This window comes from Aureimonas ureilytica (assembly GCF_001475935.1).
In the GTDB taxonomy this organism is placed as follows: domain Bacteria; phylum Pseudomonadota; class Alphaproteobacteria; order Rhizobiales; family Rhizobiaceae; genus Aureimonas; species Aureimonas ureilytica_A.
Genome location: NZ_LDQA01000022.1, coordinates 112,534 through 226,250, shown reverse-complemented (window position 1 = coordinate 226,250; position 113,717 = coordinate 112,534). Strand labels below are relative to the sequence as shown.

Here is a 113,717-nt window from a genome sequence, read left to right as displayed (position 1 = left end):
CTGGCGGGCTTGGGTCGTCGCTTTCGCGCTTCTGATCGCCGGTGCTCTCTTTTCGATCTCGAAGGGTTTGGACTGGGAAGAGGCCATCGTCCTCTCGCTGCTTGCCGGGCTGCTGATCGGCTTCCGCCACGCCTTCTATCGGCGCTCGATGCGCGGGCTCTTCGCCATCACCTGGAGCTGGCTGGCAGCTGTTTCGGCCACCGTCATCGCCTCGGTCTGGCTCGGCTTCTTCGCCTATCGCCATGTCGAATACGCCAACACGATGTGGTGGGACTTCGCCTTGTCGGCCAATGCGCCGCGCTTCCTGCGCGCGACGGTCGTCGCCTTCGCGGTGATCGCCTTTGTCGGGCTCGATGTCGCCATCCATCGCCGGACCGACCGGGTCCAGCGCCGCAGCCGCATTCCCGACGAGGTGTTTCCCATCGTCGAGGCCTCGCCCGAGACCAATGCGGCGCTGGCGCTTCTGGGTGACAAGCGGTTCCTGTTCTCGCCGGACAAGCGTGGCTTCGTCATGTATGCGCGCTCGGGCGGAAGCCTCGTCGCCTTGGGCGAACCGGTCGGTCCGCCCGATGTCGTGCATGATCTCGCTTGGGCCTTCCGCGACTTTGCGGATTCCCACGCCGAGCGCACGGTCTTCTACGAAGTGCCGCCGCAAAGCCTGCCCATGTATCTCGACATGGGGCTGGTGGCGCTCAAGCTCGGCGAGGTCGCACGCGTGGATCTCGGCACCTTCACCATCGAAGGCCCCAAGAAACAGGATCTTCGCACCGCCATCCGGCGCGCCGAGCGCGAGGGCCTCGTCTTCTCGGTCATGCCGCGCGACGAGGTCGTGGCCCATATGGACGAGCTCCGAGCGGTGTCGGACGCTTGGCTCGCGATGAAGTCGGGAACCGAGAAGGGCTTCTCCCTCGGCTATTTCGACCGCGCCTATCTCGCCCATTTCGACATGGCGGTTCTGAAGAAGGACGGAGCGATCGTCGCCTTCGCCAATATCTGGCGTGGGGCGAACAAGGAGGAAATCTCGATCGACCTCATGCGCTTCCTGCCCAATGTCTCCAAGGTCATCATGGACGCGCTGTTCGGGCGGCTAATGCTTCATGCCAGGGACGAAGGCTACAAGTGGTTCAATCTCGGAGCCGCGCCCTTGTCCGGCCTGGTGGACCGGCGCGGCGCCTCGCGCTGGAACCGCTTCGGCTCCTTCCTGTACCGGCGGGGCGGATCGTTCTATCGATTTGACGGGCTGAAATCCTTCAAGCAGAAATTCGGTCCTGTCTGGACCCCGCATTACCTCGTCTGCCCCGGCGGCTTCGATACGGCCAAGGTGCTGGTGGACGTGACAACCCTGATCTCCGGCCGACCCAAGCAGGACCCATGAAGCGAGCCCCCCTTCTTCTTGCCGCTTTCCTCGCGCCCGTCCTCATCGGCGGCGTGGCAGCGTCGATCCTCATTCCCCGTGTGAAGAGCACCAACGCGGCGGCCCTTCCCGCCGCGATCGTCTCCTACGGGAATATGGACAATGTCGATGTCTTCCAGCCCGAAGGCGAGCCTGTGGGCCTTTCCATTCTCCTGTCGGATGAAGGCGGGCTGACGCGCGAGGACCGGGACCTCACCGCGCGGCTGGTGAACAAGGGCGAGATCGTGCTGCCTGTCGACATCACGCGCTGGCGCGCGGGGCTCGAAGCGCAGATCGATAAAGGCGACGACTGCATTTATCTCGGCTCGGACATCGAGGGCATCGCGAAGGAAGCCCTGCGCGCGCTCGATCTCCAGACCTACTTCCACCCCGTCGTGATTGGACGCGGCGTCGGCGGCACGCTCGCCTATGCGGCCGTCGCCGACACGCCCCCGGCGACCATGGCTGGCGGCGTCGCGCTGGATGCCGCCCCCTCCGCGCGCTCCAAACTGCCGATTTGCAAGGGCGCGATCCCCACTTCGGTCGGCAAGGGCGGCTACGCCTATGATCGTGACGCCGATCTCATCCAACCCTTCGTGTTCATTTCGCCGGACGGCCACTCCTCCGACTTGTCACCCAGTGCCCCTTACCGGGCGGCGAACATCGTCGCCAAGGACCCGGCTTTGGCCATGGACGCCGTGGCGCAGGCTGCGGTGAACATTTCCCAGGCCGACAATTCCGCCCTCCCCATCATCATCTCCAAGCCGGCAGGCGAGCCCACAGCCATCGCGCTTTTCGTTTCGGGCGATGGCGGCTGGCGTGACCTCGACAAGACGATCGGCGATTGGCTGACCGAGCACGGTGTCGAAGTGATCGGCGTCGATGCGCTGCGCTATTTCTGGTCGGAGAAGACACCGGAGCAGATGGCGACCGATATCGAGACCATTCTCGGCAAGGCCAATCCGAAGGCCGGCGTGCCGGTCGCGCTTCTGGGCTATTCCTTCGGGGCGGACACCCTCCCCTTCGCCTATCCGAAATTGCCGCAAATCTGGGCCGACCGGATCGACCTTCTCGGCCTGCTCGCCCCGTCGCAGCACACCGGCTTCCAGATTTCGGTCGGCGGCTGGCTCGGCATGGCGACGGGCGATCAGGACGTGGTGAAGGCTCTGGAAGCGGTTCCGATCTCCAAGATCCTCTGCATCTACGGCACCGAGGACGAAGCCGATACGGCCTGCCTCGCGCCCGCGCTGGCGAGTGCCGCCAAGGTGGCGATCGAGGGTGGCCACCATTTCGACGGGGATTACGAGATGCTGGCGGAGCGCCTGCTCCAGGCGATCCAGCATGGGCCGCAGGCGGCGATCCCCACGCCGCAGCCCGAACCCGAAACGGACGCGGCGCCCAAGCCCTGATCTCTCAAGACCCCGCCCACAGCGGGGTCTTTTCACATGGCAGGCCGGTAATTCAAGTCGGAGAGCGCATCCCGCGCAGCGACAGCACGCCGACCAGCAGCCAAGAGAGGATTAGGATCGAACCTCCCGTTGGGGCCGCGTTGAAAAACAGGCGATCACCCGTCGCGAGGCGCATGGCGAGATCGCCCGAAAACAGGATGACCCCGAGGACCATACCGAAGATCGGCCAAGCGGCCCCGCGCAGCCTATCGCCACCGAGGCCGAGCGCCAGCAGCGCCGGCGCATGAACGAACGCGATAGCCGCCGCGATGGCGGCAAGACTGGCATCCCCACCGCCATGCGCGGCATAGGCCGCGCCCCCTGTTCCCGCTGCGCCGAACAGGCCGGCGAAGACGACAGCGATACGATGGCTCAGACGGGTCATGCTGCGACTTTCAGGAGAGGACATGCGCCGTCAGCCATAGCACGCGCCCGGCTCTCGAAATCTCAGAGCCACTGCGCAAAAAACATCGGGCACCCTATGACCGATGGGTTCCGCCTCCGGGCTCGTCGGTCCAGGTCGCGCCTTCTTGATCGCGCGCATGGGCGGTGGGCGGGCTGGCCAAATCCTCTTCCATCTCGTCCAACACCGACCCGGACCACATGCGATAGCCCGCCGAATAGGCGGCCTTCCCCAGAAGATGCGCCGAGATCGGCGCCGTCAGAAAGAAGAAGACGATAGCCGCGATGGCGCGCAGAACCTCGGCCGTCTGCACGGACACGATGGCGAGCGCGACCAGAGCCAGCACGGAGCCGACCGTTCCCGCCTTCGAGGCGGCATGGATACGGGTGTAGAAGTCGGGCAGGCGCAGAATGCCGATGGACGCGACCAACGCGAACATCGCGCCCATAACCACGAAAATCCCGGCAAGAATGTTTCCGATGGACGCCATCATGGCACGCTGTCCCCCTCGCCCAGAATTTTGCTGTCGGCTTCGGGCTCCGTGACCGAGGCGACGGGCGAGCGTTCGGTGTCGCCGCGCGCCATGATGAAGCGTGCAAAGGATATGGTCGCGAGGAAGCCGACGAGGCCGAGCGCGATGGCGATATCGACATAGAGCGTAAAGCCTGTGTCGATGCCGATGACCGCGATGAAGCCGATGGACGAGCTGGTGAGAACGTCGAGCCCCAGCACACGGTCCGGCAGGGTCGGCCCCTTCCAGATGCGAATCACCGTGCAGAGAAACGAGATGCACAGGAAAACCAGCGAGAGGGTGAGCGCAATGTCCAGGAACCGTTCGGAGAATTGGGCGAAACTCATCGGAACGCCTCCAGAATCCGGCGCTCGAATCCTTCCTCGATCTCGCGGCGGCGCGCATCGGGATCGGAGCAATCCAGCGCATGGACGAAGAGCGTCGTTTCATCCTCCGACAGATCGAAGATCAACGTGCCGGGTGTCAGGCCCACGAGATTGGCCAGCAGCGCGATCTCGAAGTCGGTCTCCACTTTGTGCCGATAGAGAAAGACGCCAGGCCGCACGTCGAGCTTGGGCGACAGGACGACATTGGCCACGCGCCACGCCGACACCGCGAGATCGTAGATCAGGAACAGAACCAGCGCGAGGACCTTACGGCCGCGCCGGAAATAGCCCTGTGCCCCGATCTGCTCGCGGATCAAGAAGAGCGACCCCGCCCCCAGCAGGAAGCCGAACAGGAGATTGCCAAGGCTGAAGCCGCCAGTGATGACCAGCCAGACCAGCGCCAGGAGAAGATTGGCGACGAAGGGGTTCATCATGGTGCCCCCCCCAGAACGGCGGCGAGATAGGCGCTCGGCTTCAAGATTTCATGCGCGGCCTGGAAGGTCAGCTCGGCCAGCGGCTCCGGCCAGACGCCCACGAAGACCACGAACAGGCAGAGCGCCACGAGAGGGATCAGCGCCATGGGTCGGCCCGGCTGCGGGGCGCGGAACATATCTTCGGCCGGATGGCTCTCGCCCACATCCGCGCCCGCCGGCAAAGGACGCCAGAAGGCCAGAAGGAACACACGGATACAAGCGATGGTTAGAAGAAGGCCCGAAACGAGAACGGCCGCCGCCAGCCAAGGCAGCTCCGCCGCGATCGACGCGCGCACCAGTAGCATTTTTGGCCAGAAGCCGGAGAAGGGCGGAAGACCGGAGACGCCCAGAAGCAGCATCAGGAACAGCGCCGAAAACAGCGGATGTCGCTTCCACAACCCGCCCATTTCGTAAAGCGAGGACGAGCCATTGCGGAAGGCGGCGACGCCCGCCGCGAGATAAAGCGCCGTCATCACCACGACCGAATGCAGCGCATAGAAGATCGCGCCCGACAGACCCGTCGCGAGCGGCCCATCGATGGAAATGCCATTGTTGAAGCCCGCTCCCTCAGCGGCTTCGCGCAGCACCCCCGCCGCGCCGGTGGTGATGGCGGTGGTGCGCGCTTCGAGAACGGGCGGGATGGCGAGGCCGGCGAGGATCGTCCCGATGCCGACGATCACGGCGTAGTTCAGCATCCGACGGAGATCGGTCTGCGACAGCGCGCCCAGTGCGCCGACCAGCATGGTCAGCGCCGCCATCCAGGCCATGACAAGGCCGAGCCCGCCGCGCTCCGGCGGAAAGAGCATGAGCACGACGCGGATCAGCGCGTAGATGCCGACCTTGGTCAGAAGCCCGGCGAAGAGCGCCGACACGACGAAGCGCGGCGTATGGTAGGAGGCGGGCAGCCAGAAGTTCAGCGGAAAGGCCGCGGCCTTCATCGAGAAGGCCACGAGGAAGAGCGAGGCAATGGTGAGGAGAACGCCGTTGCCCTCCAGCGCGGCGGATTTCACCGCGATGTCGGCCATATTGAGCGTGCCGAAGACACCGTAGAGATAGCCGATGGTCAGGAGAAAGAGTGTCGCGCCGATCAGGTTGAGGAAGCAATATTTGGTCGCGCCGTCGAGCTGCTCGCGCTCGGAGCCAAGGATCAGCAATCCGAACGAGCCGATCAGCATCACCTCGAACCAGACATAGAGATTGAAGATGTCGCCGGTGAGAAACGCGCCCGACACCCCGGCCATGACCATGAAAAGGAACGGATAGAAGCCGTAGCGCCGCCCTTCGGAGTCGATCGAGGCTCCGGCATAGATGCCGCAGGCGAGCCCAGCGAACCCCGACACCGACAGGAACAGGGCGCTCAGGAGATCGGCCGTGAAGGAAATGCCGAAGGGTGGCTTCCACCCGCCCATGGCCATGGACATGGGTCCGCCCTCCGCGATGCGCACGAGCAGCGCAAGATCGCAGACGAGCAGCAGAACCAAGCCGGCGATGGCGACGACGGGATGGCGGTCCATCCGCCGACGCATCATCAAAAGCCCCGCTCCGAACACGAAGCAGATGAGAACTGGGAGGATCAGGAGATATTGATCGGGCCGGAAAGCGTCCACGACCATCGCCTCGGCGATATAGTTCGGGGTCTCGTTCATGAGCGCGCCTCAATAGCCAAGGGGCGGGAGCCCCTCGTTTTCGGGTTCGGCGACGCGCATTTCGTTGGTGTCGTCGGTCTCGAGGTCCTGATAGGCGCGATAGGTCAAAACAAGCAAAAACACGAAGAAGGAAAAGGAAATGACGATCGCCGTCAGGATCAGCGCCTGCGGCAGCGGGTTGGCGATGGCCTGGGGCGGCACGTCCAGATGGTTCGGGATCAGCGGCGGCGCGATCGGCCCGATACGCCCGACCACGAAGACGGACAGGTTGACCGAGGTTCCGAGCAGCACCACGCCGAGCAACATGCGGATGATGTAGGTCGACAGCAGCATGTAGATCGAGATCGAGAAGAGGACGCCGACAAGGGCGGACAGAGCGACTTCCAAACGTGCCTCCTCAGCCCGAATAGCGTTCTTCGAGGGACAGCGCGATCGAGCTGATCGCGCCGACGATCACCAGAAACACCCCGACATCGAAGAGAAGCGTGGTGGATAGAGCGACCTCGCTTCCCGCGATATCGACGAAGGCCCAAAGCCCGGTCATGAACTGCCCACGCCCAAAGGCCGGCAGGAAGCCCGCCAGTACGGCCGTGATCAGCCCGAAAGCGGCATAGGCGATGGGATGGAAATGCAGCGCGCGGCGCACCGCGTCCACGCCGCAGGCCATGCCGTAGACCGCGATGGCGGACGAGGCGATGAGCCCGCCGATGAAGCCTCCGCCCGGCTCGTTATGCCCGCGCAGGAGTACGAAGAGCGAGAAGAGCAGCATGAGCGCGGTCAGATAAGGCGCGGTGACGCGGAAGATCAGGGTTCTCATGACTGCAACTCCCCTGCCTTGCGGCGGCGGCGGCGCGAATAGCGCGGGTCACTCTTCACCACGCGAATGCGCACCAGCGCCAGGATGGCGGCGCCTGTGGTCAGCACCACGGCGATTTCGCCCATCGTGTCGACACCGCGGAAATCCACGAGAATGACGTTCACGATGTTGCGGCCATGGGCGATCACGTAGCTGTAGCGCGTGAAGAACTCGCTGACCGACGCGTCGAAGGGGCGCTGCGTGATGTGCAGCAGGAAAAGCGCGAAGCCGACACCGCCCGCGATCGACAGGACCAGTTCGGGAACGACGTCGCGCCAGGGTCGACGATCCGCCGGCATGAGACGCAGCCGCGTCATCACAAGCGCGAGGATGGCGACCGACAGGATCTCCACCATAAACTGCGTGAAGGACAGATCGGGCGCGCCAAGCAGCATGAAGAGAAGCGCGACGGCCAAGCCCTGAATGCCGAGTGAGACGATGGCGGTGAGGCGATTGTTGGCGAGCACGACGACCACGGCGCCGAGCACCACCAGCGCGATCACGCCCCATTCGTAGAAGTAAAGGTCGGGCATCGCCGGCCAGGCAGGCAGCGACGAGGTGGCAAGCATCGTCGCCCAAAGGGTCGCGACGATCACCGCGAAGGTCACCTTCATATAGACATCGAGCCGGCCGGGCTGGAGCTTGGTGGTGACATGGAACGCGCCGATGACGAGGGCGCGCATGAGCTGGTCGAAGCCCTTGTCCGGCCCCCAGCCGATGCGGCTGAGAAGATCGGCGACGAGCGAGCGCATCCGCGTGGCGCGCCAGAACAGGGCGATGCCGACGACCACCGTGATGATGGACAGGATCAGCGCCGGCCCCCAGTGAAAGCCGAGCGCGATGTCGACCGCGACCGCGCCGTCGAGGGCGGGCGGCGACATCGGGTTGGAAATGAACTGGTGTGTGGTCTGCGAGAAAATTGCCGCCAGCAAGCCGACGATACCGAGCACGACCGGCCCGAACCAGATGAGGGGCGTGGATTCATGCGCTTTGCGCAGCCCGCTCGGCATGGTTCCGGCGAAGGGCTTGATCGCGACGATGAGCGCGACGGCAAACATCAGAGCGTTTCCGGCAACGGCTGCGGCAGTCGTCAATACACCCGTGAGATCGGCCGTCGCGGTGGCTGCATAGACTTCTTCCTTGGCGAGGAAGCCGAAAAGCGGCGGCAGGCCGCCCATGGCCGCAGCGCCCAGAATGGCAGCGGCGAAGGTCATCGGCATCTTGCGCGCCAGACCGCCGAGCGCGCGGATATCGCGCGTGCCGGCACTATGGTCGATCGACCCCGCGACCATGAAGAGGCAGGCTTTGGCCAGCGAATGGGCGAAGAGATAAAGGACGGCCGCTTCGATCGCGAGTTCCGAGCCGATGCCGATGAGCATGACGAGAAGGCCGAGCGAGGCCACCGTTGTATAGGCGAGCATGAGCTTGATGTCGCTCTGCCGGATGGCCAGCAGCGCGGCTACGACCAGCGTCACCCCGCCGAAGATCGGCAGGATGGTTTCCCAGGCAGGGGTGCCACCCATAACGGGAAACAGACGCATCAGGAGATAGATGCCGGCCTTCACCATGGTCGCGGAATGGAGATAGGACGAGACCGGCGTCGGCGCTTCCATGGCGTTGGGCAGCCAGACATGGAAGGGCATCTGCGCCGACTTGGTGAAGGCACCCAGCAAAATCAGGACGAGCGCCGGGCCGTAGATCGACAGCGCCTTCACGGCGTCCGGCTGCTCCAGAAGTGCGGTCAGGCTGGTCAGCCCGGTCGATTCACGGATCAGCAGCAGGCCGGCCAGGAGCGCCAACCCGCCGCCGCCGGTGATCACCAGCGCCTGCATGGCGCCACGCCGCGCCGCTTCCTTTTCGAAATTGAACCCGATCAGGAGGAAGGATGTGATCGAGGTCAGCTCCCAGAAGACGAAGAGCGTGATGAGGTCGTCCGACAGGACGAGGCCCAGCATCGCGCCCATGAACATCAGGATATAGGCGAAGAACCGGCCGCGCTTTGAGCCCTTGGGCATGTAGCCGCCGGAATAAAGCACCACGAGCGCCCCGATCGCCAGGATCAGGAAGGCGAAGCCGAAGGACAATCCGTCCAGCCGGAAGGCGAAGCGCACCCCGAAGCTCGGAATCCAATCGAAGCCGAACAGGATCGGCACGCGCTCCTGAACTTGCGCGCTCTGCTGGAACAGGATGGCGAGCGCGGCGACTGGAAAGCAGGCGAGGATGAGCGAGCCCAACCGTCCGAAGGCGATTAGGGAAAGAGGGGCTATGGCTGCGCCGAGGAACGGCAAGGCGAGGACGAGATATAGAAGTCCACTCGACAGGCTGGTCATACCGGCTCAGCGTTTCCTCGATTCAGCACCCGCGATCGCGTTACGAAACAGACGCAAGCCCGCGTCGAGCCAACGAAGAACAGGCGCCGGGACCGCCCCGAAGCATCAATGCCCCCGACGATCGCACCCAACGCTTCGTCTGTTCTTCGTTCGCTCCACTCCCGTGAACCGGCTGCACCTCCCAAAGGGAGCGCAGCGGGCAGCACCGGACTTGACGACGATTCACAACAGCCTCCAGGCTGTTTCCAACGACCGCAACAATAGGTCGCGTCCCGACTCGATCAAGCCGAAATCGGCGCGGGACATGGGCGGAACCGGTTTTAAAGGACGATCTGACCCGGTTGTGATCGGGTCGGCGCGACCCTACCTTTCGCCGCAGGAATTGGATGGAGTGATGCCGATGGCCAGCGCGAGCGAAACCCCGCTGAAGGTTCAGAAGAGCGATGCCGAATGGCAGGAAATCCTGACGCCCGAGCAATATAAGGTGGCGCGCGGGCACGGCACCGAGCGCCCCTTCACCGGCCCGAACTGGGACCAGAAGGAAGCCGGCCTTTATCGCTGCGTGTGCTGCCAGAAGCCCCTCTTCCGCTCCGAAACGAAGTTCGATTCCGGCACGGGCTGGCCGAGCTTCTACGAGCCGGTGGAGCGCGAGTCGGTGAGCGAGCATGTGGATCGCTCCTTCATGATGACGCGCGTCGAAGTCCGCTGCGCCGATTGCGACGCCCATCTCGGGCATGTCTTCGAGGACGGGCCACGCCCGACGGGCTTGCGCTACTGCATGAATGGCTACGCCCTCGAATTCGACCGCGACTGACCGGGCCGACCTTCCGACCCCTTGCCTTTGCCGCCCGCCGGGCGAAAGCTCCGGCGGGCCGATTCTTGCCCGCATCTGACGGTGATCCATGTCCTCAGCCTTCCGCGCCGACCTTCCCGCCCCGCCCCGCGCCCCGCAGCGCCCGGTCGAACTTTCGGCGCATGGGCGCACGCGCACCGACGAATACGGCTGGATGCGCGTCGACAACTGGCAGGAGATGTTCAAGGACACCTCGCTGCTCGACCCGGTGATCCGCGCCCATCTGGAAGCGGAAAACCGCTATGCGGACGCCGCGCTCGAAGATGTCGAGCCGCTGAAGGGTAAGCTGATCGCCGAGATGCGCGGGCGCATCAAGGAGGACGACAGCTCCGTTCCCGCGCCCGATGGCCCCTATTCCTATGGCGTCGCCTATGAGGCCGGCGCGGAATATCCGCGCTTCTTCCGCGTGCCGCGGGAAGGCGGCCGCGAAGACGTCTATCTCGACGCGAACAAGCTGGCTGAGGGGATCGACTATTTCTCGATCGGCGGCGTCGAGCATTCGCCCAATCACAAGCGTCTTGCCTGGAGCTTCGACGACAAGGGCTCCGAGTTCTACGAGATCGTCCTGCGCGATCTCGAAACCGGCGCGGACCTGCCCGACCGCATCGCGGACACGAGCGGCGACGCCACCTGGGACGCGCGCTCGCATGGCTTCTTCTATACGAAGCTCGACGCGAACCACCGCCCGAGCCGCGTCTTCTACCATACGCTCGGCGCCGACCCGGCCTCCGATCCTTTGGTCTATGAGGAAACCGACACGGGCTTCTTCATGGGCGTCGGACAGACCCAGTCGGGCGATTACGTCGTCATCGACATTCACGACCACGAGACCTCGGAAGCCTGGCTGATCCCGGCTGCCAACCCGGCCGCCGAACCGCGCCTCGTCGCCAAGCGCGAGAAGGGCCTGGAATACGACGTGGACGAGGGCGACGGCACGCTCTTCATCCTGACCAATGCCGATGGCGCGCGCGACTTCAAGATCGTGACCGCGCCGGCCGATCAGCCGGGCCGCGAGGCCTGGACCGATCTCGTGCCGCACGAGGACGGCCGCCTGATCCTGTCGCATCTCGTGCTCAAGCGCCATCTGATCTGGCTGGAGCGGCGCGACGGCCTGCCGCGCATCGTGGTGCGACGTCTGTCGGATGGCGCGGAACATAGCATCGCCTTCGAGGAAGAGGCTTATTCGCTCGGCCTCGGCGGCACCTACGAATATGACACGACCACGATCCGCTTCTCCTATTCCTCGCCGACCACCCCGAACCAGACCTTCGACTACGACGTGGAGACACGCGAGCGCCGCCTTCTGAAGACGCAGGAAGTGCCGTCCGGCCACGACCCCTCGCTCTATGTCGCGCGCCGCATCTTCGCGCCCGCGCCGGACGGCGAAACCGTTCCGATCTCGCTCGTCTATCGCCGCGATACGGCGCTCGACGGCTCGGCTCCGCTGATGCTCTATGGATATGGCTCCTATGGCCATTCCATCCCGGCCTCGTTCAGCACCAATGCCTTGAGCCTGGTCGATCGCGGCTTCGTCTATGCCATCGCGCATATTCGCGGCGGCAAGGACAAGGGCTTCCGCTGGTACGAAGCCGGCCGGCGGGAGCACAAGCGCAACACGTTCACCGACTTCATCGCGGCGGCGGACCATCTCGTGAGTGAGCGCTTCAGCAGCTATGAGCGCATCGTCGCGCATGGCGGCTCGGCCGGCGGCCTATTGATGGGCGCGGTCGCCAACATGGCGCCGGAAAAGTTCGGCGGCATCATCGCCGTCGTACCCTTCGTGGACGTGCTCAACACGATCCTCGACGACACGCTGCCTCTCACCCCGCCCGAGTGGCCGGAATGGGGCAATCCGATCCTGTCGGAAGCCGATTACGAGGTGATCGCGAGCTACAGCCCTTACGACAATGTGGAGGCCAAGGCCTATCCGCCGATCCTGGCACTCGCCGGGCTGACGGACCCGCGCGTGACCTACTGGGAACCGGCCAAATGGGTGGCGCGCCTGCGCGCGAAGAAGACGGACAGCAATCCCGTGATCCTTCGCACCAATATGGGCGCGGGCCATGGCGGCGCGTCAGGGCGCTTCGCGAAGCTGGACGAGATCGCGATGATCTACAGTTTCGCGCTGAAGCTCATGGGCAAGGCAACTCTTTAAACGTTCTGAGAAAAGGCGGCTTCGGTCGCCTTTTCCCTTACGATCTACTTCGCTGAAGCGACCGGCGGAATGGCCTTTAGATAGGCGGCAATGGCGGCGAGATCGTCTTTGGGCAGACGCGCCAGATTGTGCTGCACCTCCACCATGGAGCCGCCGACACTATCGAAGTCCGGGGTGAAGCCCGTCTCGAAATAATTGACGAGATCGTCCTCGGTCCAATCCGAGGTTTCGCCCGCTGGCGTGATGTTGGGGATCTGCCCCTCCCCTTCCGGCGCCGGCCCGCCGGCCAGCCAGCGATCGTGATCGAGCCCGCCCGCGCCGCCGAGGCTGCGCGGCGTGTGGCATTCGCCACAATGGCCCGGCCCTTCCACGAGATATTGCCCGCGTCGGACGAGATCGGGCGCGCCATTCGGCCAGGAGATGACGGGGCTGGGCCTCAGGAAGAGCGCCTTCCACGGCCCCAGCGCCATGCGCAGATTGTAGGGGAACGGCAGGTCGCTCGCCGGCGCGTCATCCGTCGATGGCGGCAGCGTCTTCAGATAGGCGAAGAGATCGGCGACGTCTCCCGGCGTCATCCTCGCATAGGATGTGTAGGGAAAGGCCGGATAGAGATTGTGCCCCTCGGGATCGACGCCGCGTTGCAGGGCATTGGCGAAATCGGCCAGTGTCCAGCGGCCGATGCCATGATCGGGGTCCGGCGAGATATTGGGGCCGTGGAACGTCCCGAAGGGCGTGACGAGGGGCGGCCCGCCGCCCAGAACCGGCTGGTCTGCCGCTTCGCGCGCATGACAGGACACGCAGCCGCCGGCCCAGAAAAGCCGCTCGCCGCGCGCGGCGTCGCCGCTTCCCTCCGGCGCGATCTCCGTCGCGCTCAGGCGAACCGGGCGCGTGGCGCTATAGGCGCCCGCCGCCAGCACGGCGACGACGGCCGCCGCCAGAAGAGCGAGAACCGGCCGCCGCCGCAAAAGCGTTCAGCCTCAGCGCTGCCGGAACTGCTGGTGGCAGCCCTGGCAATTGGCGGCGACCTTCGTGAAGGCGGTCTTGAAACTGTCGAGGTCGGCGGGCTTGGCGTCGAGCGCGGCCTGCGTGTCGGCGATGAACTTGTCGTTCGCCGCCTTGAACTCGGCCGGCTTTTCCCAGATCGCGGGCGCGGCTTCGGTCTTCCCGCCCGTCTTGGAATCCTCGGGGAAGAGCGTCGCGAACTTCTTCGCGTCCTCGTTCAAGGTCGTGAAGAGGCTGGCGGCCGTCGCGGCGTCGAAGGGCTGACTGCCCTTGATGATTTCGGAGGCGGTACGCGCCGCCTTGGCATTGTTCTTCATGAGCTGCTGGCGCTCTTTGATGACGGTCTCGTTCTGCGCCAGCGCCGGCAGCGCGGCGGAGGCGGCAACGCAAAGTCCCACGATCAAGGCGGACAGGCGCATGAGAATCACTCCGGGCTTTCGGCTGAGTGGAATTGTTCCAAACGAGATGAAAACCCGTTTTCCATGATCCGTCCATCCTTAAGGATCGGCGGAAGAGGATTCAGAGCATTTCCAGCGAAAGCCGGGTCGGCTTTCGCGCCCGGACAATGCGAGAAACAAGGGACTGGAGCACCTCCGGCGAACCTATGTTCGGTGGATGTGCTCTAGTGTCGCAGAGCCCGCACAACGAAAAGCCCTGCCTTCCCGAAGGAAGGCAGGGCTCGCATCTCACGGATGGCCCAGCGTTCAGGCGCCGGCGGCCTCGTAGCGCTCCAGCACGTAGTCCCAGTTCACGAGGCTGTCGACGAAGGCCTCAAGATATTTCGGACGCGCGTTGCGATAGTCGATGTAATAGGAGTGTTCCCACACATCGACGCCGAGGATCGGCTCGGCACCGTGCACCAGCGGATTCTCGCCGTTCGGCGTCTTCATGATCTGAAGCTTGCCGTCCTTGACCGCGACCCAAGCCCAGCCCGAACCGAACTGGCCCTTGCCCGCGTCGATGAAGTCGTTGCGGAACTTGTCATAGCCGCCGAGGTCGGAATCGAAGGCCGTCTGCAGCTTGCCCGGCAGGGACTTGCCGCCGCCATTGGGCTTCATCCACTTCCAGAAATGGATGTGGTTGTAGTGCTGGCCGGCATTGTTGAAGAGAGGCTGGTTCTTGCCGAAGGACTGCTTGACGATCTCTTCGAGCGACGCATCGGCGAGGCCAGCATCGGCTGCCAGCTTGTTGCCCATGTCGACATAGGCCTGATGGTGCTTGTCGTGATGGTATTCCAGCGTCTCCTTCGACATGAAGGGCTGAAGCGCATCATAGGCGTAAGGCAGTTCGGGAAGCGTAAAGGCCATATCCGTCTCCTTCGGTTTGGGCCCGCCGTGAGCGCAAGCGAATCGCCGGCCGGCGGGCTTTCGAGCCGGGTCCTTAGCTAGGGCCTCCCGGCTCGGATGTCAGCCGCCTTCTAAACCAAAAGGTCGCATTCAAGCCGACTTTTCACGCGCGCGCGCAAAGCGCCAGTAGAGTTCGCGGGCTCGGCCGTAGACGGGACCGACCGGCATGGCGCGCTCTTCCAGCCCCGTCACCGGCACGACCTTGGAGTGGTTGCCAGTGGAGAAGATTTCGCTGGCCGACAGGAAGTCCTCCACCGTCAGGCTGGCCTCGACCACCTCCATCCCGTCCTCGCGCAGCAGCTGGATGACGCGCTGGCGCGTGATGCCATTCAGAAAGGAACCATTGGGAACCGGCGTGAAGACCGCGCCGTCGCGCACCATGAAGAGGTTGGACGTGCCGGTCTCGGCCACATTGCCGATCATGTCGCGCACAAGCGCATTGTCGAAGCCGCGCCGCTTGGCCTCCATGATCGCGCGCGCATTGTTGGGATAAAGACACCCGGCCTTGGCCAGCGTCGGCATGGTTTCGGGGGTCGGCCGGCGGAAGGGCGAGACGCCCAGCGAAAAGCCGGCCGATGGGATCATCGGAGATTCATAAAGACACAAGCAGAAGCGTGTCGTCTCCGGGTCGGCCGGCACGCCCATATAGCCACCATCCTCGGCCCAATACATCGGCCGGATATAGACGGCCGTTTCGCCGTCGAAATGCCGAAGCCCTTCATGCGTCAGCCGCACGATCTCGTCCGGCGCCATGGTCGGCCGAAGCCCCAGCGCCTCGGCCGATCGGTTGACGCGCGCGGCGTGGCGATCGAGGTCCGGCGTCAGGCCTTCGAACCAGCGTGCCCCGTCGAAGACCGATGAGCCCAGCCAGAGAACATGCGAGCGCGGCCCGACCAGCCCGGGATTTCCTTCGAGCCATTCGCCGTCGAAGAAGGTGAAGGTGCGTGAGAAGCCTGCTGCCATGGGTTCCTGCCTTGCGCTCGGAGGCAGGGGACGCTACCGCGCCGCCCTGCCCTTATGATACCGCCCCGGTCTACAGGGCGGGGCTCGACCTGTCACATGGAAGCCCCTACGGATGAATTGTTAACCCCGCTTCCCTGAAATGCCTCTCCATCGCCGCAATGCGCCCGTGAGGTCTCGCTTCCGGGCGTTGAGAACGGAACGAACCGTCCGGTTCGACGTTTTCAGCCCAAGAACAAGAACCCGAGCGAGGGTTCCAAGGCTTCGCAGAAGGCCTATTCCCGCGCTCGCCGCATTGGCTGGATAATGACAAACGATCCTTTTTCCCGACGCCTGCCGCGCCGTGCCGTCCTGTCTGGCCTCGGGCTCGGCGCCCTCGCCACGCTGACCGGGTGCGTCAGTTCCCCGCGTGCGCAGAATGCCGATCTCTCCGTTTTCGGCGGCCTGCCGGGCAATGTGCCGCCTGAATACGCCACCGCCTATGGCCCGATCGATGATGGCGGTTTCCTGATCCCTGCCATCGACCTGCGCCGCATGGACGTGCGCTATCTCCGTCGGCAGGTCGCCTATAACGGCCCCGAGGCCCCTGGCACGATCATCATCGACACGCCCACGCGCTATGCCTATCTCATTCAGCCCGGCGGCACCGCCATGCGCTACGGCGTGGGCATCGGCCGCGACGGGTTCGCTTGGGAAGGCCGCGCCCGCGTGCAGTTCAAGCGCGAATGGCCGCGCTGGACGCCCCCCAACGAGATGATCGACCGCCAGCCCGAGCTGGAAATCTATCGCGGCGTTGGCATGGACCCGGGCCTCAAGAACCCCCTGGGGGCCCGCGCGCTTTATCTTTTCAAGGACGGCAAGGACACGCTCTACCGCCTGCACGGCACGCCGGAATGGTGGACCATCGGAAAGGCCGTGTCGTCGGGCTGCGTCCGGTTCATGAACCATGACATCATCGACCTGTATAATCGCGCTGAGCCGGGCGCGACGGTCATCGTCAACCAGCCGGGCGGCCTGACGGTCTAAGGTTCGGGGCCGACGCTCCGCGAAGAGCGACCATGCCAGCAATCGGCTGCACCGGCCGATTGCACTCCGGCGCGCCCCCTGCCACTGTGGCGCGCCGACCGGCCCTTCCCCGTGATTCTCAGGCCCTGCCATGTCCGAACTGATCGACCGCGTCTCCGCAGCCGCTTCCCTGACGCCCGAGACGGCGCGCGAGGCGGTCGGCAATATTCTGGCCTTCCTGCGCTCGGAAAGTTCCGATCCCGCCGTGGAGACGATGATCTCGGGCACGCCGGGCGCGGCGGACGCTCTTCAAGCGGCTGGCGATGCCGAGTTCGGTGGCGGCATCATGGCGCTCGGCGGCAAGCTGATGGGCCTCGGTCTCGACATGGGCCAGATCCGCACCGTGGGCGAGGAGTTGATCGCCTTCTCGAAGTCTCATGTGGACGAGGCGACCGTCTCCACCGCCATCGCGTCCGTTCCCGCGCTTGCGCCATTCGTTTGATACATTCGCGCCTTAAAGGCTTCTGACGCGCGCCGTCCGGCGCCGCGACGGGGGGGGAGTTGGATCGCTCGGGCCGGTGGCTTATCGGGCCGGCCTGCCTTATATCGCCGTCGCGTGCCGCATCGCCCACGTGAGCATCCGCTTCGCCGGGGCGACGATGCGCGTTCGCCGAGGGCGCGCCATCCAGCGTGCGATGCCAAGGAATAGCCTATGATCGATGCCTACACGGTTTTCGGCTCTCACGTTCGCCGCCATGCCGGCGTGCGTCCCGACGAGGTTCCGCCTGAAGCCGTTTGGATCGATCTGCGCAACCCCACACATGACGAAGAACGAGCCATCGAGGCGCTTTGCGGGATCGAGGTGCCGACGCGCGAAGAGATGCGTGAGATCGAGGTGTCGAGCCGGCTCTATTCGGAAGATGGCGGCGACTTCATGACCGCTTCGATCGTCTATGGGCTGGACGAGGGCAAGCCGGATTTCGGCCCCGTCACTTTCATTCTGGTCGGCCAGCGCCTCGTGACGCTGCGCTATACCGACCCGCGCTCGTTCCAAATCTTCTCGACCAAGCTCTGCCGGGAGGGCAATGGCGAGGCAACGAAGCCGGGCTATCTCCCGAGCTTCGACCATTACGGCCCGCCGCCGGCTCCCCCTAAGCCCTCTCGCACCAAAGGGCCGACGGCCGATTCCATCGCGGTCGGCCTTCTGGAAACGATCATCGACCGCATGGCCGATCTCCTGGAGCAGATCGCCAGCGATCTCGACCGGATCGGCACCGACATTTTTCGCTCGTCCGACACGAACACGCCGACGGCGACCGCCGATTTCAAGCAGCTTCTGAAGCGCCTCGGCGCGGCCGGCGACATTTCCTCGCGCACACGGGAAAGTCTGGCGACCGTGGACCGGCTCCTGCCCTTCCTTTCCTTTGTGATGGATCGGCGCAAGCCGCAGAAGGAGTTGAAGCTGCGGGTCAAGGCGATGGCGCGGGACGTCGCCTCGCTGAACGATTTCGTGTCCTTCCTGTCGAACAAGACGACCTTCCTGCTCGACACCACTGTCGGCATGATCTCGATCGAGCAGAACGCCATCATCAAAATCTTCTCGGTGGCGGCTGTCGGCTTCATGCCGCCGACGCTCGTCGCCTCGATCTACGGCATGAATTTCGAGCATATGCCGGAACTGAAATGGGCGCTTGGCTATCCCATGGCCTTGACGATCATGGTGCTCTCGGCGCTGCTGCCGCTTCTGTATTTCCGACACAAGAAATGGCTGTGAGGCGGCTCGAAAGCCGCCTCTTCCTCGCGTGCTGCGGTTGAACGGTCAAGCCTTGCCCAGCGCGTCCCGCATGAGCGCGGCCGTGCCGGCATAGATGGCGTAAGCGCCATCCTCGCGCCTGATGATCTCGACCTCCAGGCCGAGTTCACGGCAGATCGCGGCCCCGCCCGCGATGTCCCACATGGTGGTCACCGGCTGGATGTGGCCGTCGAAGCGACCGAGCGCGGCAAAGAGCATGGAAACCGAGGTGCAGTGAAAGGATTCCACGATCCATTCGCGCTCGCGCAATCGGCGCTGGAGCGCGATCGCGGCCTCCAAATCCTCGCCCGGACTGTCGCCCAAGGACACGAGACCGAGGCCGGGAACGGCCACCTCCCGCTCGAAGGGAACGCCGTTGCGCACCACGCCGACATCTCGCGCGCCGGCCATAAGTTCGCCGAGGCAGGGCGCGGCGATGGCACCCGCCACCGGCACGCCCTCCTCCACATAGCCGAGCGAGATGCCCCAGAGCGGCGAGCCGGCCAGAAAGTTCGAGGTGCCGTCGATCGGATCGACGATCCAGTAGCGATCGGCCGTCTCGCCACCCTCTTCCTCGCCCACGACGGCCTCGCCCGGATAGCGCTCGGCCAGAAGCGCCCGAACGCGCACCTCGATGCCCCGATCGGCCTGCGAGACGAAATCGCGCGGCCCGGCTTTGGTCTCCGTCAGGAGTTGCTTGCGATCCGCGAAATGACCGAGCGCCTCGGCGGCGGCGATCTTGACGATCTCGGCGGCCGTGTCGCGGCGCTGAAGCAAAGCCAGATTCATAGGCGAGCGCTCCGTAGTCTCCGCGCCGCGAGGTAAGCGACGAGGCGCTCGGACTCGTCGGTCTGGATCGCGCCGACGCCGAGGTCGAGAAGCCGCCCCCAGATCGCGTCGGCGTCCTGCCGGGCCGCCGTGTCGTTGAAATCGGTCATATGGGAGACGTCCAAGGTATTGAGCCAAAGCCGCACGCCGAGGGCGCGCGCCGCCTCCATGCCCGCTTCCAGATCCTCCACGCAAGCGGGCATAGCCTCGATCATGAAGGGTTTGAGGCGGGCGAAATGCGCGAGGTCTTCGGCAAAGCGACCTTTTTGCGACTTCACCACCGGCATGAAGGGCAAGGGTCCGAAGGCCGAATGGTCGGCGGGCAGGCGCGCCAGATCGGCCGGCGTCAGTTCCGCCTTTACCACGACATCCCCAGCGGAGCCGCCCCGCAGGATTTCGCGCGTCACGGCAGGAAGCTCGGCAGCCGACTTGGTGTCGACATTGACGAGAAGACCGTGGCCTCGCGCTTCTTCCAGCGCTTCCAGAAGCGTGGGCACGCGCTCGTCGGTCAGCGGCGCATCGTCGCCTCCGCCGCTTTCGCGCAGGCGAAGGGCACGAATCGTCGCACTGTCCTGCTCGGCAACCGCGCCCCGGCTTTGGGTGGTGCGATCGAGCGTATCGTCATGAATGACGAGAATCGCACCATCTGCGGTTTGACGCGCGTCGATCTCCACCATGCCGACGCCCAGAGCCCCCGCCTCGCGAATGGCGAGAAGCGAATTTTCCGGGGCGCGGACCCAGGAGCCGCGATGGGCGATCACGAGACAATCGGCCGGAGCGAAGTCCAGAACGGGAGAACGAAAAGAAGCGGCGTCGAGGACGGCCGCGGCAGAAACTTGGGTCATGACAAACTCGGGAAAGGGTCCTTGAGCGCAAGAGGCGGCGGCGTCCCTGAGGGCGGACGGGGCTGGCTCGGCTTCGCGCTACCATGGGCATCATGTCACAACGGTGACAAATCGATGATGAATTCCCGACAAAACCCAAACAAGCGGAAGTTGTGCATCCGCGGTATCGTCATACAAACTTCATTTTACTCTCGCCCCAACGCTCATTATTGGACCGCCGCGACGAACGGCAAGATTTCGTCCCCCTTTTATTTCGATCGATAGGGCTCACAATGCTCACGAAAATCTTCGGCGCCGCCAGCGCGCTGGCGCTCTTGGCTGGTTTGACGGGCGCAGCTCAGGCCGAGCCCGTGAAGTTCGAATTCTGGCACGGTCTGTCGGGCGACCTCGGCGACCGCGTGCAGGAAGCCTGCACCAAGTTCAACGCCTCGCAGAAGGACTACGAGATTTCCTGCGTCAGCCAGGGCGGCTACGAGACCAATCTGCAGAACACGATTGCGGCCTACCGCGCCAAGAAGCAGCCCGCGATCACCCAGGTCTATGACGCCGGCACGCTCGACCTCATGCTGTCCAAGGCCTTCGTCCCGGCCAAGCAGCTGATGGCCGACAACGGCTACAAGATCGACTGGGATAACTACTTCCCCGGTATCGGGCAGTATTACGCCACGGCGAAGGGCGACCTCGAGTCCTTCCCGTTCAACTCCTCGACCGCCGTCCTCTATTATAACGGCGACGCCTTCAAGAAGGCCGGCATCACGGAAGCGCCGAAGACCTGGGAGCAGGTATCGGCCGACGCCAAGAAGCTGAAGGACGCGGGCTATGAATGCCCGATGGCCATCAATTTCGACCCCTGGTTCTCGCTGGACCAGTTCTCCTCCATCCACAATCAGCCCGTCGCCACCAAGGCCAACGGCTATCAGGGTCTCGACGCCGAAGTCGTCTTCAACAAGACGCAGGTGGTCGACGAGATCAAGTTCTGGAAGAAGCAGGTCGACGACAAGCTCTTCGTCGTGAAGACCAAGCAGCTCGGCATGGACGCTTTCCCGTCCTTCACCTCGCAGACCTGCCAGATGGCGATGAGCTCGATCGCCGACCATGGCACGGCGGGCAAGACGCTGCCGCAGGGTGTCGAGTGGCATGTCACCATGCTGCCGGCCTTCGAGGGCACGCAGCGCCAGAAGACGCTGGTCGGCGGCGCCTCCCTCTGGGTCATGAAGGACCGCCCCGCAGCCGAATACAAGGGCGCGGCTGCCTTCCTGAACTTCCTCGCCCAGCCCGACATGGTCGAGTGGTGGTCCACAGTCACCGGCTACATCCCGGTGACCAAGACCGGCTTCGAGGCGATGAAGGCCAGCGGCTTCTATGACAAGCCGCAGTTCAAGGGCCGCGAAATCGCGATCGAAAGCCTGACGCTGACCCCGCCCTCCGAAAACACGCGCGGCATCCGCCTTGGCAACTACACGCAGATCCGCAAGGAATTCTCGACCGCGCTCGAGGCGATCTTCATGCAGAACGCCGACATCCAGAAGAGCCTGGACGAGGCCGCCGACCGCTCGAACACGCTGCTGCGTCGCTTCGAGAAGACCTATGCCGGCCAGACGCTGAACTAAGCCGATCCGCACTTTCCCGCGCCGCCGAAGCCCTCCCCGGCCTCGGCGGCGTTCCTCATCGTGGATATCCGTCATGAAGCGTGTCGTCTTCAAAAGCCGCTGGGTTCCGGTTCTTGCCGCCCTTCCCCAGTTGTTTCTGATCTTCCTGTTCTTCTACTGGCCCGCCGTTTCGGTGCTGAACTGGGCCTTCACGCTGGAGCCGGCCTTCGGCGGCGCGGGCGAGCGCCTTTTCGTCGGCTGGGAGAATTTCCAGGCCGTCTTTTCCGACAGCCAATATTGGAACTCGGTGCGCGTCAGCGTGACCTTCGCGGTTCTGTCGACGGTCATCACGATGGGTCTGGCGCTGGTTCTGGCGCTCGCCGTCGATCGCCAGCTGAAGGGCTCCAAGATCTTCCGCTTCTTCTACATCTGGCCCTACGCGCTGGCCGGACCGGCCGTCGGAACGGCCTTCCTGTTCATCCTGTCGCCCGAGCGCGGGCTGATGGCCATGGTCAATGCCGCCCATCCCGACTTCTGGAATCCGGCCAAATACAATAGCCACGCGATGATCCTGATCGTCACCTGCTTCGTGTGGAAGTGGATCGGCTATTGCTTCATTTTCATGCTGGCGGGCCTTCAGTCGATCCCGCGCAGCCTGACGGAAGCGGCCGCCATGGACGGCTCCGGCCCCTTGCGCCGCGCGCTGGACATCCAAATCCCGCTTCTTTCGCCGACGCTCTTCCTGCTCCTCATCCTGATCGCGACGGAAAGCTTCGTCGGCAAGGATACCTACGGGATCGTGGATCGCACGACCTATGGCGGGCCGAACAACGCCACCAATCTCATGGTCTTCAACATCGTCTCCAAGGCCTTCGAAGGGCTCGATTACTCCGGCGCGGCGGCGCAGAGCCTCATCGTCATCAGCCTGATCATGGTCTTCACCTTCATCCAGTTCCGCTTCATCGAGCGGCGCGTGCATTACCGCTGAGGGCTCGGGACATGATCGAAAAGACGCCCGTCTCCAATCTCATCACCTACGCCATTCTCGTCATGGCGCTGGTCACCGTACTCCTGCCCTTCTGGATCGTCCTCTGCGCTTCGACACAGACGCTCCAGGAGGTGAACGCCGTCCCCTTCAGCTTCCTGCCCGGCCCGGACGCGCTGAAGAACTATGCCGCCGCCTGGGCGCGCGCCGATCTCGGCAATGCCCTGTTCAACAGCTTCGTCATGGCTGGTGCGGTCACGGCCGGCAAGATCGCGGTTTCGGCGCTCAGCGCCTTCGCCATCGTCTATTTCCGATCGCGCTGGGGCCTCGTCTTCTTCTGGCTGGTGTTCCTGACGCTGATGCTGCCGCTCGAAGTGCGCGTCGTGCCGACCTACAATATCGCCGCCGACGCGTTCCAGCCCTTCCGCCTCCTGATCCAGACGCTGACCGGCATCGAGGTCAGCATCGACTGGAACCTCCTCAACACCTATTCCGGCCTGTCCCTGCCTCTGGTCGCGACGGCCACCGGCACGTTCCTGTTTCGCCAGTTCTTCATGACCGTCCCCGACGAGCTGGCGGAAGCCGCGCGCATGGACGGCTCCGGCCCCTGGCGCTTCTTCGTGGACGTGCTCCTGCCGCTGTCGCGCACCAACATGCTGGCGCTCGCCACGATCCTCTTCGCCGATACGTGGAACCAGTATCTCTGGCCGCGCCTCATGGTGACGGACCCCGCCTACACCACCGCGATGACGGCGCTGCGGGCGCTCCGCCCGGCCGAGAACGGCCTGCCGGAGTGGAACGTCACCAATGCGGGCGCCCTCATCATCGTGCTGCCGCCGCTCATCGTCGTCGCCGTCTTGCAGCGCTGGTTCGTGCGCGGCCTCATCGCAACCGAGAAATAAGGAAGAGTCCGATGGCACGGATCGATATCCGCAATCTTCAGAAGTCCTACAACGCGACGACCCGGACCCTGCACGGCATCGACCTCACCTTTGAAACCGGCGAGTTCGTCGTGATCCTCGGGCCGTCGGGCTGCGGCAAGTCCACGCTTCTGCGCATGATCGCGGGGCTGGAGGACATCAGCGGCGGCGAGATCGCCATCGACGGGCGCGTGGTGAACAAGCTGGAGCCGCGCGAGCGCGGCTGCGCCATGGTGTTCCAGAACTATGCGCTCTATCCGCATATGAGCGTCGCCGACAATATCGGCTATGCTTTGAAGGTCGCGGGCGTTCCCAAGGAGGAGCGCCATCGGCGCATCCGCGAGACGGCGGCGATCGTGGGCCTTGCCGACTATCTCGACCGCAAGCCGGCGGCGCTCTCGGGCGGCCAGCGCCAGCGCGTCGCCATGGGCCGCGCCATCATCCGCGAGCCGCGCGTCTTCCTGTTCGACGAGCCCTTGTCCAATCTCGATGCCAAGCTGCGCGTCACCATGCGCGCCGAAATCCGCAAGCTGCACAAGCGCCTGTCCGCGACCTCGGTCTTCGTCACGCATGATCAGGTCGAGGCGATGACCTTGGCGGACCGGCTCGTCGTCATGAATGGCGGCCATGTCGAGCAGGTCGGAACGCCCGCCGAAATCTACGAGCGGCCGGCCTCGCGTTTCGTCGCGAGCTTCATCGGCTCGCCGCCCATGACGCTGCTGCCGGGCGAGCTTGAGGCCGACGACGCCTTTCGCTTGACCAACGGCTACCGCCTGCCCCTGCCCGTGGGCTCGCGCGTCGGCTTGGGGGCCAAGCGCGTCGAAATCGGCATTCGGCCCGAACATGCGATCCTGACGCGGCGCGGCGCGCCGGGCAGCGCAGACGCGGTGGTCGATTTCATCGAGGAGCTCGGCGCTTCGCGTGTCGTCTATGCCGAGCTCGGCGGCGTGCTCTTCGCCGTGACGGCGACCGAGGCACTGTCGATGGCTCCCGGTGACGCGATCGGCCTCCTGCTTCCCGCCGACCGGCTCCATGCGTTTGACGCCGCCACGGGCGCGCGTATCGAGTTGCAGCGCGAGCGAGCCCTTCAGCCGGCCTGACCAGCCTTATCCCGCCCGCGCGCGCCCTCGATCAGCGGCCGCGCGCGGGCGATCTCTTCGGCCAGATGATCCATCAGGGCGCGCACGCGCGGCACTTGGCGCAAGTCAGCATGGGTCAGGAGCCAGAGATCGGTCGCAAAGCGTTCGTCCGGCGCGTCCAGCCTGCGCAGCGCGGGGCGCGCATCCGCGACGAAACAGGGGAGATAGCCGACCCCCAACCCGGCCTCCAAAGCCTCGGCCATACCGAGCACGGAGTTGACGCGGTATCCGACGCCCTCCGGCCCGGCTTCGTTCAGGACATGACGCACCACTTTCATCGGGCTCATGGCCTCGCCCAGCGTCACCCATCGACGTGGGCCGCGTGTATCTTCGGCGGGGCCATAGAGCGCCCAAGCGATGCGCGCCGCCTTGCGGCCCACAAGATTGGGCGGCGGATTGTCGGTGGCGCGGATCGCGACATCGGCATCGCGCTTCGACAGATTGAGCGCCGGATTGCCGAGCACGATGTCGAGCCGCACCGAGGGGCAGGCCGCGAGAAAGCTTGCGAAGATCGGTGTCAGAAGATGAACCAGAAGCGAGTCGTTGGTGGTGACGCGCACCTCGCCCGAGGGCAGCGGCTCGCGGCCGGCGAGGCGCAGCGCGACGGCATCCACCTCCTCGCCCATACGCGCGGCAAGAGCGGCGATCTCCGCCCCGGCCTGGGTCGGCTCCAGCCGCGCCTTGTTGCGCTCGAACAGCGCGCAGCCGAGCGCGGCTTCGATCCCCTTCAGCCGGCGGAACACGGTGGAATGCGCCGTGCCCAGTCGCTCGGCCGCGGCCGGCAGCGTGCCGGCTTCGGCCACGGCCCGGATCAGGCGGAAATCGTCCCAGCTCAGGCTTTCGAAACCGCTCATATATCCCTTCCGCAATCCAATCATTGCATCGGCGCACTCCATAGACCCCTTATGGCTTTGCGTCATTGCGATTATGTTGGCTTCAGAAATTGAACGAGGGCAACGATCATGAGCCAGCACGGCATTCATCACGTCACGGCCATCGCCGGTCCGGCCAGCCGCAATGTCGGCTTCTACACGAAGACGCTCGGGCTGCGCCTCGTGAAGAAGACGGTGAACTTCGACGATCCCGGCACGTGGCATCTCTATTACGGCGACGAGGCGGGATCACCCGGCACGATCCTGACCTTCTTTCCGTGGGAGCATGTCGCGCCTGGACGGCTCGGCGTCGGCGAGACGCAGGAGACCGTCTTCCGCGTGCCGGAAGGCTCGATCGGCTATTGGACGCATCGCTTCATTGAGAAGGGCGTCGGCTTCGAGCCGATCGAGAAGCGCTTCGGTGAGACGGTCCTGTCCTTCCGCGATCCGGACGGAATGCGCCTCGCGCTCGTCGCCGTTCCCGGTGCCGAGAAGGAGCCGGCCTGGAGCGCGGGCGACATCGCGTCCGACCACGCCATTCGTGGCTTCCATTCCGTGAGCCTGCTTCTGGAGGAAGCCGCGCCCACGGGCGCGGTGCTGACGGATGTCTTGGGCTTCCGGCAGGGCGCGAGCGAGGGTTCGATCACGCGCTTCGAAGTACCGGGGGCGAGTGTCGGCGGTATCGTGGACATTCGCGCCGTGGGCGGCTTTCTCAAGCCGCGCGCTGGCGGCGGGTCGGTGCATCACGTCGCCTTCCGGGCGGCCGACGACGCCGAGGAGATGGCCATGGCGCAAAAGCTCCATGACAACCACGGCATCCAGACGACCGAGCAGCGGGACCGCAACTACTTCCGCTCGATCTACTTCCGCGAGCCGGGCCACGTCCTGTTCGAGATCGCGACCGACCAGCCCGGCTTTGCCGTGGACGAGCCGGTGAACGATCTGGGCGGCACGCTCAAGCTGCCGGACTTCCTGGAAGCGCAGCGCGGCCGGATCGAGCAGGTTCTGCCCTCGCTGGCAGAGCCGGCCTGACCGCACGAAGGCGGGACGCGTTGCGCCCCGCCTCTCCCAACCCCACCGGAGACAGAGCCATGGACCTTCCGCGCAACGATCTCTCGATGATCCACCGCTTCATTCCTGCGACCGTGGAGGGCGCGACGCCGCTTCTCCTGCTGCATGGCACGGGCGGCGACGAAAGCGATCTCCTAGGGCTTGGCGGTCTCCTGTCGCCGGGGGCGGCGCTTCTGTCGCCGCGCGGGCAGGTTCTGGAAAACGGGATGCCGCGCTTCTTCCGCCGGCTTGCGGAGGGCGTGTTCGACGAGGCGGACCTGCGCCAGCGCGCGCTGGAACTCGGCGCCTTCGTGGAAGAAGCGCAGGAGCACCATGGCATGGCGCGCCCCGTCGCGGTCGGCTTCTCCAATGGCGCGAATGTGGCGTCCGCGCTGATGATGCTCGACCCCACCAAGCTTGCCGGCGCGATCCTGATCCGCGCCATGGTGCCCTTTGCCGAGCCGCCTGCCTTCGATCTCGGTGGTGCCCAGGTGCTTCTTCTGTCGGGGGGCATGGACCCGATCGTGCCCACCGACAACGCTGCGCGTCTGGCGCGCCAGCTTCAGGAGGGCGGAGCGAGGCTCACCCATGAGGTGCTGCCGACTGGCCACGGCCTCGGCCAGATGGACCTCGTCATCGCGCGCGAATGGCTCGCCGCCTCGTTCGCTTGACGATCAGCGGCTGGCCTTGAAGGCGATCACGGATCGCCGACGGGCCGGCCCTTGGCACGATAGGTCTCGACATCGACCTCCACCCGGCGCAGTGCGACGTCCTCCGGGTGCGGGCTCTGGCGAAAGCCGAGTTCCTCCGCCATGGCCAGCATGGCGCGGTTTTCGCCCAGGACCTCGCCATAGACGCGGGAGAGACCGCGCCGGCGCGCATAGTCGAGGATGGTTTCCATCAGAAGCCAGCCGAGACCGCGCCCTTTCTGGTCGGAGCGGACCATGATGCCGAACTCGGCCTTCTTCTCGTCGGGGTCCGACACGAGACGCGCGACGCCCAGGATATCGCCCTCCGCCTCTCCCGCGCGGGTGGCAACGAAGGCCATCTCGCGGCGATAGTCGATCTGGGTCAGGCGCGCGGCGAAGGCATGGCCGATCCGCTTCATCGGCGCGAAGAAGCGCAGCCGCACATCTTCGGCGTCGGAACGCGCGATCATCTCCACGATCCCCGGCTCGTCCTCCGGCCGGATCGGGCGCAGGAAGAAGCTCGACCCCGAGCGGGAATGCGCCACATGCTCCAGCTCGTTGGGATAGGGCCGGATGGCGAAGCGCGAGCGCGGCGCGCCGGTCAAGGTGCGCAAGACGACCCGCGCGTCGAGCGCGATGACCCCGGCCTCGTCCACCAGAAGCGGGTTGATGTCGAGCTCGGCGATCTCGTCGAAATCGGCGATGAGCTGGGACAGCTTGACGAGCGTCGCCGCCACGGCATCGCTGTCGGCGGCGGGCCAGTCGCGATAGCCCTTCATCAGGCGCGAGACCTTCGTGCGTCCGATCATGTCATGGGCGAGCGGTAGGTTCAGCGGCGGCAGGCCGATGGCGCGATCGGCGATGACCTCGGCCGCCGTGCCACCCTGCCCGACGAGAAGCACCGGGCCGAACAGCGCATTCGTGCCGACGCCGAGGATCAGTTCGTGCGCACGCGGGCGCTGGATCATCGCCTGCACGGTGAAGCCTTCGATCCGCGCGCCCGGATGACGCTCGGCCACGAGCTTCAGCATATGTTCGCCGGCTTCGCGCACCATCTCGGGCGTGTCGAGTTCGAGCCGAACGCCGCCGACATCGGACTTGTGGGCGATGTCCTGAGACAGGATCTTCAGCGCGACCGGAAAGCCGATAGCGCCCGCCAGCGCCGCCGCCTCGCCCGGGCTGTGGGCGATCTCCGTTTGCACGACGGGTATGCCATAGGCGGAGAGCAGCGTCTTGGCCTCGGGCTCCGTCAGGACGCAGCGCCCCTCCCCGGCCGCCCGGGACAGCACCGCCCGCGCCTTCGCACCATCGGCCGCGCCCGGCTGGATGGCCGGCGGCGTCTGCATCAGAAGGTCCTGATTGCGGCGATAATTGACGAGCTGCATGAAGGCGCGCACGGACTCGTCCGGCGTCTGATAGGTCGGGATGCCCCGCGCCGCGAAGAGGCGGCGGGACTCGCGCGCCGCGCGCTCGCCGAGCCAGCAGGTCAGAACCGGCGCGCCTCGCCGCGCCTTGGCGCTCGCCACCGTCGCTTCCGCCGCGCCCCGCCCGTCCGCCAGCGCCTGCGGCGTGTTCATGACGAGAACCGCATCCTGGCCGGGATCGTCGAGCAGCGTTTCGAGCGCTTGGCCATAGAGGCTGCCGGACGCGTCGCGCGGGATATTGACGAAGCGCGGGTCGTTCTCGTCCGGCTGCGTGAAACGCGCGAGCTTCGCCATCGTCTCGGAAGAGAGATCGGCCAGTTGGCCGCCGAGATCGCTCAAGGCATCGGCCGCCAGCAGACCCGCGCCGCCGCCATTGGTGAGAATCGCCAGCCGGTTCCCCTTGGGACGGATGGCGGAGGCAAGCGTTCCGACCGCTTCGAACAGTTCGCGCAGCGAATCGACGCGCAACATGCCGGCGCGCCGCAAGGCGGCATCATAGACCGCGTCCTCATCGGCCAGCGCCCGTGAATGGGAATGCGACGCAGAGGGGCCTGCGACCGCCGCCGAGCGGCCCGCCTTGATGACCACCACCGGCTTGGCACGGGCGGCGATGCGCGCCGCCGTCATGAATTTCGGCGCGTCGGTGATGTCCTCGATATGGAGAAGGATGGCGCGCGTCTTCGTATCCAGCGCGAGATAATCGAGGAGATCGCCGATATCGACGTCGCACATGTCGCCGGTGGAGACGACATGCGAAAAGCCGATCTCGCGCACATCGGCCCAATCCAGCACCGCCGTCGCGATGGAGTCGGACTGGCTGACAAAGGCGATGTCGCCGGCGCGCGGCGTCAGATGCGCGAAGCTGGCATTGACGCCGATGCCCGGCGACATCACGCCGATACAGTTCGGCCCGACGATGCGCAGCCGATGCGGCTTGGCAGCATTGAGCAGCCCTTGCCGGAGGACAGGATCGGCAAAGCCGGTGGAGATGACCACAGCCGCGCGGCAACCGCGCCGACCGAGTTCGTCGATGATATTAGCCACGCTCGGGGCCGGGGTCGCGATCACCGCGAGATCGGGCGTGATCGGCAGGTCGGCGACAGAGCGGAAGTTGACCGAGGATCGGATCGCCTGCTCGTGCGGATTGACCGGCATGACCGGGCCGACAAAGCCCGATCCGAAGAGATTGCGCGCCAGAACCGCCCCGACCGAGCCCTCACGATTGCTCGCGCCGATCAGCGCGATGGCCTTGGGTTCGAACACGGCATCGAGATTGCTGATGGTCATGACGGCCTCTGGAGCCCGGCGGGGTGCCGGCGGGACGGAACGCCCGTCAGCGTGTGGCGAGGGCGAAGATGAGGCCGCCGATCAGCACGAAGGCGGCGAGAAAGCCCATGAGGCGAATCATGCCCGTCGCTTCATTGCCGCCGACGATGATGCGCCAGACGCGCAGCAGCGGATCGTTCTGCGCCTTGAGACTGTCCATGATGCTGAAACTCCTGATGGCGGGCGTTGAGCCCTTGAAGACATGCTGGCCCGAGCGGCCGGTTCCTGCAACCGATGCGGCCCGAACCAGCGCCGCGAAAGCATGGACATGCCCGAAACGCCAGCGCTGCGAAAGCGCGATCACGCAGCGCCAGACCGGCGGCTCAGGGCTCCAACCGCCCTTGGAGGCGATAGACGATCCCGTCCGGCTGGAAGTCGGTCTCGGCGCGGCCGTTGAAATAGCCGGGAACCACGCGTTCGGTCAGCCGGGTGCCGAAACCCTTGCGGCTTAGCGGTTTGACTTCGGGCCCGTTTTCCTCGCGCCATTCGAAATGGAACTCGCCCTCGGGCGAGACATGCCACCCAACTTTGACACAGCCTTCGTCCACCGAGAGCGCGCCGTATTTCACGGCGTTGGTCGCCAGTTCGTGCAGCGCCAGCGCCACGCCCATGGCCTGCTGGGCCGACAGGTCGAGCGTGTCGCCCGAGACGATGAAACGGCCACTGCGATCGACATGGGGTTCGATCGCCGCATCGACGGCGGCGCGAAGGTCCGCGATCGTCCAGTCCGTCGCCGTCAGCATGTCCTGCGCCCGGCCGAGGGCCTGGATGCGGGCGGAGGCGACCTGCGTCGCCTCCTCGATCGAGGTGGAGTGCCGAAGGCTCTGCGTCACCACGGCCTGAACCATGGCCAGCGTGTTCTTCATCCGGTGCGAGAGTTCGCGTTGCAAGACGCGGCGCTGGCGCTCGCCCTCTTCCTGCCGGGCGAGACTGTCCGACAGGTTGCGGTTCAGCTCTTCCAGCTCCTGGCGCTCGCGCATGAGGCGCGTCGTCTCGGTCACGATATTCAGCGCGCCGGCGATCCGCCCATGGTCGTTGAAGAGCGGACTATAGGAAAAGGACCAGTAGGTTTCTTCGGGATAGCCGTTCCGCGTCACGGTCAGCGGCAGGTCTTCCGCCCATGTTCCCTGACCGGCCAGCGCCTGCTTGAGATAGGGCATGACGTCCTCGGAAACGTCGGCCCAAAGCACGCTGAACGGCTTGCCGATCGCACCATCCGCCCGCGCGCCGAGCATCGGCAGATAGGCCTCGTTGTGAAACTGAAGAAGATCCGGCCCCCACCAGAGGCACATGGGCTGTTTCGACGCCAGAACGGTGCGCAGCACGGCGCGAAGCGTGAAAGGCCAGCCCTCGATCGGGCCGAGCGATGATCCGGCCCAATCGACGGAGCGAATGGCGTCCCACATCACGCCCTGTTCCTGCAAAGGGTCCATCCCTTTCAGATCCGCCGTGATCGGCTCGCTCCACGTCATATCCGCTTCTGTCCCCCCCTAGCCCGAAGCCTGCACCGGCGCGCGGGATGCCACGCCTTTGTCATAGCAGCGCGCATGAAGCACAACCGCACACGTTTCTACGAAGCCCACGAACTTCAAGTTCACCGGCTAAAGATACAAACTCAGGTTGCGATTCACAATCTGTCAGACCACACCGATCCTCAGGAGATCGTGCAAATGCAGGATACCGACCGGCAGGTCGGCTTCCACCACCATCAACGCGGTAATGTTGGAGGAATTGAGAATATCGAGCGCCTTCACGGCCAAGGTATCCGGCCGGATCGTCTTGGGCGAGCGCGTCATCACCTCGTCCACCGTGCGCAGGAGAAGGTCGGGCGCCAGATGACGGCGCAAGTCGCCGTCCGTGATGATGCCGAGCAAACGCCCTTCAACATCCACCACCGCGACGCAGCCGAAACCTTTGTGCGAGATCGCCAGGATCGCTTCCGACATGAGCGCGCCCGAAGCGATCAGCGGCATGGCCTCGCCGCGATGCATGATGTCTCCGACATGGGTCAGGATCGCGCCGAGCTTGCCACCGGGATGGAAGACGCGGAAATCGCTCGGCGAAAAGCCACGCGCTTCCAGAAGCGCGATCGCCAGCGCATCGCCCAGCGCCAGTTGCGTCAGCGCCGAGGTGGTGGGCGCAAGCCCATGTGGACAGGCTTCCTCGGCGGGCGGCAGCAGGAGAACCACATCGGCCTCACGCCCCAGCGAAGATTCGGGGGCGGCGGTCATGGCGATCAGCGGAATGGAGAAGCGCCTCGTATAGGCAATGACGCTTTTCATCTCCGGGCTTTCGCCTCCCTTGGACAGGGCGAGTACGACATCGCCCGAGGCGATCATGCCGAGATCGCCGTGATTGGCCTCGGCCGCGTGCACGAAGGAGGCGGGGGTGCCGGTGGAGGCGAAGGTCGCGGCGATCTTCGCGCCGATATGGCCGCTCTTGCCGATCCCGGTCACGATCACGCGCCCGGATACGGCGGCGATGCGCGCCAGCGCGTCCTCGAAGGCGGGGCCGAGCGGCCCTTGCAGCGCGGCCGCCAGGGCATGAAGCCCCTCCGCCTCGGTTCCCACCGTGCGAAGGGCGGAGGCGATGCCGGGAGACGCGGACAGGTCGAGCATGAAGAGAGCCATTTCGGATTGCTTGTCCCCTCTCCTACCCTTCGGAACGAGGGAACGCCACCTCGGCGGGGTAAGCGCCCTGTTGGGCTCGGCGCAAGGCCGGCGCGCCATAAGAGGCCGACAACCAATTCTTAACCATGCCGATTTACCGTTCGGTCATCTTTCGCGCCGCCGGATCGTCCGGCCTTTTCGGGCAGGGAACCGCTCTTTCGATGGCAGTCAGGCTTCGATACCGCGCCGCGGCCTGCGGTCTTCTGGCCGCCTGCAGTCTCTCCGCGTACCCAACCCGAGCCATGGCGCAGGAGCCTTCCGGGCCGGAAGAGCAGACCGATCTCGCCGACACGCCAGCGCCCACCGCTCCCCTGAGTGCTGGCGCACGGCTATCATCCGGCCAGCGCCTGACGGCCCCCCCCCTGTCGGGCAGCGAACGGCTCGCACCGCCTCTCTCTTCGAGCGACATTGGCCAGTCGGGTCGGATCGACGATGGGCTCCGCCTGGATGTGGACGCGCTCCGCCGCAGCGCGCCGACACCTTCCCTCCCCGACGACACCACCAATCCGGGCCTGTCGCGCCGCGAAAACTTTCGCGACACGCCGGCCCTTCGTACGGGTGATGCCGGGTCCGATACCGCGCAGCCCCACGCGCCCCGCCGGGCGGCCGAACCCGACGCACCGTCCAGCAATCTGTTTCAATCCATCGGCCCGGTGCGCAGCCCGACGCTGGATGAGATCGGCAATCGCCGCCTGAGCGACGCCTATGCCAGCCTTCGGCGGCTGGCGCCGGGCATCAGGTCGAACGACCCGTTCGCGCCGGTCGGCACGCGGATCGGCTCGTTCATGGGCTATCTCACGCTCGACCAAAGTCTCGGTGCCTCCGATAATCTCACCGCGTCGCGCGACGGGGTGAGCGGCTTCTTCAGCCAGAGCACGCTGACCGGGCGGCTTGTCTCCGACTGGTCACGCCACGAGGCGGAGTTGAACGTGGCGGCTACCTATCGACGCAACATGTCGGGGCCGGTCAAGGACGAGCCGCAGGTCGACGCCGATGGCCGGGTGCGCATCGACATCTCGCGCGACATGACCGCCGTTCTGCGGGGGGCCGTGTCCTTCAGCCGCGAAGACGATTTGACCGTCGGCGCGGTACAGGACGCTGCGGCGCGCGCCGATCGACTCCGCTATTCCATGAGCGCAGAGCTTCAGAACCGCTTTGGGCGCTTCGATACGGTGACGACGCTTCAAGCGGTGCGGGACGATCTGTCCGACCGGGCACAGCGCACCAATTCGCTGGACGACAGTTTCACGACCTATACGGCCGGCCTGAAGGCGACGCTGGACGAGCGCGCGCCGCTCCATCCCTTTGTCGCGGCCAGCATCGGGCGGCGTGCCTTCGACAAGACGAGCTTTGGCGGGGTCAGCCGCGACAGCGCGATCCCGGCGCTCCGCGGCGGCGTCGGCTTCAGCCGGGGTGAGAAAGTCTCCGGCGAGATCGCACTGGGCTATGCGTGGAACATTCCAGACGACAACAGCCTGCCCACGATCGGCAGCCCGACGCTGGACGCCCTGCTCGCCTGGTCGCCGCGCCGGGGCACCGACGTCACGCTGCGCGGTACGACCTCGTTCGAGCCGGAGACGACGAGCCTCGACACCGCGACGCTCTATCAGCTCAGCCTCGGCCTGACGCACCGCGCCACCGCGCGGCTGGAATTCAACACCACGCTGATCGCGGGCCTGCGCGAGCGACGCACGGTCGCCAACGAATATGTCTATAGCGGCGAGGCCGGCTTCACCTATTGGCTGAACCAGCATCTCGCCCTGACGGGCCTCTATCGCTACGACCGCTTCGAAGCCGCCCTGCCCTTCAACAATTACAGCGCCAACACGGTGCGCGTCGGTGTCCGCCTTCAGAATTGAGCGAGCGACGAAACGCGCGTCCAGATACGAAAAAGGGCGCCTCGGCGCCCTTCTCGATTCAGAAGATGGAAAATCCGGCGCTCACTCGGCGGCGCGGCGATCCGTCGCGCGGCGCTCCTGAGGCTCCACCGTCGCCATCAGCTCGTGGAGATTGTCGAAGACCTTGCCGCGAATGTCGTGACGCCACAGCGCGAAGGCGACATTGGCCTGAATGAAGCCTTCCTTCGAGCCGCAGTCGAACGTGCGGCCGGTGAAGGGATGAGCGAAGAAGTCCTGGCTCTTGGCCAGCTTCAACATGCCGTCGGTCAGCTGGATCTCGTTGCCCGCGCCCTTTTCCTGGGTCGAGAGAATGTCGAAGATCTCGGGCTGAAGGATGTAGCGGCCGGAGATGAAGAAGTTCGAGGGCGCTTCCTCGTTCTTCGGCTTCTCGACCATGCCGTCGACCTTGAAGCCGGTGCCGACATCGGCACCCTTCCCGACGATGCCGTATTTATGGGCTTCGGACGGGTCGCACTGTTCGACGGAGATGACGTTGCCGCCGGTCTGCTCGTAAAGCTCGACCATCTTCTTCAGGCAGCCTTCTTCGGACTGCATGATCATGTCGGGCAGAAGCAGCGCGAAAGGCTCGGGACCGACGAGATCGCGCGCGCACCAGACCGCATGGCCGAGGCCGAGCGGCGCCTGCTGGCGCGTGAAGCTCGCGGTGCCGGCTTTGGGCTGAAGGCTGTCGAGCAGCTGCAGCTCGGTCTTCTTGTTGCGCTCGGTCAGCGTATTCTGCAGTTCGACCTGAATGTCGAAATAGTCTTCGATGACGCCCTTGTTGCGTCCGGTCACGAAGATCAGATGCTCGATCCCCGCCTGACGGGCCTCATCGACGACATACTGGATAACCGGGCGGTCGACGACCGTCAGCATCTCCTTCGGGATGGCCTTCGTAGCGGGAAGAAACCGCGTTCCCAAGCCGGCGACCGGGAATACGGCCTTTCTGACCTTGCGCATGCACTAATCCTTCCAACCGCTGGATTCGGGTTAACCCATAAATCACGAAAGCATGACCTGTCGACAAGCAACATGCGACGCCGCGTTTTAGCCCCAGAAACATGGGAAATTCTGGTGGCGCTACGATCTCTTCAGCATTTCGTGTTCCGTCGTGGTAAACGTAACGTTTACATCCTGAACCTAAGCTGAAGGCCATAGCACACGACCAGTCCGACGAAGGATCATGCCTATGCCTGGACCGATCACCGCCCGCATCGCGCGCCTCGGCGCGGCCACGCTCGTTCTGGCGGGCCTTCTGGCCACGCCTGCCGCCGCCGATCAGGGCTTCCGCAACTGGATCGTCGGTTTCGAGAAGACCGCCGTCGCCAACGGGATCAGCCGCCGCGTCTATGAGCGCGTGTTCGACGGCGTGACCGAACCCGATCCCGACGTGATCCGCAAGGCGCGCTTCCAGCCCGAGTTCCAGGACAAGATCTGGGACTATCTCGACAACCGCGTGAACGACGAGTCCGTGGCCGAAGGCCGGCGGATGCTCGTTCAGTACAAGTCGTGGCTGGACCGGATCGAGCAGCGCTTCGGCGTCGATCGCCATATCCTTCTGGCGATCTGGTCGATGGAATCCAACTATGGCCGCATCCTGCAGAGGCAGGACGTGATGAAGAGCGTGCCGCAGGCGCTCGCCACCCTCGCCTACATGGACCCCAAGCGCGCCAAGTTCGCCCGCACCCAGCTTCTGGCCGCGCTCAAGATCGTGCAGGACGGGCATGTCAGCCCCAAGGGACTGACCGGCTCCTGGGCGGGCGCGATGGGCCACACGCAGTTCATACCGACCAGCTATCAGGCCTATGCCGTGGACATGGACGGCAACGGACATCCCGACATCTGGGGTTCGGTGCCGGACGCGCTGGCAACGGCGGCCAACCTCTTGCGCAAGAACGGCTGGCAGAGCGGCAAGAGCTGGGGCTATGAAGTCGTTGCACCCAGTGGCTCCACCAAGCTGGAGCGCGCCGGCAAGAGCCTGGCTCAATGGCAGCAGCTCGGCTTCAAGCGCGTCAGCGGCCGCCCCTTCCCCACGCCGTCCGACCGGGCCAATCTTCTGATGCCGGCGGGGGCCAACGGCCCGGCCTTCCTGATGACCAAGAATTTCTTCGTCATCAAGCGCTACAACAATGCCGACAAATACGCGCTCGCCGTCGGCCATCTCGCCGATCGCATTGCCGGCTATGGAGCCTTCGCGCATCCTTGGCCGCGCGGCTACGTTCCCTTGTCGATGGAAGAGCGTTACGAAGTGCAGCAGCGCCTCACGCAGCATGGCCTTTATGACGGCAAGATCGACGGCAAGATTGGCGACAGTTCCAAATCCGCCATCACCGCCTATCAGCGCCGAGCGGGCATGAACGAGGATGGAAACGCCTCCAAGGCGCTTCTGGAGCTTTTGCGGAGACCATGATCCGATGACGGACGAGCGCAACACGAAGCATCGGGGACGAGCGCGCCTCGCATCCCTCATGGCGCTTATCCTAGCTGGCTCGACCGTTCTCCCCGAAATCGCGGCGGCGCAGGAGCGGCGCAGGGGCATTCTCGAAATGCTGTTCGGCGGCCCGCCCCGCTCGCAGCCGTCCTACCGCGTCTATGAGGCGCCGCCGCAACAGCGCACCATCCGCAAGGCACCGCGCAAGAAGGCGCGCACCGAGGTCGCGCCCAAGCGCAACAATTCGCCCCGCTCGGCCGCGGCAACCGCGGCGGCCGGGGGTGCGGCGGCGGTGGCCGCAAGCGCCAGCGCGCCCGTCGCCAAAAGTGAGGCAGCCCGCAACGTCCTCGTGATCGGGGATTTCATGGCGGGGTCGCTCGCCAAGGGGCTGGACGCGGCCTTCGCCACCAACCGCGACATTCGCGTCACGAACCGCGCCGATGGCTCCTCCGGCCTCGTGCGCGAAGACCACCATGATTGGCCCGCCAGCGTCGGCGCCCTGATCGACGAGACCAAAGCCGACCTCGTCGTGGTCATGCTGGGGGCGAACGACCGGCAGGGTTTTCGTGCCATGGAGGGCACGATCGCGCTGCGCAGTCCGGAATGGGCCGACACCTACGAGCAGCGCGCCAAGGCTCTGGCCGAGGCGATCCGCGCAAAGAAGAAGCCTTGGCTTTGGGTGGGAATGCCGGCCTTCCAGTCCGACCGCGCGACGGAAGATATGGTCTATCTGAACGACCTGTTCCGCAATGTCGCGCAAGCCCATGGCGGCGATTATGTCGACATCTGGAACGGCTTCACCGACGCCAATGGCAGCTTCGTGACCTCCGGCCCCGACATGGCCGGGCAGACCGTGCGACTGCGCAATTCCGACGGCATCACGCTGACGGGCGCAGGCCAGGAAAAGCTCGCCTATTTCGTGGAGAAGCCCGTCACCAAAGTGCTCGGCTTGAATGTCGAGGACTTCGTGGCGAGCCTGGGGCCGCAGCAATTGTCCGCCAAGGACCTGCCGGCCGTGGTGGACGCGGCGCTGGCCACGACGACCGCGCCCATCTCCTTTGCCGATCCGCGCTTCGATGGCGGCGACCAGTTGCTCGGCAGCGCTCAGCCGGGCACCGGCGGCCAGGGCTCGCCGCGCGAGAAGCTCGTGCGCGAGGGCGTCGTTTCGGCCGCCGTCGAAGGCCGGGCCGATCAGTTCAACTGGACGGGGCGCGGCACCGCCGTTTCGCCGGTGACGCGCGACAATGCCATCGTGTTTCGCGGCACGACAAGCCTTGAAGAGCTCCGCCTGCATGGCCCGGAGGCGGGGCCGCCTGCCAAGCCCGAGGCCCCAGTGGCAGTCCCAAAGGCCGGTACTCCGGACACGTCCTCCATCAATTAGCGGCTGCGGACGAGACCTCTTAGCGGGGCTTGCCGAGAGATCGCCATGCGATCGCGAGGGGCCAAGCATTATCCATTTGACCGGTGAAGTCGGGCCCTCACGGCGTCCTCACGGTGCAAGCGAGCCGTTTGGCTCGCTCAGACGCGAGCAGGGAAAACCCAGCAAGCGCCCTCACCTGTCGTCTTCCGGTCTCTCCAACAAAAAAGGCTCGCCTCCGTCCGGAAGCGAGCCTTCTGTTGGATTGGGATGTGCCTTCAGCGCGGCAGCGTGGTCGAGCCCATAAGGTCGAGATCGACGGCGCGCGCGGCCTGCCGGCCTTCGCGGATCGCCCAGACCACGAGCGACTGACCGCGGCGCACGTCGCCGGCGGCATAGAGCTTGTCGACCGAGGTCTTGTAGCCATGGTCGTCCGCCAGCACGGCCACATTGCCGCGCGAATCCGTCTTGGTCTTCAGCGCGTCGCCCGCATCGGCCATGAACCCGTCCATGAACGGGCCGGCAAAGCCGATGGCGATAAAGGCGAGATCGGCCTTGATGACGAACTCGGTGCCGGGGATCGGCTTACGCTTCTCGTCCACCTGCGCGCACTTCACGCCGGTCAGCTGGCCGTCCTCGCCGACGAATTCGAGCGTTGCGACCTGGAACTCGCGCACCGCGCCTTCGGCCTGGGACGAGGAGACGCGCATCTTCGTCGCCCAGTAGGGCCAGACTTCGAGCTTGTTCTCCGTCTTGGGCGGCTGCGGGCGAATGTCGAGCTGCGTGACTTTTACTGCACCCTGACGGAAGGCCGTGCCGACGCAGTCCGACGCTGTGTCACCGCCGCCGACCACCACGACATGCTTGGCGCCGGCCCAGATTTCGCCCGCGTTCCAGCCGGCGCTCTCGACCTTTTCGCCACCGACGCGGCGGTTCTGCTGCACGAGATAGGGCATCGCATCATAGATGCCTTCCAGCCCGTTGGTCGGAATACCAGCCTCGCGCGGACGCTCCGCGCCGCCGCAATAAAGAACCGCGTCGAACTCGGCTTGGAGATCGGCCAGCGTCTTGTCCTTGCCGACATCGACGCCGCAATGGAAGGTCACGCCCTCGCCCTGCATCTGCTCGACGCGCCGGTCGATCCAGTGCTTTTCCATCTTGAAGTCGGGAATGCCGTAGCGAAGCAGACCGCCCGCGCGCGACTCGCGCTCGAACACATGAACCTCATGGCCCGCGCGCCCAAGCTGCTGGGCCGCCGCCATGCCCGCCGGACCCGAGCCGATGACGGCGACGCGCTTGCCCGTCTGCGTCTCGGCGGGCTGCGGCTGGATGAGGCCGAGCTTATAGGCCTGATCGGCGATCGCCTGTTCCACCGTCTTGATGGCGACCGGAACGTCTTCCAGATTCAGCGTACAGGCTTCCTCGCAGGGCGCGGGGCAGATGCGGCCGGTGAATTCGGGGAAGTTGTTGGTGGAGTGCAGGTTGCGGATCGCCGCTTCCCAATCGCCGGAATAGACGAGATCGTTCCAGTCCGGGATCTGGTTGTGCACGGGGCAGCCCGTCGGCCCGTGGCAGAAGGGAATGCCGCAATCCATGCAGCGCGCCGCCTGCTTGCCCACTTCCTCTTCCGACATGGGCAGCGTGAATTCGCGGAAATGGCGAATGCGGTCGGACGCCGGCTGATATTTCGCCGTCTGGCGGTCGATCTCGAGAAAGCCCGTCACCTTGCCCATTTGCCCCTCCGTCTTAAGTTCTGCCGCACGATCCTGGCGGCAGCAGACCGCAGCGCCCTGTCGGCTCGCCCGGTTGCCGGGCCGGCTTCGACATGCGCCGCCTTATACCAAAATTCGCGAAAATAGAACGCGTCCAAACTTCGCGAGCGATTGCCGGCCGCCCGCTGCCCCGAGCCGCCTCCCGCCGATCGGCGACGAGAGGGTGGATCAGGGACGGAGATACCGGCGTCTTATCCAGAAGGCGGCCCCGAGTGTTGCGCCGAAGATGACGGCCGGCGCCGGAAGAACCCGTTCGCCAACCACATCCCTGCCGGAATGGCGAAGGCGATCAATGCCGCCATTCGCCAACCGTATCGTCGCCTCGCCTGGGGCCATACGCCGCCTTACTCGGCGGCGACGCCCATGCGAGCCCGCTCCATTTCGAGAAGGGCGCGGCGGTACTCGACCGGCATGACCTTCACGAATTTCGGGCGGTAGGTCTCCCAGTGATCCAGCATCTCCTTGGCCCGGGTCGAGCCGGTATAGTGGAGATGGTTGGAGATCAGCTTGTAGAGACGCTCGTCGTCATGGCCCGTCATGTTCGAGGACACGTCGACCCGGCCCTTGTGCTGGAGATCGCCGCCATGGTGATGCAGCTTCTCCAGAAGGTCGTCTTCCTCCGGCACCGGCTCCAGCTCGACCATGGCCATGTTGCAGCGGTTCGCGAAGTTGCCTTCGGGATCGTAGACATAGGCGATGCCGCCCGACATGCCGGCCGCGAAGTTGCGGCCCGTATGCCCGAGGATCACCACCACGCCGCCGGTCATGTATTCGCAGCCATGGTCGCCCACGCCCTCGACCACCGCGATGGCACCCGAGTTGCGCACGGCGAAACGCTCGCCCGCCACGCCCCGGAAGTAGCACTCGCCGGCGATCGCGCCGTAGAGCACCGTGTTGCCGACGATGATCGACTCTTCGGGCACGATGCGCGTGTTCTCGCGCGGGCGCACGATGATCTTGCCGCCCGAGAGACCCTTGCCGACATAGTCGTTGCCATCGCCCACGAGATCGAAGGTGATGCCGCGCGACAGGAACGCCGCGAAGCTCTGTCCCGCCGTGCCCTTGAGCTTGACCGAGATCGTGTCGTCCGCGAGTCCCTTGTGGCCGAAGCGCTTGGCGACTTCGCCCGCCAGCATCGCGCCGGCCGAGCGATCGACATTGGAAATGTCGGTCTCGATGCGAACCTGCTGGCGTGTTTCGAGCGCGACCTTGGCCTGCTCGATCAGCTTACGGTCGAGCACATCGGCAATCGGATGCTCCTGACGGCGCGTCCAGAGCGTTTCCTCGACCGGCGCGTCCGGCTTGTGGAACAGGCGCGAGAAATCGAGCCCCCTCGCCTTCCAGTGATCCACCATCTCGCGCTTGTCGAGACGCTCGGAGCGGCCGATCAACTCGGCCAGCGAGCGCACACCCATGGCCGCGAGAATCTCGCGAACCTCTTCCGCCACGAAGAAGAAGAAGTTGATGACGTGCTCGGGCGTGCCCTTGAAGCGCTTGCGAAGAACCGGGTCCTGCGTTGCTACGCCCACAGGGCAGGTGTTGAGGTGGCACTTGCGCATCATGATGCAGCCCGCCGCGATCAGCGGGCCCGTCGAGAAGCCGAACTCGTCCGCGCCCAGCAGAGCGCCGATCACGACGTCGCGGCCCGTGCGCAACCCGCCATCGACCTGCAGCGCGATGCGCGAGCGAAGCCCGTTGAGCACCAGCGTCTGCTGCGTTTCGGCCAGGCCCATCTCCCAGGGGGAGCCGGCATGCTTGATCGAGGTCAGCGGCGAAGCGCCGGTGCCACCGTCGAAGCCGGACACGATGATATGGTCGGCGCGCGCCTTGGCGACGCCGGCGGCCACCGTGCCGACGCCCACTTCCGACACGAGCTTCACAGAGATCGCGGCTTCCGGGTTCACGTTCTTCAGGTCGAAGATCAGCTGCGCCAGATCCTCGATCGAGTAGATGTCGTGATGGGGCGGCGGCGAGATCAGGCCGACGCCCGGCGTCGAGTGGCGCGTCTTGGCGATCGTCGCGTCCACCTTGTGACCGGGCAACTGACCGCCTTCGCCGGGCTTGGCGCCCTGCGCGACCTTGATCTGCAGCATGTCGGCATTGACGAGATAGTCGGTCGTCACGCCGAAGCGGCCGGAGGCGATCTGCTTGATCGCCGAGCGCTCGGGGTTCACGTCGCCATTGGGCAGACGCGCGTAACGATCGGGCTCCTCGCCGCCCTCGCCCGTGTTCGACTTGCCGCCGATCCGGTTCATGGCGACGGCGAGCGTGGCATGAGCCTCGCGCGAGATGGAGCCGAAGCTCATCGCGCCCGTCGAGAAGCGACGCACGATGTCGGCCGCCGATTCCACCTCTTCGAGCGGCACGGGCTGAAGACCCAAGTCTTCGGCCATGCGGATCTTGAACAGGCCGCGAATGGTCGAGCTGGCCACGGCCGCGCCGTTCACCATCGCGGCATATTCCTTATAGGTCGCATACGAGTCGAGACGCACGGCGTGCTGCAGCGCGGCCACGACATCGGGCGACCAGACATGGGCCTCGCCGCGCATGCGGTAGGCATATTCGCCGCCGACTTCGAGCGAGCGGGCGAGCACCGGATCGGCCGAGAAGGCGCGCGTGTGGCGCTCCACCGTCTCGCGGGCGATCTCTTCCAGGCCGACGCCCTCGATCGTGGTCGAGGTGCCGAAGAAGAACTGCTTCACGAAATCGGACTTGAGGCCGATCGCGTCGAAGATCTGCGCGCCGCAATAGGACTGGTAGGTCGAGATGCCCATCTTGGACATGACCTTGAGCAGACCCTTGCCCACCGACTTGATGAAACGGCCGACCACTTCCTTGGCATCGACTTCCGGGGGGAAATCGCCGCGCTCATGCATGGCGAGCAGCGTGTCGAAGGCGAGATAGGGATTGATCGCTTCGGCGCCGAAGCCGGCAAGGCAGGCGAAGTGATGCACTTCGCGCGGCTCGCCCGATTCCACGACGAGACCGGCCGCCGTGCGCAGACCCTTGCGGATCAGGTGATGGTGCACGGCCGCCGTCGCCAGAAGCGCCGGGATCGGAATGCGATCGGGGCCCATCTGCCGGTCGGACAGGATGATGATGTTGTAACCGCCGACGACCGCCGCCTCGGCCCGCTCGCACAAGCGCTCCAGAGCACCGGACATGCCGGCCGCGCCCTGCTCGCTTGGATAGGTGATGTCGAGCGTCTTCGTGTCGAAGCGATCTTCCGTGTGACCGATGGTGCGGATCTTTTCGAGATCGCCATTGGTCAGGATCGGCTGACGCACTTCGAGCCGCTTGCGGCGCGAGGTCCCTTCGAGGTCGAAGATGTTGGGCCGGGGTCCGATGAAGGACACCAGACTCATCACCAGCTCTTCGCGGATCGGATCGATCGGCGGGTTGGTGACCTGCGCGAAGTTCTGCTTGAAATAGGTGTAGAGCAGCTTCGACTTCTCGGACATGGCCGAGATCGGCGTGTCCGTGCCCATGGAGCCGACGGCCTCCTGGCCGGTCGTGGCCATGGGCGCCATCAGGATACGCGTGTCTTCCTGGCTGTAGCCGAAGGCCTGCTGACGGTCGAGCAGCGACACGTCGGCGCGCGAGGCGCGGGGCGCCACGGGCTTCAGGTCTTCGAGGATCAGCTGCGTCGACTTCAGCCAGTCGCGATAGGGATTGGCCGACGCGATTTCGCCCTTCACCTCCTCGTCGGAGATGATGCGGCCCTTTTCGAGGTCGATCAGCAACATGCGGCCCGGCTGGAGCCGCCACTTCTTGACGATGCGCTCTTCGGCGACTTCCAGCGTACCGGCTTCCGAGGCGAGGATGACGAGATCGTCGTCGGTCACGACATAGCGCGCCGGACGCAGACCGTTGCGGTCCAGCGTCGCGCCGATCTGCCGCCCGTCGGTGAAGCACACGGCGGCCGGGCCGTCCCAAGGCTCCATGAGCGCGGCATGGTACTCGTAGAAGGCCTTGCGCTCCGGGCTCATTTCCTTGTTGCCCGACCAGGCTTCCGGGATGAGCATCATCATCGCATGGGCGAGCGTGTAGCCGCCCTGCGTGAGGAGTTCGAGCGCGTTGTCGAAGCAGGCCGTATCGGACTGACCCTCGTAGGAAATCGGCCAGAGCTTGGAAATGTCGTTGCCGAATAGCTCCGAATCGACCGAGGCCTGACGCGCCGCCATCCAGTTGACGTTGCCGCGCAGCGTGTTGATCTCGCCGTTATGGGCCACCATCCGGTAGGGATGGGCGAGGCGCCAGGACGGGAAGGTGTTGGTGGAGAAGCGCTGGTGCACCAAGGCAAGCGCGGATTCGAAGCGCTCGTCCTTCAGGTCGCGGTAATAGGCGCCGACCTGATAGCTCAGGAACATGCCCTTGTAGACGATGGTGCGCGAGGACAGCGACACGACGTAGAAGTCGGTATCGACGGACTGTGCCTCGTTATAAACGCGGTTCGAGACAACCTTGCGGATGATGTAGAGCTTGCGCTCGAACTCGTCGTCCGTCTGCGCCGAAGCCGGGCGGCCGATGAAGATCTGCCGGTGCATCGGCTCGGTGGCCGCGATCTCCGGCGCCTTGGACAACGAGGCGTTGTCGACCGGCACTTCGCGCCAGCCGAGGACGACGCAGCCTTCTTCCTGCACGGCCTGTTCGAACAGCGACTTGAAATGCAGCCGGCGCGCTTCGTCCTGCGGCATGAAGACGAAGCCGACGCCATACTGGCCCGCCTCGGGCAGTTCGACGCCCTGGCTCGCCATCTCGGCCTTGAAGAAGCCATGCGGGATCTGCACGAGCATGCCCGCGCCGTCACCCATCAGCGGATCGGCGCCGACGGCCCCGCGATGCTCCAGATTGTGGAGGATCGTCAGACCCTTTTCGACGATCGAATGGGACTTCACATTCTTCATATGCGCGATGAAGCCGACGCCGCAGGCGTCGTGCTCCTTGGTCGGGTCGTAGAGACCCTGCGCGGCCGGGAGCGTTCGGGGTTTGACGGTCGCGATCTGAGTGTTCGCGGCCTTCATGGCCTCGCTCTCGATCATGGATGGCGTCTTCGTCATCGCGTCACGTCTCCCTATTTCGAACCACGCCCCGGAGGCGGGTTCCAACTCCGGGCAGCCCGCTGGGCGCGGCCGGTCTGAACCGCCACGCCCGGAGGAATTCCCGTTTCGATCAGAGCCCGAAGGGCCCCATGTTCAAAGCCCCGCGATCCGTCGGGGTTCGGCACTGCGACCCGAAGGTCGGCAATTTAGGTCAGCATTGCTGCCATATCTCAGGCTTATGGCAGCTTCTTTGGATTTTTTCAAGAGTGCTTCTAACGCGTTGACGCGCAGGTTTGAAGCGCGCAAGGGCAGAAGCTCGGTCGATAATGCCGGAAAGGCTCTCATGATCTTTGCTTCCGACAATTGGTCCGGCGCTCATCCGGCCATCTCCGCCGCCCTTTCCACGCATGGCGCGGGCATGGCTGCCGCCTACGGCTCCAGCGATCTCGACAAGGCGGTGGAGCAGCGCTTCAACGAGATTTTCGAGCGCGAGGTCGCGGTCTTCTTCGTCGGCACGGGAACGGCCGCGAACTCTTTGAGCTTTGCCGCCGTGAACCGTCCCGGCGGCGTCGTCATGTGCCACCGCGAGGCGCATGTGGTGGAAGACGAATGCGGCGCGCCGGAATTCTTCACGCATGGCGCGCGCATGGCCCCGGTGGACGGAGCCTTGGGCCGGATCGATCCGGCGCAGCTGCGCCATGAGCTCGCCCGCTTCCGCCCCGGCTTCATCCATGCCGGTCAGCCCATGGCGGTAACGATCAGCCAGGCGAGCGAAGTCGGCACGCTCTATAGCCGCGATGAAATCTCGGCGCTCGCCGCGATCGCGCATGAGCAGGATCTGGCCTTCCATATGGACGGCGCGCGTTTCGCCAATGCGCTGGCGGCGACCAAGCTGTCACCCGCCGATATGACATGGCGGGCGGGCATCGACATCCTTTCTTTCGGAGCCACCAAGAACGGCTGCTGGTGCGCGGAAGCCGTCGTGTTCTTCGATCCCGAGAAGGCGCGACAATTTCCTTATATACGCAAGCGGGGCGCGCAGCTCTTTTCCAAGACGCGCTTCATCGCCGCGCAGTTCATGGCCTATCTGGACGATGGGCTCTGGCTGACGCTGGCCGCGCACGCCAACTTGATGGCCGATCAATTGCGCGACGCCTTGGCGCATTCGAACCGCGCCCGGCAGGCCTGGGATACGCGCTCCAACGAGGTCTTCGCGATTCTGGAGCGCCCGGTGGCGGACGCGCTGCGGGCCGAGGGCGCCGTCTTCTACGACTGGAACATGCCCCATGGCAGCGGCCAGGCGCTCAACGAAAACGAAGTCCTGGTTCGACTGGTCACGAGTTGGTCCACCGAGCCGGCCGATGTCGAGCGCTTCGCCGCCGCGCTCGCAGCCACCGCCTGAGTTCGAAAGGTCGCCAGTCGGGAACGGATCAGGCTTTGAGGAGTTTGGGTCTTGTGTCCGTCAACAGGAGGAACTCATGGCGACCGACGCATTCCACCAAGGCAAGCTCGCCTTCCAGAACAATCATCCGATGTCGTCCTGCGAATATCCCGTGGGATCGAGCCTTAGGGCCGAATGGATGGCCGGCTGGAACGAGAGCCGCAACACCGAGCCCGGCCATTTCCGCTCGTCTACTGCAAACGAGCATACGATGGCCTCCAACGGCACGGCGTCCGAAGCGCTGCATTGATGCCTTGAAACCATCATGACGAAGGCCGGGTGCCATAGCGGTGCCCGGCCTTTTTCGTATGGTCGTCGGCCATGATGTGACAAACGAAAACGGCGCCTCGAAAGGCGCCGCTCCCAACCTGAATTACGGTTTCGATCAGGCCGCGTTGGCTTCGATCGACTTCGCATTGGCGTTGGCGTTCGAAATCTCGATCCGGCGGGGCTTCATCGCCTCGGGGATCACACGCAGAAGATCGATATGGAGGAGGCCGTTCCTGAGGCTCGCACCCTTCACTTCAACATGCTCGGCGAGCTGGAAGCGGCGCTCGAAAGCGCGGGCGGCGATGCCGCGATACAAGAACTCGGACCCCTCGCCTTCGCCATCCGACTTCTCGCCCTTCACGGTCAGCGTGTTTTCACGCGACTCGATCGAGAGTTCGCCATCCCCGAAGCCGGCCACGGCCATGGTGATGCGATAGGCGTTCTCGCCCGTGCGCTCGATATTGTAAGGCGGGTAGGTCTGGGCATTCTCACCCGAACCGAGCGTGTCGAGCATCGAGAACAAGCGGTCGAAGCCGACGGTGGAGCGGTACAGGGGAGCGAAATCAAACTGACGCATGGTCGTTCTCCATAGGAAGCAACAGGTTTGCGACTTTGACGGGAAACAATGTCCTCCCCATCTGGCGGAGGGCTTCTCGTCAGTGGCCCCGTTCGGCGGCCACAGGAAGCAGATGGTAAGCGGCAATTTGGCCTTCAAGCCTTGCCCGCATTTTTTTCGAGAAATCTGTTACGCGTTTTAAAACAGCGGCTTGTGGTGGCAGGCGGGATGAACGCCAGATGAACACGCGCTTCCGTCTGCGTTCAGCCTGCTGGAGTCAATGTGCCAGTCCGCAAGGCAGAGTTTGTCTTGCTGTCTATGGCTCTGGCGTCCCGTCCCTTCCGCCAGGGTTGCGCGGGGTCGGCCTCTTCCGCGAGATCAGGTCGGCCCCGTTTTCACGCCAGCTAGCTGCAAGCACATCGGCTTCAGCCGGGCAGACGCGGACATCTGGCGGCAGATCGTTTACCATCGCGCTCTATGCTGAGGGCATCTCGATGCCCGTTGAGCCGCGCATCCGCCGCGGATCGCTTGGCATCCGAAGGGAGAGCCTTTTCCTTGTCGCAAACGCCCGACGCTTTCGTCTCTTCGCTCGACAATCCGCCGCCTCTCGATATGGAGATCGGGTATCTCGACATGGGCCGGGGTCGGAGCCTGCGCTATGCCCTGGCCCCACGCACCGAGGGACGGGAAAGCCGAGGCACGATTCTTCTGCTCCAAGGGCGCAACGAGGCCAGCGAAAAATATTTCGAGACGATGCGCGACCTCAACCGGATGGGGTTTAGCGTCGCGACCTTCGACTGGCGTGGCCAAGGCCGCTCGTTCCGCTCGCTCGCCAACCCTTTCGTCGGCCATGTCGCGAATCTCTCTCAGTTCACCGACGATCTCGACCGGATTTTCCACGAGGTCGTGCTGCCGCGCTGCCCTGCACCTTATGCGATTTTGGCCCATTCCATGGGCGGGCTCGTCGCGCTCACAGCCATGGAACGGCTGGAGGATCGTGTGGAGCGCATGGTGCTGCTGGCGCCTTTCGTCGCCGTGCCCGGCTCGGGGCTCGCCCTTGCCAGCTTCCGCCTCGTATCCTCACTTCTTCACTGGACGGGCCTTGGATGGCTGCCGGTGCGCCGGGCGCGGCGCATCGAGCCAGGCACCGCTCTCGCCGACAATCCGCTGACATCCGATCGCAAGCGGTTCGAGCGCAATCTGGCGCTTCAGATCAACGCGCCCGACCTCTTCGTCGGCGCTCTTTCGGCGTCCTGGTTGCGCGCCGTCTTGAAGGCGCAGAGGCGGCTGGAGAAGTCCGACGTCATCGCGCGGATGCGCCTGCCGACTTTGTTTCTGGCGGCGGGAGCCGACCGGGTCGTGTCGAACCGCGCGGCGGAACGGTTGGCCTGGCGAATGCGCTCAGGCCATTTCCTGCGTGTGGCCGGTGCGCGCCATGAAATGCTTCAGGAGGCGGATCGCTTTCGCGATCCGGCCCTATCTGCCTTCGAAGGCTTCCTCGCCTCCGCCCTGCCCCGCCAGCGTCCGGCCGAGCCGGCTGTGGACGCGGCGCTGGTGGAAGAGGCCCTGGTCGCCGCCATCCCGGACGTGGCGCGCGCCGAGTAGCGCCTGAGCCTCAGCCGTTGAGAAGGCGCAGCGCCGCCTCGTGGAGCTTCGGCGTCGCGGCGGCGATGACATCGCCACCATCCTCAGGCCGGCCGCCGTCGAAGGTCGTGATGACACCGCCCGCCTTTTCCACCAGCGGCGTCAACGCCACGATGTCATAGGGCTGAAGACCGGGCTCGACGCAGATGTCGACATGACCCGAGGCGAGCATCGCGAACGCATAGCAGTCGGCCCCGAAGCGCGTCAGGCGAACGCTATCGACGAGCGACTGGAAACGCTCCTTCAACGGCGAATGAAACAGCTCCGGCGCGGACGAGAAAAGCGTCGCGCTTTCGAGCCCGCCGACATCGCGCACCTGCAAGCTGCGCTGGCCGAGCGGGCCGTCGCTCCATGCGCCTTCCGGCGTCGCCCAGAAGCGCTCTCCCGTGTAGGGCTGGCTCATGATGCCGAACTGCGCGATGCCTTTGACGGTGAGGCCGATCAGCGTGCCCCAGACCGGAACGCCGCAGATGAAAGGGCGCGTGCCGTCCACGGGGTCGATCACCCAGAGAAGATCGCCCTCGCCCGAGCGCCCGAATTCCTCGCCCAGAATCGCATGGTCGGGAAATTGAGCCTCGATGACGCGGCGAATGGCCTTTTCCGCCTCGCGGTCGGCCTCGGTTACGGGATCGAACGTATAGCCTTCGCGCGGCTTGTTGTGAACCTGGAGCGGCTGGCGGAAGCGCGGCAAGGTTTCCTTGGCGGCGACATCGGCGAGCTGGAACAGAAAGTCGGCATCGGGAAGCTGCATGGCGGGCCCTCGTGCTGGTGCTCCCGACCCTATGAACCAGCTTGGGCCCGAAGGCTACAGCACGCCGCTGCTCAGCGTGTCTATTCGGCAGCGGCAGCGAGATCCCCCTGCCAGCCGGCTTCCACTTCGCCGGCAAAGCATGTGACGAGACTCCAGAGATCGCGTCGCAGGAGCGTAAAGCCGTCATGTGGCAGGAAGCCCACCTCGTCGGCATAGAGCGCGCGGTTGATCTCAATCTGGATGGCGTGGACGCCGCGCCGGGGCCGGCCATAGCGCTCGGTGATGAAGCCGCCCGCATAGGGCTTGTTGCGCGTCACCTCATAACCCAGCGCCGAAAGCCGCTGCGTCACCATCACGACATAGGCATGGAGCGCGCTCGTGCCGAACCGATCACCCACCACCATGTCGGCCCGCCGCCCGCCCGGCATCAGGCGCACGGACGAGGGCATGGAATGGCAATCGAGGAGAATGGCGAAGCCGAAGCGCCGGCGCGTGCGCTCGATCAACGCCTCCAGGGCCTCGTGGAACGGGAAGTAGATCGCCTCGATCCGGCGCTCGATCTCCGTAAGCGGCAGCTTGCCATTGTAGATATCCTCGCGCTCGGCCACGATTCGCGGGATGGTCCCCAAGCCGCCCGCCACGCGCACGGAGGCGGAATTGGCGAAGTCGGGAAGCGGCCCGGCGAACATGCCCGGGTCGAGTTCGTAGGGCTCGCGATTCACGTCGAGATAGGCGCGGGGAAAGCGGGCCTGAAGGATCGGCGCGCCGAGCGCGGGAACGAAGTCGAAGAGCTGATCGACGAACAAATCCTCCGACCGGCGGATCGCATCCGGCCCAAGCCGCGTCTGCTCCAGAAAGTCCTTCGGGTAGGCCCGCCCGCTATGCGGCGAGCAAAAGACGAAAGGGAGGGTCTGCTCGCCCGGTTCGACGATTTCGAAGGCTGGGCATGGGCCGGCCGCCGTTTCCAGAGTCGGTATGGCGGTCTGCAACGTCGCTCTTCCCCTTTCTTAAGCCTTCTCGTGGGAATATAAGGCTCAAAACGTTCCTGAACATTCCACTTAGCCCTTGTTTAAGCAATCTGCTAAAAGGATTGTCGGAAACGGGCATCCCGGGGCTCAGCCCGGCTAACGGACACGGACGAATGTACAAAATCCTTTTGGCCGAAGACGACAATGACATGCGCCGCTTCCTCGCCAAGGCGCTGGAAAAGGCGGGCTACGAAGTCACGGCCTATGACAATGGCGGCTCGGCTTACGAGCGGCTGCGCGAGGAGCCGTTCTCGCTGCTGCTGACCGACATCGTGATGCCCGAAATGGACGGGATCGAGCTCGCGCGCCGCGCGACCGAACTCGACCCCGACCTCAAGGTCATGTTCATCACCGGCTTTGCCGCCGTGGCGCTGAACCCCGATTCGAAGGCGCCCAAGGACGCCAAGATCCTGTCCAAGCCCTTCCACCTGCGCGAGCTGGTCGAGGAAGTCGGCAAGATGTTGCAGGACGCCGCCTGAGGAACGTTCGATCGGCGGCGGGAATCGCTTGACCTCGCCGCCAGAAGATGGCCTAAGCGCGTCATCGAATGGGCGTGTAGCTCAGCGGGAGAGCACTACGTTGACATCGTAGGGGTCACAGGTTCAATCCCTGTCACGCCCACCATTCGACCTCCAAGAGTACACGTGATCCACCTGGCGTTTCGCCGGGTTTTTCGCGTTTCGCGCGCCCCTCACCCTGCGCGAATCGTTCCGTCATCTCCGCTTCACATTCTTGACGACGCCCGGCGGATATGGTCTATCCGCCTTCACCGGATGGGCGTGTAGCTCAGCGGGAGAGCACTACGTTGACATCGTAGGGGTCACAGGTTCAATCCCTGTCACGCCCACCATCCGGCTTCTCCATTCCCCCGATCGCAAGACTGTCGCAGGACCTGTCATCGCGCCGACATCCGGTTGCGGCAGACTGACCATCTATGCTCTTCGATTCAGGTCTTTCGCCTTGACGTGGCGCTCGGCTCATGGTCTATCCGCTCCATCGAATGGGCGTGTAGCTCAGCGGGAGAGCACTACGTTGACATCGTAGGGGTCACAGGTTCAATCCCTGTCACGCCCACCATTCGATCCCCCAAGTTTTCGGCAACCACCCACTGGGTGACCGTTGCGATCAGGGCAAGAGCGACGATCCGGTCACCAGCATCGGCCAGACAATGGATGTTCGTCGTCCATCCGCCGCACGAAATGCCGATCGCTTGGCTGAACTCCCCCTTTCCGCCAGAATTGGCAATATGTTGGTTGGATCCCCTAGCGAGGCGGTTTCCTGCCGAACATCACCGCACGGGAGAGATCTTGCGGCGGCAGAGGAGGAAACTCGCCGCCGCCAGGAGCCAAGCACTGAGGCCTCCGTAGAGTGTTACCCATTCGAAGCCTTCCTTGAACGCCGCGTGTGCGATTGCCGTGGCATCGGCCGACGACAGGTTGGGCAGCAGCCGGCCGAGCGCCGTCAGGTCGCCCGCCACGATGCGTTCAGCGGCCGAACGCAGGCTCGATGCGTCTGCTGTGTCAGGCAAGGCGCCGGTAATGTAGGCCAGCACGCCGCTGACGAGGATATAGCCCATCAGGGCGATGTTGACGGCGAGCGAGATCATCCGAGCGCTCATATCGATCCCAGACGCCATACCGGCGCGGGCGCTCGGCACGGATCCCGTCGTCGTATTGGTGACCGGTGTGTTGGTGAGGCCAAGGCCCGTGCCGGCGATCAGCGCACCGGGCAGCATCGTCGCCCAGCTCGGATGCGCGACGCTGCTGCCGATCTTCATCAGGAAGAAGCCAAGACCGATCGTGAAGAGCCCTGCCGGGATGACGACACCCGACCGATAGCGCAGCGACAGCCGCTCGCCGAGCGGCGGCGCGATCAAGGTCGGTATCGTATAGGCCAGCAACGACAAACCAGCCGTCGCGGCGTCATAGCCGAGACCGCTCTGGAACCAGATCGGCAGATAGATCATGAACGGCCAGAAGCTGAAGTTCATGCCGACCGAGCCGAGCAGTGCGCCGGAAAAGGGACGGATGCGGAATACGGCAAAGTCGAACATCGGCCGCGGATTGACCCGCTCGGCAACGATGAATGCCAGAAAGCTCACGCCTGCGGCGGCGGCAATCCCGAGCGCCATCGGACTGGCAAAGCCGAGCGCCGGCCCCTGCGTAATAAAGAATGCGAGGCAAAACACGGCCAGCGACAGCGTGGCGACGCCGGCGACATCGAGCCCCTTCGCGTCCGGATCACGCGATTCCTGCACGCCGTCCACAACAAGCAAAAGCGTCACAAGCGCGAGCGGCCCGTGGACCAGGAATACCCATTGCCAGTTTGAGATCGCGACGATCGCGCCACCGATGATCGGCCCGAAGCCCAGCCCCAAGCCGAAGACGATCCCCCAGGTACCGAACGCCTTACCGCGCTCGGCCGCATCCGCGAATTGATGCGACAGGACGGCAATCTGACAGATCAGCATCGCGCCGCCGCTGCTTCCTTGGAGGAAGCGTACGGCGATCAGCACCGGCGTGCTCGGCGCCAGCCCGCACACAACAGACGTGGTGCCAAATGCGACGACGCTGGCGATGAACAGGCGCTTGCGGCCGTAGCGATCCGCCAGCGCCCCTGTCGCCATCAACACTGTCGTGACGGCGATGGTGTAGGCGTTCATGATCCATTGAAGGCCGTTGAAGTCGGCTTCGAGGACATGCTCCAGCGTGGGCAAGATGACTGGCACGCTGGAGATTTCGAGCCCGAACATCAGCGATGCAAGGCACGCACCGGCCAGCGCTATCCGATTTCGGGACTGATTGGACAATGGCATCGCGGTCCTCGCACATCTTGCTCGTGACCATCGACGTAATCGAACATCCATCACAACTGAACGATATGGCTGTGCATTTCAGTGACAACGAATGTACATAGATCGCCATGACCATTCTCGATGTCGAGGCCGTTCAGGCCTTTGTGACCATTGCCGATCTGAAAAGCTTCACCCGTGCGGCCGAGGCGCTGGGGACAACGCAAGGTGCGATCAGCGTCAAGCTCAAGCGCCTCGAAGATCGTGTGGGTCACAAGCTCATCGAAAGAACGCCGCGTATGGTGAGGCTCTCCGTACAGGGCGCGGCTTTCATCAATGGCGCGCGCGACTTTCTGGCGGCCCACGAGCGGGCCGTGGCCGGATTGTCGCCGACGGCAGTCCGGCGCTTCACGCTGGGGATCGCCGCCCATATCGCCGGACCGGAAGTCCCGACATTGCTCGCGCGTCTCAACACCCATGACCCGGCGATGACGATCGAGGTGCGGATCGACACCTCCCGAGCGCTGCTTGACGCGTTCGATCGTGGCGACGTGGATGCCGTGATCGTCGGCCGGGAAGACGACCGGCGCGACGGGGACGTCCTGGCAAAGGAGCGCCTGGGCTGGTTCGCCGCGCCGACCTTCGAGCATCGCGAAGGCCAGTCGATCCGCCTCGCCGCGTTATCGCCGGCCTGCCGCGTTCATGACGTCGCCAAACGTGCTCTCGATGCCGCCGGGATCGCCTGGACCGAATCTTTCCTGGGTGGCGGTTCCTCAGCGGTCATGGCCGCCGTGTCGGCGGGCCTCGCCATCGCGCCATTCTCGCCCCGCATGGCACCGCTCGGCACGGTCGATGTCGGCGAACGCTACCGCCTGCCCGAACTCGCACCATTCGAAATCGTGCTGCATACGACTCTGTCGGACACCAGATCGCGCGAGGCTCTGCGGATGCTGGCGGCTGCCTTTCGTGAACATCGGCCTGCATCTCTCCGATGGGACAGCGGCTTTGTATAACCTGACGGAGAGAGCATCCGAAACTTCGCGTTTGCCGTGGCGTCTATCGCCTCGAACCGATCTCAAGCTTCCAAGAGAGGACTCATACCCTCCGATCCGCACGCTCCTATGCGAAGCGCTCCTGCCCCGGCTGAACCTCGGATCTGTTGACATGGTCCTTCAGCCAGATGCGCGAGGTGGCGAGGCATAGGAAGGCTCGGAGGGCATGGCGGTTTTGTCGTAGCGCATGGCGACGCGGCGAGCCTGCTTTCAGGCGGTCGAACATGCGCTCGATACGACTGCGATCACGATACTGACGCAAGTCGAAAACGGCCGAGCTACGACGGTTGGCCTTGGGTGGGATCACCCGCATGACGCCTTTCAAAAGCGAGGACTGGCGAATCTCCTCGCCGTCGCAACCTTTGCCGGCGAGCATCAGACGCGGCTTGCCCACCGGCATGGCCAAAAGGGCGGGGACGGCCAGGACAAACAGCATGCCGTCGAGAAAACGGCGGTTGTCATGATCCGGGTGCGCCTTTCGACGCCGTTCGCTCGGCCGAAGCTCGCCGACGACGGCCCATTCCCCGTCCGACAAATCCCCTCGCGCCAAGGCCGCCTTCGTGGAAGGCGGCCTTGAATCACGCATTAGCCGATCGGGGAACCCACGAGGTCAACAGGGCTTGGCTCCGCGATAGATTGCGTAACCTGTGGAGCGACTTTCCGTTCTATTTTTAGCTCCTCGAGTCGAAGCGCAGCGTGTCTTCCAATACGCCCGGATGAGCAGGAATCATTCCCACTCGATCGTGCCGGGCGGCTTGGACGTCACGTCGTAGACGACGCGATTGATGCCTTTGACCTCGTTGATGATGCGGGTCGCGGCATTGCCGAGGAATTCCATGTCGAAGGCATAGAAATCCGCCGTCATGCCGTCCACCGAGGTCACGGCGCGCAGGGCGCAGACGAACTCGTAGGTGCGCCCGTCGCCCATGACGCCGACCGTCTGCACCGGCAGAAGCACGGCGAAGGCTTGCCAGATCGCGTCGTAGAGACCGGCCTTGCGGATTTCGTCGAGATAGATCGCGTCGGCCTGACGCAGGATTTCCAGCTTCTCGCGCGTGATGCCGCCAGGGCAGCGGATGGCGAGGCCCGGGCCGGGGAACGGATGGCGGCCGACGAACTGCTCGGGCAGGCCAAGCTCGCGGCCGAGCTCGCGAACCTCGTCCTTGAAGAGCTCGCGCAGCGGCTCCACGAGCTTCATGTTCATGCGCTCGGGCAGGCCGCCGACATTGTGATGCGACTTGATCGTCACTGAGGGGCCACCGGTGAAGGACACGCTTTCGATCACGTCGGGGTAGAGCGTGCCCTGCGCCAGGAAGTCCGCGCCGCCGATCTTCTTGGCCTCGGCCTCGAAGGTCTCGATGAACAAGCGGCCGATCGTCTTGCGCTTGACCTCGGGGTCCATCTCGCCTTCGAGCGCGCCGATGAAGAGGTCCTGCGCCTGAACATGCACGAGCGGGATGTTGTAATGGTCGCGGAACATGCCGACGACCTGCTCCGCCTCGCCCATGCGCAGGAGGCCGTGATCCACGAAGATGCAGGTCAGTTGATCCCCGATCGCCTCATGGATCAAAATGGCCGCGACCGACGAATCGACGCCGCCCGACAGGCCGCAGATGACGCGAGCATCGCCGACCTTGGCGCGGATTTCCCCAATCGCCTGCTCGCGGAAGGCGGCCATGGTCCAGTCGCCCTTGAGACCCGCGATACGGTGGACGAAGTTGGAAATCAGCTTGGCGCCATCGGGCGTGTGGACCACTTCGGGGTGAAACTGCACGCCGTAGAAGCGGCGGGCCTCGTCGGCGATGGCCGCGAAGGGCGCGCCCGGCGAAGCGGCGATGATCTCGAAACCCTTGGGCAACGCGGTAACCCGGTCGCCATGGCTCATCCAGACCTGATGGCGCGTGCCCTCGGCCCAGATGCCGTCGAAGAGCGGCGAGGATTTCTGCACTTCGAGGAAGGCGCGGCCGAACTCGCGGTGCAGCCCACCCTCGATCTTGCCGCCGAGCTGGGCGCACATGGTTTGCTGCCCGTAGCATATGCCGAGAACCGGAATGCCGGACGAGAAGATGATCTCAGGCGCGCGCGGCGAGTTCTCTTCGGTGGTGGACGCGGGCGAGCCGGAGAGAATCACGGCCTTCGGATTCAACCGGCGGAAGCCTTCTTCCGCCGACTGGAACGGCACGATCTCGGAATAGACGCCGGCCTCGCGCACGCGGCGCGCGATGAGCTGCGTGACCTGGGAGCCGAAATCGACGATGAGGATGGTATCGAGGTGCTGGGTCATGGCGGACTTCTAGATAAGGCGCTGCAAAAGGCAAGAGCCTCGCGCTCCGGACCGAAGGCCGAGAGCGGTTTGTCGCGCAAGCGTCGTCCTGCCGTGGTCCGGGCGTCATTCTTCGCCGGCGGCCCCCCGTGCCGGAGGCTTCTTCATGAAACCGATTCGAGCCCTGCATCGGGGATGGCCACGAGAGATCGGAGGAATTGACCCTCCGATTCGATTCAAATCGCCAGCGTGCCCTCCTCTACGCCGCGCTTGAGAGAATCGAGCGCCAGCGCCAGCTCGCGGTCGAGTGTGGGAAGAAGCGCCGTCCAGTCGGTGTATTGGCGCAGCTCTTCCGCACCGTCCGAAATGCCGCGAAGGGCCAGAAGGGGAACCGCGAAGCGATGCGCCGCGCGCCAGACGGCGAAGGTTTCCATGTCCACCATATCGGCGTCGATCGTCTCGTAGCCGAGGCCCGACACGACATTGCCGCCGGTGGAGAGCCGCGCGGCCGGAATGCCGGGCAAGGGCGTTGCGAGCGGCACGGCGACCGGATGATCCACCAGCGGCGTCACGCCCTTGGTGAAGCCGAGCGGCGAGGCGTCGATATCGCGCCAGGAGACGCTGGAGGCCTGATAGACACGGCCCTGCTCCAGATGGCGCGCGCCGGCCGAGCCGAGCGAAACCAGGAGATCGGGCGGCGTGCCGTGATCTTGCAAGCGCTGAAGGGCGATGCCGGTTTCGAGCGCGGCTTCGATCGGGCCGATGCCGGTCATCAGCGGCCGGATGCGTCGCTGAAGCTCCGCGCCATATTCGGCGGGAGCCGCCATGACGAAGAGAATGCGGCGTCCGCCCCAGTTCTCGACGGCGTGGGTGGTGGCTTCGCTCATCCGTTCAGCTTCAGGATCGCGGCGTTGAGAAGCGACGCGTAGGACACCCAGACGGCATAGGGCACGAAGCACCAGAAGGCGAAGCGATCCCGCTCGCCGGTTCGTCCCAAGAATATCAGGATCGAGGCGAGCAGGCCGAGGATCACGACCAGCGCCGGCAGGGTCGCATGAGCGTTGAAGAAGAGCGGCGGCCACAGGAAGTTCAGCGCCATCTGGATCACCCAGGCCGAGAGCGCCTTGCGATTCTTCGATTGCCAGATGCGCCAGCCGGCGAGCGCGATCAGCACATACAGCACCGACCAGACCGGCGCGAAGATCCAGTCCGGCGCATTGAACCAGGGCTTGGCGAGATGGCGATACCATCCGTCCGGCCGCGCGATCGTGCCGATCCAGGCCCCGCCGCCGAGCGAAACGGCGAGAAAAATGACGAGCGAAAGGACCGACTTCATGCCGCGCGCTCCAGCATGGCGAAGAAGAAGCCGTCCGTTCCCGAGCGAAGCGGCGTCAGCGTCAGCACCGCTCCATCGCGCACGCGCTCCGCATGATAGGCTTGGGGAGCGCCGGGGAGTGTCTCGGCCCAGATCGCCTCCGCGTCGCACAGGCGAAACTCGGGATGGCTTGCCAGAAAGGCTTCGACGCGCGCCGCATTTTCCTCGCGCAGCACCGAGCAGGTAACATAGGCGAGACGGCCGCCGGGCTTCACGAAGGCGGAGGCTTTTTCGAGAACCGCGTCCTGTTCGGCCATGCGCTTTTGCAGTTGCGACTCGCTCAGACGCCATTTCGCATCCGGCCGGCGACGCCAAGTGCCTGCGCCCGTGCAGGGCGCATCCACCAGAACAAGATCCATCGTCCCGTGGAGCGAGGCTAGATCGTCGCGGGGGCTGTGAACTTCGACACCCTCTGCCCCGGCGCGCGCGATGCGATCCCAGATCGGCGCGAGGCGCTGGCGGTCGGCATCGAAGGCGTGGATTTCGGCGGCGTTGCCGCTGGCTGCGGCGAGCGCCAGCGTCTTGCCGCCCGCGCCCGCGCAATAGTCGAGAATGCGCGTGCCAGCTTGAGCGCTCGCCAGCAGCGCGGCGATCTGCGAGCCTTCGTCCTGAATCTCGAACAGGCCGGTCTGGAAGCCGCGCTCGACCTGCACATTGGGGTGCCGCCCCTCCCCCTCGATCGGAGGGATGCGCAGGCCCCAGGGCGAGAGCGGCGTCGGCTCGGCCGCGAAGGGCTTGAGGTCCGCCAGAACGTCGTTCCGCTCCGCCTTCAGGAGGTTGGCGCGCATGTCGAGCGGCGGGCGGTCCGACAGGGTCTGCGCTTCCGCGATCCAATCGTCGCCGAGCGAAGCCTTGAGCGGGCCGGCCAGCCAATCCGGCACATCGGCCGCGACGGCCTCCGGCGCGTCCTTCAGAGTCTCGCTTGAAAGAAAGCGCTGAATTACGTCGTCACTTGGCAAAGGCGGCGCGAAGCGATCGCCCTCCAAGGCGGCGCGCAGGGCCTCCGGCGTCTGCCCCGCGTCGAGCACGGCGCCGAAAACGAGCGCGGCCGGTGCCTCGCTTCCCATGCGGTGCGCCAGCGACCGGCGGCGGCGCAAGACATCATAGACCATGTTGCCGATCGCCGATCGGTCGCCGGAGCCGGCAAAGCGATGGGCGAGGCCCCAGTCCTTCAACGCGTCGGCCACCGGACGGCGGCGTGCCGTCATGTCTTCGATCACCTCGACCGCCGCCGCGATCCGTCCGCCCAGCCGCATGATGGCTTCCTTCTTCGTATCTCTGACCCGCTTGGTAGTTTCGCGGTCGCGCTTTCTCAAGCCATGGACGCGAAGGGGCGGCGCAAAAGCAAAGGGCCGGGATCGCTCCCGGCCCTCGCCTCTTCCAAGGATGCCCGTTCGGTTTACTCGGCAGCTGCCGCCGAATGGCTCGTGGTCAGGCTCGCCTGCGCGTCGTCGCGGCCCTGTTCGGACAGCGCCTTTCGCACGCCCGCGCCATAGGCCGGGTCGACCTTGTCGAAATGGGCGAGCTGACGCTCCACGATGAACTCCGGCACGCCCTGCAAGGCGCCTGCCAGCGTCTTGAACAGGCGCTGCTTGTGGGCGTCGTCGAACAGGTTGAACAGCGCGCGCGGCTGCGAATAGTGGTCGGCCTCGGCGCGGTACTCGTAGCGCCCGACCTGGCCGCTATAGCGGTGCGGCGGCTCTTCCACGCTCGGGTCTTCCACCGGGCCGCCGAACGAGTTCGGCTCGTAATAGGCGTCCGGGTTGGTCCGCAGGCCGAAGGGCATGGAGCCGTCGCGGTTGTAGTGGTTCACCGGCGAGCGCGGCTTGTTCACGTCCAGCGACTCGTAATGGACGCCGATGCGGTAGCGATGTGCGTCCGGATACGAGAAGAGACGACCTTGCAGCATCTTGTCCGGCGAGAAGCCGATGCCCGGCACCACGTTGGACGGGTTGAAGGCGGACTGCTCGATCTCGGTGAAGTAGTTGTCCGGATTGCGGTTCAACTCCATCTCGCCGACGCGGATGAGCGGATACATGCCGTGCGGCCAGACCTTGGTCAGATCGAACGCGCTCCAGCCGGTCTTCTGCTCGAACTCCTCGGCTTCCATCTCAGGCATGACCTGGATGTACATGGTCCACTTCGGGAAGTTGCCGGCCTCGATCATGCCGTAGAGGGCTTCCTGGTAGGACTCGCGAGACTTCGCGATGACCTGCTCGGCTTCCTCGTTGGTCAGGGTCTTGTGGCCCTGTTGGGTCTTGAAGTGGAACTTGACCCAGAAACGCTCGCCCTTGTCGTTCCACAGCGAGAACGTGTGCGAACCGTAGCCGTTCATGCGGGAAGGATCGACCGGGATGCCGCGATCCGACATCAGGATCGTCACCTGATGCAGCGACTCGGGGCAGAGCGACCAGAAGTCCCACATGGCCGTCGCCGAGCGCAGATTGGTGCGCGGATGGCGCTTCTGCGTGTGGATGAAGTCCGGGAACTTGTAAGGGTCGGCCACGAAGAACACCGGCGTGTTGTTGCCGACGATGTCCCAGTTGCCTTCCTCGGTGTAGAACTTCAGCGAGAAGCCGCGCACGTCGCGCTCGGCATCCGCCGCACCCTGCTCGCCGGCGACCGTCGAGAAGCGGGCCAGCATCTCGGTCTTGCTTCCGACCTTGGAGAAGACCTTCGCGCGCGTGTAGCGCGTGATGTCGTCCGTGACGGTCAACGTGCCGAAGGCGCCCCAGCCCTTGGCGTGGACAACGCGCTCGGGAACGCGCTCGCGGTTCTGGTGCGCCAGCTTCTCGATCAGCTGATAATCTTCCAGAAGCACCGGTCCGTTGCGGCCGACGGTCTTGGCATTCTGGTTGCTGGAGAGGGGCGCGCCAGCCGTCGTGGTAAGCCGCGGTCTGTCGGTCATGGAAACCTCCGTCCTTGAAGTTGGAGCCATTCCAATCCGATTCCCTCGATAATTTCCAATCGTATTTCCAATCTTTCCCGATCAGTTTATCTGATCGATATGCTCACGCTCCGCCAGCTCCGCTATTTCGAGGCTCTCAGCGAGACCCTGCATTTTGGGCAGGCCGCGCGCCGTCTCAACATTTCGCAGCCCGCGCTTTCGGCGCAGATCGCTCAGCTTGAGGAGTATTTCGGCGCAGCCCTGTTCGAGCGCCGATCCACGGGCGTCGCGGTAACGCCGGAGGGCGAGCGGGTGAAGCGGCGGGTGCGGCGCATTCTGGCCGAGGTGCGCGACCTCGAAGCCCTGACGCAGGCCCATGGCGAGCTTCTCGTCGGCCAGCTGCGCATCGGAATCATCGCCTCGCTCGCGCCCTATCTCCTGCCTGGGCTCCTGGCCGAACTCGGCCGCTCCTATCCGCGCCTGACAGTGGGCGTGCGGGAGAACGTCACGGCGATTCTGGCCGACGAGTTGGCGCGCGGCGATCTCGACTGCGTGGTTCAGGCGCTGCCGGTGGAGCGCAAGGGAGTGTCGACCATTCCGCTCTGCGAGGACCCGTTTCTGCTGGCCGTGCCGGAAGGGAGCGGCGATCGCATCCCCGCCCCCGTGTCCCCCAGCCAGCTGGAGGGCGAGCGCCTGATTCTCTTGGAAGAAGGTCATTGCCTGCGCGATCAGGCGCTGGATGTCTGCCGAATCGCAGAGCAACGCGATCTGGCGACGCTCGGCGCGACGAGCCTTACCACGTTGATGCGCATGGTCGCGGGAGGGCTTGGCGTCACGCTCGTGCCGCAAAGCGCGGTTGAGACGGAAGCGCGCGCCGGCGGCATCCGCTTCCTGCCCTTCGAAATCCCCGTTCCCTCGCGCCATCTGGCGCTCGCCTTCCGCACCTCGTCGGGCCGGCGCTCCGATTTCGAGCGTCTCGCCGAGATGATCCGCGTGTGTCTCGGCCCGGCCGAGGGGAGCGGACACGAAAAGGCCGGCGATACCCAAGCACCGCCGGCCTCGATCTGATCAGAAAATTTTCGAGCGATTAGCCGCCGAAGCCGGGATAATTCGGGCTTTCGCGGGTGATGGTCACATCATGGGCGTGGCTTTCGCGCAGGCCCGCGTTCGAGATGCGCACGAAGGTCGCCTTCTCTCGGAACTCTTCCAGCGTCGCCGCACCCGTATAGCCCATGGCCGCGCGCAGGCCGCCGGTCAGCTGGTGGATGACGTTCCCGACCGGGCCCTTGTAGGGCACCTGCCCCTCGATGCCTTCCGGCACGAGCTTCAGCGTGTCGCGCACTTCGGCCTGGAAGTAGCGATCGGCCGAGCCGCGCGCCATGGCGCCGACCGAGCCCATGCCGCGATAGGCTTTGAACGAACGGCCCTGGTGCAGATAGACCTCGCCGGGGCTCTCCTCGGTGCCGGCCAGAAGCGAGCCGACCATGGCGGCCGACGCGCCCGCCGCCAGCGCCTTGGCGAGATCGCCGGAGAACTTGATGCCGCCATCGGCGATGATGGGCACGCCGGCCTTGTCGGCCACCGCCACCGCATCCATGATCGCGGAAAGCTGCGGCACGCCGACGCCCGCCACGATGCGCGTGGTGCAGATCGAGCCCGGCCCGATGCCGACCTTCACGCCGTCCGCGCCCGCGTCGATCAGCGCCTGCGTGCCACCCGGCGTCGCGACGTTACCGGCTATGATCTGAACTTCGTTGGACATTTTCTTGACACGCGCCACGGCGTCCAGAACGCGCTGCGAATGCCCGTGCGCGGTGTCGATGACGATGAGGTCGATCCCCGCGTCGATCAGGCGCTCGGCGCGCTCGAACCCGTCATCGCCGACGCTGGTTGCGGCCGCCGCGAGCAGACGGCCCTGCGCGTCCTTGGCGGCATTGGGGTTGAGCTGGGACTTCTCGATGTCCTTGACGGTGATGAGGCCGATGCAATGGCCCTCGCCGTCCACCACGAGCAGCTTCTCGATGCGATGCTTGTGCAGAAGGCGCTTGGCCTCGGCCTGATCGACATTCTCGCGCACGGTGATGAGATTTTCTCGCGTCATCAGCTCGAAGATCTTCTGGCGATCGTCGGAGGCGAAGCGCACGTCGCGATTGGTCAGGATACCGACGAGCCGGCCCTTGGTCTGGCCGCCCTTGCCGCCATTCTCCACCACCGGAATGCCGGAAATACGGTGGACCTGCATCAGCGTGCGCGCGTCGCCCAGCGTCGCGTCGGGGCCGATGGTGACGGGGTTCACCACCATGCCGCTTTCGAACTTCTTCACCTGCCGAACCTGTTCGGCCTGCTCGGCGGGCGTCAGGTTGCGATGGATGACGCCGATGCCGCCGGCCTGCGCCATGGCGATGGCAAGGCGCGATTCCGTCACCGTGTCCATAGCGGCCGAGAGCATCGGAATGTTCAGATGAAGCGAGCGGGTGATGCGGGTGCGCACATCGACCTGCCCCGGCATGACCTCGGAATGACCCGGCTGCAGCAGCACGTCGTCGAAGGTGAGCGCGAGCGCACCGGTGGCTGTTTCGATGATGCGAGCCATGGGCCAGTCCTTAAATGGAATGCGGCGCCTGGGAGGGCGCCGGATTGTCGAGGATTGGCACGGGCTCGTAGCACGGTGTCCGGCGGAAGGAAAGCCGCCGCGCCTAGCCGGAAACGAGGGTCTGGTATGTCTCCGGCACGAAGCGGAACGCGTCTCCCTCAGCCTGCACATAGCCGATTCCCGGAAACGGCAGGTGATAGCCGATCAGAGGTGTGCCGGACTCCGCAAGCTTCGTCGCCCAGCGCCGGCGCGTTTCGGCCGCCGCTTCCTTGTCCTGGTCGAAGCGCACATGCCAGTCCGGCTTCTGGAAGGACACGACGAACTGCGAGAACGTGTCGGCCGTCAGCACCACGGTCTTGTCGCCCGAGCCGACCTCGAAGCAGAGCATTCCGGGCGTATGGCCGAAAGCGGCGCGCGCCACCATGCCGGGCACGATCTCGCCGCCGTCCTCAACCAGCCGGGTCTTGTCCTTGAAGGGTCCGAGCTTCGTCTCGACCGCCTTGGCATTCTCGGCGCGCGGACCGTTCTTCGCCTCGTCCGAGGTCCAGAATTCCATTTCCTGTCGCCCGACGACGATCGACGCGTTGGGGAAGGCCGACGCGCCGTCTTCCGTCAGGCCACCGATATGATCGCCATGCAGATGTGTGAGCGCGATGACATTGATGTCGTCCGGCTGGAAGCCGGCCGCCTGCATCCGCTGGCGCAGGAGGCCCATGCCGTTGGCGCGGCCACCCTCACCGAAGCCGGTATCGACCAAAACGGTCTGCCCGCCGGTTTCCACGATGACGACATTGAAGAAGTTGACGAAGCGATCACGCGGCAGCCGGTTCGCCGCCATGAGATCGCCCACGGCCTCGGCGCTCTGGTTCTCGCCGAAGGTCGGGTGCGGACCCTCGCCGGGGCGAACGCCATCGAGGATCACCGTGACGCGCGCGTCGCCCAAGGTGAAGCGGTGCCAGCCGGGCGCCAGGGGATGCGTGTCTTCGCTCGTCATGCTCGTCTCCGATCTTGCCGCGCCGGCCACCGAGTTCTGAGCCGCAGCGGAGCCCAGCCCCAGGCTCGTGGCCGCCAGACCGCCGGCCGCCACCATGATCGCCTCGCGGCGGTTGAAACGTCCCGTGTTCGGCATGGCCGTTCTTCCTCCAAGCTAGGCATCCCGGGCGAAAGGGCCAGATGCCTTCAGCATGTCACCGCGAATGTCAGACCAACATGCGATTTGAGCAGGGCGCGGCAAGGCGCTCCCCTTTTCGTGAAAAGCGCGTCATGTCATTCGAGGCGAGCAACGCTTCCCTCTTCCCGCCGTTGTTGCGGTGTTCTTGAAGATCGACAGCGCAGGGTACGAGTCGCGCCGGCTTCGTTCGTGGCCCGACCGGAGGCAGCGGGGTTCGCCCCTTGCGTCAGGCCAGCCGGACCCCGAAGGAAGCCGGAATGCGCGTCCCGGCGCCAGCCCGGGCGGGCGTGATGGCGGGTCCGCCCGCCTTTCGCCTGTTCGGATACAGCCGTTCCGCCCCTTTCGGATTCTCGTCCCGTGAAACGCATCGTCCCTGTCGTCCTCGCCGTCGCGCTGTTCATGGAGAACATCGACTCGACCGTCATCGCGACCTCGCTCGCGACCATTGCCCGCGACATCGGCGCAAGCCCGATCGCCCTCAAGCTCGCGCTGACGAGCTATTACGTCTCGCTCGCCGTCTTTATCCCGATCTCGGGCCGCATGGCGGATCGGTTCGGCGCGCGCGCCGTCTTCCAGATGGCGATCGGCATTTTCATGCTCGGCTCGCTGGCCTGCGGTTTTGCCAATTCTCTGGGAGGCTTCGTCGCCGCGCGCTTCCTCCAAGGGATCGGCGGCGCCATGATGACGCCGGTCGGGCGGCTGCTTCTGGTGCGCGCGGTGCCGCGCTCCGACCTTGTGGGTGCCATGGCCTGGTTCACCATCCCGGCCTTGATCGGCCCGCTGATCGGCCCCCCGCTCGGCGGCGCGATCTCGACCTATGCCGACTGGCGCTGGATCTTCTTCATCAACCTGCCGATCGGCGTGATCGGAATGATGCTGGCGCAGCGCTTCCTGCCGTTCATCGAGCCGATCCGCGACACGCAGTTCGACTGGCCAGGTTTCGTGCTGTCGGGTCTGGCGTGCGCGGGCGTCGTGTTCGGTCTGTCCGTCGTGTCCCTGCCCGCCTTGCCGCCGTCGGTAGGTGTCGCCACGACCGTGATGGGCCTCATCTTCGCGCTGATCTATGTCAGACATGCCCGTCGGCACGAGCGGCCCGTGGTGGAGCTTCGTCTCTTTCGTGTTGTGACCCTGCGCGCGGCCGTGGCCGGCGGCGGCCTGTTCCGCATCGGGGCGGGCGCCGTGCCGTTTCTGTTCCCGCTCATGCTCCAGCTCGGCTTCGGCTACTCGCCCTTTCAGTCCGGCCTGATCAGCGCCGTGTCGATCGGCGGGGCGATGATGATGAAGACGCTGGTGAAGCCGATCCTGAAGCAGTTCGGCTTTCGGGTGACCCTGCTCAGTGCGGCCGTCGTGGGCGGCGTCCTCATGGGCGCGCTCGGCTTTTATCGGCCGGACATGCCGCTGGCGGTGCTGGTGCTTCTTCTCCTGATCGGCGGCTTTTTTCGCTCGCTCTTCTTTACGGGTGTCAACACGCTGGCCTTTGCCGACGTGCCGCAAGCCAAGACCGGCGACGCGACGGCACTTCTGGCTGCGTTCCAGCAGGTCGCCATTGCCGGCGGCGTCGCTGTGGCGGGCGCCGTGCTGGAAGGCAGCATGATCTGGCACGGGCGCGATAGCGCGATGCTCGGCGACTTCACGCTCGCCTTCTTCGTGGTCGGCGTCGTGACCGTGCTTTCCACCCTCGCCTTCCTGCGCCTGCCGGCCGATGCCGGGGCGGAGGTCGCGGGGCGGCGCGTTCCGGCGGAATAGGACAATACCCATAAAAATGGGCGGCCTTCGGAGCCGCCCTTTTCGTATCGGTGAAGGTCGATCAGTCCTCGTCGCCCGTCTCGTCCTCGGGCTCGCTGTCGTCGCCCGCCGCGTCGGGCTTGCGCCGGCCGCGAAAATCCTTGGCGAGCACGTAGAGTTCCACCGATCCGTCGCGCGACGCCGGCGGCTTCACGTGATGGACTGAGCGGAAGTTCTTCTTGAGGAGCGCCAGAAGCTCCCCTTCCGTGCCGCCCTGGAAGGTCTTGGTCAGGAAGTGCCCGCCCGGCCGTAGCGTGCGGATCGCGAAATCGGCCGCGACCTCGCACAGGTGCAATGTGCGCAGATGGTCGGTGCGGCGGTGGCCCGTGGTGGGCGCGGCCATATCCGACAGGACGATGTCGGGATCGCCGCCCAGAGCCTCGATCAGGCGTTGGGGTGCGCTGTCGTCGAGAAAGTCGAGTTCCAGAATCGTCGCGCCGGGGATCGGATCGACCGGCAGATAGTCGATGCCGACGACCCGCGCGTCGTCTGGCTTGGTCGCCGTGCGCTCCACCGCGACCTGACACCAGCCGCCGGGCGCGGCGCCGAGATCGACGATCTTCATGCCCTTTTTCAGGAGCTTGTAGCGATCGTCCATCTCGATCAGCTTGTAGGCCGCGCGCGAGCGGTAGCCGTCCGCCTTGGCGCGGCGGACATAGGGATCGTTCAGCTGGCGCTCCAGCCAGCGGCGGGAGGACACTTTCAGCCCACGCTTCTTCTTGACGCGGACCGTCAGCCCGCGATCGTCGCCTCGTCCTGAACCTGTCACGCGTCCGATCCTGCCTGTCCTGTTCCTGCCAAGTGGGATGCCGGGCGGCGCCACACGCCGTCCGCCACCATCATTTCCGTGAGCAATCCTTCACGCAGCCCCCGGTCCGCCACACGCAGAACCTTGGCCGGCCACACGCGCCGGATGGCCTGGAGAATAGCGCAGCCCGCCAGAACCAGATCGGCCCGATCCGAGCCGATGCAGGGGTTGGCGACGCGCTCCTCGAAGCTCCAGCCGAGCAGCTTGCCGACGAGGCCGTCCACATCCCGGTCGTTGAGCCAAAGCCCGTCCACCTGCCGCCGGTCGTATCGCTCCAGCCCCAGCTGGATTCCGGCCAGCGTCGTGACGGTGCCCGAGGTCCCCAGGAGATGGAACCCGTCCCGTCCCACGAGGTCGGCCAGCCGGTTGCGACCGGGGAAGGCGTGAATCATCGCCTCGACTTCGCGCACCATATGTTCGAACAGTTCGGGCGTGACATTGCGCCCACCGTGTTTTTCAGCCAGCGAGACGACGCCGACCGGCAGCGAGGTCCAGGCCACGATATTGTTGGCGAGCCGCCGATTGGTGCCGCGCCGGAGGTCCAGAAGCGCGATTTCCGTCGAGCCGCCGCCAATGTCGAACAGAACCGCGCCGCGCGCCGATCGGTCGATCAGCGAGCCGCAGCCGGACACGGCCAGCCGGGCCTCGGTTTCGCGGCTGACGATCTCCAGCCGCAGGCCGGTTTCGCGTTGAACGCGCGTGATGAACTCGCGCCCGTTAGCCGCCGATCGGCAGGCTTCGGTCGCGATCAGCCGCGCACCGCGAATCTCGCGCGCCGACAGCTTGTGGCTGCAGATTTCCAGCGCCGCGACGGCACGATCCATCGCGGTCCCCGCGAGGCTTCCCGTACGCCCCAGCCCCTCTCCGAGCCGCACGATGCGCGAAAAGGCGTCGATGACACGGAACTGCCCGGGCCTTGTCGGCACCGCGATCAGGAGCCGGCAATTGTTGGTGCCGAGATCAAGCGCGGCATAAGCGGGCACGCGTGGCGCGCCGTGCGTGGCGGCCGATCGGCTCGGCGCATGAGGCGCGGCAAGTGGCACCGGCGCGGGGCTCGGCCGGCCGGACGCCGCGCCAGCGGGCTGAGCAGCCGCCGGGAACCCCGCGCGGCCCTTCCGTCGACGGCGATTCTTGCCCTGACCCGGCCGCGCGCCGGCTGGCCCTTTGCGTTCGCGCAGCACGCGCTCCGCCTCCGCCACCTTCGCGCCCAGCGCTGGCGGCAGCTCGCGAAGTGCCGATCCGCCCGGAGGCGGTGCGGCAGGCGCATTGGTCTTGCGTCGACGGCGCTTCTGGCGCTTGGACGGCTTTCCGGCAGCTGATGGAGACGGATGGGAGCCAGCATTCGGCGCGCCGCGCTGCGGCCGGGCGGAGGCACGTGCCTCTCCCGTCTCCGCGCCCGCGCGCTCGCCGCCTTGCGACATCCCGCTCGATCCGTCTCGTCCGAAAGCCTTGTCGTCCTTTACCTTGGCAGCTCCTCGACCTTCTCTCGTCTCATGGTTCACTTCATATCTCCGGAGCGGCGTTCGGCCTGCCCCCTCGGCCCCCGTAGGGCCGCTTTCGTTGGATAGAAGTGTAGCCATCCGTTGTTTTTACACAAGGCACCCTTTCATCCAGCGGGCCGACACTCCACGATTTCCCTCGGTTTCCTGGCCCTCGTCGCCCGGTCGGATCCGCCAGAGCCTCTCCTGATCGTCTCGTGGCGACGGCAAAGCTCAGAAAGGCGATTGACGCCCCCGCACGAATCGACTACATCGCCATTCATCGAACGGCGGCCAGCGACACTGGCCGAACGGATCGAAAGCGGATCACTCGAAACGATCTGCTCTCCTGCTGGGGAATAGTTTAAGGGTAGAACAGCGGACTCTGACTCCGCTAGTCTTGGTTCGAATCCAGGTTCCCCAGCCAGCTCAAATCCTGGACTTACGAGAGTTTAGGTGACAAGCCTCCTCGTGAGCCGACGCATCTCTCGTGTTTCAGACACTCGGGTTAGACAATCGCCGTCGCAGGCTGACCCTGTCGATCGAGACTAACGGGAAGATCGCGTCTGTTAACAGCCCGTTACGATTCGCTTTCTGGAAATGGCGCCGAACTCTGGCAATCGCCATTCGTACGGTCGAGATCCCCTCCCTCCTCGCGCCATCCTTTGTGACCGGTGCGCCGTATGATGCGAGGCATGACCGCGAAGCGTCTTCCCGAATAAAATCGGCATCGAAACGGTGAACGGTCCGGACGCGAACGTGGCCGACATCGTGGTCGCCTTTTCCGGCTCTGGCATTTAGCGTCTTGGTCGGATCACTGGAATCGAGGCCATGTCTCTGGACGCTTCTCCCGCCACGACGCTTACGATGGGCCGCGTCACGCTGACGGTTCACGATCTCGATCGCGTCGTGGCCTTCTATGAGGAAGCCGTCGGGCTGCATCTCCTTCGTCGGGATGCAGCCAGCGCCGAACTGGGAGTCGGAAATCACGTTCTTCTCGAGTTGCGGCACGACCCGACGGCGCGGCGTCGCTCTATGCGCGAGGCGGGGCTGTTTCACACGGCCTTTCTGCTGCCGAGCCGCACGGCGCTGGCGAACTGGACGCGCGAGGTGATGCGCCGACAGACACCTGTCGCTGGCGCGTCGGACCACGCGGTGAGCGAAGCGATCTATCTGTCGGACCCCGAAGGCAACGGCGTCGAAGTCTATGCCGATCGTCCGCGCGACCAATGGCGATGGGAGAATGGCGCCGTCGCCATGACGACGGACGCCCTTGATGTCGAGGATCTCCTCGCCGCCAGCGACGGCGCGCCCTGGACCGGTGTGCCGGAGGAAAGCTCGGTCGGGCATGTGCATCTTCAGGTCGGCGCGCTGGACGAGGCCGAAGCCTTCTATGCCGGCCGTCTGGGCCTCGATGTGACCTGCCGTTATCCCGGCGCGATCTTCTTTGCGGCCGATGGCTATCACCATCACCTCGCGACCAATATCTGGAACAGCCGAAAGGCGGGAACCCGCGCCTTCCCGTCGACCGGGCTTTCGGAACTCGAAATCCATGTGGCTCCGGCACGCGCGGCGGGAATCGGAGCAGGCGGTGAAAGCGATACCCAGACGCCGCTCACGCTCGCCGACCCCTGGGGCACACGGATCGCGCTTCTCGTTCGATAAGGAGGTCGGACCATGCTGGTCGATGGCAAATGGGTGGAGAATTGGCAGCCGGTTCAGGCCAAGGACGAAAAGGGCGGCTTCGTTCGTCAGGTCTCGGGCTTCCGCCACTGGATCACCCCGGACGGCTCGGCCGGGCCGACGGGTGAGGCCGGCTTCAAGGCCGAGGCCGGACGCTATCATCTCTATGTCGCGCTGATCTGCCCCTGGGCCTCGAGAACGCTGATCGCGCGCAAGCTGAAGGGGCTGGAGTCATCCGTCAGCGTAACCATCGTCGAGCCGGCTTTGACCGATCAGGGTTGGCGCTTCGGCGACGGAAGCCTGGCCGATCCCGATCCGCTCCACGGCGCGCGCTATCTGCACGAACTCTACACCCGCGCCGACCCGCATTACACCGGCCGCGCGACGGTTCCCCTCCTCTGGGATCGCCAGACGGATACGGTGGTCAGCAACGAGTCCGCCGATATCCTTCGCATGTTCAATTCGGGCTTCGGCGATCTGACAAAGAATCGTGTCGATCTCTACCCCACGGACCTGCGCGCCGAGATCGACGCGTTGAACGAGCGGATCTATCCGCGCCTGAACAATGGCGTCTACCGCGCCGGCTTCGCGACGACGCAGCTCGCCTATGAGGAAGCCTTCGCGGATGTCTTCGCGGAGCTTGGCGAATTGGAAGACTGGATGTCGAAGGGTGGGCCGTTCCTGTTCGGCGACCGATTGACGGAAAGCGATATCAGACTGTTCGTGACGCTGGTTCGCTTCGACGCGGCCTATTACGGGCTCTTCAAATGCAATCAGCGCCGCTTGGCCGACCACCCCGCGCTTCAGGCCTATATGCTGCGCATTCTTTCGCTGCCGGGTGTCCGCGAGACCGTCAGCATCGATCATATCAAGCGCGGCTATTATTCGATCCGGGCTCTCAACCCGACCGGCATCGTGCCGCTCGGGCCGGACCTGCCCTGGGCTGCGCAAGCAGGGGCCTGAGCACAGCGGACACGGAGCCAGCCGCGACCATCAGGCGGCTGGCCGTCCTCTTGTCAGCTTCGATGCGTTTTTGGCCGAAGGCAACGACGGGGGCAAGCCCACTCGCTGCTCCCTTCCCCGATCATCAACACCATGGCCCGCACCCGTCCCACATGGTCGGACCCGAAGCGGGTCCTGACGCACGAAAGCATCTCGAAGCGGCAGAGGGTCAACCGACGAAGCCGGGCATGATCCGCGCGAGAAAGCGGATCATCCTGTGCCTGCGCCGCGACCTACCAGAGCGCCGCGTGGCGGTTCACGTCCTTGTAGAGGAGATAGCGGAACGGGCCGGGGCCACCGGCGTAGCAGGCCTGCGGACAGAAGGCCCGCAGCCACATGAAGTCCCCGGCTTCGACCTCCACCCAATCCGAGTTCAGGCGATAAACAGCCTTGCCCTCCAGCACATAGAGCCCGTGCTCCATGACGTGGGTTTCCATGAAGGGAATGATGCCGCCCGGCTGGAAGGTGACGATGGTCACATGCATGTCGTGGCGCAGATCGTTCGGATCGACGAAGCGCGTCGTCGCCCAGGCGCCGTTCGTGTCGGGCATCGGCGTCGGCGCGATGTCCTTCTCGTTGGTGAAGATCGGATCGGGTTTGGCGATACCCTCGGCGGCTTCGTAGCGCTTGCGGACCCAATGGAACGTCGCTGCCGCTTCGCCCTCGTTGCGCAGGGTCCAAGCGGACCCGGCCGGCAGATAGGCGAAGCCGCCGGGCGAAAGGCGGTGCGTCTCGCCGTTGAGCGTCACGCTGATCTCGCCGGAGACGACGAAGAGCGCGCCCTGCGCTTCCTCGTCCGGCTCGGGCTTGGCGCTGCCGCCGCCCGGCTGCACTTCCATGATGTATTGCGAGAAGGTCTCGGAAAAGCCGGTCATCGGCCGCGCGATGATCCAGAGCCGCGTCTTTTCCCAATGCGGCAGGAAGCTCGTCACGATGTCGCTGTAAACGCCGCGCGGGATGATCGCATAGGCATTGGTGAAGACCGCCTTGCCGGACAAAAGCTGGTCCTGCCCCGGCAGGCCGCCGGGCGGCGAGAAGTAGGAGCGTTGTGTCATGGCCGACGCCTTCCTCTGAATGGTGAATCAGGCTTCGCATCGCATGAGGAAGGCTCCAGCGGCAACGCCTCTTTCTTGCCGTCTGGCCGCGCTTGAGAGTAAGCCTCGGCTGACTGAGGAGACGACACGCCCATGACCGCCCCGCGCCCATCCATCGACAGCCTCATCGCCGCAGAGATCGGCGCGCGGGAGGCGCAGGTCGCGGCCGCCGTCGCGCTGCTCGACGGCGGCGCGACGGTTCCCTTCGTCGCGCGCTACCGCAAGGAGGCGACGGGCGGGCTGGACGACGCGCAGCTTCGCACGCTGGAAGTGCGGCTCACCTATCTGCGCGAGCTGGAATCGCGGCGCGAGACGGTGCTGCGCTCCATCCGCGAACAGGGCAAGCTGACGGATGCGCTCTCGCGCCAGATCGAGGGCGCGACCACACGCGCCACGCTGGAAGACCTCTACCTCCCCTTCCGTCCCAAGCGCCGCACGCGCGCGGACGCGGCGCGCGAAAAGGGGCTCGGGCCGCTGGCCGAAACGCTCCTGACCGATCGTTCCGCCGACCCGGAGGCGCTGGCCAAGCGCTTCCTCGGGGATCAGGTCGCCGACACCAAGGCCGCGCTGGAAGGCGCGCGCGACATCGTGGCCGAGACCATGGCAGAGACGCCGGCGCTGGTCGGCGCGATCCGCACCCATCTCGTCGCCAAGGCGCGTATTCGCGCCAAGGTGCAGAAGGGCAAGGAAGAGGCCGGCGCCAAGTTCTCCGACTATTTCGATCATGAAGAGAAATGGGCGACCGCTCCGAGCCACCGCGTTCTGGCGCTCCTGCGCGCCGAGAAGGAAGGCGTCATCTCGCTCGACATCGAAGTGGATGCCGACGACGCCTCGCCCGTGAAGCCGGTTGAAGCGATGATCGCGCGGCAGTTCGGCGTGAAGACGCAGGGCGGCACGCCGGCCGAGCGCTGGCTGATGGATGTCGCGCGCTGGGCGTGGCGGCAGAAGATCCACGGCTCGCTCTCCAACGAGATGATGGCGACCATGAAGGAAGGCGCGGATGCCGAGGCGATCCGCGTCTTCTCGCGCAATCTGAAGGACATTCTCCTCGCCGCCCCCGCCGGGCCGAAGGCCACGATGGGTCTCGATCCGGGCATCCGGACCGGCGTCAAGGTCGCGGTCGTGGACGGAACCGGGCGGCTGGTGGACACGGCGACGGTCTATCCCTTCCAGCCGCGCAATGACGTGGCGGGCGCCATGATGGTGCTGGCCGGGCTGATCGAGAAGCACAAGGTCGAGCTGGTCGCCATCGGCAATGGTACGGCCAGCCGCGAGACCGAAAAGCTGGCGGCGGACGTCATCGCCAAGCTGCCGGGTGCCAAGCCCACCAAGGTCGTGGTGTCGGAGGCCGGCGCGTCGGTCTATTCGGCCTCCGAGATCGCCTCGCGCGAATTGCCGGGCGTCGATGTCTCCTTGCGCGGCGCGGCGTCCATCGCGCGCCGCCTGCAGGACCCGCTCGCCGAGATCGTGAAGGTGGACCCGAAGGCCATCGGCGTCGGCCAGTATCAGCACGATGTCGACCAGCCCGCCCTCTCCCGCGCACTGGAAACCGTGGTGGAAGATGCGGTGAACGCGGTCGGCGTCGATGTGAACACCGCCTCCGCCGCGCTTCTCTCGCATGTCTCGGGCATCGGCCCGTCGCTGGCGGACGCGATCGTCGCGCACCGGGACAAGGAAGGCCCGTTCAAGACGCGCCGCGCGCTCCTGAAAGTGCCGCGCCTGGGGCCGAAAGCCTTCGAGCAATGTGCGGGCTTCCTGCGCATTCAGGGCGGCACGGAGCCGCTGGACGCCTCGGCGGTGCATCCAGAAGCCTATCCCGTGGCGCGCAAGATCGTCGAGGCCTGCGGGCGCGATCTGCGCTCGCTGATGGGCGACGGCGCGGCGCTGAAAAAGCTCGACCCGCAGCGTTTCGTGAGCGACGGGTTCGGCCTGCCGACGGTGAAGGACATTCTGGCGGAACTGGAAAAACCCGGCCGCGACCCGCGCCCGGCCTTCCGCACGGCGAGCTTTGCCGAAGGGGTCAACGAGATCAAGGATCTGCGCCCCGGCATGATGCTGGAAGGCACGGTGACGAATGTCGCCGCCTTCGGGGCCTTCGTGGATATCGGCGTCCATCAGGACGGTCTCGTGCACGTCTCGCAGATCTCGGATCGGTTCGTGAAGGACCCGGCCGAGGTGGTGAAGGCTGGCCAGGTCGTCCGGGTACGCGTGGTCGAGGTGGACGAGAAGCGCAAGCGCATTTCGCTCTCGATGAAGACACAGGCCGAGCCGGATGCCGCCCCTCGCAAGCGCGACGAGGCTGGCGCTTCCAAAGGCCAAGCCCGGCCGGATCGGCGCGAGGCCAAGCCCGCAGCGCCCGCCATCGGCGGCTTCGGCGCCGCGCTGGCCGACGCCTTCAAGCGCCGATAGGGAGCCCGCCTTGAGCGCATCCAAGACCCCGCCCGGCGCGAGTAGGCGGGCCGCCCTGCCCTATCCCAATCCGGACCCCGCGCTCTGGCCACGCTATGGCGCGCTCGGATGGCTCGCGCGGCTTCAGCTTCTTTGGCGCGAGCGGCGCTATCGCCAGCGGGGCAAGGCAACGGGCGATTGCCGCCTGACGGAAGTCAAGCCGATGGCCGCCGCGCCGGGGCCGCGCGACATCGTGCTGATCACGGTGGTGCGCAATGCGATGGCGACGCTGCCCTCCTTCCTCGATCATTACCGGCGGCTGGGCGTGCAACATTTCGCCGTCGTGGACGACGCCTCGACGGATGGCAGCCGTGCCTTCCTCGAAGCGCAGCCGGACCTCGCGCTTTTTACCTCGGCCGGCAATTTCATGACCTCGGGCGGCGGTCTCGTCTGGCGCGATAGGATGCTGGATCGCATCGGCCGGGGGCGCTGGGTCGTCTCGATCGACAGCGACGAATATCTGATCTTCCCCGGCTGCGAGACGCGCCCGCTGCGAAGCTTCGTGGCGGACCTCGAACGGGCCGGGCTGAAGCGCGCCATGGCCCCGATGATCGATCTTTACCCGGAAGGGCCGATCGGCGGCGTTGCGCCTCCCGCCGACGCGCTGAGCGCGCCGACCGCTCTTTGCCCCCTCTTCGACGGGTCGCATTACGAAGTGGCGGACGAGAAGTTCTGCACCTCGATCCGGGGCGGCCCGCGCAACCGCGTGTTCGGGACGCAGATGCGGATGACGAAATTCCCGCTTCTCTTTGCCGATGCCGCTCTGCATTTCGCGACCAACACGGCCCATGGCCCGCTGCCGCTCGCGCGCAATTTTGCCCCGCCCGACGCGGTTCTCCTGCACCAGAAATTCGCCCCCGGCGCGGTGGAAATCTTCCGCACGCTGGCGGGCGAGGAAGCGCATTTCAACGGCGCGGAATTCTACAAGGCGATCGTGAAGAGCGACGAGTTCGGCCCGCACACGGACTTCCGCTACGAGGGATCGCTGCGCTTCCAATCCTCGGAAGATCTCGTTCGTCGCGGCTTCATGCGCGACCTCAGAAACTAGAAGGGCGGCCCGAAGGCCGCCCCGTATTTATCAGGCTGCGAAGACCACGAGCAGATCCTTGGCGTCGATCTGATCGCCAGACCGCACATGCACGGCCGCAATCGTCCCGTCCCGCTCGGCATGAAGCGCGGTTTCCATCTTCATCGCCTCGATGGAGAGCAGAATGTCGCCGGCCTTCACCGCCTGACCCGGCTGCACGGCGAGCGTCGAGACGACGCCGGGCATGGGGGCCGCGACATGGGCCGGGTTGCCGGCTTCCGCCTTCGGTCGAGCCGCGCCTGCACCGCCCGCCTTGGAGCGATCGGGCACCTTCACCCGGCGCGGCTGGCCGTTGAGTTCGAAGAAGACCGTGCGACGGCCCTTTTCGTCCGTATCGGCCGTGCCGAGGCAGCGCACGACGAGCGTCTTGCCGGGTTCGAGATCCACAAGAATCTCCTCTTCCGTGCCGATGCCGTAGAAGTAATTGGCGGTCGGCAGGGTCGAGACCGGGCCATAGGTTTCGGCGGCCAGCGCGAAATCCGTGAAGACCTTGGGATACATCAGATAGGAGGCAAACTCCTGATCGGAAATCTTCCGGCCGAGCTTCTCCTCGATCTTGGCGCGCTCGGCGGCAAGATCGGCGTCGGGGATCAGCGAGCCGGGACGAACCGCGATCGGCGCTTCGCCCTTCAGAGCCTTGCGCTGCAAACCTTCCGGCCAGCCGCCGGGAGGCTGGCCGAGATCGCCGCGCAGCATGGCGACTACCGAGTCCGGGAAGGCGATGTCGCGGGTCGGGCTTTCCACGTCTGCGACCGTCAGATCCTGCGCCACCATCATCAGCGCCATGTCGCCCACCACCTTGGAGGACGGCGTGACCTTCACGATGTCGCCGAACATGGCGTTGGCGTCGGCATAGGCCTGCGCCACTTCGTGCCAGCGGGTCTCCAACCCGAGCGAGCGCGCCTGCTCCTTGAGGTTGGTGAACTGGCCACCTGGCATTTCGTGGAGATAGACTTCCGAGGCCGGCCCCTTCAGATCGCTCTCGAAGGCGGCATACTGGTTGCGCACCGCTTCCCAATAGAAGCTGATGCGGCGGATAGCCTCCTGATCCAATCCGGGATCGCGCTCTGACCCACGCAGGGCCTCGTTCAGTGAGCCGAGGCAGGCCTGCGAGGTGTTGCCGGACAGCGCGTCCATCGCCGCGTCCACGGCATCGACACCCGCGTCCACGGCGGCGAGGATCGTGGCCGCCGCGATGCCCGACGTGTCGTGCGTGTGGAAATGGATGGGCAGGCCCACCTCGTCCTTCAGCGCCTTGACCAGAACCCGCGCGGCGGCGGGCTTGAGCAGGCCCGCCATGTCCTTCAGGCCGAGAATATGCGCGCCCGCGCGCTCCATCTCCTTGGCGAGATGGACGTAGTATTTCAGATCGTACTTGGAGCGAGTGGGGTCGAAGAGATCGCCCGTATAGCAGATCGCGCCCTCGCAGAGCTTGCCCGATTCCAGCACCGCGTCCATCGAGACGCGCATGTTCTCGACCCAATTCAGGCAGTCGAACACGCGGAAGAGATCGACGCCACCGCTCGCGGCCTCGCGCACGAACTGCTTCACCACATTGTCGGGATAGTTGGTGTAGCCGACGCCGTTGGAGCCGCGCAGCAGCATCTGCAGGAGGATGTTGGGGGCCTTCTCGCGGATCAGCGACAGGCGCTCCCATGGATCTTCGGTGAGGAAGCGCATGGCGACGTCGAAGGTCGCACCACCCCAGCATTCGAGCGACAAAAGCTGCGGCAGCGCGCGCGCATAGGCGTCCGCGATGCCGACGATGTCATGGGTGCGAACGCGCGTCGCGAGCAGCGACTGATGCCCGTCGCGCATCGTCGTGTCGGTGACGAGAACCTGGGGTTGCGCGCGCATCCATTCGGCGAAGCCCTTGGCCCCCAGCTCCTCCAGCTTCTGGCGTGTGCCCGGCCGGATCTCGCCCCGGAACTGCGGCGCGACCGGGAGGCGCGCGTCGGCGGGCGGGCGCGGCCGATTCTTGGTTTCGGGATGGCCGTTGACGGTCACGTCGGCCAGATAGGTCAGAAGCTTGGTCGCGCGGTCGCGCCGCTTCACCTGCGCGAAGAGTTCCGGCGTCGTGTCGATGAAGCGCGTCGTGTAGGAATTGTCGGCAAAGGCCGGGTGCGTGATGATCGCTTCGAGAAAGGTGAGGTTCGTCGCCACGCCCCGGATGCGGAATTCGCGCAGCGCGCGGTGCATGCGCGCGATCGCTTCCTGTGGGCTCGGAGCCCAGGCCGTCACCTTCTCCAGAAGCGGGTCGTAGAAGCGCGTGATGATCGCGCCCGAATAAGCCGTGCCGCCGTCGAGGCGGATGCCGAACCCCGTCGCGCCGCGATAGGCGGTGATGCGGCCATAGTCGGGAATGAAATTGTGCTCGGGGTCTTCGGTCGTGATGCGGCACTGCAGCGCGTGACCGTTGAGCTTGATGTCGGCTTGCGCCGGCACGCCCGATTCCGGCGTGCCGATGGCCGCGCCATCGAGAATGTGAATCTGCGCCTTCACGATGTCGATGCCGGTGACGACTTCCGTCACCGTATGCTCGACCTGGATGCGCGGGTTGACCTCGATGAAGTAGAACTCGCCCGAATCGGCATCCATCAGGAATTCGACCGTGCCCGCGCCGACATAGTTCGTCGCCGCGCAGATCGTGCGCGCATAGGCGGCGAGTTCGCGGCGGCGCTCGTCGTTCAGGTAAGGCGCGGGCGCGCGCTCCACGACCTTCTGGTTGCGGCGCTGGATGGAGCAGTCGCGCTCGAAGAGATCGACCACGTTGCCATGCGTGTCGCCGAGGATCTGCACCTCGACATGGCGCGCGCGCTCGACCAGCTTCTCGAGGTAGACCTCGTCCTTGCCAAAGGCGGCCTTGGCCTCGCGCTTGGCTTCCAGCACCTCGCGCGCCAAGTCCTCGGCCTTGCGGATGGCGCGCATTCCGCGCCCGCCGCCGCCCCAGGAGGCCTTAAGCATCACGGGATAGCCGATCTCTTCGGCAAGACGCGCGACTTGCCCCATATCGTCGGGCAGCGGATCGGTGGCGGGGACCACGGGCACGCCGACCTCAATCGCCAGATTGCGCGCCGCGACCTTGTTGCCGAGCCGGCGCATCGTTTCCGGCGATGGACCGATGAAGGTAATGCCGTTCTCGCGGCAGGCGTCGGCGAATTCGGGGCTCTCGGACAGGAGGCCATAGCCGGGATGGATCGCGTCCGCGCCCGACTGCTTGGCGACGCGGATCACCTCTTCGATCGACAGATAGCTCTCGATGGGGCCGAGATCGCGAGTGAGATGCGGGCCGCGACCGACCTGATAACTCTCATCGGCCTTGAAGCGATGCAGGGCGTATTTGTCTTCTTCCGCCCAGATCGCGACGGTCTTGAGGCCCAGCTCGTTTGCTGCCCGGAAGACGCGGATCGCGATTTCCGAACGGTTCGCCACGAGAATCTTCGCTATCGCCAACTGCCCATTCCCCCAAATCGACGTTTCGACAGCGAACTAACGCCAAGTTCCGCTGCGTTGCAATGCAGCAGCGAAGAGCGATTGTATCGAAGCGCAAATTCTCCATACTGGAACCATTCCAGGGAGGAGGCTTGCCATGTGTCATCTGTTTTCCGGGATTCCCCTCTCGCAATACGAGAGCGAGACGCGTTCGGTGCGCCTTGGTGGCCACGCCACGTCGATCCGCCTGGAAGCGGTCTATTGGCAGGCGCTGGAAGAGCTGGCCCGCTCGCAGGGCATGACGCTGCCGCGCTTCCTGACCGTGCTCTATGACGAAGTGCTGGAGCTGCATGGGGAGGCGCGCAACTTCACCTCGCTCTTGCGCTGCGTCTGTCTTCAGGACGCCGAGCGGCGCAACGCGGCCGCGCCCAAGCCCATGGTGCGCGTCGCGGCCTGACGTCGCCTTTTCATTCGGCCTCCGGCCTTGCGGCCGGAGGCTTTGGCAGAGGCGCTATTTCGCCTTGGCGGCTTCGTCCAGAAGCGCGGTGAAACTCGGCTGCGCCTTGCCGGGGTGCTTAACCGTGCGCGCGGCCTCCAGATTGTCCGGCTTGCCCGCCACCACCAGCGCGACCATGCCCATACCGTAATGCGGCGTGCATTTGATGCCGTAGACACCCTCCTTCTCGATCTTCAGCGTGTAGGGATGGTTGAAGCCGCTCTTGAAGGGCTCCACCCCGTCCGGCCACATGCCCTTGATCGACTCGGCATTGTGCCCCGGCTGCGTCGGCACGAAGGTGACCGTGTCGCCCGGTGCGGCGACGATATAGTCAGGCTCGAACACCATCGCGCCCTTGGCGCCGAGATTGAGCATCTTCACCTCATGGTCGGCCGCCTGTGCGGCCGGGGCGAAGGCGCAGACGAGGGCAAGAAGACCAAGGGCGCGGGCAGTTCCGTTCGGCATGTCGATGATCCGTCGTTGCGAGTTTCAAGCATTGGAGCGCGCCGGCGCCAAGGAAGGATGATGGCGCCGGCGCGGCGGCGTCCAGCCCAAGGGGAGAGCGGGCGGGACACCGCGATCAACGGGCCGGTCGGCCATAGCCCGCCTCTTCCGCGTAGGGCGAGGCGAGCCAGGGCGCGGAGCCCGCGCAGTCCGGTCAGAGTTCGCCGCGCGCCATGCGCCCGGCGATATGGTCGGCCTGACGCAGCGCCAAGGCGACGATGGTCAGCGTCGGGTTTTCCGCCGCGCCCGTGGTGAACTGCGAGCCATCGGAGACGAAGAGATTGGGAATGTCGTGCGTCTGGCCGAAGCGGTTGACGACGCCGTCGCTCGCCTTCTCGCTCATGCGGTTGGTGCCGAGATTGTGGGTCGAAGGATAGGGCGGCGTGTGGATGGTGCGCACCGCGCCCACCGCCTCGTAGATCGCAGAGCCCTGCTTGTAGGCGTGGTTGCGCATCGCCGTGTCGTTCTCGTGATCTTCGAAATGAACCGAGGCGACGGGCATCCCGAAGGCGTCCTTCTCGTCCGCCAGCGTGATGCGGTTCTCCTCGCGCGGCATGTCTTCGCCCACGATCCAGAGCCCGGCCATGTTCTGGTACTGGTCCATGGCGCTGGAGAAATCCCGGCCCCATTTCTGAGGGTCGAGGAAGGCGGCCATGAAGGGCAGGCCGAGCGACAGCGTCTCGAACTCGTAGCCGCCGGCAAAGCCACGGCTCGTGTCGTGTCGCGCTTCGTCGCGCACGATGCCGGCCATGGTCGTGCCGCGATACATGTGCACCGGCTTGTCGAAGATGCCGTAGACCGAGCCCGTGGTGTGGCGCATGTAGTTGCGCCCGACCTGCCCCGAGGAATTGGCGAGCCCGTCCTTGAACTGGTTCGAATGCGAGTTGAGAAGCAGGCGCGGACTTTCGATCGAATTGCCGGCGACCGCCACCGCCCTCGCCTTCTGCCGCTGCTCGACGCCATTGGCATCGGCATAGACGACGCCCGTCACCTTGCCTTGTGCATCATGTTCGATGCGCAGGACCTGGCATTCCGGCCGAACCTCCAGCTTGCCGGTCGCCTCGCCCTTCGGGATTTCGGCGACGAGGGTGGACCATTTGGCGCCGGACTTGCAGCCCTGAAAACAGAAGCCCAGTTGCATGCAGGAGCCGCGATCGTCGCGCGGCTCGGAATTGATGGCCATGCGGCCGGTATGGACTTCCTTGTAGCCGATCTTCTTGGCGCCCGCTTCCAGCACCTTGAAGTTGTTGTTGCCCGGCAGACCCGGAATGCCGTTGGTGCGCGTCACGCCCATCCGGTCCTCGGCCTGCGCGTACCAGGGCTCCAGTTCCTTCAGGTCGATCGGCCAGTCCAGGAGATTGGCCCCGGCAATCTCGCCATAATGGGTGCGCGTCTTGAACTCGTGCTCCTGAAAGCGCAGCGAGGCGCCCGCCCAGTGGACGGTCGAGCCGCCGACGGATTTCACGATCCAGGCCGGCAGGTTCGGGAAGGTGCGGGAAATGTCCCAGCTTCCCGAGGTCATGCGTTTATCCGTCCAGGCAAGCTGGCTGAACGAATCCCATTCGTCGTTGATGAAGTCCCAGGTCTCGTGCCGCTTGCCGGCTTCGAGGATGACGGTGTCGATGCCTTTCAAGGCCAGCTGCGTGCCGAGCGTTCCGCCGCCCGCGCCCGAGCCGACGATGACGAACACGCTGCTGTCGTTGAGGTCGTAGGGTGCTGCCATGATTGTTCCTCCCCGCCGCGCGCAGGCCGGGCTTCGTCTTGCCGCGAAGCCTCATGCGGCCCGCCGGGCGTCTTCATGCGATTGAAGCCCGCGAAACCGGCGATCAGGTCAGCCAGTTGATGTCGTTGAAGCCGCGCTCGAGATAGCCGCCCTTGTCGAAGGAGGAGCCCTCGTAGCCGAAGACGGGCCAGAGGTCCTTCTGGTTGTAGAGACCGACCACCAGATTGCCGCGCACCTTCTGGAAGAAGGGCGTGGGCTCGATCGCCTTCAGCAGCGCCACGCGGTCGGCCTCGCCCGCGACCTTGGCGTAGGGCACGCCATGCGCCGTCGCGGCCGCCTTGTTAAGCGCGGACATACCGTCTTCCAGAAGGGTCAGCTGATCGGGTGAGCCGCGCGCCGCCTCATCCAGGATTTCGACGGCGGTGGCGTAGTGCTTGTCGTCGATCTTGTCGTGCGGATAGCAGTCCCGCGACATCTGAACGAGCGAGGCGAAGGTTTCGGGCTTGGTGGCCTTGGGCATCTGCGCCCAGGCCTTGCCGGTGACGAGGCCGTTCGGCAGGACGGCAACGGTGAGGAGCGTGGTGCCCGCCCCTTTCAGAAAGACACGGCGGGACAGGCCCGGCGCAGCAAGAGACCGCGTGGTCATTCATTCCTCCCAGATGAAATGGCGGCCGCCCCTCGAGGCCTCCCAGCCGGGGCGGCGGCAGAAATTAGGCGAAGCGCCAGCTCCGCTCGAGAACCTCGATTTTGTAGCCATCGGGGTCTTCGATGAAGAAGAAGCGCGCGGCGTTGCCATCCGGCGTCTTCAGCTCCTTGATGTCCTTGGGCGAGAGGCCGGCGGCCTTCAGCCTGTCGTGCTCGGCTTCGAGACCGGAGACCGAGACGGCCAGATGGCCATAGCCATTGCCGAGATCGTAGGCGCCGGACTGCCCCTTGTTGACGGTCAGCTCCAGTTCGAAATCCGTCTCGGCATTCTTCATGTAGATCAGGGTAAAGCTGTCGAAATCGATCCGATCGGCGATCTCCAGCCCGAAGGCGGTGCGATAGAACTCGACCGAGCGCGCTTCGTCGAGCACGCGGATCATGGAATGGATGAGCTTGGCCACGCGAAACGAACCCTGACTGAGGCCCTTCCCTTGGATCGGAAGGGATCATTGAACAATCAAGAGATTAAGGACGGTTTTTGGGTGAAGGGTAGTAGCCCGATACGACAATGCCGGTCCCCTTTGACGCATCGCGGCAAAGATCACCCTCTTGTCCTGCGGCCGGGATCGGTTCACAGGCTGCTCGCATGACGAAAGCGGAAGCGGGCGATCCACTCGCCACCATCGAAGTCGCCATCGTGGGCGGGGGGCCGGCAGGGCTGGCAGCAGCCGAGATGCTGGCCGCGCGCGGGCGAACCGTCGGCGTGTTCGACGCCATGCCGAGCTTCGGGCGCAAGTTCCTGCTTGCCGGCAAGTCCGGCCTCAATCTCACGCATTCCGAACCCTATGAGCGTTTCGCCACGCGCTTCGGCGAGGCGAATGCGCATCTTGCGTCGGCTCTCGAAGGGTTCCCCCCGGAGGCCGTTCGAGCCTGGGCCGAGGCGCTCGGCGCACCGACCTTCGTCGGCTCGTCGGGCCGCGTATTCCCCGTCGCGATGAAGGCCTCGCCGCTGTTGCGCGCCTGGTTGAAGCGGTTGAGGGAGGCCGGCGTGCGCTTCTTCCCGCGCCATCGCTGGCTGGGGTTCGAGGGCGCGGCGCTTCGTTTTGCCACGCCCGAAGGTGAGCGTCTGGTCCCTGCCAGCGCGACGCTGCTGGCAATGGGCGGAGCCAGTTGGCCGAAGCTCGGTTCGGACGGCACATGGATGCCGATTCTCCAAAACCTCGGCATTGCGACCGCCCCGCTTCGCCCGGCCAATTGTGGCTTCGATGTCGATTGGAGCGCGCCGTTGCGCGAGCGTTTCGCCGGCGCGCCGGTGAAAGCGGTCACCGCGCGCTCCAGCGCAGGACAGTCTCAGGGCGAATTCGTGCTGACCAGGAGCGGCGTCGAAGGCAGTCTCGTCTATGCCCACGCGGCGGCCCTGCGTGATGCGATCGAGCGAGACGGCAGCGCTTGCCTCGAACTCGACCTCGCGCCCGGCCGCGCCCTGTCCGATCTCGTGGCGTCTCTCGCCCGCCAACCTGCCAAGGCGAGTTTTTCGACGCGGATGCGAAAGGGCGCGGGGCTCGACGCGGTGAAGACTGCGCTCCTGCGCGAAACGACGTCCGAGACCGAACGCGCCGATCCCCCTCGGCTTGCAGCCTCGATCAAGGCCCTGCCCCTGCGCCTCCTGCGCCCTCGCCCAATCGCGGAGGCGATCTCATCGGCCGGCGGGATCAAGCTCGGCGAGTTGGACTCGCGCTTCATGCTGACCCAGCGCCCGGGCCTCTTCGCGGTCGGCGAAATGCTGGATTGGGAAGCGCCGACCGGCGGCTATCTCCTGACCGCCTGCCTGGCCACCGGCCGCGCCGGGGGCCTTGGCGTGGACGCATGGCTGAGCGCGGCCGCCAAGAAAGGCCGGAGCCGAGCGCGAAAACCCGTCAAGGCCATTCAGCCCTGACCTCACCTACTTCGGTTCCCTGCCAATTGCGCAGATGGGTGCGCGACAGGCTGTCGTAGCGCTCCGCGAGCTCCACATCGTGCCCCTGCCAAAGCCGGGCCAGCGTCGCGGCGACGGCCGCCTCGGCCGCGCGCGTCGCGCCATCCTCCGCCTTCAAGGCGAAGCCCAAGCCCAGCTCGGGCACCGCGCCACAGAAAACGCCTTCCGCGCCCGTCTTGGCGAAGACCCGGCCGGGCGCGGCTTCCATCAGGCGCAGGCAGGCGCGCTTCGTGCCCGACATCAGCCAGGGCTCGGCCATGCAGGCGTCCATCAGCCTTTGCCCGGCGCGCGCACGCTCCGGGGCAACGCCCTCCCCGCCTGCCAGCCGCGCGAAGCCCTGGGCCAGGTTTCGCAGCGGCACGGCATGGGTCGGGATCGAGCAACCATCAATGCCCATCGGCAGGTCGCCTTCCGCCAGTCCGGTGACATCCGCGATCGCGGCCCGCACGCGGCGCTGAACGGGATGCTCCGCGCCGACATAGCTCTTCGGGTCTTCCCGCAGATGGACGGCCGTGCAGAGAAAGCCCGCGTGTTTGCCCGAGCAATTGTTATGAAGCTGCGTCGGCTGGAGACCTCGTCTCGCCAGCGAAAGCGCGACGGGCTGATCGAAGGGCCAATGGCATCCACATTCGAGATCACCTTCGCCGAGCCCTGCTCTTTCCAGCATCGTGCCGGCGAGTTCCACATGCCCGTCCTCGCCCGAATGCGAGGCGCAGCACAGCGACAAGGCGCGCGCGTCGAGCCCGAAGCGATCCGCCGCCCCGCTTTCGATCAGCGGTAGCGCCTGAAAGACCTTCACCGCCGAACGGGGAAACACCGGCGTCCCGACATCTCCGTGGGCGACGACATCGCGGCCCGCGCCGTCCACCACGGCCAGGCTGACATGATGTCGGCTTTCCACAGAACCGCCTCGGGTAACCTCGATGGTGATCGGCTTCATGTCCTGTCCTTTCCGGTCTCGGCGGGGCATGGCGGCCCTCAGCGTCGCATGGCATGTTCGTTCGCTCGCCTCGTCCCCATCTGACGAAGCGAACCTGCCTATCACGCTCTGTCAAACCGGCCGAACCATGCTGATTATCAGACCGCTTCTTCTGGCCTTCGTGCTGATCTATCTCCTGCCGGCCGCGCTGGCGACCGGGCTTTGGTGGATGGGCCAACATCCCACGAGTTGGAGCAAGGCGGATTGGAGTTCCGCGTCACTTCTGCCGCTTGCCGGCGAGGATAAGGACGCAGCGGTCTATATTCTGGCGGCGCGCACTGGCGGCCTCAAGGGCGCGCTGTCGGAACACTCGTGGATCGTCACCAAGGCCCCTGGTGCGCAGCGATACGAGCGCTACGACAAGGTCGGCTGGGGGATGCCGATCCGTCACAACGGCTATGCGGCGGACGGGCGCTGGTATTCCAACGAGCCGCGCGTCGTCGCGGCGCTGCATGGCCGAGCGGCGGAAGCGGCCCTGCCTGATATCGCACGCGCCATTCAATCCTACCCCTTCGCCGCGCGCGGCGGCTATCGCATCTTTCCCGGACCGAACAGCAACAGCTTCGTGGCTCATGTCCTGCGGGAGGTTCCGGCGCTCGGCGCGGTCCTGCCGCCGGCCGCCGTCGGGCGCGACTACCCGACCGATGGGCGCCTCGTCCGGCTCGACCGGGAGGCGCGGCAGTTCAGCGTCTCGCTGTTCGGTTATGCCGGCCTGTCCATCGGGATGCAGAGCGGCTTCGAAGTCAATCTGCTCGGCCTCGTCGCAGGCATCGATCCTTTCCGCTGGCAGATCAAGATCCCCGCCTTCGGCGCGTTCGGCTTCGCACCGCGCATCGCCTGACACGTCTCAGGCAGGGCACCGGTCCATTTGCAGATCGGCGCAAGTTTGATAGCGAACAGGCGACCAGCCAGATTTGGGGGAAGCGGATGTTTCTAAGCTGCGGCGATGCCTTGTTCGATGTGTTTGCCGGCGGCGATGAAGCCGATGTGGCGTCGATCTCGCTGAATGGCCGGATCGGAGGATCGCCCTTGAACGTCGCCCTCGGTCTGGCGCGCCTCGGCCATTCGACCGGCTATTTCACCAAGGTCTCGGGCGATCCGTTCGGCCGACGCATCCGCGCCTTCATGCAGCGCGAAGGAATTGCCCAAGACTTTCTGATCGACACCGATCGCAACACGACGCTCGCCATGGTCTCGTTGTCGAGCGCCGGGACGCCGCGCTACGACTTCTACATCGAAGGCACGGCCGACCGCTCCATCGAGCCGACGGAAGTCCCGACCTCGCTGCCGAATGAAATCGAGGCGATCCACCTCGCCTCCTACTCGACGGTAACGGAGCCGACCGCCAGCGCCCTCGCCCGGCTCGCGGCGCAGGAGCACGCGCGCCGCTTCATCTCCTACGATCCAAATATCCGAGCCAGCATTGAGCCCGATCTCGACATCTGGCGCTCGCGCATCGGCGCGACGGTGCCGCTTTCCGCGCTGGTCAAAGCCAGCGAGGAGGATCTGGAGCAAGTCTATCCCGGCCGCGCGGTCGAGACGGTTCTGGCGGACTGGCTGTCATCAGGCGCCTCGCTCGCGGTGGTGACGCTCGGCGAGCATGGAGCGATAGCCGCCAACCGCTCGGGGGTGACCGTCCGGGTGCCGGGCCGGTCCGTCGCGGTCGCCGACACGGTGGCCGCGGGCGATACGTTCCAGGCGGCTTTGCTGGCCGGGCTCAAGGAAGGCGGCAATCTGAGCGCCGAGGCCGCGGGATCGCTGGGCGAAGATGCCCTGACCGGACTTCTGGGTTTTGCGGTACGCGCCGCTGCCATCACCTGCTCGCGCCGGGGTGCCGACCTGCCGCGCCGGGCCGATCTGGACCTTCCGCCCCTCGATTGATGACAAGTTCTTAAGCCTGGAAAGGGCCGCGCGGTGGTCACCGCGCGGCCCTTTTTCATGTCCATCGTCCACAGAACGCAAAAAACCCGCCGCGACCAAAATCGCGGCGGGCTGAAAAGAAGACCAGCCTCCGAAAAGGCTGATCGACCAATCTTAGTTGAAGCGGAACGAAGCCTTGGCCCAGACCGTGTGGAAGTCGAGGTTGGACGAGGAGTCAGCGTTGAACGAGGTCTGCGTGACGCCGTTCGTGTAGGTGATCTTCGTGTCGGTCTTGCCGAGGTCGGTGTAGAGGTACTCGAGGCCGAGCGAGAAGTTCGGCGTGACGAGGTAGTCGACACCGGCGCCGACGGCGTAGCCGACGTCGTCCGAGTTCGAGTTGACGGTCGGGATGAAGCCGTTCGTCGCGCGGAGCGTGCCCGGAGCGAAGTACTTGGTCTCGGTGTCGGCGTAAGCCAGACCGCCCGTGGCGTACACGGCGAAGCGGTCAGCGGTCACGCCGAGCTTGGCGCGAACGGTGCCGACGAAGTTGATGTCGTTCGACAGGCCGAAGGTGTCGACGACGCCCGGAGCCGAAGTGATGTTGTAGGTCGAGTTCGACTTCGCGTCGATGTAGTTGATGTCGGCGACGGCACCAACCAGGAAGTTGTTGATCTGGTAGTCGTAGCCGATGTGCACGCCGCCGATGAAGGCTGCGTCGTTGCTGTCGCGCGAGTTACCCGAGAACTGGGTCGTCGTGAACGTGCCCGTGCCTGGGTTGTAGCGGACGTCGCCCGCGTCGCGGTTGAACGCAACACCGGCCTGGCCACCGACGTAGAAGCCGGTCCAGGAATACGCAGGAGCCAGAGCGACGACCGGCGCCGCGGGCTCTTCGTACACGACGTCAGCGGCCAGAGCCGGCGTCACGAAAGCGGTCGAAGCGAGAAGAAGGGCAAAGCGATTCATGTTCGATACTCCACTGTCGCCTTGGCGACGTTTAGTGCTGCCAAACCTTTCGGCTCGGAAGCTCAGACCCGATCGTTCGGGCTTGGGACGATTTATGGTTCGACACCGTGCCTGAACAATGGCACCATTTTCGATACCGACCGCTGTGTGGCCACCCGGCAACAGCCTGATGATCCGCCAGCAGCGTTCGAATGGAGATTTAAACCGACAATCTTAAGGTTCGTTTAACTGCGCGAATTGCCCCATCACCGCCAAACAACTGACGCAAAAGGGGTTTCCTTCCCCATGCCGCTCAGATCACGCTTTCGATCGAACGTAATGAAGAGTTGAAGGCTGACGCGGGGCTGAAATACGCCGCCTGCCGAGCGGAGTGGGTATTGCGGGGAAAACGGGGACGAACTCTTTTTTCTGAGTCGCCGTAGCCTTGCCGCTTTCGGCGCAGCCCAAGTCTGCCTTCCCCTCACCACTTTGTCGCCATCTTTGGCGAAAGAATCAAGCCTCGTCTGGGCTAGAATGCGTGGCTGACGCACAGGCGGAGCATAGGCCACGGATCTCGACCGCCGCATTTTCCAGCTTGAACCCTTGCCGCTGCGCCAGCGCCGCCAGCGCCGCGTCGAGGGTGGCGTCCGTCGCCTCGCTGACTTGGCCGCAGGTCTGGCAGATGGAAAAGATCGTCGCGTGGTGGTGGTCGCCGTGGTGATGGTTGCAGGCAACGAAGGCATTGAGGCTTTCGAGCCGGTGCACGAGATGGCGCTCGGACAGGGAGCGCAGCGCGCGGTAGACCTGCAAGGGCGCCTTCAAGCCATCGCCGCGCAGACGATCGAGAATTTGATAGGCCGTGTGCGGCCCGCTCTCGTCCCGCAGGACGGACAGGACGAGCGTTTCGTTGCGGGTCAGGCGGAGTTCGTCTTTCATGCCGCGACGGGCTCCATCGATGTCGAGGGATCGAAAGCGGAAGACCTTGGCCTCGAACGGAAAAAGGGCAGAGGGACGAAAAGTCCCCCTGCCCCTTCAGGTAACGATCCGATCGGCTCGACACAAGCCGACGCGGGGATCCGTCAGGCATAGAGATCCATCACTTCGGCCAGAAGCTTCAGCGCATCCTCGCGCGAGCGCTGGAAGGAGTTGCGACCGATGATCGAGCCATTGCCGCCGCCGTCGCGGATGGCACGGACTTCATCGAGCAATTCTTCGGTGTTCTTCGCAGCACCGCCCGAGAAGACCACGATGCGCTTGCCCGCGAAGGACGCCTGCATGATGTGACGCACGCGATCGGCCCCCGTTGTGACGGGAATGGCGTTCTTTTCGTAGGTGGACTTTGCCTCGGCGAGGTCGACGTGATCGGAGGGCAGCTTGACCTTGATGATGGTGGCTCCCAGCAGCGCGGCCATATGCGCGGCATAGGCGATGATATCGACGCCCGTTTCGCCGGCCTTGGTCACCTTGCCGCCGCGCGGATAGGACCAGACCACCGTCATCAAACCGCGCGATTTGGCCTGCAGCGTGATCTCGCGAAGCTCCTCCATCATGCCGTAGGACGCTTCGGCACCGGGATAGATCGTGAAGCCGACGCCGACGCAGCCAAGGCGCAGGGCATCTTCCACCGTGCCCGTCAGCGCCTGATCCTGGGCATTGACGAGCGAGTTGCCGCTGTTGAGCTTCAGGATCAGCGGAACCTCGCCGGCGAACGTGTCGGCGCCCTGCTCCAGAAGACCGAGCGGGGCGGCATAGCCCGAAACGCCCGACTCGATCGCCAGCTCATAGAGATAGTGGGGATCGTACGCGGCCGGATTGGGCGCGAAGGACCGCGCCGGACCGTGTTCGAAGCCCTGATCCACGGGCAGGATCACCAACCGCCCCGTGCCCGCCAGACGCCCATGCATGAGAAGGCGCGACAGGTTGGACTTCAGTCCCGGCGTCTCGCCCTCGTACCAGGACAAGATCTTGCGGACGGTTTCGGTTCTCAGCATGGTTTCCTCAATCCTCGCCAGCCGCTCGCTTCTCGGCGGCCCCGGTCCCGTATTAACGAGGTCTTTCGCAGCGTAAAGCCGTTCGCTCACGGCCCAACACATTAAAATCGTTTGAATTTTTCCAACGCTCCCGAGGCCGCCCCTGCAACCTCATGACTCGCTCCCGCGTTAAGACTTGTGATCATGGAGGGGCGAAGCGATGCGTGGGCAGATGATGTTCCCAACAGGATTCGGCTGCGATCCGACCGTGGCAAGCGGACAAGACCTTCCGGCCTATTCCGTGCCCCGCCCGCGCGAGGCGACGACGCCTCGACGCGCCCCCATTCAAGGCGCGGACATCCGCCTCATGGCGCAGGGTCGCGTTGCAAGCCGGCTGGAAGAAATCGAGGCGCAGCGCAGAACTTCCAGATCCGGCGGCATGGCGCCGGCTCTCTGGTCCTCTGCCGCCATTGGGCTTGTTCTGGCCGGAAGCCTTTATTTCCTGAACTATTTCTGATCGGGCGAAAGGGCATGCACCGACCGCCCCGTCACCGATTATTCGAGCCAACAAAAAAGGCGGGCCGAAGCCCGCCTTTCCTTTGTGAGCAAACGCCGCGCGCTCAGTCGCGATAGTAGCCGGCCAGACGATCGGTGCGGCCGACCGCGCCGCCCACAGCACCGACGATGAGGCCGAGCAGAAGGCCGACGAAAGCCACGAAAGCGCTTGTAGAAGCGGTTTCGGCAGCCTTGGTCGCGGCTTCGCGAGCTTGCGCGACGGCCTGGTCATACTGGCCTTGGAACTGGTTCAGGCGCTGCTCGGCTTCCTGTGTACTGATGCCAGCCTGCGAGGAGATGGCGTTGATGGCGCTCTGGCGCTGCTCAGGCGTCGCGTCGCGGCCAAGACCCTTGAAGATTTCCGTGACAGCCGCGCCCAGATCCTGCGTGCCGGCGGCCTGACGAGCGTTCTGCGCGGCCTGATTGGCCTCGTTCTGCACCTGATCGGCGGCCTGATTGGCCTGCTGCTGGCCGCGCGCCAGAAGCTGCTGCGCCTGCTGGCGAAGCTGCGGCGGCAGCGAGTCCAGCGAATTGGGAACAACCGCCCCAGCGGCCTGACCGATGGAGGAGATCGTGGAGCCGAGCGCGCCGAACGTGTTGGAGATCAGTGCGGATGCGCCGCTCGTCAGGAGATACACGATCACCAGCGTCGAGGTCGCCCAGGTCGTGATGCCGTGCAGGGCCGCGTCGCGGCGCATAGTGGAACCGGCAAAGCGCGCAGCCGCGTAGCCCCCGACGAAGGTCGCGATCAGGACAGTCAGCGCGGTCCAGATGCCACCGACCGACGAGAAGGAGGCAAGCGAAGGCGTATCGCCGGACATCGGGTCGATCGATGCAAGGCCGATGCCCAATCCCAGAAGGGCCAGCATGATCTGGACGACGAGCGTCAGAATCGTGCCGGCGATGATGGCGCCCCACGAGATGCGACGAATTCCCACGCCCGCGACAGCGCCGCGATCCACAATATCGACCATATCTTCACTCCAAACTCGGGTGGCGCATCGCGCTCACGAAAGGCGGGCCTCGGACGAGGCACCATGGTCTAGGTAAATGGTCGGCCACGACACTCTTCCAGATGTGCCGTGCGCTTTTTCTTGTGCACGAACGAAATGCGACGCGGTGACTTCGATCCGGACTCGCCCGCCCATCACTTGGTGAAGGTGATCGTAAGTTTTACTTTGATTTCCTGACATGTGCTGACTCCAGCCGGCGCTTTCAGCCAGACCTGTCGCGACGCCCCGCGCCCATTTGCTTGTCGAAGCGAGTTGACGCTTTTCGTTCCGCGCTCCAATCCATGAGACTTGTCTGGATGGAGCCCCATGCCGCGCAGCGCCTTTCTCGAACGTCTCCATGGCTGGCTGGCCGGCACCGATCCCGGCCTGGTGCGCCTTCGTATGGCCGGCCGCGTGACGCTGACGCTCGTCTTCGTCGGCCTGTCGCTGACGTTGCTGAATCTCGTTCTGCCATTGCCCGTCATCAGCTTCGCGATCGGTCTCATTCTGGCGTTGCAGAATGCCATTGCGATCAAGGATCGCAGCGCCGTCGGACGCGCCCGGACCCGCGTTCTGTGCGCTGTAGCCGGTCTCGGAGTGCTGGTGCCCATTGCTCTTGTCGGTCAACGCTCCGGCCTTCTGGACGGCTTCTTTCTCCTCGTGACCTTCGCGGCGGTCTATGCCCGCAAATGGGGGCTGCGCTGGAATGCGGCGGGCATGTTCGCCTTCATGGCCTGCTTCGTCGGCATCTATTTCCACGCCGCCGTTTCCGATCTGCCGACGATCGCTCTCGCCCTTTTGCTTTGCGGCGGCGTGGCGCATCTGGTGCGGGAGATCCTGCTGCCGGATCGGCCCGCCTTCGATTTCGCCCAGACGCTGCGGGCCGTGGAAGAGCGCATCGGAACGCTGGTCTCGCGCATCCGCGCGGGCAAGCGCGCCGGCTGGCCGGAGGAGGCCCGCCGCGCCGCCATCGCGGCGGAAGGCCAGGTCAGAAGCGCCATCGCCATCGCGGAAGGACTCCTGCCCGACGACGCCAGCGGCGCCGAGCGCCAGACGCCGGCCGCCGTCCTTGCCATCAAGCTCTTCGACCTGCATCTGGCGACCGAAACGACGCTCGCAGCGGCCCTCGACACGGAGGCGGACGCGTCATCCTATGAAAGCCGTCTGGCCGGCACGCTGGACCGACTGGCCAAGGCGCGGCTCCAGCTCCGGCGCTCGGCGGACGGGCTCGATGAGCACCAGCTCGAAGGACCGGGGCTTGCGCTGCCGAGCGCGGCGCAGACACCCGTTCCATGGCACCGCCAGCCCTCCTTTCGCTTGGCGCTCCAGGTGACGCTCGCCTGCGCCCTCGCCATGGCGGGCGGGCTCTGGGTTTCGGAACAGCGCTGGTTCTGGGCTGTCCTCACGGCCTTTCTGGTGTTCGTCAACACGCAGTCGCGCGGCGACGCGCTTCTGCGCAGCGTCGATCGGGCGATCGGCACGGGGGTGGGAATCGTCGTCGGCATTCTGGTGGCGACGCTCCTGCATGGGAGCTTCGCCCTGCCGCTCGGCCTCATCGTGCTCTGCGTGTTTCTGGCCTTCTATTTCGTCCAGGTCTCCTACGGCGCGCTGACCTTCTTCGTCACCGTGGCGCTGTCTTTGGTTTACGGGCTTCTCGGCAGCTTCTCGCCCGACCTTCTCGTCCTGCGCCTCAAGGAAACGCTGGTCGGCGCGCTGGCGGGAATGCTCGTGTCCTTTTTCGTCTTCCCGACGCGCACGGAGAATATTTCGCGGCGCGGCGTCGACAGTTTCCTCGCCGAACTCGATCGCCTTCTGGAGACGATTCTCGAAAATCGGCGGGGCAATGCCTCATCATGGAAGGTTCTAGCCGTGACACGCGCGCTCGACCGGCGTCATACCGAGATCGTGACCATCGCGCGCCCGCTCGAAAGCGGCTGGATTTCCGCGCCCCGGCGCAAGCTCGTGCGCCTTGGCCTTCTGCGGCTGGCCGCGCTTGCCTACTGGGCCCATCGCCTCGCCAGCACCGCCGACATGCCTCGAAGCGCGGATGCTCAAGAGCCGGACGCGGAGGAGTTCGACCGGTCGATCGCCCGGTGCCGAGCCGATATCGCAACGCTGCGCTCGGGCGTCGGGCACTTCTTTCGCCACTCCACGACGCCAGCCCTCACACCGACCGATTGGGTTTCGGCCAGCCGTGACCTGGACGCACCCGATGCAGCGCTTGCGCTTCATGCGCTGCGCCATATCCTCCATCAGGCGACCGCCGATGCCGCCGGCGGATCGACCCGTTCCGCCATCGCCCCCTGAGGCCGATGGAACGTATGGCGCTCGACAGGTGCCCGGGCTTCTGATATGGAAGCCGCCACGATCACGGGAAGGATGCTTCCCGCGGGAGACCCGGCGCGTTCCGCACCGTCTCCACGCAACCCTTTGGACCCTTGGAAACGGATCATTCTGTGCAGGTACTCGTTCGCGACAACAACGTCGATCAGGCTCTCCGCGCTCTCAAGAAGAAGCTTCAGCGGGAAGGCGTCTTCCGTGAAATGAAGATGCGCAACTTCTACGAGAAGCCCTCGGAGAAGCGCGTTCGTGAGAAGGCCGAGGCGGTTCGTCGCGCTCGCAAGCTGGCCCGCAAGCAGGCCCAGCGCGAGGGTCTCGTCGCTGGTGGCCGCGCCAAGCCGGCCGCGGCTCGCTGAGCGCATCGCTCAGTTCTAGAACTGGATCGGGGCGGTGCAGCTATCGGCTGCGTCGCCCTTTTCGTTTATGTGTCGGCGCTGCGAGCTATGATCTTGGAGGCGCTCGGCATCGCGCATCGACCAAAGAGCGAGTCGGCCCGCTCGGATCGGCCATGGCTCCGCCCCGTGCCGCAATGACGCGTTCGGATGTTGCGATCCTGTCTTGAAATAGCAGGCTCGCAAGGCATATCGAAAAAGTCTGTCTTGGACGATCTCCAGCGGTGCGGACGGATAGAGCAGACATTTCGAAGGGTCGAGACATCGGCCTCAGGTAAGCTTGCCTCTTTATTCTGACGCGCCGGCCCGCGCCCCTCGACAGGAGCGAGCCTCATGCCCCAGGAGGCCGAATTCGTTCGACCTCGATCGCCGTGCCTTGAAGGAAGTCGCCGCGTGCTCACCATGACGAAGACTCACCGGACGTCAGTCCGCTCCGCCGCCGCCTTCATCCGCACGCGCGGTCTGGTCCTGGCTGCCGCCGGCCTCGCTCTTTCGGCGTGCCAGACCGGCCCCGCCCTTCAATCCATCGCGCTGGATCAGGCGCAGGGCTCGTCCGAGAATCTCTCGTCGCTGACGGCCGCCGTGAACGCCAACCCGAGCAATCCCGAGACCTACAATGTTCGCGGCATCGCCTATGGTCGCTCGGGCGACAATGATCGCGCGATCAAGGATTTCTCGACCGCGATCCAGCTCGATCCGAATTTCTATCAGGCCTATGCGAACCGGGCGCTCGTGCTGCGCCAGATGAACAAGAATGTGGAAGCGGTGGCGGACTATAACCGCGCGCTTCAGATCAACCCGAAATATGACACGGCCTATATCGGCCGTGGCAATATCTACCGTGTCGCCAATCGCAACCGCGAAGCGCTGGCCGACTTTCAGCGCGCCATCGACCTGAACACGACCGATCCGCGCGCCTATCATAATCGCGGCCTGCTCTACCAACTGGACGGGCAGCACCGTCAGGCGATCGAGGACTTCTCGACGGCCATCTCGATGGATGCGAACGCGCCCGAGCCCTATTCCGGCCGCGCCGTGTCCTATCTGGCACTGAACAATGTCGATGACGCGGCCGACGACATCAATCGCGCCATTCTGCTCGACGGCAAGCGCGCCGAATTCTGGGCCAATCAGGGCCTCGTTCTGGAAGCGCGCGGCGACAAGGCCAAGGCCTATCGCTCCTTCGCCCATGCCGCGCAGTTGGACCCGAACTACCAGCCAGCCAAGGACGGCGTGGCGCGCACGCGCGGTTCCGCCGGTTCCTGAGCTGATCATCACCCAATCCGCCGCCGCGCTCACGGGCCGGCGGCGGTTTGAGCGCTTCTTTCGTTCGATCGCGCGCGACTTCACATCCGCCCGACGATGTTAATCTTTGTGAATGGAATTTAACGGGTCGCGGAAACCGATCCCGCGCGACGATGGTTATTGCGACATCCTGTGTCATCACGATGAGTATCGCAGACCATGAAACTCCCTCTCACCGCCGCCCTCGGCGCGCTCGCGCTGGCCGCTTCCATCGTTCCCGCTTCCGCCGGCGCCAAGATTGGCACCCTGACCTGCCGGAGCAACGGCACGATCAATCAGATCGTCACCTCCTCGGAGACGGTGCTGTGCACCTACGCGCCTCTGGGTCGCTGGACACCCACTGAGACCTATGTCGGCACACTCGACACTTATGGCATCGATCTCGGCATTACAGGTCGCACGAGGATGGTCTGGTCGGTTCTGGCCGCCAGCTTCACCGAAGGCGAGCCGCAGTCGCTGGCCGGCCGCTATTACGGCACCAGCGTCGATGCGTCCTTCGCGGTGGGCGTCGGCGGCAAATCGCTGATCGGCGGTCCGGATCGCGGCTTCACTCTGCAGCCGACCAGCCTTCAGATCCAGGAAGGCGTGAACGCCACGCTCGGCGTGGCGCGGCTGACCCTCGAGGAAGCCGCTCCCGCAGGCGCCGTCTACAAGCCGTGAACCTCGACACAAAAAAGCCCCGCATCGTCTGCGGGGCTTTTTTCATGGCTGGAGACGCACTCGCCTAATGCGTCATGGAGACTTCGTCGCCTTTGAGAACGGCGAAATGCGCCACGACCATCACGATCACGACGCTGAGCACGCTCATGATCACACCCGCACCGACGATCAGCCCCATCAACATGCCGACGAGAATCGCAATCACGGCAGCAGAGCCGTATTTCACGAGCCAGAGAAAGCCGGCATAGGTGCGCTGGTGCTCCCGATAGTCCATCTCCGCACCCTTGCCGGGTTCGTATCCCGCCTCTTGCGCCATCATCGCCTCCCTCGAACTGTTCGCCTGCCGTCATGAATAGCTAAAAGGCGGGAAACGGGCAATCGACGCCCCGCCTCCACCTGTGAAAACGGAGCGCCCATGGGACGCTCCGCACCAGTCTCACAAGTCTTAGCCGCGCGTGTCAGGCGGCCTGACGCTTCTCGTGTCGACCTTCCTCGACCTCTTCGATGATCTTCGCGACGAAGGCGTCGAGATCGCCGGGGTTGCGCGAGGTGATGAGGGCCTGATCGGTCACCACCGTCTCGTCATGCCAGCGGCCGCCGGCGTTCACGACATCGGTCTTGATCGACTTGAAGGACGTGACATTGCGCCCCTCGATCACGCCCGCCTCGATGAGAAGCCAGGGCGCATGGCAAATCGCGGCCAGCGTCTTCTTGGAATTGTAGAAATCGCGCACGAAGGAGACGGCGGCTTCCTCGGCGCGCAGCTTGTCGGGGTTGATCTGGCCGCCGGGAAGAACGAGCGCATCATAGTCGGAGACGCTGACTTCCGACAGGAGTTTGTCGACGGGAACGCTCTGCCCCCAGTCCGTCTCGTCCCAGCCCTTGATCTCGCCGCCCTTGAGGGACACGACGTGAACGCTGGCGCCAGCCGCCTTGAGCTTCTCCAGCGGCACCATCAGCTCGGACTGCTCGAATCCATCGGTGGCGAGAATGGCGATCTTGGCCTGTTGAATGCTTGGCATTTGATAGTCCTCTTTCGGGTATCGGCTGCGGCGCGGCACCCCTGAGGGTCGCCTGCGCCGTCCGGCCGTTCGAGGAACTAACGGGGTCGATTCAGGATGGTTCCTCCGCGCCGGGATCGGCGGGACCCGATTGTTTGGACGCGATTACATCGCGATCCGCACCCTAGAAGGCATCCGCTTCAACTTCGGCATCGATCGCGGCGGCGGCGATCGAATAGGGAAAGCCGGCGCGCATCAGCGCCGCAATGTCCTTGTCCCTACGCTCGGCGCGGTCCCTCAAGCGGTGCGGCCCCAGGCGTCGTCGCTTGGCGAGCGCGCGCGCCGCGCTCTCTTCGTCCGTCTCGTCGGCCTCCAGAACGGCCGCGACGGTTTCGCGATCGACGCCCTTTTCGCTGAGCTTCAGGGCGCTGTGCCGGCGCGACGATCCGCGCCGCCGGAGGCTCGCGAGCTTCGCCTCGGCAAAGCTGCGATCGTCCAGAAGCTTGAGTTCGACAAAGCGCGCGACCGTCTCGTCCACCAGCCCGGCGAACTCGCCCGGCTCCTCGCCGCGCAGCATGGCCCGGCGCATGACCTTGCGCTCCAAGACGCGCTTCAGATGCGCCGTCGAGGCGGCGTAGCGCTCCAGATAGTGGGCGGCGGCCCGAAACAGCCAGTCGGCTGTGATGGGCCTCGGCGGCTTGGGCTCTTCGGTCGGGCTCGGTCGGCGCATGGAGTGAATCTATAGGGTCGGCCCGTTGCACCACCAAGGGCGCTTGACGCGAAAAGGCCAATCCCGAAGGACTGGCCTTTCGACACGTTCAGGATGGAAGCTCAGGCGGCGTAGGCGAGGCCCGGCTGGACGCGATGATCCGTCTCGATCCCGATCGGCCCGCCGAGCAGGCCGACCTCATGGGCGAGCTGCGCGGCTTCGGCGCGGGCGCGGTCGAGGCCGGACACATGCTCCTCGCCCAGCGTGAACAGCGTGCCGCCGTGGTAGAACGGCGCTTCATAGGCCGCACGATGCACCAGACCGACGTCGAGGCGCGGCGTTTCGGACCGCTCGATCATGGTCTCGATGGCGCGGGCGACGCGGCTCGGAATGGTGGTCACGGCGCTGGCGACGAAGGCCCAGTCGCGGTCGCGGCGGCCCTTGCCCGCTTCCAGGCGCAGAAGGCGATCCGTGGCGAGCGCGGCATAGGCCGAGAGCGGCGAGAAGCGGACCGGGATCAGCGCACGGTCGGACAGGCGCGCACCGGCGCGCAGAAGGTCCGGATTGTCGCCCGCATCGATAATGGCGATCTCGCCCCGGCGGCGCGCGGCGCGCACGAGGCGCTCCAGCGACATTTCATCGTCGGCGACCTCGACCGTGCAGCGCGAGGGACGCCCCTCCTTCGCTGCCCAATCGACGAGATCCTTGTCGCGGGCCGCGTCGATCAGCACGACGGGAATGTCGGCGGCATTGGCGACGCTGGCCAGCGTCAGGGCGAGCGTGGAGGAACCGGAGGTTTTCAGGGAACCGATGGAGAGAACAGGGATCATGCCAGGTCTTTCGCAAGGCGCGCGGGGGCTTTCGCCGCCAAGGTGCCGTGGCGTCGCGCGGGAAGAAGGAAACGGGTTCGTCAAGGGAGCGGCGGGGGGAGCCAGCCGTTAAGCAATTCGCAAGATTAATTAAAAATGCAGATGGTTAACGAGACCTTAACGCGGCGGCCCACCCCCGGCCTGCAACTGACGCCGGGCTTGCAGAGGCTGCGAGGCTTATGCCATGCGACAGGTTCGGAGCCCGTGAGGGGTCCATTTCATCAGGAGAGATAGGTTCGATGGGCGCGACAGGGCTTCTCGTGGCGGTGCCGGCCGATGTCAGAGAGTTCGAGAACTACCACTGGCACGCGAGCCCCAGCACCTATCTTGCCGCCATCCGCAAGGTCGCGGGCGCGGTGCCGGTGATCGTGCCGGCGCTGCTAGATGAGAGTGATCTCGACATCCTGTTCGAGCGGATCGATGGCGTACTCGTCACCGGCTCGGCCTCCAACGTCCATCCCGCGCTTTATGGCGTCGAGCCTAGTACCTCGCATGAGCCGTTCGACCGGGAGCGGGATCGCCTGTCCCTCACCATGATCCACCGCGCTCTCCAAACTGGCGTCCCGCTTCTGGCGATTTGCCGCGGGCATCAGGAGTTGAACGTGGCGCTGGGCGGTTCGCTCGCGACCGAGATTCAAGATGGCGAAGGCCGGATGGATCATCGCGCGCCGGAGCATCCCGAGCAGGCCGGCCGCTTCGCATTGCGCCATCCGGTCCGCCCGGAAGAGGGAGGCCGGCTGGCGGCTCTGGTGGGGAATGAGCCCTTCCCCGTCAATTCGCTGCATCGCCAAGCGATCGACCGACTGGCGGACGGGCTCGCGGTCGAGGCGCGGGCGGCGGATGGAACCGTCGAGGCGGTGTCCGTTCCCTCGGCGCGCGGCTTCGCCCTCGGTGTCCAGTGGCACCCGGAATATTGGGCGGAGACGGACGGACCGTCCCGCGCGATCTTCGAGGCTTTCGCGGCCGCGTGTCGCGAGCGCCGGGACGCACGCGCCGCCGGTTAACGTGGCAGCTTGAGCGGCCTCAGGCGAGTGAAGCGAAGAACAGGCCGAAGCCGAGCGAAACGAGCAGCAGCGCGCCCGAGAGTTCGAGAAGGGCGCGCAAGGGGCGAAGGCGCGACGCGCCCTCACTCAGCCGCAACACGAAATCCTTCGCGCCGACCGCAAGGGCTGCCAGGGCGGATACCGTGATGGCGGTGCCGAAGGCCATGGCGAAAACCGACAGAAGACCCGAGCCGTAGAGTCCGTTCAGGAGCGCGAAGGTCAGAACCACGATCGCGCCCGAGCAGGGTCGCAGGCCAACGGCCACCACCGCCGCCAAGGCCGAGCGCCAGGAGAACCCCTTGCCGCCGAGTTCGCTGGCCGAGAGAATATGCGGCCGGCCGCAGTCGCACGCATCGCCCGCCGCGTCGTCGCAGACATCCGAGCCATAGGCGCCGGAGGCGCGCGGCAGCAGCTTCGACCCGCCTCGCGTGCGGTCGGTGAAGGTGCCCGCGCCCGCGAAGGCCAGACCCTGCGGTCCGCTTTGCGGCGCGCGCCAGACGAGCGGCACAGCGGGAAGACGGCGCAGAAGGGCATGGCCCTTGCGCAGGACCAGCCAGATGCCGATGGCGGCGACGCCGAGATAGGACATCAGCTCAAGACCGAAGGCGGCTTGCGTCATCGACAGCGAGGTGCCTCGCAAAACCATCCATCCGAACAGGACGATCACAGCGGCAGACAAGGCCTGCGCCAAGGCCGAAGCGAAGGACAGCGCGATACCGCGCCGAAGCTCCACCTCGTTGGCCAGCATATAGGACGAGATCACGGCCTTTCCGTGCCCCGGACCGGCCGCGTGGAAGATGCCATAGATGAAGGACAGGCCGACCAGCCAGCCGAAGCCGCCCTGCCCGTCTCGGATCGCGACCAGCGCATGGCGCAAGTCCACGAAGAAGCCGCGCTGGATGCGCAGGATTTCCATCATGAGGCCGGCAAAGGGCCCGCTTGGCGTCGCCGTCACCTCGGCATTGCCGATGCCGAGCGAGGATTGCGCGAGGGCCGCGCCTGTCAGAAGGGACAGACAGAGGAGCGTGGGTCCGGCGAGGCGCAAGGGCGAACGCATGGTCGGGCCTTTCGAATGCGACGAGCGGTCTGTAGCAGGGGAATTTACTTGGCGCATGACACGTCGATGCGCGTCGCCAGAAGCTGCGAGAAATTCACGCCATCGTCGGGAAGCTGCTGGTTGGGCTTCAGCATGGACACCGAATTCATCCACTCCGACGCGTCGGCATCGGGGTCCGGCCGGGTGAAGCTCTTGGTGCAGGTCTTCGGCAGATCGAGCAGCTGATAGGCGTTCTCGTCGGCGAAGTCGAAGGCGACGAAATAGCTCTCGTCATAAACGGAGAAGGTCACCTTGTCCTTCTTCAGGTCCACCGGCTCGGCGGGTGTCATCTCGAAGAATAGAGTCAGCTGCCCATGGTCGAAGAGGCCACGGATTTCCTTGGGCGGATGGAGCTTGATGTCGCGCTTGCCGATCGAGACGAACGTATAGAACTCCCACTCGGCGATGGAGCCGAGCACGGTCTTGCCCACCGCCTCCAGCTCGTCCGGGTCGAGCTTGCCGTTTCCGTTCTTGTCGAAATCCACCACGACGCTGGAGGAGAAAAGTTCGTCGAAGCGCCAGATATTGCGGATCGCGGAGAGCTTGCCATCGGCCGTTCCGACGATCTCCATCTTGGAGTCGGCGAAGACATGGGGATGCGCCTCAGCCCCGCCGCTGGCGACCAGACCAAGCGCCCATGCGCCCATGCCGATGGCGGCCGCCCGTCTCACACCCATGCTTGCAGTCCCCGTTCGTCCGGCGCCTCTTGGAGGCGCAAAGAACGGCCAAATTGGGGAGAAGTCCAGCGCGAACCCTTGCGGGGGATCGCGCTGGCTCAGGGCATCTTACTGCAGCACCACGACCTGCGCGCCCACGTGAACGCGCTCGAACAGGTCTTCCACATCGGCGTTTCTCATGCGGAAACAACCGGCGGACGCGGCCGAGCCGATCGAGTTCGGCGAATTCGTGCCGTGGATGCGATAGGTGCCCCAGCCCAGATTCATGGCCCGGCGGCCGAGCGGGTTGCTCGGGCCGGGGCCGACCGAGGCCGGCAGGGTCGGTTTGGCCTCGCGCATGGATGGCGTCGGCACCCAGATCGGGTTGAGGCGCTTCTTGGAAACCCAGCTCGTGCCGAACCACTGCTCGCTCGGCTTGCCGACGGCGATGTCGTATTTCAGCGCCCGCTCGTGGCCCGTCACCAGGAAGAGCTGCCGCGCGCCCGTCATGACCACGATCGTGCCTGGCTCGTAGTCCCCTAGAAACAGGGTTTCCTCCCGATCCCGCGAGGGCGCGGCATAAGCGGGAGTGAGCATCGTGGCGCAGGCGATGACGGCCGATGCGACGAGGGCGCGAAAACGGACCATGGAGAACCTCGAATCATGAGCGGCCGGACAAGCTTGATCCGTCAAGCTGCCGGTTCGCGACCCGGACAATTCTTTCGAAACCAGGTTGCCAAGAAGTCAACAAACACGCGCGTTCGCGCAGGAAGATGCCGCCGATGCGGAAAAACCGCATAGATGCCGGCATCGCGCGGCACGAAGTCGTCCAGGATCGAGACGAGACGGCCATCGGCGATATCCTGCCGCACCACGAATTCGGGGATCAGCGCGACGCCGAGGCCCGCCAGCGTCGCCGCCCGCACCGTATAGGGAGAGTTGGCGGAAAAGCGCCCCGACACGTTGATGGGGATCGGATCGCCGGTCTTGGGGTCCTTGAAGGTCCAGTTGTAGAGCGTCTTGGCGTTGGAATCGATCACGGCCGGCAGGCGGGAAATGTCGGTCGGATGGGTCGGCGTGCCATGCGTCTTCAGGAAGTCCGGCGTCGCGCAGATCGCGAAATCGAGTTGGCCGAGACGCCGCGCGATCATGGCCGAATCGGTGAGGCGCGTCATGCGGATCGCAACGTCGAACCCCTCCTCCACCAGATTGACGAAACTGTCGTTGAGGTGAAGATCGAGCGTGATGTCGGGATGGGCGGCCGAGAACTCGACGAGACTGAGGCCCAGCTCGGCATCGCCGAAGGTGCGCGCGGCGGTAACGCGCAGCGCCCCCCTCGCCTCGCCGGTCGCCTCGCGCGCTTCCTCGTTGAGCGCGGCAAGATCGGCGAGGATCGTGGAGGCGCGCGCCACATAGACCTCGCCCGCCGCCGTCAGCGCGATCTGGCGCGTGGTGCGGTTGATGAGGAGAACGCCCAGTTCATCCTCCAGCTCGCGCACATATTTGGACAGAAGCGCCTTGGAGCGACCGGTCTTGCGTGCCGCCGCCGAGAAGCCCTCGCTTTCCACGACAGACAAGAAGGCGCGCATCCGGGTCAACGTATCCATCGGCACAATTTCCTTGCCCCAAACCGACCCGTGTTGCCCCATCGCGACACCGGCCAAAACGCTTCCATATCAGGTTCGCAAGCGTGCGAGAGGGTGAATTTTTCGCTTGTATGCGACATCAGCGGGTCCTATATCGGCCCTTGCCCAATGTCGCACGTGCCTGTGGGCGTCCCCCGGTCCTTCGAATGCGAAGATCACCGGGTCGGTCACTGGAGGTTTCCTCCAGGTCGGTTTCGCTGCTGGCGAAATCGTGGACGCCTTGAAGCAACGACGGTGCGGGCCTTTCTGGTCTCTCCCGGTCTCCATAGCCGGGAATTCTGTAGAGGCACACCTTCCTTGCCTGAAGTGCGGCGGGTCCAACCCTCCAAGCCATGGCACAATCTTCCGCTCTCGTTCGGCCGTCCGGCTGCCCGATGTGGGAGGCTATTCGCGTTTCGCGTTCGATCCATGAGCGGGGTCTCCACCGGCCGTTCGTGGGCTTGAGCGCGTGCGCTCCTCGTCAACCCAAGCGGTTCACTGGAGCTGACCCATGGCTACGCAGCGCATCATCGACTTTCTCGCCACCCGACGTCCCACCGGCCCTTGCCTCGTGGTCGATCTCGACGTGGTGGAAGAGAATTATCAATCCTTCCGCCGCGCGCTGCCGGATTCGGCGATCTATTACGCGGTGAAGGCCAACCCGGCTCCCGAAATCCTGCGCCTTCTCGCCTCGCTCGGCTCCAATTTCGATTGCGCCTCCGTCGCCGAAATCGAGATGGCGCTGAACGCCGGCGCGACGCCCTCGCGCATTTCCTATGGCAACACGATCAAGAAAGAGCGCGACATCGCCTGCGCCCATGCGCTCGGCGTCTCGCTCTTCGCGGTGGACTGCGTGGAAGAGGTCGAGAAGGTGGCCCGCGCCGCACCCGGCGCGCGCGTCTTCTGCCGGGTGCTGACGGACGGGGCCGGCGCCGAATGGCCACTGTCGCGCAAGTTCGGCTGCGTTCCGGCCATGGCCGTGGACGTTCTGACCCACGCCCATGCGCTCGGCCTGACGGCGACGGGCGTCTCCTTCCATGTCGGTTCGCAGCAATGCGACACCGAGGCCTGGGACGGCGCGCTGGCCGACGCCGCCTTCGTGTTCAACACGCTGGCCGAGCGCGGCATCACGCTGACCCTCGTCAACATGGGCGGCGGTTTCCCAACGCGCTATCTCAAGGACGTGCCGACCGCGCAGGCCTATGGCCGCTCGATCTTCGCCGCGCTGCGCCGCCATTTCGGCAACCGCATCCCGGAGACGATCATCGAGCCCGGTCGCGGCATGGTGGGCGATGCCGGCGTCATCAAGGCCGAGGTCGTTCTCGTGTCGAAGAAGTCGGTCGAGGACGCGAACCGCTGGGTTTTCCTCGACATCGGCAAGTTCGGCGGCTTGGCCGAGACGATGGACGAGGCGATCCGTTATCCGATCGTGACGGCGCGCGACGAGGACCGTAAGGAGCCCTGCGTGCTCGCCGGCCCGACCTGCGATTCGGCCGACGTGCTCTACGAGAAGACCCCCTATCCGCTGCCGATCTCGCTGACGGTGGGCGACGAGGTTCTGATCGAAGGCACGGGCGCCTACACGACGACCTATTCGGCCGTCGCCTTCAACGGTTTCGAGCCGCTTCGCTCCTACGTCATCTGAGCGTCGTCCGGCCGGATTAAAAAGCCGCCGATTGGATCGATCTCCCTGTGACACCGCCGAGGCCCGTGAGGCCCCGGCGCCTTGCCCCTCGCCCGATGGCGCCTGCGCGCCCTTGGCGCTTCGCGCTGATTTTATCGTTGCCATGCCCGGACGCGGCCTCAAGCCCCGCCCGGCCGCCTGCCCTCACGCGCGCGTTCGCCTCTCGGCCGACGCGCGAGTTCGCTCGCCCCTGTTTCGAGGATCGCCTCATGGCCGCGCATCCCGTTTCCCTGTTCGAACTCCTGCGCTCCCAGCCGATCGTGCACCTTCGCGCCGAGATGCCGGGGGATGTGAGCGCGCGCGAGGCGCTGCTCGACGCCGCGATGGGTCCAGGCCGCGTGCGCAAGTCCTCCGAGGCGCTGCGTCGCGGGCGGCTGCCGGCCGACGGTCTGGCGCTCGTGGCCGAAACCGAGGACGGCACGCTCATCGGCTCCGTGCGCCTGTGGAACGTCGCGGCGGGCGAGCGGGGCGGCGCGGCCGTTTCCGCCCTCTTGCTCGGACCTCTCGCGGTTCTGCCGGGCTTCGCGGGCTTCGGCATCGGCTCGTCGCTGATGCGCCGCGCCATCGCGGAGGCGGCGTTCCGGGGGCATGATGCGATCGTGCTGGTGGGCGACGCGCCCTATTACGAGCGCTTCGGCTTCTCGGCTGATGTGGCCGCAGGCCTCACCATGCCCGGCCCGTTCGAGCGGCATCGGCTGCTGGGCCTCGAAATCGAGCCGGGTGCGCTTCACGGCGCAGAAGGCATGATCTCTGCCACGGGCCGCGAAATCGCGTCCGAGGCCATCGCCGCAGCCGCCTGATCATCCCTATCTTGCCCGTGCGGGCCGATAAAAAGGCCGGAACGCGAAGGGGCTTCCCCCGCGCGTTCCGACCTCATGCATTCAGACGCTGAAACGATCGGCCAGCCCGTAAGCGCTGGGCGACCAACCAGACCCTACCGTCAGGAGGCTATGTCCACGACGCCCGCCTCGCCGCTGTCGGAGCCGAAGGCGAGGACGCGGCCTTCCTTGTCCCAGCCAAGCGTCGTGACGCCGCCCGAGCCGCCTCGGCGCAGGAGCGCCTCCTTCGAATCGGCAAAGCGCACCGCGAGGATCATGCCGTCCGCATAGCCGATGGCGAGAATATCGTCGCTCGGATGGCAGGCGACGGCGGTGACCATCGTGTCGCCGCGCGTGCCCAATTCCAGCGGCGCCTTGTTCATCGGCCCGTCCTTGGACGAGAAGGGCCAGAGAATCGCAGCCGGCGCGCCCGATGTCGCCAGGAACTTGGTCTTGGCCGACCAGGACCAGCTCTTTACCTTGGCGGGATAGCCGGTCATGCGCATGTGCTTGCCGTCTTCCAGACGCCAGCCATGCAGGGCGTTTTCCTGCATGACGGTGACGAGGAAGCGCCCGTCCGGCGAGAAGAAGACGTCCGTGTGCGGCCCCTTCCAGTCCAGTTCCTGCGGCTTGGCGTCCGTGCCGGCGAAGAAGAGATTGGCGCCGTCATAGCGCGCCGTGGCGAGACGCAGGCCCTTGGGCGCGAAGGCGACATCCTCCACCGTACGGGCATGGACGAATTCGCGCGCCTCGCCCTTGGCCTCGCGCACGAAGGCCGAGCGACCAGCCGCATAGCCGACCGCCCCGCCGGGGCCTCCGGCCACCGCCGTGATCCATTTGCGGCCAGCCGAGCCGAGTTCGCTAAGGGTCATGTCAGGGAGCGTCGCGACGACGCGCCCATCCTCCCCACCCGTGAGAAGGCGATGGGAAAAGGCGTCGTAGCGGGCGGTGACGAGGCCGCCCTTGTGCGCTTCCAGCACCTTCTCGCCGCCGGCGGGAAAGCGGATCGTGCCGTCCGACAGGGCGAAGACCGGCGCGTCCTTGAGGAACAGCGCCGCTTCCACATGCGTGTCGAACGTGTAGGGGACGACCTGAGGCATCAGGCGCCAGCTGCCGCGGGGGACTTGGCGAAGCAGGCCTTGAAGCCCTCTTCCAGCGCTTTGGCGTCCAGCTCGCGCCCGATGAAGACGAGCCGGCTTTCACGCGCCTCGCCCTCGCGCCAGGGCCGCTGATGATCGCCCTCGATGATCATATGAACGCCCTGCACGACATAGCGATCCGGGTCGCCCGCAAAGGCCATGATGCCCTTGAGGCGCAGGATGTTCGCGCCTTGCGTCTGGGTAAGATCCTGAATCCAGGGGAAGAACTTGCGCTGGTCGATTTCCCCGCCGCGCAGCGACACCGATTTCACCGTCACGTCATGGATGGGCGAAACGTCGCCATGGTGATGATGGCCATGGTCGTGATGATGGTGGTCATGGCCGTGGTCGTGATGCCCATGATCGTGGTCGTGATGATCGTGCCCATGGGCATGGTGGTCGTGATGGTGATGATCGTGGTCGCAGTCCGGCCCGCAGACATGATCGTCATGGCCGTGCGCGGCCTCTTCCAGGAACTCCGGCTCCTGATCCAGAACGCGCTTCAAATCGAACGCGCCCTGCCCGAGCACGCGCTTGGGGTCGATGGCCGAGCGCTCCGCGCGGTGAATCACGGCATGGGGGTTGATCGCCCGAACGGTCGCCTCGATCCGGGCGAGTTCTTCGGGCGTCACGAGATCTGTCTTGTTGACGATCACGACATCGGCGAAGGCGATCTGATCCTCGGCCTCGCGCGAGTCCTTGAGGCGCAGCGGCAGGTGCTTGGCATCCACCAGCGTGACCACGGCGTCGAGCCGCGTCTTGGCGCGCACATCGTCGTCCATGAAGAAGGTCTGCGCGACGGGTACGGGATCGGCAAGGCCCGTCGTCTCCACGATGATGGCGTCGAAGCGGCCGGGGCGCTTGGTGAGGTTTTCCACCACGCGCACGAGGTCGCCGCGAACCGTGCAGCACACGCACCCATTGTTCATTTCATAGATCTCTTCGTCGGTTTCGACGATGAGATCGTTGTCGATGCCGATCTCGCCGAACTCGTTCACGATGACGGCGTATCGCTGCCCGTGGTTGTCGGAGAGGATTCGGTTGAGCAGCGTCGTCTTGCCGGAGCCGAGATAGCCGGTGAGAACGGTGACGGGAATCTGGGTTTCGGAGCCGCGAGCGGTTTCGGACATCGAGGTCACTCCATGAAAGGTGCGCCCGATATAGTCCCGCCCGATGGCGATTGCACGGGGGCTGTCGCAAGATCGAAGCGGGCGATGTCCTGGAGAAGCTCTACGAGGCGCACCGCCTGATGCCGGGCGATCGCCTCGCCCATCTCGGGCGTGGCGAGGCGCGCGTCGCCCACCGTGCCGACCGGGTTCAGGTCTTCCGCCATCCAGCCGAAGCCGAGCCGACCATGGGCGCGCAGATGCCGGAACTCTTCCGCCATTCGGCTCTGCTGCGAGGGCTGATCCTGAACATTCGAGGTCACCACCAGATCGGGTCGGAACGCCATCATCAGAGCGGTTTCCACCGCCCCGCCGTGAATGCCGACCGCCCGCTCGTCTTCGGGCACCAGCCCCTCGGGGAGGCCGAAGCGCTGCCAAGCGGCCGTGGCGCAAAGGAGGCCGAACCGGCGGCGCAGATCGAGCGCGGCGAGTTCCATGACCTGCGTGTTGCCGCCATGGGAGGAGACGATGCAAAGGCGGCGGAAGCCCGTTCGCGCCAGCCCTTCCCCAATCCGCAGGAGGGTTTCCACCCCGGTTCGCCAGTCGAGCGACAGGGTGCCCGGAAAGTTCGAATGCTCGTCCGAGGTGCCGATTCGCTGCACCGGCAGAAAGGTCGCCATCAGCCCGCCCGGCAGGCGTTCCAAGGCGCGCTCGACCATGGCGTCGGCGATGATCGCGTCCGTGCCGAGCGGCAGATGCGCGCCATGCTGCTCGATCGCGGCGATGGGCACGACGGCGACCGCCTTTGCGAGGGCGGGACCGAGCGCTGCCAGACCGGCGCTGGTGTTTTCTTCGAAGCAGGGACGAAGCGTCGTCATGGCGGGCCTTCCGGGCGTTCGAACGGATGGAGCCTCTTAACGTCCCCCGCAAGCGCTGCAAACCGGCGAGCACGGCGTTTCGGATGGACTATGACATGGGCTCCGGTTCATGCTGCCCGCGCGAAGTGAGGGCGTGGGAGCGGCATGAGAGGCAAGAAGAAGAAGCGCGAGGTTCTGGGGCAACTGACGCTGACCTCGCGCGCGGCCCGCACCAGCCTGTCGGCCCGGCTCGCCGGAGAGGGCCTGCATCCCGGCCAGGACACCGCTCTGCTCATGATCGCCGATCATGACGATCTCACCTTGCGCGATCTTGCCGACAAGCTGAGCGTTCGCCCGCCCACCGTCACCAAGACAATCAGCCGCCTGGCCGCGCAGGATCTGGTGGAAAAGCGCGCCGGCCCTCCGGAGCGGCGCGGCAGCACGGTGCATCTGACCGAGCGCGGGCAGTCGCTGGTGGAGGGCGTCCGGCGCGCGCAGGCGGCCACCGAAAAGCGCGCGCTGGCCGGTCTCTCGGCCAAGCAGCGCAAGCTTCTGCGAAAGCTCCTGCGCCGCATCGAGCGCAATCTCGGCGCGGTGGACGACGCCATGCTGGCGCCGGACGGCGACGAGTAACCCCTTCCCCGGTGCGGGACGACGCTGTCCGCGCATGGAACACCCACCCGAACCGGCTCGCCGGCGGGCATCCAGCACACCTCCTGTTGCGCGCGCGCCGGCCAGTCCTTAAACCCATAGGCCAGGGACAACCGGGCGAGTGCGGAACGGCGTATAGGTGGCTCAAAAGGTCAAATTATCGACGATCGCCGAGGCGCTCGGCCTGTCGACGGCAACGGTGTCGCTGGCGCTGCGCGACAGCCCGCTCGTGGCCGAGGCCACGCGGGAGCGCATCAAGGAAGAAGCGCGCCAGTCCGGCTATATCTACAATCGCCGCGCCGCGAGCCTTCGCACTTCCAAATCCGGCATTGTCGGCGTCTGCGTCCACGACATCATGAACCCGTTCTACGGCGAGATTCTGAAGTCGATCGAGGACGAGCTGGACCGACACCGGCAGACCTTCATTCTGTGCAATCACTATGACGATCTGGCCAAGCAGCGCGCCTTTCTGGATACGCTGCTTCAGCTGGGCGCGGACGGGCTGATCCTGTCGCCCGCCATCGGCACGCCCGCTTCCGACATTCATCTGGCCGAAACCAATGACTTGCCGGTGACGCTGATCGCGCGAACCGTCGAGGGCTCGGGCGTCACCTCATTCCGGGGCGACGACACCTACGGCATGTCGCTCGTGGTGCGCCATCTCATCGAGGAAGGGCACCGGAAGATCGCCCTGATCGGGGGCACCGAACAGACCTCGACCGGACGCGACCGTCAGCGCGGCTATCAAAACGCGCTGGAGGAAGCCGGCCTGCCCGTGCGCCCGGAATGGTGGATCAAGGGGCCGCGCTCGCGCCATTCCGGCTTCGACGCGGCCAGCGCCTTTCTGGACCTGCCCGACCGGCCGGATGCCGTCGTCTGCTTTTCCGATCTCGTCGCGCTCGGGCTGATGTACGGCCTGTCGCGCGCCGGGCTGCGGCCGGGCGTCGATATCGCCGTCTGCGGTTATGACGACATCGACGAGGCGGCCATCGCCATGCCGCCGCTCACCACCGTCTCCAACGGCCAGAGCGAGGTCGGCCACCGCGCCGCCGGCGCGCTTCTGGCCCGTCTGTCCGGTGCGCCCGCCGTGGAGCAGGTGGAACTCATCAAGCCGGAGCTTCGCATCCGCCGCTCCAGCTTCCTGAAACATACCGGCTCCGAACCGCCTCAATCCTGAAGGACGACGCCTTGGCCTCCCCCTCCCCCCTCGTTCTCGTCTTCGGCCCCTACAACGGCGACGGCCTGGCCGAACTCGAACGCCGTTTCACGGTTCGCCACCAGAAGAGCCGCACCCTCGAAGGCTTGAGCGAGGCCGAGCGCGCCGAGGTCAAGGCGGTGGCGGTCGCCGGCCATCTGCCGAACGAGACGATGGACGCCCTGCCCGCGCTGGAGATCGTCGGCCATTTCGGCGTCGGTTATGACGGGGTGGACGCGGCCCATGCGGCCGAGCGCGGCGTGGCGGTAACGAACACGCCCGATGTCCTGACCGAGGAAGTCGCCGACACCGCCGTCGCCCTCGTGCTCATGACCGTGCGCGAGCTGCACCATGCCGAGAGCCATGCGCGCTCCGGCGAATGGGAGCGCTCCGGCCCCTATCCGCTGACGCGCTTCTCCTTGCGCAACAAGGAGGTCGGCATCATGGGCCTCGGGCGCATCGGGCTCGCCATCGCGCATCGGCTCGAAGCCTTCGGCGTCAAGATCCGCTATCACAACCGCTCCGAGCGCAGCGACGTCGCCTATCCCTATGATGCATCGCTCGAAGCGCTGGCGGAGCAGTCCGATATCCTCCTCATCGCCGCGCCCGGCGGGCCGGCGACGGAGAAGGCGGTGAATGCGGACGTTCTCGCCGCGCTCGGTAACGAGGGCATCCTCATCAATATCGGGCGCGGCACGACGGTCGATGAACCCGCGCTGATCGAGGCGCTGGAACAAGGCACGATCGCGGCGGCGGGGCTGGACGTCTTCGCGGACGAACCCCGCATCCCCGAGCGGCTGCGCGCCTTGCGCAACACGGTTCTCCTGCCCCATGTCGCCTCCGCCTCGCGCGACACGCGCATCCTGATGGGCAATCTGGTGGCCGACAATCTCTCGCGCTGGTTTGCCGGCGAGCGGCTGGAAACGCCCGTTCCCGAAAGCGAGAAGGCCGGTCTGACGCGACGGCAGGGCTGATACGCGCGAACTGAGGGTTCCGCCCGCGCCAGCTTGGCGTCATATTGCGATGCGAAGAATTTTAAGCATCGGAATACAGGGAGGCGGTTCATGACCGACGCCTTGCTCACAACCGTGCCCCCTCTCTCCGGGGCATGGTTTCGAAACATGATTCTCCCGGCGGCGCTGGCCGCATGTCTCTTGTCCTCGCCGGCGCAAGCCGCGCAGACCGTGGAAGGCTCCACGGGTCTCGCCGCCGATCTGGCGTCGGGCACGATCGCCCGGCTGGGCGAGCGGATGGAAGAGTTGCGCGACCCCGCGCAGACCGACAACACCGATCTCGACCTGACGCTGCGCATCGGCCAAGCCCATGCCGACCGCACGCTGGACCCGTTTCTCGACCCGGTGCCCATGCCGGTTCTGCCCAGCCTTTATCTCGACGACGATTTCAACGCGCGGGAAGTACCCAACCGAACGCTCGAAATCCGCCGGCAGGCCAAAAGCGCGACGCCGCTCAATCTCTGGACTGCCGGCGAAGTCGAGATGGGCCGCGCCCGGTCGGGAATGCTGGATGGCGGCCGCAGTTCGGCCGGCCTATCCGGCGGCTTCGATCTGGCCCTGTCCTCGCGCGCCTCGCTCGGCATGGCGCTCGGAATCGACCAGCGCATCGGCGATTCCACCGTCAGCGCGCTCAGTCTCGCCACCTATGGCAGTTTCCATCCGACCGAGCGAACCTTCGTGGATGTCGTGGCGGGCGGCGCGCGGCTCACTGAGAGCCGTACCCAGGAGAGCCCGGCCTTTGTCGGTGGGCTAGCGCAGGGCTTCGGCGCGCTCACCTTCGGCTATGAGCACCGCAGCGGCCCCTGGATGATCTCGCCCTATGGCCGCACGCAGGTCTCGCGGCTCGGGACCGATCTGCCCTCGTTCGGTTCCTCGCCCAACG

The 113,717-nt window shown here is 65.3% G+C and carries 101 protein-coding genes and 4 tRNA genes (2 of these 105 only partly in view); 47 read left to right on the top strand and 58 right to left on the bottom strand.

Features of this window, described 5'->3' with window-relative positions:
- Positions 1-1,375, top strand: partial view of a bifunctional lysylphosphatidylglycerol flippase/synthetase MprF gene (gene mprF / locus NS365_RS10720; protein ID WP_058600268.1) — the 3' portion only. 1,202 nt of this gene lie to the left of the window's left edge; only the last 1,375 of its 2,577 coding nucleotides appear in the window; its start codon lies off the left edge, out of view; it ends in the stop codon at positions 1,373-1,375.
- Positions 1,372-2,802 (top strand): virulence factor family protein, encoded by a 1,431-nt coding sequence (locus tag NS365_RS10715; RefSeq protein WP_058600267.1) that lies wholly within the window; start codon positions 1,372-1,374, stop codon positions 2,800-2,802. Before mprF ends, NS365_RS10715 begins: the two co-directional genes overlap by 4 nt.
- A gap of 52 nt (positions 2,803-2,854) precedes the next feature.
- Here NS365_RS10715 and NS365_RS10710 read toward each other — a convergent pair whose 3' ends face one another.
- The 8 genes from NS365_RS10710 to NS365_RS10675 all read right to left on the bottom strand — a co-directional run bounded on the left by NS365_RS10710 (position 2,855) and on the right by NS365_RS10675 (position 9,446).
- Complete coding sequence (locus tag NS365_RS10710) at positions 2,855-3,226, bottom strand: DUF423 domain-containing protein (RefSeq protein WP_058600266.1); 372 nt, start codon at positions 3,224-3,226, stop codon at positions 2,855-2,857.
- 94 nt (positions 3,227-3,320) lie between these two features.
- Entirely contained in the window at positions 3,321-3,737 is a 417-nt protein-coding gene (mnhG, locus tag NS365_RS10705) for a monovalent cation/H(+) antiporter subunit G (protein ID WP_058600265.1), read from the bottom strand.
- On the bottom strand, positions 3,734-4,102 hold the full coding sequence (locus tag NS365_RS10700) for a cation:proton antiporter (RefSeq protein ID WP_058600264.1): 369 nt from the start codon (positions 4,100-4,102) through the stop codon (positions 3,734-3,736). The genes mnhG and NS365_RS10700 overlap by 4 nt, the downstream gene beginning before the upstream one ends.
- The gene (locus tag NS365_RS10695) at positions 4,099-4,575 is read right to left on the bottom strand and encodes a Na+/H+ antiporter subunit E (RefSeq protein ID WP_374700745.1); all 477 of its coding nucleotides are present in this window, start codon (positions 4,573-4,575) and stop codon (positions 4,099-4,101) included. The genes NS365_RS10700 and NS365_RS10695 overlap by 4 nt, the downstream gene beginning before the upstream one ends.
- Positions 4,572-6,260, bottom strand: coding sequence for a proton-conducting transporter membrane subunit (locus tag NS365_RS10690; protein WP_058600263.1), 1,689 nt, complete (start codon positions 6,258-6,260; stop codon positions 4,572-4,574). The genes NS365_RS10695 and NS365_RS10690 overlap by 4 nt, the downstream gene beginning before the upstream one ends.
- A 9-nt stretch (positions 6,261-6,269) precedes the next feature.
- Positions 6,270-6,647: a Na+/H+ antiporter subunit C gene (locus NS365_RS10685; RefSeq protein WP_058600262.1), complete on the bottom strand. Its 378-nt coding sequence runs from the start codon at positions 6,645-6,647 to the stop codon at positions 6,270-6,272.
- A gap of 10 nt (positions 6,648-6,657) precedes the next feature.
- Positions 6,658-7,077, bottom strand: coding sequence for an MnhB domain-containing protein (locus NS365_RS10680; protein WP_058600261.1), 420 nt, complete (start codon positions 7,075-7,077; stop codon positions 6,658-6,660).
- On the bottom strand, positions 7,074-9,446 hold the full coding sequence (locus NS365_RS10675) for a putative monovalent cation/H+ antiporter subunit A (RefSeq protein ID WP_058600260.1): 2,373 nt from the start codon (positions 9,444-9,446) through the stop codon (positions 7,074-7,076). The genes NS365_RS10680 and NS365_RS10675 overlap by 4 nt, the downstream gene beginning before the upstream one ends.
- A gap of 394 nt (positions 9,447-9,840) precedes the next feature.
- On the opposite strand from NS365_RS10675, the gene msrB reads away from it, so the two are divergent.
- Together msrB and NS365_RS10665 are read left to right on the top strand one after the other, a co-directional pair.
- A complete protein-coding gene (gene msrB / locus NS365_RS10670; RefSeq protein ID WP_374701409.1) occupies positions 9,841-10,260 on the top strand; it encodes a peptide-methionine (R)-S-oxide reductase MsrB in 420 nt (139 codons plus the stop codon).
- An 88-nt stretch (positions 10,261-10,348) separates the two neighbouring features.
- Entirely contained in the window at positions 10,349-12,454 is a 2,106-nt protein-coding gene (locus NS365_RS10665) for a S9 family peptidase (protein WP_058600259.1), read from the top strand.
- Positions 12,455-12,498: 44 nt separating this feature from the next.
- On the opposite strand, the gene NS365_RS10660 is transcribed toward NS365_RS10665, so the two are convergent.
- The 4 genes from NS365_RS10660 to NS365_RS10645 all read right to left on the bottom strand — a co-directional run bounded on the left by NS365_RS10660 (position 12,499) and on the right by NS365_RS10645 (position 15,765).
- Positions 12,499-13,419, bottom strand: a complete 921-nt coding sequence (locus NS365_RS10660; protein ID WP_058600258.1) for a cytochrome c — start codon at positions 13,417-13,419, stop codon at positions 12,499-12,501.
- A 12-nt stretch (positions 13,420-13,431) separates the two neighbouring features.
- Positions 13,432-13,875, bottom strand: a complete 444-nt coding sequence (locus NS365_RS10655) for a c-type cytochrome (protein WP_058600290.1) — start codon at positions 13,873-13,875, stop codon at positions 13,432-13,434.
- Between the two features lie 285 nt (positions 13,876-14,160).
- Positions 14,161-14,763: a superoxide dismutase gene (locus tag NS365_RS10650; RefSeq protein ID WP_058600257.1), complete on the bottom strand. Its 603-nt coding sequence runs from the start codon at positions 14,761-14,763 to the stop codon at positions 14,161-14,163.
- 129 nt (positions 14,764-14,892) lie between these two features.
- Positions 14,893-15,765, bottom strand: coding sequence for a branched-chain amino acid aminotransferase (locus NS365_RS10645; protein WP_058600256.1), 873 nt, complete (start codon positions 15,763-15,765; stop codon positions 14,893-14,895).
- Between the two features lie 303 nt (positions 15,766-16,068).
- Between NS365_RS10645 and NS365_RS10640 the strand changes: the two genes are divergently transcribed.
- The 3 genes from NS365_RS10640 (at position 16,069) to NS365_RS10630 (ending at position 18,541) form a co-directional block, all read left to right on the top strand.
- A complete protein-coding gene (locus NS365_RS10640; RefSeq protein ID WP_058600255.1) occupies positions 16,069-16,788 on the top strand; it encodes a L,D-transpeptidase in 720 nt (239 codons plus the stop codon).
- 130 nt (positions 16,789-16,918) lie between these two features.
- Complete coding sequence (locus NS365_RS10635) at positions 16,919-17,269, top strand: hypothetical protein (protein WP_058600254.1); 351 nt, start codon at positions 16,919-16,921, stop codon at positions 17,267-17,269.
- 210 nt (positions 17,270-17,479) lie between these two features.
- Entirely contained in the window at positions 17,480-18,541 is a 1,062-nt protein-coding gene (locus tag NS365_RS10630; RefSeq protein ID WP_058600253.1) for a magnesium transporter CorA family protein, read from the top strand.
- Positions 18,542-18,586: 45 nt separating this feature from the next.
- On the opposite strand, the gene NS365_RS10625 is transcribed toward NS365_RS10630, so the two are convergent.
- Positions 18,587-19,348, bottom strand: a complete 762-nt coding sequence (locus NS365_RS10625) for an inositol monophosphatase family protein (protein ID WP_058600252.1) — start codon at positions 19,346-19,348, stop codon at positions 18,587-18,589.
- Positions 19,345-20,232 (bottom strand): glycerophosphodiester phosphodiesterase family protein, encoded by an 888-nt coding sequence (locus tag NS365_RS10620; protein WP_058600251.1) that lies wholly within the window; start codon positions 20,230-20,232, stop codon positions 19,345-19,347. Before NS365_RS10620 ends, NS365_RS10625 begins: the two co-directional genes overlap by 4 nt.
- Positions 20,233-20,504: 272 nt before the next feature.
- Between NS365_RS10620 and NS365_RS10615 the strand changes: the two genes are divergently transcribed.
- The 4 genes from NS365_RS10615 to ugpC all read left to right on the top strand — a co-directional run bounded on the left by NS365_RS10615 (position 20,505) and on the right by ugpC (position 24,826).
- A complete protein-coding gene (locus tag NS365_RS10615; protein WP_058600250.1) occupies positions 20,505-21,842 on the top strand; it encodes an extracellular solute-binding protein in 1,338 nt (445 codons plus the stop codon).
- A 73-nt stretch (positions 21,843-21,915) separates the two neighbouring features.
- Positions 21,916-22,809, top strand: coding sequence for a carbohydrate ABC transporter permease (locus NS365_RS10610; protein WP_058600249.1), 894 nt, complete (start codon positions 21,916-21,918; stop codon positions 22,807-22,809).
- An 11-nt stretch (positions 22,810-22,820) separates the two neighbouring features.
- The gene (locus NS365_RS10605; RefSeq protein ID WP_058600248.1) at positions 22,821-23,708 is read left to right on the top strand and encodes an ABC transporter permease subunit; all 888 of its coding nucleotides are present in this window, start codon (positions 22,821-22,823) and stop codon (positions 23,706-23,708) included.
- Positions 23,709-23,719: 11 nt separating this feature from the next.
- A complete protein-coding gene (gene ugpC / locus NS365_RS10600) occupies positions 23,720-24,826 on the top strand; it encodes a sn-glycerol-3-phosphate ABC transporter ATP-binding protein UgpC (protein WP_058600247.1) in 1,107 nt (368 codons plus the stop codon).
- Here ugpC and NS365_RS10595 read toward each other — a convergent pair.
- Positions 24,814-25,719, bottom strand: a complete 906-nt coding sequence (locus tag NS365_RS10595; RefSeq protein WP_058600246.1) for a LysR family transcriptional regulator — start codon at positions 25,717-25,719, stop codon at positions 24,814-24,816. The genes ugpC and NS365_RS10595 overlap by 13 nt on opposite strands.
- 108 nt (positions 25,720-25,827) lie before the next feature.
- Between NS365_RS10595 and NS365_RS10590 the strand changes: the two genes are divergently transcribed.
- Together NS365_RS10590 and NS365_RS10585 are read left to right on the top strand one after the other, a co-directional pair.
- The gene (locus tag NS365_RS10590; RefSeq protein WP_058600245.1) at positions 25,828-26,769 is read left to right on the top strand and encodes a ring-cleaving dioxygenase; all 942 of its coding nucleotides are present in this window, start codon (positions 25,828-25,830) and stop codon (positions 26,767-26,769) included.
- Positions 26,770-26,828: 59 nt separating this feature from the next.
- Positions 26,829-27,458 carry an alpha/beta hydrolase gene (locus NS365_RS10585; protein ID WP_058600244.1) on the top strand — a complete coding sequence of 210 codons (630 nt, stop codon included), beginning with the start codon at positions 26,829-26,831 and terminating at the stop codon, positions 27,456-27,458.
- A gap of 26 nt (positions 27,459-27,484) precedes the next feature.
- On the opposite strand, the gene NS365_RS10580 is transcribed toward NS365_RS10585, so the two are convergent.
- From NS365_RS10580 to NS365_RS10565, 4 genes are all read right to left on the bottom strand, one after another.
- Positions 27,485-30,187, bottom strand: a complete 2,703-nt coding sequence (locus NS365_RS10580) for a bifunctional acetate--CoA ligase family protein/GNAT family N-acetyltransferase (RefSeq protein WP_058600243.1) — start codon at positions 30,185-30,187, stop codon at positions 27,485-27,487.
- 46 nt (positions 30,188-30,233) lie between these two features.
- Positions 30,234-30,530, bottom strand: coding sequence for a hypothetical protein (locus NS365_RS24495; protein ID WP_058600242.1), 297 nt, complete (start codon positions 30,528-30,530; stop codon positions 30,234-30,236).
- Positions 30,531-30,549: 19 nt separating this feature from the next.
- Complete coding sequence (locus NS365_RS10570; RefSeq protein WP_058600241.1) at positions 30,550-31,698, bottom strand: sensor histidine kinase; 1,149 nt, start codon at positions 31,696-31,698, stop codon at positions 30,550-30,552.
- A gap of 165 nt (positions 31,699-31,863) precedes the next feature.
- Positions 31,864-32,856, bottom strand: a complete 993-nt coding sequence (locus tag NS365_RS10565; RefSeq protein WP_058600240.1) for a KpsF/GutQ family sugar-phosphate isomerase — start codon at positions 32,854-32,856, stop codon at positions 31,864-31,866.
- 200 nt (positions 32,857-33,056) lie between these two features.
- Between NS365_RS10565 and NS365_RS10560 the strand changes: the two genes are divergently transcribed.
- Positions 33,057-34,754 carry an outer membrane beta-barrel protein gene (locus NS365_RS10560; RefSeq protein ID WP_193753425.1) on the top strand — a complete coding sequence of 566 codons (1,698 nt, stop codon included), beginning with the start codon at positions 33,057-33,059 and terminating at the stop codon, positions 34,752-34,754.
- A gap of 81 nt (positions 34,755-34,835) precedes the next feature.
- Here the strand turns inward: NS365_RS10560 and galU are convergent, their stop codons facing one another.
- Positions 34,836-35,753 (bottom strand): UTP--glucose-1-phosphate uridylyltransferase GalU, encoded by a 918-nt coding sequence (gene galU, locus NS365_RS10555; protein ID WP_058600238.1) that lies wholly within the window; start codon positions 35,751-35,753, stop codon positions 34,836-34,838.
- Between the two features lie 229 nt (positions 35,754-35,982).
- On the opposite strand from galU, the gene NS365_RS10550 reads away from it, so the two are divergent.
- Together NS365_RS10550 and NS365_RS10545 are read left to right on the top strand one after the other, a co-directional pair.
- Positions 35,983-37,203 (top strand): lytic murein transglycosylase, encoded by a 1,221-nt coding sequence (locus NS365_RS10550; RefSeq protein WP_058600237.1) that lies wholly within the window; start codon positions 35,983-35,985, stop codon positions 37,201-37,203.
- Between the two features lie 58 nt (positions 37,204-37,261).
- The gene (locus NS365_RS10545) at positions 37,262-38,605 is read left to right on the top strand and encodes an SGNH/GDSL hydrolase family protein (RefSeq protein WP_193753424.1); all 1,344 of its coding nucleotides are present in this window, start codon (positions 37,262-37,264) and stop codon (positions 38,603-38,605) included.
- Between the two features lie 254 nt (positions 38,606-38,859).
- Here the strand turns inward: NS365_RS10545 and NS365_RS10540 are convergent, their stop codons facing one another.
- Together NS365_RS10540 and gltB are read right to left on the bottom strand one after the other, a co-directional pair.
- Complete coding sequence (locus NS365_RS10540) at positions 38,860-40,314, bottom strand: glutamate synthase subunit beta (RefSeq protein WP_058600235.1); 1,455 nt, start codon at positions 40,312-40,314, stop codon at positions 38,860-38,862.
- Positions 40,315-40,697: 383 nt separating this feature from the next.
- Complete coding sequence (gltB, locus tag NS365_RS10535; protein ID WP_058600234.1) at positions 40,698-45,413, bottom strand: glutamate synthase large subunit; 4,716 nt, start codon at positions 45,411-45,413, stop codon at positions 40,698-40,700.
- A gap of 325 nt (positions 45,414-45,738) precedes the next feature.
- Here gltB and NS365_RS10530 point away from each other — a divergent pair, with 325 nt between their 5' ends.
- Positions 45,739-46,797 (top strand): threonine aldolase family protein, encoded by a 1,059-nt coding sequence (locus NS365_RS10530; RefSeq protein ID WP_058600233.1) that lies wholly within the window; start codon positions 45,739-45,741, stop codon positions 46,795-46,797.
- Between the two features lie 76 nt (positions 46,798-46,873).
- The gene (locus NS365_RS10525) at positions 46,874-47,086 is read left to right on the top strand and encodes an Rmf/CrpP family protein (protein ID WP_058600232.1); all 213 of its coding nucleotides are present in this window, start codon (positions 46,874-46,876) and stop codon (positions 47,084-47,086) included.
- A gap of 135 nt (positions 47,087-47,221) precedes the next feature.
- Here the strand turns inward: NS365_RS10525 and NS365_RS10520 are convergent, their stop codons facing one another.
- Entirely contained in the window at positions 47,222-47,683 is a 462-nt protein-coding gene (locus NS365_RS10520) for an Hsp20 family protein (protein WP_058600231.1), read from the bottom strand.
- A 534-nt stretch (positions 47,684-48,217) separates the two neighbouring features.
- On the opposite strand from NS365_RS10520, the gene NS365_RS10515 reads away from it, so the two are divergent.
- A complete protein-coding gene (locus tag NS365_RS10515) occupies positions 48,218-49,267 on the top strand; it encodes an alpha/beta fold hydrolase (RefSeq protein ID WP_058600230.1) in 1,050 nt (349 codons plus the stop codon).
- A gap of 10 nt (positions 49,268-49,277) precedes the next feature.
- On the opposite strand, the gene hisN is transcribed toward NS365_RS10515, so the two are convergent.
- Both hisN and NS365_RS10505 read right to left on the bottom strand, forming a co-directional pair.
- Positions 49,278-50,057, bottom strand: a complete 780-nt coding sequence (gene hisN, locus NS365_RS10510) for a histidinol-phosphatase (RefSeq protein WP_058600229.1) — start codon at positions 50,055-50,057, stop codon at positions 49,278-49,280.
- 80 nt (positions 50,058-50,137) lie between these two features.
- A complete protein-coding gene (locus NS365_RS10505; RefSeq protein ID WP_082684541.1) occupies positions 50,138-51,046 on the bottom strand; it encodes an N-formylglutamate amidohydrolase in 909 nt (302 codons plus the stop codon).
- A gap of 152 nt (positions 51,047-51,198) precedes the next feature.
- Between NS365_RS10505 and cpdR the strand changes: the two genes are divergently transcribed.
- The 4 genes from cpdR (at position 51,199) to NS365_RS10485 (ending at position 52,162) form a co-directional block, all read left to right on the top strand.
- The gene (gene cpdR / locus NS365_RS10500) at positions 51,199-51,564 is read left to right on the top strand and encodes a cell cycle two-component system response regulator CpdR (protein ID WP_019996719.1); all 366 of its coding nucleotides are present in this window, start codon (positions 51,199-51,201) and stop codon (positions 51,562-51,564) included.
- Between the two features lie 70 nt (positions 51,565-51,634).
- Positions 51,635-51,709, top strand: a tRNA-Val gene (locus tag NS365_RS10495).
- Between the two features lie 151 nt (positions 51,710-51,860).
- Positions 51,861-51,935 (top strand) — tRNA-Val (locus tag NS365_RS10490).
- A gap of 152 nt (positions 51,936-52,087) precedes the next feature.
- Positions 52,088-52,162 (top strand) — tRNA-Val (locus NS365_RS10485).
- A gap of 211 nt (positions 52,163-52,373) precedes the next feature.
- On the opposite strand, the gene NS365_RS10480 is transcribed toward NS365_RS10485, so the two are convergent.
- Positions 52,374-53,900 carry an MFS transporter gene (locus NS365_RS10480; protein ID WP_058600228.1) on the bottom strand — a complete coding sequence of 509 codons (1,527 nt, stop codon included), beginning with the start codon at positions 53,898-53,900 and terminating at the stop codon, positions 52,374-52,376.
- Positions 53,901-54,007: 107 nt separating this feature from the next.
- On the opposite strand from NS365_RS10480, the gene NS365_RS10475 reads away from it, so the two are divergent.
- Positions 54,008-54,889, top strand: a complete 882-nt coding sequence (locus tag NS365_RS10475; RefSeq protein ID WP_058600227.1) for a LysR family transcriptional regulator — start codon at positions 54,008-54,010, stop codon at positions 54,887-54,889.
- 106 nt (positions 54,890-54,995) lie between these two features.
- Here the strand turns inward: NS365_RS10475 and NS365_RS10470 are convergent, their stop codons facing one another.
- The 6 genes from NS365_RS10470 to NS365_RS10445 all read right to left on the bottom strand — a co-directional run bounded on the left by NS365_RS10470 (position 54,996) and on the right by NS365_RS10445 (position 61,474).
- Complete coding sequence (locus NS365_RS10470; RefSeq protein ID WP_244498418.1) at positions 54,996-55,364, bottom strand: hypothetical protein; 369 nt, start codon at positions 55,362-55,364, stop codon at positions 54,996-54,998.
- A 291-nt stretch (positions 55,365-55,655) separates the two neighbouring features.
- Positions 55,656-57,212, bottom strand: a complete 1,557-nt coding sequence (gene guaA / locus NS365_RS10465) for a glutamine-hydrolyzing GMP synthase (RefSeq protein WP_058600226.1) — start codon at positions 57,210-57,212, stop codon at positions 55,656-55,658.
- A 215-nt stretch (positions 57,213-57,427) separates the two neighbouring features.
- On the bottom strand, positions 57,428-58,078 hold the full coding sequence (locus NS365_RS10460; RefSeq protein ID WP_058600225.1) for a 5'-methylthioadenosine/S-adenosylhomocysteine nucleosidase: 651 nt from the start codon (positions 58,076-58,078) through the stop codon (positions 57,428-57,430).
- The gene (locus NS365_RS10455; protein ID WP_058600224.1) at positions 58,075-58,527 is read right to left on the bottom strand and encodes a TspO/MBR family protein; all 453 of its coding nucleotides are present in this window, start codon (positions 58,525-58,527) and stop codon (positions 58,075-58,077) included. Before NS365_RS10455 ends, NS365_RS10460 begins: the two co-directional genes overlap by 4 nt.
- On the bottom strand, positions 58,524-59,822 hold the full coding sequence (locus NS365_RS10450; RefSeq protein WP_058600223.1) for an RsmB/NOP family class I SAM-dependent RNA methyltransferase: 1,299 nt from the start codon (positions 59,820-59,822) through the stop codon (positions 58,524-58,526). The genes NS365_RS10455 and NS365_RS10450 overlap by 4 nt, the downstream gene beginning before the upstream one ends.
- A gap of 143 nt (positions 59,823-59,965) precedes the next feature.
- The gene (locus NS365_RS10445) at positions 59,966-61,474 is read right to left on the bottom strand and encodes a catalase (protein ID WP_058600222.1); all 1,509 of its coding nucleotides are present in this window, start codon (positions 61,472-61,474) and stop codon (positions 59,966-59,968) included.
- A 99-nt stretch (positions 61,475-61,573) separates the two neighbouring features.
- Between NS365_RS10445 and NS365_RS10440 the strand changes: the two genes are divergently transcribed.
- A complete protein-coding gene (locus NS365_RS10440) occupies positions 61,574-62,521 on the top strand; it encodes a hydrogen peroxide-inducible genes activator (protein WP_058600221.1) in 948 nt (315 codons plus the stop codon).
- A gap of 19 nt (positions 62,522-62,540) precedes the next feature.
- Here NS365_RS10440 and guaB read toward each other — a convergent pair whose 3' ends face one another.
- Positions 62,541-64,046 (bottom strand): IMP dehydrogenase, encoded by a 1,506-nt coding sequence (guaB, locus tag NS365_RS10435; RefSeq protein WP_058600220.1) that lies wholly within the window; start codon positions 64,044-64,046, stop codon positions 62,541-62,543.
- A 103-nt stretch (positions 64,047-64,149) separates the two neighbouring features.
- Positions 64,150-65,175, bottom strand: coding sequence for an MBL fold metallo-hydrolase (locus tag NS365_RS10430; protein WP_058600219.1), 1,026 nt, complete (start codon positions 65,173-65,175; stop codon positions 64,150-64,152).
- 399 nt (positions 65,176-65,574) lie between these two features.
- Between NS365_RS10430 and NS365_RS10425 the strand changes: the two genes are divergently transcribed.
- The gene (locus NS365_RS10425) at positions 65,575-66,963 is read left to right on the top strand and encodes an MFS transporter (RefSeq protein WP_058600218.1); all 1,389 of its coding nucleotides are present in this window, start codon (positions 65,575-65,577) and stop codon (positions 66,961-66,963) included.
- 61 nt (positions 66,964-67,024) lie between these two features.
- Here NS365_RS10425 and NS365_RS10420 read toward each other — a convergent pair whose 3' ends face one another.
- Both NS365_RS10420 and NS365_RS10415 read right to left on the bottom strand, forming a co-directional pair.
- Entirely contained in the window at positions 67,025-67,771 is a 747-nt protein-coding gene (locus NS365_RS10420) for an RlmE family RNA methyltransferase (protein WP_058600217.1), read from the bottom strand.
- Positions 67,768-69,231, bottom strand: coding sequence for a Ppx/GppA phosphatase family protein (locus NS365_RS10415; protein WP_058600216.1), 1,464 nt, complete (start codon positions 69,229-69,231; stop codon positions 67,768-67,770). Before NS365_RS10415 ends, NS365_RS10420 begins: the two co-directional genes overlap by 4 nt.
- A gap of 410 nt (positions 69,232-69,641) precedes the next feature.
- On the opposite strand from NS365_RS10415, the gene NS365_RS10410 reads away from it, so the two are divergent.
- From NS365_RS10410 to NS365_RS10400, 3 genes are all read left to right on the top strand, one after another.
- A tRNA-Gln gene (locus NS365_RS10410) sits at positions 69,642-69,715 on the top strand.
- 404 nt (positions 69,716-70,119) lie between these two features.
- Positions 70,120-70,953 (top strand): VOC family protein, encoded by an 834-nt coding sequence (locus NS365_RS10405; protein WP_058600215.1) that lies wholly within the window; start codon positions 70,120-70,122, stop codon positions 70,951-70,953.
- Positions 70,954-70,965: 12 nt separating this feature from the next.
- On the top strand, positions 70,966-71,934 hold the full coding sequence (locus NS365_RS10400; RefSeq protein WP_058600214.1) for a glutathione S-transferase family protein: 969 nt from the start codon (positions 70,966-70,968) through the stop codon (positions 71,932-71,934).
- A 272-nt stretch (positions 71,935-72,206) separates the two neighbouring features.
- On the opposite strand, the gene NS365_RS10395 is transcribed toward NS365_RS10400, so the two are convergent.
- Positions 72,207-73,028 (bottom strand): bifunctional allantoicase/(S)-ureidoglycine aminohydrolase, encoded by an 822-nt coding sequence (locus NS365_RS10395; RefSeq protein WP_058600213.1) that lies wholly within the window; start codon positions 73,026-73,028, stop codon positions 72,207-72,209.
- A gap of 132 nt (positions 73,029-73,160) precedes the next feature.
- Between NS365_RS10395 and NS365_RS10390 the strand changes: the two genes are divergently transcribed.
- Both NS365_RS10390 and NS365_RS10385 read left to right on the top strand, forming a co-directional pair.
- Positions 73,161-75,476 (top strand): Tex family protein, encoded by a 2,316-nt coding sequence (locus NS365_RS10390; RefSeq protein WP_058600212.1) that lies wholly within the window; start codon positions 73,161-73,163, stop codon positions 75,474-75,476.
- Between the two features lie 10 nt (positions 75,477-75,486).
- Complete coding sequence (locus NS365_RS10385) at positions 75,487-76,563, top strand: glycosyltransferase family 2 protein (RefSeq protein ID WP_058600211.1); 1,077 nt, start codon at positions 75,487-75,489, stop codon at positions 76,561-76,563.
- A gap of 30 nt (positions 76,564-76,593) precedes the next feature.
- On the opposite strand, the gene pyc is transcribed toward NS365_RS10385, so the two are convergent.
- Positions 76,594-80,055, bottom strand: a complete 3,462-nt coding sequence (gene pyc / locus NS365_RS10380) for a pyruvate carboxylase (RefSeq protein ID WP_058600210.1) — start codon at positions 80,053-80,055, stop codon at positions 76,594-76,596.
- Positions 80,056-80,191: 136 nt separating this feature from the next.
- On the opposite strand from pyc, the gene NS365_RS10375 reads away from it, so the two are divergent.
- Entirely contained in the window at positions 80,192-80,491 is a 300-nt protein-coding gene (locus tag NS365_RS10375; RefSeq protein WP_058600209.1) for a ribbon-helix-helix domain-containing protein, read from the top strand.
- A gap of 54 nt (positions 80,492-80,545) precedes the next feature.
- Here NS365_RS10375 and NS365_RS10370 read toward each other — a convergent pair whose 3' ends face one another.
- The 4 genes from NS365_RS10370 to NS365_RS10355 all read right to left on the bottom strand — a co-directional run bounded on the left by NS365_RS10370 (position 80,546) and on the right by NS365_RS10355 (position 83,863).
- Positions 80,546-80,995: a pseudoazurin gene (locus NS365_RS10370; protein WP_058600208.1), complete on the bottom strand. Its 450-nt coding sequence runs from the start codon at positions 80,993-80,995 to the stop codon at positions 80,546-80,548.
- 193 nt (positions 80,996-81,188) lie between these two features.
- Entirely contained in the window at positions 81,189-82,757 is a 1,569-nt protein-coding gene (locus tag NS365_RS10365) for a GMC family oxidoreductase (RefSeq protein ID WP_058600207.1), read from the bottom strand.
- Between the two features lie 103 nt (positions 82,758-82,860).
- Positions 82,861-83,403: a twin-arginine translocation signal domain-containing protein gene (locus NS365_RS10360; protein ID WP_058600206.1), complete on the bottom strand. Its 543-nt coding sequence runs from the start codon at positions 83,401-83,403 to the stop codon at positions 82,861-82,863.
- A gap of 64 nt (positions 83,404-83,467) precedes the next feature.
- Positions 83,468-83,863 carry a VOC family protein gene (locus NS365_RS10355; RefSeq protein ID WP_058600205.1) on the bottom strand — a complete coding sequence of 132 codons (396 nt, stop codon included), beginning with the start codon at positions 83,861-83,863 and terminating at the stop codon, positions 83,468-83,470.
- Between the two features lie 185 nt (positions 83,864-84,048).
- On the opposite strand from NS365_RS10355, the gene NS365_RS10350 reads away from it, so the two are divergent.
- Positions 84,049-85,338 (top strand): TIGR03862 family flavoprotein, encoded by a 1,290-nt coding sequence (locus tag NS365_RS10350; RefSeq protein ID WP_058600204.1) that lies wholly within the window; start codon positions 84,049-84,051, stop codon positions 85,336-85,338.
- On the opposite strand, the gene NS365_RS10345 is transcribed toward NS365_RS10350, so the two are convergent.
- A complete protein-coding gene (locus tag NS365_RS10345; protein WP_058600203.1) occupies positions 85,319-86,317 on the bottom strand; it encodes an asparaginase in 999 nt (332 codons plus the stop codon). The two genes, NS365_RS10350 and NS365_RS10345, sit on opposite strands and share 20 nt — an antisense overlap.
- A gap of 127 nt (positions 86,318-86,444) precedes the next feature.
- On the opposite strand from NS365_RS10345, the gene NS365_RS10340 reads away from it, so the two are divergent.
- Together NS365_RS10340 and NS365_RS10335 are read left to right on the top strand one after the other, a co-directional pair.
- On the top strand, positions 86,445-87,197 hold the full coding sequence (locus NS365_RS10340; protein WP_058600202.1) for a DUF3750 domain-containing protein: 753 nt from the start codon (positions 86,445-86,447) through the stop codon (positions 87,195-87,197).
- Positions 87,198-87,283: 86 nt separating this feature from the next.
- Positions 87,284-88,237, top strand: a complete 954-nt coding sequence (locus NS365_RS10335; RefSeq protein WP_058600201.1) for a carbohydrate kinase family protein — start codon at positions 87,284-87,286, stop codon at positions 88,235-88,237.
- A gap of 153 nt (positions 88,238-88,390) precedes the next feature.
- Here the strand turns inward: NS365_RS10335 and NS365_RS10330 are convergent, their stop codons facing one another.
- The 3 genes from NS365_RS10330 to NS365_RS10320 form a co-directional block, all read right to left on the bottom strand.
- Positions 88,391-89,179, bottom strand: a complete 789-nt coding sequence (locus NS365_RS10330) for an outer membrane protein (protein ID WP_058600200.1) — start codon at positions 89,177-89,179, stop codon at positions 88,391-88,393.
- A gap of 492 nt (positions 89,180-89,671) precedes the next feature.
- A complete protein-coding gene (locus NS365_RS10325; protein ID WP_058600199.1) occupies positions 89,672-90,094 on the bottom strand; it encodes a Fur family transcriptional regulator in 423 nt (140 codons plus the stop codon).
- A 143-nt stretch (positions 90,095-90,237) separates the two neighbouring features.
- Entirely contained in the window at positions 90,238-91,149 is a 912-nt protein-coding gene (locus tag NS365_RS10320) for a class I fructose-bisphosphate aldolase (protein ID WP_058600198.1), read from the bottom strand.
- 211 nt (positions 91,150-91,360) lie between these two features.
- Between NS365_RS10320 and NS365_RS10315 the strand changes: the two genes are divergently transcribed.
- Entirely contained in the window at positions 91,361-91,645 is a 285-nt protein-coding gene (locus NS365_RS10315) for a hypothetical protein (RefSeq protein WP_153003721.1), read from the top strand.
- A 103-nt stretch (positions 91,646-91,748) separates the two neighbouring features.
- On the opposite strand, the gene NS365_RS10310 is transcribed toward NS365_RS10315, so the two are convergent.
- Positions 91,749-92,657, bottom strand: a complete 909-nt coding sequence (locus NS365_RS10310; RefSeq protein WP_058600196.1) for a hypothetical protein — start codon at positions 92,655-92,657, stop codon at positions 91,749-91,751.
- Between the two features lie 345 nt (positions 92,658-93,002).
- Here NS365_RS10310 and NS365_RS10305 point away from each other — a divergent pair, with 345 nt between their 5' ends.
- The 4 genes from NS365_RS10305 to NS365_RS10290 all read left to right on the top strand — a co-directional run bounded on the left by NS365_RS10305 (position 93,003) and on the right by NS365_RS10290 (position 97,372).
- Positions 93,003-94,982, top strand: a complete 1,980-nt coding sequence (locus NS365_RS10305; protein ID WP_058600195.1) for an FUSC family protein — start codon at positions 93,003-93,005, stop codon at positions 94,980-94,982.
- A 149-nt stretch (positions 94,983-95,131) separates the two neighbouring features.
- Positions 95,132-95,371, top strand: a complete 240-nt coding sequence (gene rpsU / locus NS365_RS10300; RefSeq protein WP_026358568.1) for a 30S ribosomal protein S21 — start codon at positions 95,132-95,134, stop codon at positions 95,369-95,371.
- A 438-nt stretch (positions 95,372-95,809) separates the two neighbouring features.
- Positions 95,810-96,673 (top strand): tetratricopeptide repeat protein, encoded by an 864-nt coding sequence (locus NS365_RS10295; protein ID WP_058600287.1) that lies wholly within the window; start codon positions 95,810-95,812, stop codon positions 96,671-96,673.
- 198 nt (positions 96,674-96,871) lie between these two features.
- On the top strand, positions 96,872-97,372 hold the full coding sequence (locus NS365_RS10290) for a DUF992 domain-containing protein (RefSeq protein ID WP_058600194.1): 501 nt from the start codon (positions 96,872-96,874) through the stop codon (positions 97,370-97,372).
- A gap of 64 nt (positions 97,373-97,436) precedes the next feature.
- Here the strand turns inward: NS365_RS10290 and NS365_RS10285 are convergent, their stop codons facing one another.
- The 4 genes from NS365_RS10285 to NS365_RS10270 form a co-directional block, all read right to left on the bottom strand.
- Entirely contained in the window at positions 97,437-97,691 is a 255-nt protein-coding gene (locus NS365_RS10285; protein WP_058600193.1) for an aa3-type cytochrome c oxidase subunit IV, read from the bottom strand.
- A 139-nt stretch (positions 97,692-97,830) separates the two neighbouring features.
- Positions 97,831-98,394, bottom strand: coding sequence for a type 1 glutamine amidotransferase domain-containing protein (locus NS365_RS10280; protein ID WP_058600192.1), 564 nt, complete (start codon positions 98,392-98,394; stop codon positions 97,831-97,833).
- A gap of 163 nt (positions 98,395-98,557) precedes the next feature.
- Positions 98,558-99,103 carry a regulatory protein RecX gene (locus tag NS365_RS10275; protein ID WP_058600191.1) on the bottom strand — a complete coding sequence of 182 codons (546 nt, stop codon included), beginning with the start codon at positions 99,101-99,103 and terminating at the stop codon, positions 98,558-98,560.
- 101 nt (positions 99,104-99,204) lie between these two features.
- On the bottom strand, positions 99,205-99,912 hold the full coding sequence (locus NS365_RS10270; RefSeq protein ID WP_058600190.1) for a hypothetical protein: 708 nt from the start codon (positions 99,910-99,912) through the stop codon (positions 99,205-99,207).
- A 278-nt stretch (positions 99,913-100,190) separates the two neighbouring features.
- Here NS365_RS10270 and NS365_RS10265 point away from each other — a divergent pair, with 278 nt between their 5' ends.
- Positions 100,191-100,955: a gamma-glutamyl-gamma-aminobutyrate hydrolase family protein gene (locus tag NS365_RS10265; RefSeq protein WP_058600189.1), complete on the top strand. Its 765-nt coding sequence runs from the start codon at positions 100,191-100,193 to the stop codon at positions 100,953-100,955.
- Positions 100,956-100,974: 19 nt separating this feature from the next.
- On the opposite strand, the gene NS365_RS10260 is transcribed toward NS365_RS10265, so the two are convergent.
- From NS365_RS10260 to NS365_RS10245, 4 genes are all read right to left on the bottom strand, one after another.
- Positions 100,975-102,051, bottom strand: a complete 1,077-nt coding sequence (locus NS365_RS10260) for a nickel/cobalt transporter (RefSeq protein ID WP_058600188.1) — start codon at positions 102,049-102,051, stop codon at positions 100,975-100,977.
- 44 nt (positions 102,052-102,095) lie between these two features.
- Positions 102,096-102,767, bottom strand: a complete 672-nt coding sequence (locus NS365_RS10255; protein ID WP_058600187.1) for a DUF1007 family protein — start codon at positions 102,765-102,767, stop codon at positions 102,096-102,098.
- Between the two features lie 108 nt (positions 102,768-102,875).
- On the bottom strand, positions 102,876-103,394 hold the full coding sequence (locus tag NS365_RS10250) for a L,D-transpeptidase (RefSeq protein WP_058600186.1): 519 nt from the start codon (positions 103,392-103,394) through the stop codon (positions 102,876-102,878).
- Positions 103,395-103,435: 41 nt separating this feature from the next.
- On the bottom strand, positions 103,436-104,353 hold the full coding sequence (locus tag NS365_RS10245; RefSeq protein WP_058600185.1) for a LysR family transcriptional regulator: 918 nt from the start codon (positions 104,351-104,353) through the stop codon (positions 103,436-103,438).
- Between the two features lie 529 nt (positions 104,354-104,882).
- Between NS365_RS10245 and odc2 the strand changes: the two genes are divergently transcribed.
- Positions 104,883-106,016, top strand: a complete 1,134-nt coding sequence (odc2, locus tag NS365_RS10240; protein ID WP_058600184.1) for an ornithine/lysine decarboxylase — start codon at positions 104,883-104,885, stop codon at positions 106,014-106,016.
- 317 nt (positions 106,017-106,333) lie between these two features.
- Complete coding sequence (locus NS365_RS10235; RefSeq protein ID WP_430515419.1) at positions 106,334-106,855, top strand: GNAT family N-acetyltransferase; 522 nt, start codon at positions 106,334-106,336, stop codon at positions 106,853-106,855.
- Between the two features lie 140 nt (positions 106,856-106,995).
- Here the strand turns inward: NS365_RS10235 and NS365_RS10230 are convergent, their stop codons facing one another.
- Genes NS365_RS10230 through NS365_RS10220 form a run of 3 tightly spaced genes read right to left on the bottom strand, consistent with a single transcriptional unit; the run spans position 106,996 to position 109,996 of the window.
- Positions 106,996-107,973, bottom strand: coding sequence for a WD40 repeat domain-containing protein (locus tag NS365_RS10230; RefSeq protein ID WP_058600182.1), 978 nt, complete (start codon positions 107,971-107,973; stop codon positions 106,996-106,998).
- Positions 107,973-109,142, bottom strand: a complete 1,170-nt coding sequence (locus tag NS365_RS10225) for a CobW family GTP-binding protein (protein WP_058600181.1) — start codon at positions 109,140-109,142, stop codon at positions 107,973-107,975. The genes NS365_RS10230 and NS365_RS10225 overlap by 1 nt, the downstream gene beginning before the upstream one ends.
- 5 nt (positions 109,143-109,147) lie before the next feature.
- Positions 109,148-109,996 carry a creatininase family protein gene (locus tag NS365_RS10220; protein ID WP_058600180.1) on the bottom strand — a complete coding sequence of 283 codons (849 nt, stop codon included), beginning with the start codon at positions 109,994-109,996 and terminating at the stop codon, positions 109,148-109,150.
- Between the two features lie 144 nt (positions 109,997-110,140).
- On the opposite strand from NS365_RS10220, the gene NS365_RS10215 reads away from it, so the two are divergent.
- From NS365_RS10215 to NS365_RS10200, 4 genes are all read left to right on the top strand, one after another.
- Entirely contained in the window at positions 110,141-110,608 is a 468-nt protein-coding gene (locus NS365_RS10215; RefSeq protein WP_058600179.1) for a MarR family winged helix-turn-helix transcriptional regulator, read from the top strand.
- A 157-nt stretch (positions 110,609-110,765) separates the two neighbouring features.
- The gene (locus tag NS365_RS10210; protein ID WP_058600178.1) at positions 110,766-111,803 is read left to right on the top strand and encodes a LacI family DNA-binding transcriptional regulator; all 1,038 of its coding nucleotides are present in this window, start codon (positions 110,766-110,768) and stop codon (positions 111,801-111,803) included.
- An 11-nt stretch (positions 111,804-111,814) separates the two neighbouring features.
- Positions 111,815-112,795 (top strand): 2-hydroxyacid dehydrogenase, encoded by a 981-nt coding sequence (locus tag NS365_RS10205; RefSeq protein ID WP_058600177.1) that lies wholly within the window; start codon positions 111,815-111,817, stop codon positions 112,793-112,795.
- A gap of 90 nt (positions 112,796-112,885) precedes the next feature.
- Positions 112,886-113,717: the 5' portion of an autotransporter outer membrane beta-barrel domain-containing protein gene (locus NS365_RS10200; RefSeq protein ID WP_153003720.1), read on the top strand. Its footprint extends 299 nt past the window's final position; only the first 832 of its 1,131 coding nucleotides appear in the window; it begins with the start codon at positions 112,886-112,888; the stop codon falls past the right edge of the window.

Bases quoted from the DNA above. Each gene is read 5' to 3' on its own strand.
- NS365_RS10715 (WP_058600267.1), top strand. From the start codon at position 1,372: ATGAAGCGAGCCCCCCTTCTTCTTGCCGCTTTCCTCGCGCCCGTCCTC.
- NS365_RS10710 (WP_058600266.1), bottom strand. From the start codon at position 3,226: ATGACCCGTCTGAGCCATCGTATCGCTGTCGTCTTCGCCGGCCTGTTC.
- mnhG (WP_058600265.1), bottom strand. From the start codon at position 3,737: ATGATGGCGTCCATCGGAAACATTCTTGCCGGGATTTTCGTGGTTATG.
- NS365_RS10700 (WP_058600264.1), bottom strand. From the start codon at position 4,102: ATGAGTTTCGCCCAATTCTCCGAACGGTTCCTGGACATTGCGCTCACC.
- NS365_RS10695 (WP_374700745.1), bottom strand. From the start codon at position 4,575: ATGATGAACCCCTTCGTCGCCAATCTTCTCCTGGCGCTGGTCTGGCTG.
- NS365_RS10690 (WP_058600263.1), bottom strand. From the start codon at position 6,260: ATGAACGAGACCCCGAACTATATCGCCGAGGCGATGGTCGTGGACGCT.
- NS365_RS10680 (WP_058600261.1), bottom strand. From the start codon at position 7,077: ATGAGAACCCTGATCTTCCGCGTCACCGCGCCTTATCTGACCGCGCTC.
- NS365_RS10675 (WP_058600260.1), bottom strand. From the start codon at position 9,446: ATGACCAGCCTGTCGAGTGGACTTCTATATCTCGTCCTCGCCTTGCCG.
- msrB (WP_374701409.1), top strand. From the start codon at position 9,841: ATGCCGATGGCCAGCGCGAGCGAAACCCCGCTGAAGGTTCAGAAGAGC.
- NS365_RS10665 (WP_058600259.1), top strand. From the start codon at position 10,349: ATGTCCTCAGCCTTCCGCGCCGACCTTCCCGCCCCGCCCCGCGCCCCG.
- NS365_RS10655 (WP_058600290.1), bottom strand. From the start codon at position 13,875: ATGCGCCTGTCCGCCTTGATCGTGGGACTTTGCGTTGCCGCCTCCGCC.
- NS365_RS10650 (WP_058600257.1), bottom strand. From the start codon at position 14,763: ATGGCCTTTACGCTTCCCGAACTGCCTTACGCCTATGATGCGCTTCAG.
- NS365_RS10645 (WP_058600256.1), bottom strand. From the start codon at position 15,765: ATGGCAGCAGGCTTCTCACGCACCTTCACCTTCTTCGACGGCGAATGG.
- NS365_RS10640 (WP_058600255.1), top strand. From the start codon at position 16,069: ATGACAAACGATCCTTTTTCCCGACGCCTGCCGCGCCGTGCCGTCCTG.
- NS365_RS10635 (WP_058600254.1), top strand. From the start codon at position 16,919: ATGTCCGAACTGATCGACCGCGTCTCCGCAGCCGCTTCCCTGACGCCC.
- NS365_RS10630 (WP_058600253.1), top strand. From the start codon at position 17,480: ATGATCGATGCCTACACGGTTTTCGGCTCTCACGTTCGCCGCCATGCC.
- NS365_RS10625 (WP_058600252.1), bottom strand. From the start codon at position 19,348: ATGAATCTGGCTTTGCTTCAGCGCCGCGACACGGCCGCCGAGATCGTC.
- NS365_RS10620 (WP_058600251.1), bottom strand. From the start codon at position 20,232: ATGACCCAAGTTTCTGCCGCGGCCGTCCTCGACGCCGCTTCTTTTCGT.
- NS365_RS10615 (WP_058600250.1), top strand. From the start codon at position 20,505: ATGCTCACGAAAATCTTCGGCGCCGCCAGCGCGCTGGCGCTCTTGGCT.
- NS365_RS10610 (WP_058600249.1), top strand. From the start codon at position 21,916: ATGAAGCGTGTCGTCTTCAAAAGCCGCTGGGTTCCGGTTCTTGCCGCC.
- NS365_RS10605 (WP_058600248.1), top strand. From the start codon at position 22,821: ATGATCGAAAAGACGCCCGTCTCCAATCTCATCACCTACGCCATTCTC.
- ugpC (WP_058600247.1), top strand. From the start codon at position 23,720: ATGGCACGGATCGATATCCGCAATCTTCAGAAGTCCTACAACGCGACG.
- NS365_RS10595 (WP_058600246.1), bottom strand. From the start codon at position 25,719: ATGAGCGGTTTCGAAAGCCTGAGCTGGGACGATTTCCGCCTGATCCGG.
- NS365_RS10590 (WP_058600245.1), top strand. From the start codon at position 25,828: ATGAGCCAGCACGGCATTCATCACGTCACGGCCATCGCCGGTCCGGCC.
- NS365_RS10585 (WP_058600244.1), top strand. From the start codon at position 26,829: ATGGACCTTCCGCGCAACGATCTCTCGATGATCCACCGCTTCATTCCT.
- NS365_RS10580 (WP_058600243.1), bottom strand. From the start codon at position 30,187: ATGACCATCAGCAATCTCGATGCCGTGTTCGAACCCAAGGCCATCGCG.
- NS365_RS10570 (WP_058600241.1), bottom strand. From the start codon at position 31,698: ATGACGTGGAGCGAGCCGATCACGGCGGATCTGAAAGGGATGGACCCT.
- NS365_RS10565 (WP_058600240.1), bottom strand. From the start codon at position 32,856: ATGGCTCTCTTCATGCTCGACCTGTCCGCGTCTCCCGGCATCGCCTCC.
- NS365_RS10560 (WP_193753425.1), top strand. From the start codon at position 33,057: ATGGCAGTCAGGCTTCGATACCGCGCCGCGGCCTGCGGTCTTCTGGCC.
- galU (WP_058600238.1), bottom strand. From the start codon at position 35,753: ATGCGCAAGGTCAGAAAGGCCGTATTCCCGGTCGCCGGCTTGGGAACG.
- NS365_RS10550 (WP_058600237.1), top strand. From the start codon at position 35,983: ATGCCTGGACCGATCACCGCCCGCATCGCGCGCCTCGGCGCGGCCACG.
- NS365_RS10545 (WP_193753424.1), top strand. From the start codon at position 37,262: ATGGCGCTTATCCTAGCTGGCTCGACCGTTCTCCCCGAAATCGCGGCG.
- NS365_RS10540 (WP_058600235.1), bottom strand. From the start codon at position 40,314: ATGGGCAAGGTGACGGGCTTTCTCGAGATCGACCGCCAGACGGCGAAA.
- gltB (WP_058600234.1), bottom strand. From the start codon at position 45,413: ATGACGAAGACGCCATCCATGATCGAGAGCGAGGCCATGAAGGCCGCG.
- NS365_RS10530 (WP_058600233.1), top strand. From the start codon at position 45,739: ATGATCTTTGCTTCCGACAATTGGTCCGGCGCTCATCCGGCCATCTCC.
- NS365_RS10525 (WP_058600232.1), top strand. From the start codon at position 46,874: ATGGCGACCGACGCATTCCACCAAGGCAAGCTCGCCTTCCAGAACAAT.
- NS365_RS10520 (WP_058600231.1), bottom strand. From the start codon at position 47,683: ATGCGTCAGTTTGATTTCGCTCCCCTGTACCGCTCCACCGTCGGCTTC.
- hisN (WP_058600229.1), bottom strand. From the start codon at position 50,057: ATGCAGCTTCCCGATGCCGACTTTCTGTTCCAGCTCGCCGATGTCGCC.
- cpdR (WP_019996719.1), top strand. From the start codon at position 51,199: ATGTACAAAATCCTTTTGGCCGAAGACGACAATGACATGCGCCGCTTC.
- NS365_RS10480 (WP_058600228.1), bottom strand. From the start codon at position 53,900: ATGCCATTGTCCAATCAGTCCCGAAATCGGATAGCGCTGGCCGGTGCG.
- NS365_RS10475 (WP_058600227.1), top strand. From the start codon at position 54,008: ATGACCATTCTCGATGTCGAGGCCGTTCAGGCCTTTGTGACCATTGCC.
- NS365_RS10470 (WP_244498418.1), bottom strand. From the start codon at position 55,364: ATGCTGTTTGTCCTGGCCGTCCCCGCCCTTTTGGCCATGCCGGTGGGC.
- guaA (WP_058600226.1), bottom strand. From the start codon at position 57,212: ATGACCCAGCACCTCGATACCATCCTCATCGTCGATTTCGGCTCCCAG.
- NS365_RS10460 (WP_058600225.1), bottom strand. From the start codon at position 58,078: ATGAGCGAAGCCACCACCCACGCCGTCGAGAACTGGGGCGGACGCCGC.
- NS365_RS10455 (WP_058600224.1), bottom strand. From the start codon at position 58,527: ATGAAGTCGGTCCTTTCGCTCGTCATTTTTCTCGCCGTTTCGCTCGGC.
- NS365_RS10450 (WP_058600223.1), bottom strand. From the start codon at position 59,822: ATGCGGCTGGGCGGACGGATCGCGGCGGCGGTCGAGGTGATCGAAGAC.
- NS365_RS10445 (WP_058600222.1), bottom strand. From the start codon at position 61,474: ATGACCGACAGACCGCGGCTTACCACGACGGCTGGCGCGCCCCTCTCC.
- NS365_RS10440 (WP_058600221.1), top strand. From the start codon at position 61,574: ATGCTCACGCTCCGCCAGCTCCGCTATTTCGAGGCTCTCAGCGAGACC.
- guaB (WP_058600220.1), bottom strand. From the start codon at position 64,046: ATGGCTCGCATCATCGAAACAGCCACCGGTGCGCTCGCGCTCACCTTC.
- NS365_RS10430 (WP_058600219.1), bottom strand. From the start codon at position 65,175: ATGCCGAACACGGGACGTTTCAACCGCCGCGAGGCGATCATGGTGGCG.
- NS365_RS10415 (WP_058600216.1), bottom strand. From the start codon at position 69,231: ATGTCGCAAGGCGGCGAGCGCGCGGGCGCGGAGACGGGAGAGGCACGT.
- NS365_RS10405 (WP_058600215.1), top strand. From the start codon at position 70,120: ATGTCTCTGGACGCTTCTCCCGCCACGACGCTTACGATGGGCCGCGTC.
- NS365_RS10400 (WP_058600214.1), top strand. From the start codon at position 70,966: ATGCTGGTCGATGGCAAATGGGTGGAGAATTGGCAGCCGGTTCAGGCC.
- NS365_RS10395 (WP_058600213.1), bottom strand. From the start codon at position 73,028: ATGACACAACGCTCCTACTTCTCGCCGCCCGGCGGCCTGCCGGGGCAG.
- NS365_RS10390 (WP_058600212.1), top strand. From the start codon at position 73,161: ATGACCGCCCCGCGCCCATCCATCGACAGCCTCATCGCCGCAGAGATC.
- NS365_RS10375 (WP_058600209.1), top strand. From the start codon at position 80,192: ATGTGTCATCTGTTTTCCGGGATTCCCCTCTCGCAATACGAGAGCGAG.
- NS365_RS10370 (WP_058600208.1), bottom strand. From the start codon at position 80,995: ATGCCGAACGGAACTGCCCGCGCCCTTGGTCTTCTTGCCCTCGTCTGC.
- NS365_RS10365 (WP_058600207.1), bottom strand. From the start codon at position 82,757: ATGGCAGCACCCTACGACCTCAACGACAGCAGCGTGTTCGTCATCGTC.
- NS365_RS10360 (WP_058600206.1), bottom strand. From the start codon at position 83,403: ATGACCACGCGGTCTCTTGCTGCGCCGGGCCTGTCCCGCCGTGTCTTT.
- NS365_RS10350 (WP_058600204.1), top strand. From the start codon at position 84,049: ATGACGAAAGCGGAAGCGGGCGATCCACTCGCCACCATCGAAGTCGCC.
- NS365_RS10345 (WP_058600203.1), bottom strand. From the start codon at position 86,317: ATGAAGCCGATCACCATCGAGGTTACCCGAGGCGGTTCTGTGGAAAGC.
- NS365_RS10340 (WP_058600202.1), top strand. From the start codon at position 86,445: ATGCTGATTATCAGACCGCTTCTTCTGGCCTTCGTGCTGATCTATCTC.
- NS365_RS10335 (WP_058600201.1), top strand. From the start codon at position 87,284: ATGTTTCTAAGCTGCGGCGATGCCTTGTTCGATGTGTTTGCCGGCGGC.
- NS365_RS10330 (WP_058600200.1), bottom strand. From the start codon at position 89,179: ATGAATCGCTTTGCCCTTCTTCTCGCTTCGACCGCTTTCGTGACGCCG.
- NS365_RS10325 (WP_058600199.1), bottom strand. From the start codon at position 90,094: ATGAAAGACGAACTCCGCCTGACCCGCAACGAAACGCTCGTCCTGTCC.
- NS365_RS10320 (WP_058600198.1), bottom strand. From the start codon at position 91,149: ATGCTGAGAACCGAAACCGTCCGCAAGATCTTGTCCTGGTACGAGGGC.
- NS365_RS10315 (WP_153003721.1), top strand. From the start codon at position 91,361: ATGATGTTCCCAACAGGATTCGGCTGCGATCCGACCGTGGCAAGCGGA.
- NS365_RS10310 (WP_058600196.1), bottom strand. From the start codon at position 92,657: ATGGTCGATATTGTGGATCGCGGCGCTGTCGCGGGCGTGGGAATTCGT.
- NS365_RS10305 (WP_058600195.1), top strand. From the start codon at position 93,003: ATGCCGCGCAGCGCCTTTCTCGAACGTCTCCATGGCTGGCTGGCCGGC.
- NS365_RS10295 (WP_058600287.1), top strand. From the start codon at position 95,810: ATGACGAAGACTCACCGGACGTCAGTCCGCTCCGCCGCCGCCTTCATC.
- NS365_RS10290 (WP_058600194.1), top strand. From the start codon at position 96,872: ATGAAACTCCCTCTCACCGCCGCCCTCGGCGCGCTCGCGCTGGCCGCT.
- NS365_RS10285 (WP_058600193.1), bottom strand. From the start codon at position 97,691: ATGATGGCGCAAGAGGCGGGATACGAACCCGGCAAGGGTGCGGAGATG.
- NS365_RS10280 (WP_058600192.1), bottom strand. From the start codon at position 98,394: ATGCCAAGCATTCAACAGGCCAAGATCGCCATTCTCGCCACCGATGGA.
- NS365_RS10275 (WP_058600191.1), bottom strand. From the start codon at position 99,103: ATGCGCCGACCGAGCCCGACCGAAGAGCCCAAGCCGCCGAGGCCCATC.
- NS365_RS10270 (WP_058600190.1), bottom strand. From the start codon at position 99,912: ATGATCCCTGTTCTCTCCATCGGTTCCCTGAAAACCTCCGGTTCCTCC.
- NS365_RS10265 (WP_058600189.1), top strand. From the start codon at position 100,191: ATGGGCGCGACAGGGCTTCTCGTGGCGGTGCCGGCCGATGTCAGAGAG.
- NS365_RS10260 (WP_058600188.1), bottom strand. From the start codon at position 102,051: ATGCGTTCGCCCTTGCGCCTCGCCGGACCCACGCTCCTCTGTCTGTCC.
- NS365_RS10255 (WP_058600187.1), bottom strand. From the start codon at position 102,767: ATGGGTGTGAGACGGGCGGCCGCCATCGGCATGGGCGCATGGGCGCTT.
- NS365_RS10250 (WP_058600186.1), bottom strand. From the start codon at position 103,394: ATGGTCCGTTTTCGCGCCCTCGTCGCATCGGCCGTCATCGCCTGCGCC.
- NS365_RS10245 (WP_058600185.1), bottom strand. From the start codon at position 104,353: ATGGATACGTTGACCCGGATGCGCGCCTTCTTGTCTGTCGTGGAAAGC.
- odc2 (WP_058600184.1), top strand. From the start codon at position 104,883: ATGGCTACGCAGCGCATCATCGACTTTCTCGCCACCCGACGTCCCACC.
- NS365_RS10235 (WP_430515419.1), top strand. From the start codon at position 106,334: ATGCCGGGGGATGTGAGCGCGCGCGAGGCGCTGCTCGACGCCGCGATG.
- NS365_RS10230 (WP_058600182.1), bottom strand. From the start codon at position 107,973: ATGCCTCAGGTCGTCCCCTACACGTTCGACACGCATGTGGAAGCGGCG.
- NS365_RS10225 (WP_058600181.1), bottom strand. From the start codon at position 109,142: ATGTCCGAAACCGCTCGCGGCTCCGAAACCCAGATTCCCGTCACCGTT.
- NS365_RS10220 (WP_058600180.1), bottom strand. From the start codon at position 109,996: ATGACGACGCTTCGTCCCTGCTTCGAAGAAAACACCAGCGCCGGTCTG.
- NS365_RS10215 (WP_058600179.1), top strand. From the start codon at position 110,141: ATGAGAGGCAAGAAGAAGAAGCGCGAGGTTCTGGGGCAACTGACGCTG.